Source organism: Nocardia sp. NPDC127579 (assembly GCF_042672005.1).
GTDB lineage: Bacteria > Actinomycetota > Actinomycetes > Mycobacteriales > Mycobacteriaceae > Nocardia.
The window spans coordinates 1-115343 of record NZ_JBHXVZ010000010.1 but is presented as its reverse complement, the minus strand read 5'-3'; the positions used below and the strand labels follow the sequence as shown (position 1 = coordinate 115343).

41 protein-coding genes, 2 pseudogenes and 1 riboswitch (1 of these 44 running past the window's edge) are annotated in these 115343 nt (G+C 65.4%); of the genes and pseudogenes, 13 read left to right on the top strand and 30 right to left on the bottom strand.

Features of this window, described 5'->3' with window-relative positions; all coding sequences use genetic code 11:
- From ACFVMC_RS28830 to ACFVMC_RS28810, 5 genes are all read right to left on the bottom strand, one after another.
- A protein-coding gene (locus ACFVMC_RS28830) for a glycerophosphodiester phosphodiesterase family protein (protein ID WP_379215411.1) crosses the window boundary here: on the bottom strand, positions 1 to 70999 show its 5' portion. 45320 nt of this gene lie to the left of the window's left edge; 70999 of the gene's 116319 nt are visible here — the first part of the coding sequence; it begins with the start codon at positions 70997 to 70999; the stop codon falls past the left edge of the window.
- A 50-nt stretch (positions 71000 to 71049) separates the two neighbouring features.
- Positions 71050 to 71538, bottom strand: coding sequence for a YbaB/EbfC family nucleoid-associated protein (locus ACFVMC_RS28825; RefSeq protein ID WP_379215409.1), 489 nt, complete (start codon positions 71536 to 71538; stop codon positions 71050 to 71052).
- A gap of 54 nt (positions 71539 to 71592) precedes the next feature.
- Positions 71593 to 71898: a hypothetical protein gene (locus ACFVMC_RS28820; RefSeq protein WP_379215407.1), complete on the bottom strand. Its 306-nt coding sequence runs from the start codon at positions 71896 to 71898 to the stop codon at positions 71593 to 71595.
- A 119-nt stretch (positions 71899 to 72017) separates the two neighbouring features.
- Positions 72018 to 72809 carry an ESX secretion-associated protein EspG gene (locus ACFVMC_RS28815; protein ID WP_379215406.1) on the bottom strand — a complete coding sequence of 264 codons (792 nt, stop codon included), beginning with the start codon at positions 72807 to 72809 and terminating at the stop codon, positions 72018 to 72020.
- Positions 72806 to 74812: a hypothetical protein gene (locus tag ACFVMC_RS28810; RefSeq protein ID WP_379215404.1), complete on the bottom strand. Its 2007-nt coding sequence runs from the start codon at positions 74810 to 74812 to the stop codon at positions 72806 to 72808. The genes ACFVMC_RS28815 and ACFVMC_RS28810 overlap by 4 nt, the downstream gene beginning before the upstream one ends.
- A gap of 456 nt (positions 74813 to 75268) precedes the next feature.
- Here ACFVMC_RS28810 and ACFVMC_RS28805 point away from each other — a divergent pair, with 456 nt between their 5' ends.
- The gene (locus ACFVMC_RS28805; protein ID WP_379215402.1) at positions 75269 to 75634 is read left to right on the top strand and encodes a WXG100 family type VII secretion target; all 366 of its coding nucleotides are present in this window, start codon (positions 75269 to 75271) and stop codon (positions 75632 to 75634) included.
- Positions 75635 to 75672: 38 nt separating this feature from the next.
- Positions 75673 to 75969, top strand: a complete 297-nt coding sequence (locus ACFVMC_RS28800) for a WXG100 family type VII secretion target (protein WP_379215400.1) — start codon at positions 75673 to 75675, stop codon at positions 75967 to 75969.
- An 84-nt stretch (positions 75970 to 76053) separates the two neighbouring features.
- Here the strand turns inward: ACFVMC_RS28800 and ACFVMC_RS28795 are convergent, their stop codons facing one another.
- The 3 genes from ACFVMC_RS28795 to ACFVMC_RS28785 form a co-directional block, all read right to left on the bottom strand.
- Entirely contained in the window at positions 76054 to 76395 is a 342-nt protein-coding gene (locus ACFVMC_RS28795) for a hypothetical protein (protein ID WP_379215398.1), read from the bottom strand.
- 93 nt (positions 76396 to 76488) lie between these two features.
- Positions 76489 to 76725 carry a hypothetical protein gene (locus ACFVMC_RS28790; protein WP_379215397.1) on the bottom strand — a complete coding sequence of 79 codons (237 nt, stop codon included), beginning with the start codon at positions 76723 to 76725 and terminating at the stop codon, positions 76489 to 76491.
- 133 nt (positions 76726 to 76858) lie between these two features.
- Positions 76859 to 80644: a tetratricopeptide repeat protein gene (locus ACFVMC_RS28785; protein ID WP_379215395.1), complete on the bottom strand. Its 3786-nt coding sequence runs from the start codon at positions 80642 to 80644 to the stop codon at positions 76859 to 76861.
- Positions 80645 to 80889: 245 nt separating this feature from the next.
- Between ACFVMC_RS28785 and ACFVMC_RS28780 the strand changes: the two genes are divergently transcribed.
- Positions 80890 to 81192, top strand: a complete 303-nt coding sequence (locus ACFVMC_RS28780; RefSeq protein WP_379215394.1) for a hypothetical protein — start codon at positions 80890 to 80892, stop codon at positions 81190 to 81192.
- Positions 81193 to 81218: 26 nt separating this feature from the next.
- Here the strand turns inward: ACFVMC_RS28780 and ACFVMC_RS28775 are convergent.
- The 13 genes and pseudogenes from ACFVMC_RS28775 to eccCa form a co-directional block, all read right to left on the bottom strand.
- Positions 81219 to 81368: pseudogene (locus ACFVMC_RS28775) on the bottom strand (hypothetical protein); the annotation flags it as partial.
- A 66-nt stretch (positions 81369 to 81434) separates the two neighbouring features.
- Positions 81435 to 82202: an SDR family NAD(P)-dependent oxidoreductase gene (locus ACFVMC_RS28770; RefSeq protein WP_379215392.1), complete on the bottom strand. Its 768-nt coding sequence runs from the start codon at positions 82200 to 82202 to the stop codon at positions 81435 to 81437.
- Positions 82203 to 82282: 80 nt separating this feature from the next.
- Positions 82283 to 83107 carry a helix-turn-helix transcriptional regulator gene (locus ACFVMC_RS28765; RefSeq protein WP_379215391.1) on the bottom strand — a complete coding sequence of 275 codons (825 nt, stop codon included), beginning with the start codon at positions 83105 to 83107 and terminating at the stop codon, positions 82283 to 82285.
- 67 nt (positions 83108 to 83174) lie between these two features.
- Entirely contained in the window at positions 83175 to 84179 is a 1005-nt protein-coding gene (locus ACFVMC_RS28760) for an SMP-30/gluconolactonase/LRE family protein (protein ID WP_379215389.1), read from the bottom strand.
- Positions 84180 to 84446: 267 nt separating this feature from the next.
- Positions 84447 to 85820, bottom strand: a complete 1374-nt coding sequence (locus ACFVMC_RS28755; protein ID WP_379215387.1) for an NAD(P)/FAD-dependent oxidoreductase — start codon at positions 85818 to 85820, stop codon at positions 84447 to 84449.
- Positions 85821 to 85855: 35 nt separating this feature from the next.
- Positions 85856 to 86719 (bottom strand): alpha/beta fold hydrolase, encoded by an 864-nt coding sequence (locus ACFVMC_RS28750; RefSeq protein ID WP_379215385.1) that lies wholly within the window; start codon positions 86717 to 86719, stop codon positions 85856 to 85858.
- A gap of 24 nt (positions 86720 to 86743) precedes the next feature.
- Complete coding sequence (locus tag ACFVMC_RS28745) at positions 86744 to 87832, bottom strand: hypothetical protein (protein ID WP_379215384.1); 1089 nt, start codon at positions 87830 to 87832, stop codon at positions 86744 to 86746.
- A 28-nt stretch (positions 87833 to 87860) separates the two neighbouring features.
- Positions 87861 to 88889: a polyprenyl synthetase family protein gene (locus tag ACFVMC_RS28740; RefSeq protein ID WP_379215382.1), complete on the bottom strand. Its 1029-nt coding sequence runs from the start codon at positions 88887 to 88889 to the stop codon at positions 87861 to 87863.
- Positions 88890 to 89282: 393 nt separating this feature from the next.
- Complete coding sequence (locus tag ACFVMC_RS28735) at positions 89283 to 91562, bottom strand: hypothetical protein (protein ID WP_379215380.1); 2280 nt, start codon at positions 91560 to 91562, stop codon at positions 89283 to 89285.
- A 550-nt stretch (positions 91563 to 92112) separates the two neighbouring features.
- Positions 92113 to 93372: an MFS transporter gene (locus tag ACFVMC_RS28730; RefSeq protein WP_379215378.1), complete on the bottom strand. Its 1260-nt coding sequence runs from the start codon at positions 93370 to 93372 to the stop codon at positions 92113 to 92115.
- A gap of 4 nt (positions 93373 to 93376) precedes the next feature.
- The gene (locus tag ACFVMC_RS28725; RefSeq protein WP_379215377.1) at positions 93377 to 94543 is read right to left on the bottom strand and encodes a YcaO-like family protein; all 1167 of its coding nucleotides are present in this window, start codon (positions 94541 to 94543) and stop codon (positions 93377 to 93379) included.
- A 155-nt stretch (positions 94544 to 94698) separates the two neighbouring features.
- The gene (locus ACFVMC_RS28720) at positions 94699 to 94827 is read right to left on the bottom strand and encodes a hypothetical protein (protein WP_379215375.1); all 129 of its coding nucleotides are present in this window, start codon (positions 94825 to 94827) and stop codon (positions 94699 to 94701) included.
- 129 nt (positions 94828 to 94956) lie between these two features.
- Positions 94957 to 99000: a type VII secretion protein EccCa gene (eccCa, locus tag ACFVMC_RS28715; protein ID WP_379215373.1), complete on the bottom strand. Its 4044-nt coding sequence runs from the start codon at positions 98998 to 99000 to the stop codon at positions 94957 to 94959.
- Between the two features lie 120 nt (positions 99001 to 99120).
- Between eccCa and ACFVMC_RS28710 the strand changes: the two genes are divergently transcribed.
- Positions 99121 to 100194: a nitric oxide synthase oxygenase gene (locus ACFVMC_RS28710; protein WP_379215372.1), complete on the top strand. Its 1074-nt coding sequence runs from the start codon at positions 99121 to 99123 to the stop codon at positions 100192 to 100194.
- Positions 100195 to 100519: 325 nt separating this feature from the next.
- Here ACFVMC_RS28710 and ACFVMC_RS28705 read toward each other — a convergent pair whose 3' ends face one another.
- The 5 genes and pseudogenes from ACFVMC_RS28705 to ACFVMC_RS28685 form a co-directional block, all read right to left on the bottom strand.
- Positions 100520 to 101176, bottom strand: a complete 657-nt coding sequence (locus ACFVMC_RS28705; protein ID WP_379215370.1) for a hypothetical protein — start codon at positions 101174 to 101176, stop codon at positions 100520 to 100522.
- Between the two features lie 49 nt (positions 101177 to 101225).
- Complete coding sequence (locus tag ACFVMC_RS28700; protein ID WP_379215368.1) at positions 101226 to 102269, bottom strand: aromatic ring-hydroxylating dioxygenase subunit alpha; 1044 nt, start codon at positions 102267 to 102269, stop codon at positions 101226 to 101228.
- A 9-nt stretch (positions 102270 to 102278) separates the two neighbouring features.
- Positions 102279 to 102929, bottom strand: a complete 651-nt coding sequence (locus ACFVMC_RS28695; protein WP_379215702.1) for a hypothetical protein — start codon at positions 102927 to 102929, stop codon at positions 102279 to 102281.
- Positions 102930 to 102980: 51 nt separating this feature from the next.
- Positions 102981 to 103238: pseudogene (locus tag ACFVMC_RS28690) on the bottom strand (Rieske 2Fe-2S domain-containing protein); the annotation flags it as partial.
- Positions 103239 to 103496: 258 nt separating this feature from the next.
- The gene (locus tag ACFVMC_RS28685) at positions 103497 to 103817 is read right to left on the bottom strand and encodes a hypothetical protein (protein ID WP_379215366.1); all 321 of its coding nucleotides are present in this window, start codon (positions 103815 to 103817) and stop codon (positions 103497 to 103499) included.
- A 350-nt stretch (positions 103818 to 104167) separates the two neighbouring features.
- Here ACFVMC_RS28685 and ACFVMC_RS28680 point away from each other — a divergent pair, with 350 nt between their 5' ends.
- The gene (locus ACFVMC_RS28680; protein ID WP_379215364.1) at positions 104168 to 104818 is read left to right on the top strand and encodes a response regulator transcription factor; all 651 of its coding nucleotides are present in this window, start codon (positions 104168 to 104170) and stop codon (positions 104816 to 104818) included.
- Between the two features lie 34 nt (positions 104819 to 104852).
- On the opposite strand, the gene ACFVMC_RS28675 is transcribed toward ACFVMC_RS28680, so the two are convergent.
- Complete coding sequence (locus ACFVMC_RS28675) at positions 104853 to 105428, bottom strand: lysophospholipid acyltransferase family protein (RefSeq protein WP_379215362.1); 576 nt, start codon at positions 105426 to 105428, stop codon at positions 104853 to 104855.
- A gap of 348 nt (positions 105429 to 105776) precedes the next feature.
- On the opposite strand from ACFVMC_RS28675, the gene ACFVMC_RS28670 reads away from it, so the two are divergent.
- The 3 genes from ACFVMC_RS28670 (at position 105777) to ACFVMC_RS28660 (ending at position 107107) form a co-directional block, all read left to right on the top strand.
- Positions 105777 to 106022, top strand: coding sequence for a Smr/MutS family protein (locus ACFVMC_RS28670; protein ID WP_379215360.1), 246 nt, complete (start codon positions 105777 to 105779; stop codon positions 106020 to 106022).
- Positions 106023 to 106267: 245 nt separating this feature from the next.
- Positions 106268 to 106432, top strand: coding sequence for a hypothetical protein (locus tag ACFVMC_RS28665; protein ID WP_379215358.1), 165 nt, complete (start codon positions 106268 to 106270; stop codon positions 106430 to 106432).
- A 351-nt stretch (positions 106433 to 106783) separates the two neighbouring features.
- A complete protein-coding gene (locus tag ACFVMC_RS28660) occupies positions 106784 to 107107 on the top strand; it encodes a hypothetical protein (RefSeq protein WP_379215357.1) in 324 nt (107 codons plus the stop codon).
- Positions 107108 to 107227: 120 nt separating this feature from the next.
- Here ACFVMC_RS28660 and ACFVMC_RS28655 read toward each other — a convergent pair whose 3' ends face one another.
- Positions 107228 to 108394: an alpha/beta fold hydrolase gene (locus tag ACFVMC_RS28655; protein ID WP_379215355.1), complete on the bottom strand. Its 1167-nt coding sequence runs from the start codon at positions 108392 to 108394 to the stop codon at positions 107228 to 107230.
- Positions 108395 to 108491: 97 nt separating this feature from the next.
- Positions 108492 to 108556, top strand: a riboswitch (cobalamin riboswitch).
- 247 nt (positions 108557 to 108803) lie between these two features.
- Between ACFVMC_RS28655 and ACFVMC_RS28650 the strand changes: the two genes are divergently transcribed.
- The 5 genes from ACFVMC_RS28650 to ACFVMC_RS28630 all read left to right on the top strand — a co-directional run bounded on the left by ACFVMC_RS28650 (position 108804) and on the right by ACFVMC_RS28630 (position 113619).
- Entirely contained in the window at positions 108804 to 109832 is a 1029-nt protein-coding gene (locus ACFVMC_RS28650) for a FecCD family ABC transporter permease (protein WP_379215353.1), read from the top strand.
- A 115-nt stretch (positions 109833 to 109947) separates the two neighbouring features.
- Entirely contained in the window at positions 109948 to 110724 is a 777-nt protein-coding gene (locus ACFVMC_RS28645) for an ABC transporter ATP-binding protein (RefSeq protein ID WP_379215351.1), read from the top strand.
- A gap of 23 nt (positions 110725 to 110747) precedes the next feature.
- Positions 110748 to 111761 carry an ABC transporter substrate-binding protein gene (locus tag ACFVMC_RS28640; RefSeq protein ID WP_379215349.1) on the top strand — a complete coding sequence of 338 codons (1014 nt, stop codon included), beginning with the start codon at positions 110748 to 110750 and terminating at the stop codon, positions 111759 to 111761.
- Between the two features lie 102 nt (positions 111762 to 111863).
- Complete coding sequence (locus ACFVMC_RS28635; RefSeq protein ID WP_379215348.1) at positions 111864 to 112580, top strand: DsbA family oxidoreductase; 717 nt, start codon at positions 111864 to 111866, stop codon at positions 112578 to 112580.
- Positions 112581 to 112872: 292 nt separating this feature from the next.
- A complete protein-coding gene (locus ACFVMC_RS28630; RefSeq protein WP_379215346.1) occupies positions 112873 to 113619 on the top strand; it encodes a hypothetical protein in 747 nt (248 codons plus the stop codon).
- Between the two features lie 234 nt (positions 113620 to 113853).
- On the opposite strand, the gene ACFVMC_RS28625 is transcribed toward ACFVMC_RS28630, so the two are convergent.
- Entirely contained in the window at positions 113854 to 114324 is a 471-nt protein-coding gene (locus ACFVMC_RS28625; protein WP_379215344.1) for an SRPBCC domain-containing protein, read from the bottom strand.
- 25 nt (positions 114325 to 114349) lie between these two features.
- The gene (locus tag ACFVMC_RS28620) at positions 114350 to 115117 is read right to left on the bottom strand and encodes a dioxygenase (RefSeq protein ID WP_379215342.1); all 768 of its coding nucleotides are present in this window, start codon (positions 115115 to 115117) and stop codon (positions 114350 to 114352) included.
- Positions 115118 to 115343 lie beyond the last annotated feature (226 nt).

Sequence of the window (115343 nt, the reverse complement as noted above, 5' to 3'; positions counted from 1 at the left end):
AGCCCACCAGCACATCCGTGTGCGCGGCGACCTTTCGAGCCTGAGCGAGCATATGCGCTGCGGGAGAACCCGGCGGCAGTAACTCCACCAGTTCCGCGGCATTGGCCCGCCAGTCGGCATCGGCCACCGAGTCGCCGACCACCTCGTCGATCCGTGCCGTCGTTGCCCTCGCGTCACGAATCTCGATGGCCAGGCGCCGCAGGTTCACCAACCATCTTGTCGCGCGGACTTTTTCGGCCTCGTGCGCGGGCCGCGACGCGTCATCGGGCGCCAGACCCGAGAGTATCCGCTCGTGTCCCGCGAGTTCCTCCGCGACGTACATGTACAGCCCGGCCAGCTCGGCGGGCAGCCACGCGGTGAACGGCGTCAATTCTTCGAGCAGCCATTCGGTCAGTTTTCCGTCGCTCAGGCCGAAGTGGCCCCCCACCGCGTACCGATCGGCCGCCCGCGCCCGCGCCTCGGCAAAGATGTCGTCGACAGCCTCGTCCGCATCCGGCCCGCTACCGACGACCTCGGCGACCCGCTGGCGCACCTCGCTCTCGTACACCCGCGGGAATATGGCACTCACCCGTGTGAACGCATTCCGGACATCCTGCGGCACAAAGCCTTCGAGCGGGTCGCTCGAGGTCTCGAGCACATGCCGCATCGCGCGCCCGATCGCCAGGACATTGTCGATCGGATCCGAATGGCGATCGAAGGCCGCGCGCAACGCGGCGGAGATCTGCGGGTGCTCGCCGCGGAGGAATTCCCACAGCAGACGCAGATCGGCCACCACCAGATCCAGGTCCACCCAGCTGTCCAGTTTCCGCAGCCACTGACCGAGCACACGGTCGTCGACCGAGTCGGCTCGGGGACCGTCGCGGACGTCCACGATCAGGTCGTCCCCGTCGATGGTGATCGTGATCGCGACATCGCCGCGGGTGGCGTGGCGTTCGGCGATATCCGCGCACAGCGTCTCCAGCAATCCCGGGCTGTCGCCCCGCACCACATAGCGCAGCTGGGACAGTCCGGTCACCGGTCCGGGTGCACCGGTACGAATCGTGATCGCGAGCCGACGGCCATCCGTCGCCGCCTCGAGGTCTACTTCGGCACTGCCGACCGGACCGGTGACCGAGACAACGAGTTCGTCGCTGGTCACCGAATTCAGCACGGGTGACAGCAACGACTCGGTCTGCTGGATTGCCCGGACATCACTGAGCGCACCGAGCCGGTCGGCGAGATCGCCGCCCGTCCAGCGATGTACCTCGCGTGTCGGCTCACCGTCGACGCTCGGGAAGAACTCCATCCGCATAGTGGTGACGGGCTCACCGCCGGAGCGCGAAGTTTCCGTCGCCTCCATGACGAACGAGCCGCCCTGGGCGACATCGGACAGGGCGGCAGTCGCCGTCACCGTGTGGCCGGGCAAGCGCGGGCTCGGACTGTACCAGCGGGCCGCACGAACGGCGGCGAAACGAATATGGTCCAGACGGCGCAGCTCCGGCGTATCGCGGTCAGCGGTCAACGGCATATCGGTCCACAGCCGCAGATCCCCTACCCAAGCATCCAATCCGGACTGGTCGTCGACCTGCCAATCCCCCTGCAGTGCGCCGCCGGGTCCAGGGAATCGTGCGGCCAGCCACTCGAAGTCCGCCAGCACGTCGTCAGGGATCGGCGGAGCGGGCTGCTCGATGTATCCGCGGCCGGGATACACCCGCAGACAGGTGATTTCGCGCAGGATCGCAGCCAAGGTGGCGGCCGGCTCGGCCGGCGGCAGCATCTCGGTGTAGAACGCCGACTGTCGCCGCATTCCGTTGCGCAGATAGTCCTCGATCGAAACATCCCTGGTCATCATCGCAATATGCGTGATGTCGGGGTATAGCTTGCGAAGTGTCCAGTACACCCTTTGCGCATGCTGCTGGGTGGTGAAGACCATCAGCTTGCGTACCGGCGCACCGGATCTCGCTTCGATCAGCCTCGGTACCGACTCCTGGATATTGGCCTGTGTATTCGTAGCTTTTGTTTCAATCGTCAGCCGATCGATGGGCGCCCCGGATCGGACCGCCTCGGCGGAGATCCGCGCGGACTCCCCGCCACCGCCGGTCGACACCCATGGTATGTCGAGTCCCGACAGAACTTCACCGGCCAGCTGCGCGTTACCCCAATCGGCACCGGACAGCAGCAGCGCACCGTCGTAGTCGATTCCGGGGTCGAACTGCGCACCCTGCACCGTACTGAGGAATCTCCAGACGTTCGCCGCTTTGGCCAGCATCGCCTCGACGTCGATACCGCGTGCGGCCAATTCGGCCAACCAGAGATCCAAGGGGTCGAGAGTTGGCTCAGAAGCAGACTCGGGCTGATCCGAATCGGGTGCCACGGGCGAGGGAGTTGCTCCCTCCGGCGCAGCCTCTGTGCGCGAATTGTCCCTGTCAGGGTAGGATATCGGACTTCCCGAACCCTGCTGTTTCGGCGCCGCAGACTGCCCCCACTGCCTGGGTGGCCCGGTTTGCCGGAGTGCGTCCAGGTACCGCTGCTGTGCCGCACCATCGTCCGTCGCGACCTGTTCGGACTCCGTGATCTCAGGGACGCTCCGTGCTCGGTCGTTCGCTTCGATCCGCCTGTCCATAGCCCGCAGTTCGCGAATCTGGCGGGCGCGCCGGCCGGTGACGGGGCCGTCGTAGGTGGCATCCAGTTCCTCGGGTAGCGCCCCGAGCCGGCGCGCGTCCGCCGTCATCTGAGCCCTGGTCGCGTCGAGGTCGCGGGCGGTGGTCGCCCGTGCGTCGGGTGCGCGGTCGTCCGCCTCGAGTGCGCGCTCGAGCTGATCGATCCGGCGCAGACCCACGAGCACGGATTCCAGCAATTGCGATTCCGCCGCCGTCGCCAACCCCTGAGGGGCCCCGATCAGCGCTTGCCGCGCCTGGCGCGTCCCGTCGTATACCGTTTCGGGGCTGCCCATTCCCGGGGCGGGTTCGGCCGGGTCCATTCCGAATTCGATCTGGACGGCACGCAGCAGGTCGGGGCGGTCGGTGATGATGCCGGCTACACCCAGGATGATCAGTTCCCGCATCCGGCCGGGGTCGTTGACCGTGTGCACCGTGACAGCGATCTCCGCGGCCCGCGCCTGGGCCATGAACGCCGCGTCGACCTGTTCGTCGATCGCGCAGATCACGTCCGCGCCAGCTTGTTTCGCGGTGGCGGGGAGGTTGTCGAGATCGGCGTGCGGTTCGTCCAGCCAGCTGCGTGCTTCGTCCGGCCCGCGCAGACGGGTGACAGCGATCAGGGCTGGCGGATACCCGATGCCTTCGGCGAGAAGTTCCTCGGAGGGGTTTCCAGCGCGTTGGGCAAGCAGTTCCTTGGCGAACTTGATGCCACGCCAGTCGAAATCGGTGAGCCGGTAACGGCGAGCACGCCCCGCGAACTCGGCGATGACGAGGCCAGCCAGCTCGCGCACCTCGTCGTCGCTCCACTCGTGCCGAACACGCGCCGCGTCGCTCCGCGCGTACCGGACATCGGCCGCGTCGCTCGGATTGGTCTTCAGTTCGACGACGAATTCACCCTGCCAGCCGAGCCGATCGGCGAGGTCGAGCACTTCGGACAAGGTCGGCACCAGTGCCCGGCCCACCGAACGCTGGCCTGGATGAGCCGGGTTCAGCGTGGCAGCGTTGACTTCCCGAATTTGCGCCAGCGTCAGCTCGCGGATCAGTTTGCCGCGGTACTGCTCCGGCACCGTGTCGTCGTCAGGCAGCGCTTCGTCGTGGAAGACGACCCCCTCACCATCGGCGGTGACCTGGACATCCAATTCGATCGAATGCACCCCCAGCAACATGGCCAGCGCGAAGGTCGGCAGCACGTTCTCCGGCGCCAGACCTCGGGCCCCCCGATGTCCCTGGCATTCCACCAGCGGCGGCGTCTCGGTGATATCGGCCAGATTCGACAGAAGATCGACGGCCTCGCGGCTCTCATACACGGACCGATACGCGTTCTCGGCGCCGCTGCCCGGCACGGCCTCGGTGCGCACCGCACCGCGACCCTGCACGACATCGGCGCGCACCAGCTCTACCAGCCTCACGACATGCGCGTCGACCTGCCGAACGCGGGCCAGCAGGTGCGCGGCAGGCGATCCCGGCGGAACCAGTTCCGCCAGTTCCGCCGCTCGGCCCAACCACATGCCCTCGGCCTGCCCGCTGCCCAGGGTGGCATCGATCCACGCCGTAGTGACGCTGGCGTCGCGAATCTCCACGGCCAGCCGCCGCAGGTTCGCCAACCAGACTTTCCGGTCCCGCGCGGTCCGCGTCTGATCCTCGGGCAGGGTCCCGGAAGTCGATTCGACGAGTCTGCGCTCGTGGTCCGCGAGCTCGTCCACGAGATGCGAATACAGTCCCGCCAGTTCTCGCGGCAGCCACGCGATGAACGGGGTCATGTCCTGCAGCAGCCAGTCGGTCAGCTTCCCGTCACCCAGGCTGGAGTAGTCGTCGCGCGCGTATTCATCCGCCTTCGCCTGCGCCTGGTCGAAGATGTAGTCGACGGCCGCGTCCGCCGCCGGCCCGGTGCCGACGACCTCGGCCACGAACCGGCGCACCTCGGCGTCGAACACCCGCGGAAGCATGGCGCTCAGGCGGGCGAACGCCTCCCGAACAACCTGCGGCACATCGGATCTGTGGTCCGGGGATTCCATCACCTCCCACACCGCACGCACGATCGCCGTCGCATTGTCGATCCCCGATGCCTCCTCGAAACCCGCGCGCAACGTGTCAGCTGTTGCCGGGTGATCACCGCGCAGGAAACCCCACAGAACCACCAGGTCCGATGCCATCGCATTCGAGTGGGTCCGGCCGTGCAGCCACTGCCCGAATTGTTCGTAGCTCTGCAGGTTCGCCTCGAGCACCGACGGTGCCAGCTCCCCGAGCAGCCATCGCTCGATGCCCCTGTCCAGCAGCGGGTCCAGATTGCCTCGTGCCGCATAGGTTTCGGTAACCATCCGTTCGGCCTCGGCGAGGATCTCCTCGGTGATCGCTCGCACCATCGGCTCGTGACCGACCGCGGCATCGACCAGCTCCCGCACCTGTGTGTGATACAGGCGCGGGAAGACCGTAGCCAGCAGGTCGAAAGCGTCGCGTACCTCGCCGGGGACGTTCTGGTCGGCGATGACCTGCCGGTCCGGGAGTTCGATCGCGCCCTTCATCTCGAACAGGATCGCGAGCATGGTCTCGTCCATCGCGGGGGCCGGCTCGACCGGAACATCGTTCACGGAGCCGTAGGCCCGCATTCCGTAAGCGAGGTATGTCGCGGCGGATACATCGATCGAGGTCACCGAGATGTCAATGTCGAAGACGATCCCGAGTTCGCGGCGCTTGTCCACCACCCACTGCTCGGCCAGCGCCTTGATGCGGCGCAGGTGCTGCGGGTTGGAGTAGAATCGGACGGATCTCGGATAGTCGCCGTTGAGCTGTTTCAGCTTCTCCATGGAGAAGGCGATGTTCTCGGCGGTGTCCGACGCCTCCGGTTCCTCGAGGATACGGAGTGCGGAATTCGTGTCGTAGGCCTCCAGTTCCCGTCGGATCGACTTCGACTCGGTCACAGCCTCTTCCGGCGCGCGGTAACCCGACACCACGACCGGTTTGCCGTCATAGCCGGGGTTGTCGACATGGTCGTTCCAGAACACCGCCGCCAAAGCGCGATTTGTCGCGGAATTCCCACAGATGACGAACGCTTCGGGCGCGGGCGCACCGGATACCGATGTCCTGTCCGCCGAGAGGAATTCCCAGATCTTCTGCAGCGCGGGCAGCGCCGTGTCGCCGTCGATCCGGCCCAGCTGCGCAAACCATGCGGCAAGCAACTCGGACGTCGAGTCCGCCGCATCGAAGCCCACGAGGGTTCCGCGGCGGGCAGACTTCGTCGCCTCGGCCGAAGCAGGGTCCGGGAAATCTTCCAGGTCGACAATGGTCACGACGCCATCGGGCGTCGTCGAGCGGGCGATGGCGTCCAATGGAGCGCCGGTTCGCGATTGTTCCACCGTGATTTCCACCGGCTGCCCGTCGGTGCGCCGGGATACCTCCGCCAACCATGCATCGACACCGATGTCCCCGGCCAATGCCGCCAATTGTGCACGCACAGTGTCGAGATCAGAACTCTGACGATTCACGAATCGCCAGATGCCATCGACACCGCCGCCAGGGAAACCCACATCCACCGACAGACTGTTTCCGTGCCCGTCGACGGCATCGATCCGAAGCTTTTCCGCCTCCAGATGCGCCGTCACCTTCGAATAGCCGGCGATCAGCGCGATCCTGATCACCTCGACGGCTTTGCCCGCAGCCTCGGCACTGGGACGACCGGCATGCGCGTCACGCCATTGCCGCAGATACTGGTCCACTTCCGCCGGTGCGCAGCTGAATTCTGTTGCATTCGAAACCATTTCGGCGATGCTGCCGAAACCATCCGCCTGCACCGCCACACCGACGGCCGTTTCCCCGTCGATCCGTACACCGAATCCGGCGCGCTCGGCGTAATACTGCGCCCACATATCGAATTCGGCCCGGTCCTCGTAGACACTGCCTTGATTGCGACCGAAGCCGAAGGGCTGCTGCGGCGCTTCGCCATCCGACCCGAGGGAACCGAATGCGCCGTCATCCGGCGGGCGCGCGATACCTGTCGGTTCGATCAGTTTCCGGACGGCACGGTAGGCGATGGAACGGGCCTCATCGACAGGGACCTCCAGCTGGTCCGCGATCACGGCCCACGACTTTCGGCCGAGAGCGAGTTCGCGGTAGTCGTCCTCCAGCTGCGTCAGGCGGCCCCAGCGCTCCACCAGGTCGGGGGCGATACTCTGGATGGCCTCGATCACCCGGGGTGGCTGGTCGATACCGGCTTGCTCACTCATCAGATCCACGGCCAGTTGGAGCACTCGCACGCGATGCTGTTGGGCCTCCTGTGTCCGAGCGGTGCGGCTTTTGGCTCGATCGAGATCGAGTTCATCGGCAAGCTGACGATCCGTGTATTTCTCCTCGATCACGCCGGCGAGAATCCGCCGGTCCTGCTCGGAGAGGGTTTGCTTCATCGTCTCGTAAGCGTGCCGATCCTCGACGCGAGCGGCCTCGACTCGTTTCCGGTTCGCCGCCGGCGGCGGTTGAACGGCGATCAGGACATTGGCGAGTTCGAGGATGGCCATGTGGGCCTGCTCCGCCGGAATTTCGTCACGCAGCCAGGCCTCGACCGTCGCTCGACGCTCCGCGGCGGAAGTACGGCTACCAGCAGGCAACCAGAACAGGGCAGATTTCAGCACACCCGGGAGGATCTGTTCGACCCGCCGGATCAGCGCGATCGCGTCGGCGCGGTGGCGTTCGCGATCGGTGACGACGGGCACCGTCACCTCATCGGTGGACACGGGTTCGGGAGCGGGCCGACTCTCCACCGCGTCGGTGTCAACCGAAGACGCACCGCTGTCGTACTCCACCGCCGGCGCGTTCGGTAGATCGGCAGGATCACCGTCCGGCGGCGGGGTGGGCTCCGCATCCTGTCGCGACGATCCTTCGTCGTTCAACGGGTACTCGAACCAGTACTCGATCGAGCCGTCCACGGCCTCGTGGCCGAATCGGTCGACCTTGCTCTGCAGCAGTTCCAGTATCTGCGGGTTCGCTTCGCCCGCGGGGCGCTTGTCGGAGACCCTCACTCGGATCCGATCGGTCACCAGTTCGGCACTGAGCGTGACGTTCGGGTTGCCCAGGGCGCCGAGGATATCGAGCGCTAGATCGGCGGCGGCGTCCAGGGCGACATCGGCCGCTTGGGCCGGCGAAAGCACACTCAACCAGTCGCGCAGCGGCCCGTATTCGCCCCAGCGGTAGTCCATTTCGATGACGATCGGAGTAGCCACCACGGCGGGATCGCGCTGGCTGAAGGTGTATTCCGGGCCACCGAGAACCTTGACCTGCACTTCGCGCTCGTCGGGCATTCCGGTCACCACAACCGACCCCAGCCGGCCGAACATCCGGTGCAGCCGACGCTCCACCTCGGCAGCCCAGTCGTTGTCGCCGAGCATTCGCCGCGACCAACCGGCCTGCTGTTGAGCCTGGTCCGAACGAGGTCGACGGTTCGACCGCTTCCAGCGGGCCTCCCACTTGATCCCGCCGTTCTCGAGTTCGAAGACATCGAGTGTCATCTTGTCGATATCGGCAACGGCATCGAACGGAACATCACCGAGAGTGCGCATGTAGATTCCGACGCCATTGTTCGGGCGATCCCACTCCTCACAGTTGGCGACCATCAGCTGTGCCGCGCCACGCTTCTGCACGAGCCACACCGGGCCGTGGGCAAGCACCTGGGACGCCGACTCGGCGACGAGGGCACGCTGCACAGCCGTCAGCACGCCGGTCGTAAGCGCTTCGACTTGTGCTTCGAGCAGCGTCTGCACGGTGTCGCCCGCGAACTGCGGGTCGATCTTCACACTCAGGCGCGACGAGCCCCCGGCCACTGCCTCCACCGTCATCCACGCATTGCCGTCACCATCTTCGAGCCGGAACTCGAATTGCGTCGGACCGTTGGGGTTCGACACCTCCACCACCACCGTGCTGGGGGTGCGTGGTCCGAGTTCGATCGCACGGCGCACCAGGCCCGCGATGGTGTCTTCCCACCTGGCGCCCACCCCGGCATCGTGTGCCAACGGGCTGATCGCCTCGAAGGCCGCCTCGAGCTCCTGCGGTGCGTCAGGGCTCAGAACTGTCTGGTACCGCTGCAGTTTCGAACGCATCGGCTTGTCATAGGCATATCGTTCATCGCGATACTCGCTGTGCGCGGTCCGCGAACCATCGGTCACCGTGATATCCAGCGGGTTCCAGCCATCATCCTCGGTGCGAACTCCCCGCTTCACCGAGATCGTGATATCGCCGGACCACGGCTGATCCAGTACCTTGGCCAGCCGATCGGCCACCGCAGTTTCATCGTGCAGGTGCAGACTCTTCAGCGCGGTCTGCAGTGCGGCGTCGATGCGCTCACGATCGCCGTGCGGCAGCGTAACGGTGTTCGTGAACCACCAGCCCCGATCCGGGTCGCGGTTTTCGGTCGCCGCCCACACTTCCCAGACATTCCACGCCGTCCCCTCGGCATCGTCACACCGCTCGATTCGCACCCGGCCGTGCTCGTCGACGACCGCGCGCAGCCGGCCGCCGGCCGGGAGCGTGCCGTTGCCTATCGGCAGCAACGCTGCTCGCAGCTGCTCGTCGAGGTGACGGAACTTCAGCTTGTGCATCCACTCGGTCAACCGCTCGACTGCCACGTGGGTGCCGACCGCCTCGGTCGAGCAATAGTCGAATGTGGCCTCGCTCAACCTGCCTGTCGCCTCGTGGTATTCGAACGTCGACGTCTCGACCCCGGCGCGCCGTGACGTGACCACCGCGACTCGATCGCCGGGATGGCCGGTCACCGTCACAGACGTCGAGGCATCACCGGGGGCATCTGCCGACTCCCGCAGCAACCCATTGATCAGATCCCGCGGATGGTAGTTCGAGTTCCGGGTCCAGCCCTCGAAGAGCAGGACATCCTGCCGTTGCGCGAGCGGCCACGTGCGCGACTCGCTGTCCCATGACTTGTTCCATTCGATCGAGACACCGGTCGCGTCTACCGAGATCGTGCTGCCGGCCTCGCCGATCCGCACGACAACCTGCCACCGCCCGGTGCCTTCGAACCGCTCGACCTCGACCGTGTCGGCCTGCTCCAGCAGCGGTTCGACCAGCGCCGCCGCCTGCGCGCCCTGCTCCGTCCCCATCAAGACGTTCAGATCGTCGAGCACCTTCGGGATCGTGTCGCTGTCGGCGCGCTCGATCCGGCTGTGGAACTGTCCCGGGCGATCCGGCGATTCCGTCAGGACAGCCAGTCGAGGCCGCGGGTCATCGTCTGGTGTGGGTGACTCACCGGCTTGCTTTCCCCTCAGGTATTCATTGAAGGACGCCTCGTAGCGGTCGATGAAGCCGAGATCAGGGCCTTCATAATGGAAACCCGCAGCGGGGCCTGATGAACCGGGCGGGGTCGTTCCGCCCTGGAACTCGGGCGGCAGCGAGTCGGTCGGGGCGGCAGCACGCAACCTTTCGACCTCTTTCTCCAGCTTCTCCTTCGCCTTGACCAAGTCATCCCACTGGGACCGAATCTCGTTGTCCGGCAGTGCCCGCTTGCGCTCCTGTACTTCCAGTTCGCGCAGTGCTCGGCCGGCCTCGTCGAGCTGGCCCAGCAGCGGGTAGCGCGCGAGGTCGACGAGCAGGGAGACGATGCCATCATCGGTTTCGATATCGGAGGCGATTCCGGTGAGGATGTCGCGTACCTTGCGCAGCATCACACTGCGCATGATCGCGATACGTTGTACCTCGCTGTAATTATTCGTGCTCGGGAACGCCACCAGGCCGGCGTGGTAGGGAAAGCCGAGGCGGGTGAGGACTTCCCATACCGGGATCATCTGATCCCGCATACCCGGTTCCTGGAAGATGGCGCCGAACATCGTGCGGTTGAGCAGTTCGGCGGCCTTGTTGACCAATCGGTGTCCGATATCCCACCCTTCACAGGTGCCGACGCCCATCGCGTCACGGATCATGACCTCCCCGCCGGGGTAGCGCACCCACACCTCGGGGATCGTGGGAGTATCCGGAGCACAGTGCGGGCAACTCGCGGTTTCGACGACACCGTGATCTCCGCACCGGAACTCCACCGACAGACCAGGAGCTTTCGGGGCATTCTCCACGAGATAATCGACGACGCTATCGATATCGACGGCACCCTCGTGCGTCGCCAGGAAGTTCGCAAGTGTCAGCGTGAGCCCGTACTCGGCCGCGTGTCCCTCCATCGCCAGGTGATAGTCGACAATGAATCCATAACCGGCACGGGTGAAGTCCTTGCCGTTCTTGGTCCGCATGAATTCGGTCTTTTTACCGCCACGGTTGATGCGTTCGAGGTCGTCCTTGTTCTCGTGATAGATGTCCTCCAGCGAGCGCAGGACCGACGTTTCCTCGAATTGCGCCTGCCAGGTGACCGACATGGCCGCTTGGGTCCGCTCGGTCGTGTCCGTATCGGCCCACCGCGCCGTGACACGTCCGTCCGGTTGGCGCTTTCCCGCTTTGCAGCCATAGCAACCGCAGAACTCCGCTCCGTGCACAATCCCCAGCACAGCCCGGCCGATCGAAGCCTCGGCCGCAGTACGACCCGAATGCTCCGGCGACAAGGGAAGATCGAACGCGGCCCCGGATTCCGCGAGCCTTTCCGCGATCTCGTCGACCTCACAACCGAGCTGCAGTGCGGTCATTCGATCCGCGTCGGCCAGCAGTGCACCGTTGACCTCCAGCAGCCGCCCGCAGTTCGCCCGCACCTTCTCACCGTCGACCCCCGCCGCGTGTTCCGACCATGCCCGCAATCGTTCGGACAGATCGGCCTCGGCCACCTCACGCAGGTACCTGTCCCGGGTCTCGTCGAGTACCCGGGTGACAATCTGGTTCACCAGCGACGCCTCGGTGTCGTCCCCCGCGAGACCCGCCAGATGCGCGTCGGCTGCTTCCGCTGTCCGCGCGACCTCGATCATCGCGACGACCGAGTCCATCAGCCGCGCCCGCGCAATCATGAGGGCCTCGGACGTATCGAATTTCGCGTCGAGCAGGCGGTCCAGGTCGATATCGGGCGTCCGTGGCGACACCGCGTGCGCGTCGGTGTCGGCGGCGAGGGCGGCTCGGCGTTCGGGATCGGACACCTCCTCGATCAGGGCGGCGCGCAGCTGCTCGAGCCCCTTGCCCCGGAATGCACTGGACACCTTCTGCTGCGTGCGCTGCCGCAGGATCTCGGGATGCTCGGCCGCTTTCTTGTCGAACTTCAGGACCCGTGCGAGCACCTCTTTCGTCACGGCGAACGGAGTTGCGTAGGTCAGGGCCAGCTTTTTCAGTTCGTCGTAGGTCAATTCGTCCAGGTCGGGTTGCTCACCCTCCGATGTTGCTCGCAGGATCCGCCCCCGGAGATCGTTGGACTCCGCCGCCACGGGCGGCAGCTGCGATGCCAACCGCCAGCCACGCCAGCCGATTTCGGAGTTCTGATGCCACCACCACCGTGTACCGCGGACATTGCCCGCCGCGCGCAGCTCGTCGTTGCTCTCCAATTCGGTCAGGTCCGCCTCGAGGCGCGCGCTCTTGGCCTGAAGCCTCGCTATCTGCAGACCACTGATGTGCGTGAGCACCATCTGCCGGGCGGCGCGGTTGCCGACGGCAGGCAACAGTGTCTTCTCGATCTTCGCCGGGTCCTTGGCGGCCAACGCTTTGCCCACGGCCTTCAGTTCGAACTCGGTGATTCCAGCCGCCACGCAGAGCCTGTTGAACTCGAGTTCCTCGGCGGCACGTGCTTTTCCGCTCTTTTCGCTCGCCTCCGCGGTACGCATCTGGAACGTATTCAGCAAGTGCTGCAAACGCTCGGTGTCCGGAGCGGGCTGACCGTCCCGGCTACGTTCGGCTGCCAACGCGATGGTTGTGGCCTCGAGTTCCGCACGCACACAGTCGATCAGCGACGAGGGCGGCTCGACGACGCTCAGGTCGAGGTTTCTGCCACCAGAACTGCGTTCCTCGTATCGGTGCAGGCGTGCCGTGCGAACAGAACGGGGCCCGCCGAGGTCGGCTTGCAGCTCGAACCAACCGTAGGCCCTGGGAAACCATTCGGTGAATTTTGTGCGCAAGCCGCTGTCGGCGTCATTCCAATCCACACCCCACACATCACACAATTGTTCGATCGCTATGGTGCGGACATCGTCACCGTCCGGGCCATTCGGTCCCCACGAGGCCTTCCAGCGCCCCTCGGAATCCTTAGTCAGGGTGTGCCAGTATTCCCATGTGGTCGGTTTGGCGGTAGCGAGCTCGATACGCAGTTCACCGTCGAATTCGGCGAACACCTGGGCGGTTGCGCCCTCGACGCCGGACAAACCCGCCATCAACCATCCCCTGAGCCACGGCGGTGGGGAAATGCGCTCCTGCTCGACAGCGGTCAGAATGTCGCCGACGATCACCTCTGGCGGCCCAGAAAGCCGTTCGGCGACTTCGATACCACCCTCGGCGGTGTCGATATTGACGATTCGGCTACTCCGTGCACCGTGCACGCTCACAGACAGCCGGTCGTGCTCGCTGTAGTGATCTTGTAGCCGACGCTCGAGGTCCGCGAGCTGCTTCTGGTCCCCTTGCCAATGCGGTGTGAATCTCTCGACGATCCCAGCGATCTCCACGCCGGCAACCGCGGTGATCGCGAGATCGCGATCGACAACTGCCCCTATTTGGGCAAATCGATAGGACAGCCAGGTCGTAGCGCGCTTATCGACAGCGCTCAGGGCAACAGTTCGCCTGCTGCCCTCGCTCGAGGACACAGCACGCTTGCCAGATTTGTTCGTGACCGCAGTGCGCTCGCCGAGCTCATCCGTCAGGCGAACAGTCAGCTTCTGAGGGATCCGCCCCTGCAGCATCTCGGCAACAGCGGGCAATCCGCGATCCACAGCGACACCTGGGATCTGGGGAATCCCGGTGATCAACCCATCGATCTCCCATCTCCGCATCTTCGCCCCACGCGTCCACGTGTACGTGGTCGCAGTACGACGCGGGGCGGCCTCGAATATCTCGAATCCACGTCGGTCCCAGCCGTACTGGTCATAGACCAGCTCAACCCCGAGAACTCGCTGGCCTTCGACACCCGACCGCCATACGTTCACTGTGTACCGTCGGCGATCGATACTGCGCAACTGTTCGACGAGCCAATTGCGGACACTGTGTCCGGTACCCCACCCGTCTTGGTTCCGTGCGACCAATTCGTCGATCGCGTCGAGCGTCGCCTGTCTCGTCGGCTTGGGGTCTGCCCGCAGCATCGACCACGTGCCCAGATCTTCCCGGTCGGGTGTGGCGTCCGCAGCCAGCGTGGTCGACACACCATTGCTGTCGTCACCGTCGTCCTGGACATCCTCGGAATCGACAACAGTCACAACACCATCCGTCGTCGAGCGAGCGATGGCATCCGATGGGGCGCTGGGTTCAGTGTCCCGAGCAGGTTCGACGTCGACGAACCGCGGAACATTCGGGTGACTTTCCGGGCCCCGGAACATCTTCCGATCCGGGCCAGTCCACCCACCCAGGCGGTCGATCCGCTGAGGCGAGGGCGGCTGGTCCCCTGTTGCAGATGGTGTATTGGTTGTCTGGCGGGTATCTTCGCGGAGCTGTTCGCCTGCGGGCGGGCGCTCGAGCAGGGTGACCAGCTCGGCGATCGCCCAATAGCGCTGCGTTGTGACCCAACCGGCGTGCTGCCCCAGCTCATCTGCTGTCTCCGCTGTCGAGGCACCACACAGCAACCGGCGCAGCACCTGACGCCGGGGCAGATCCAGCAGGTCGATACCACGCATCAGCCGGGCGTGGTCGGTGCGCCAGATCTCGGCGATGGGGTCGCCGAGGACCGGCACTACCCGTTCGGGGTCGACCTCATCGACCCACTCGGCGCTGAGTTCCAGAGCCGAGGGCTGTGCCGGAGTCCGGCCCGGTGCACCGACCAAAAACACTCCGTCGACGATCTGTAGCACGTCACCCTCGTCCCGGGTGACAGTGCCGTCGGCGGCGACCAGTCGGTACTGCACCGGCAGCATCGGTTGCCCCGCGACGTCTACCTGGACGACCGGACTGGTCGACGCGAGTCCGGCAACCATTGCGCGCCTGGCACTCTCGGTGGTCCCCGCCGGGATCACGAGGACAAGCTTCTGGTGCCCCCCGAAGTCGGCTGGCACGAACGCAGCGGTTGGCGAGACGAATCGCGCCTTCTCGCCGGACAGCGCCCACACCTCGGCGCGCAGAGCCAGTGAATCCGCGGAGACGGCGGGCTTCTCTACCTCGGGGATGGTCGTCCCCACCAGCGCGGCATCGAACAATGCCTCCGAAGGCTCGGTCCGCAACAAGTGGCCCGCGAGATCGGTGCAGCGCTCGACGAGCACGGCACATCGAGTGGATTGCCGGTCCCACCGTTCCCAGAGGTCCAGCAGGGCGGCCAGTTCGGCAGTGCGCGCGTGCCGGTCGAGATGATCCCGCAGCTGCTTGCCGGGCACCGCTCTGGCCGAGTGCTCGAATATTTCGCCCAGTTCCTGTGCGGCGGACTGTCGCAGTTGTTGCACGTGTGCAGCTATCTCGGAATCCAGCCCGTACGGAATCGGCAAACCGGTCAGCGCCGCGTACGCCTCGCACGCCACCCGGCAGGTCGAATCGGCTTGCCGCGCCGCTTCTTCCAGCCGGTCGATGCCGATGATCCGCGTTCCCAACTGGTGGTAACGGTGGGCCGCCTCGATCAGTCGGCGGGTATCGCGGGCGTTGCGATCTTGTCCCGAAGCCACCAACCTGGCGTGCTCTGCGACCAACTCGCGCAGTTCGTCCGAACCCTCTACCAGATTGGTGGGGTCGTGACGCCGCTCGCGAATCAGGTTCTCGTGGGTGTGCCGTTCCAGTTCGGCCGCACGCCGCACCTCGATCAGAGCGGTCGCGCCCACACCTGGGCCAGGGGCCGAGGACCGGGGCGCATCGGGTTCGCTCGAACCGGCCTGCAGCGCAGCCCTGGCCACAGCCATCCGCTCGACAGGCTCCGCGTCGAAGATCTCAGCGATCCTGGCGCGCAGCAGGTGGTACTTGCGGTCGAGGTTGTCGAGGTTGTCCGCGACGGCCTGGATCTGGGTTTCGTCGGAGGTTGCGAGAAGTCCGATGTACCTGGCGAGCGCGGCGTCACGGAGTGCGCGCGCATCGGTCAGGCCGGCTTCGAGGCGGCGCAAGGTGTCGAGATCCCGCAGCAGGTCGGCAGACTTCAGCTCGCCGTCGAGCAGCGGCTTGTACCACGGCACGCGTGCACGCCTTGGGACATCCTTCCTCGGTTTTGCGAGATCTTCGAGGTAGTCCACCAAGGTTTGTTTCGCTGCCTTGCGCATCGCGACCAGCTCGGCGCCGAGTGGGCCTTCGAGCTGGATGGCGGCGTCCGCGGATTCGGCGGCGAACTCCTGTTCTTCCGCCGGCTGTGGCTCGGGGGCAGTGGAGGGCTCCGCTGCGGCATCGAGGGGCTCGAGCGCAGTGGTGCCGGTGGTCAACGGAACATAGTTCTCGGGCTCGAACAGCTTGCTCAGGAGGTCGTATGCCTCGCGCACCTCAGGCGGAGCATCCTGTCCGAGACCACCGAACCCTTCATTCTCGGCCTGCGCCAGCAGCCGCACTTCGTTCATCAGCACCGTGACGACATCCGCTGAATCCGGAACCTCGGACGGGCCGCTCGGCAAACCGTAGCGCAGGAATTCTGCCACGGACATGTCGACCGATTGCACGGCGATATTGGCGAATTCCGGGCAGAACAGTCTCGCCAGCAAGGCCACGCGGCGGGCGTGTGGCGGGCGGCAGAAGAGGATCAGGTTCTTACCTACGAGATCCTCGAGACTGTCCAGCCCGAGGTGCCGCAGCATGAGCTGCTTGGCGAACATGAAGTTCTGCGCTGTGTTACAAGCGTCCGGCTCCAGCAGAATCCGGTTCGCGGGATGGCCTCCCTGCAGGGCGAGAGCTCCGGCTTCGGCGGCCTCCCCGTGCCAGCCGGAGAAGATCGTCAAAAGCTGCTCGAGGTCGTTATCGCTGAGGAATCCCGGGGCGAAAAGCGCGTGGACAGGCTTCTTGTGTCCCAGCAACAGCGCGAAGTCGGGCTTGCGCGCGGGATCGAAAACATGTTCAGGCTTGAAATCCGGCCCGTTCGGATCGTTCCGCAAGTAGGCCCACATCGTCTCGAGGGCCGCCCGCGCCGCGGGCACGTCCGACTGCTGGACCAGCGTCGCCAGCCATGTGTCGAGCCAGGTGTCAGCGGTCTGCTCGATCCTGGAACCGTCCTCGCCCTTGGGAGCGGGCGCCTCCGCCATTTGATCCATGAAGCTGCGGCGCACGGATTTGCGAATCTCGTCAGGGGTCTTCGGCCGACCAGTGATCCGGTCGGCGGGAGTCCGGTCCGACAGAGGCAGCTCGGGCAGATCCACGTCGAGCATGGCCCGATCGAAGTTCCGGTCGAGGACGACCCAGTTCTCCCGACGCGGAACCTCGCCCTGCCCGTCGTGGATCCATACCCCTGACAGCGGACCGTAGGCGGTCGACAAATCGGCCAGCGTCTTCGCCGCGATGAGCAGCGACTCCGGGTTCAGGCCTGCGCCGTCGTTCTTGTAGCCACCTCCATCGAGCTGATAACCGAATCCGACGGCATTGATGCCGTAGTGCCGCAACAACTCATCGGCGTCGAGTGTCGCCCGCCGCGAGTCGACGATGGTGGTTCCGAATCCTTCGCCCGATGGATTGGGCCCCGTCGACGTAGCGTCCTGTGTCACAGGACCATCGCCGGATCGCGCAATCTGGGCCGCCGCGGCCACCAATTGCGCATTCAACTCGTTTTCGCCGCCGTGCGGCAGTCGATCGCCTGCTTGCGAGCCCCCGAACTCGCGATTCAGCTGACCGCTGAGGGTTCCGAACGGAAGGCTCGCATCCGGTGGCAGGTCCGATCCGCGCCGGGGCGGTCGAGGTGGACCGGAATGCGGGCGGTCCGGGTTCTCCGCGCCGTGGCGCCAGTCGGGGCGATTCGGGTTCTGGGTTGCGGGCGCGGATTGTGCGTCCTGCGCCTCGGTGTCTGCCACCGGACCGTCGTTATTCGAGACGGTGATCTCAGTGGCGCGACCTCGCTGCCAGTCGCGGAATCCGGACACCGCGTCGCCCAATTTGCGTGCGTAGTAAGAATCGGTGAGTTGGCTTGCGTAACGCTCGCATTCGGACACGAACCGATCTATGCCTGCAACGAGTTCGTCGTCGACAATGTTGCCTTCGCGCAACGTCGTCAGCAGCTCGCGGAACTTGCGGGTCGGAGCCCACGTCGCTGCCTCCGAATTCGGAGTGTCGTCGGTCCGCACCGACTGCCAGTCCCGATGCCCCTGGATATTTCGCAGCAGGTCCTGCGCGATGTCGAGGGCGCGGAGGACGGCCGCGTGTGTGTCCTCGGCCCCGTAGGCAGCAAGGGATTTCGCGGACCACAGCACCGCCGCGGACGAATCCAGCATCCGCACGACCGGATTCGGGTCTTCGCCGTAATCCGGGTCCTCACCACGCCGGTGGTAGTAGATGTCCTCGGGCCGAACTTCCACGTGATTGACCTCGGCCCAATCCTCGTGGTAGACCCGGTGCCGCGCGACCCGGCCACCGATCAGCCGACGTTTCCGGCCCCCTTCGTCCCTGGTGAATACCCCGAGTCGCCAGATGGGGCCCCCGTCGCCGGTGACCAATCGCGTCACGACGCCAACACCCTGATTCCCGTGGCCGAGCACACTGTTGATGACCTGCTCGAAGGCACGCCAGGCGTACTCAACCGCTTCAGCAGGGAAACCGAAGGACCGCATCTGGTCTCCGATGCGCCAGAGCGTCCACATCTCCCGTGCCTCGTAGAACGCGGGATCCGCCGGAAGTGTGTGTTCCATACGCAGTTCGTCGGCACTTCGAGTCCTCGTGGCCTCCAGCGCGGGCCGAGTGCTCGGCATTCCGCCGAGTTCGTCGACAACAGGCTGTTTCGCGATCAACGTCGCGAGTGAGCCCGGAACATCGTTCCAGGACGAATAGCACAGTCCGGAAGCGCCACCGCGGACCAATTTCCGCGTCAGACCGGCGTCGGTCGGATCCACCACGATCACCGACTCCTGGCCGAACGCCACACTCGTGTCGGCATTCGACGCCGCGTCCTGCTCGACCAGCACCGTCTCTACCCGCGCCTTGCTCCGGGCGTCGGCCGTCTTCAGTTCGGTGTCGGCCAAGGAGGTGGCCAATCGGACGTCCTGGACGAACTTGCGGGCTCGCCTCGCCGACCTGGCGTTCTTGACCTCCAGGCGGTACTCGACCCCGGATCGTTCCAACACCGCCAGCGTCATCCGCAGCGCCTCGTCATCGAGCCCGTAGGGGCACACGAGCAGCGCCACGTTCTGCTCTTTCGCCAGGCGTGCTGCGTGGGCGAGCGCGAACAGCCTGGTGTCGATGAGGGCCGTTCCAACGCCGAGACGACCCCCGCCGAGGACCGGAATGCCCTCCACCGCAGAGGTATTGATCCTGATGGTGGTAGCGCCCGATTCCAGTGCCTGCACGAAAGACTCAGCCGTATCGCCGGCCTCATAGATCAGGTCCAGCGACGCCACCGGCGCCGCCGCGCGCGGCCCCGGTACGGGAATCGGCATGTCCGGCAACGAGGACGGGTCCAGCGTCTGCACATCGAGACCGAGGGCCATCATGCGTGCGGCTTTCTCGGGGCGATCCGCACGCACGAGCAACGGCCGGTCTTTGAACTCGAGCAAGAACTCGGCGGTGACGTCCGCACTGTCCACCGACAACGTGCCGACCCTGCGGGTATTCGGATCGGGCAAACGGCCGCCCTGGCGCACCGTCAGTACAGTGTGGGACCACTTCAATGGCTCGAAGCCGGTCCCGTTCCGTCGCCTTTCCGGAACCTTTTTCAGCACCTCGAGGTCTCCGCTGGCCCAACGATGCGGAATCGTCATTCGATCCATGAGTTCACGAATGAATCCTCGGACCTGATCCGCGTTCAGACCGGCAGTCACCAGGTCCAGCACGACTTCCCCGCGCCAGCCGGAATCGGCGATCTCCGCGAGCGCCTCGGTCAGGGTGAAGCAGCCCCGGTTGCTCAGGTCGACCAGAGTCTCGTTCGATGTCTCGGCGACGGTTTCGGGCACGACGACTATCTCGCGGTCCGCGACCGCAAGGAACTCGCGGTCTGCGGTCCAGCCGACACGCAATCGCACCTTGTCGGCACCCGAGCGCAGCGACTGGCGCAAACCTTCGATGCCCGCATTGTCACCGACCACCGTCACCGATACCGGATGCGACTTCGGCGGTGTCGCCGGCGTCCCCGCCGACCTGTTCACCGCGAGTAGTGCGGGATCATGGTTGGGCAGGAGCACTGCCATCCGGTCCGGCGCGGATGTAGTGATCCCGGCAACACCGTCGGCGATCATCGCGAGGCCGGCACCCGGGCTGTCGACCTTGTCGACGATCACGGTGATCCCGAGTTCACCGGCTTCGCGAACGAAACGGGCGGTCGCGTGATCGGCCGAGACGGTAATAGTGGTGAATCCGTGTGCGCGTATGGAACTCAACGACGGAGAATGGTAGGAGTCGTACCACTGCACGCCCAAAGGCGTCGCTACCGCAGGATCCCGCGAAATCGACTCTGCCGCACCCATCGACAGGTCGTGGAACTCGAAGCGGCGGGCGATTCGGTGGCGCGACAGTATCGCCTCCGCACCCAGAAGGGCGTTGCGGGCTTGCTCGGCCTGCCGGTATAGGCCCGCATACGCATCATCGAGCTGCAGTACCAGCCCCATGCCCGAGCCTGCGATCCGGCGCGCCAGCTCATCCAAGGGCATCAGCCCGTCCAAGCGAGCGTGTTCGTGCGGCGGTGGCAGGGTGCCGTGTGAGCCGACCACGCGAACCATCGGCACGCCTTCGACCCACACCAGCTTCGCCCTGATGGCGTTCGCGCCGGATCGCAGCGCCCGTTCCACCCCGGCGGCAGTGGCCGCGTCCAGGCTGGTCTGCAGCTCTGGGTTCGGCCAGCGCTGCGTGGCCGAGGCCGGGGCATCCGCGCGTACCGTGCACGTCACACGGCGCTGGTCCACCGCGCGGGTGGCGTCGTCCGGATCGGTGGCGACGATGCCGTCCACACCGAGATCCAGCGCACGGGCGAGATTCGCTGCCCCACTGGCATACGCGATCGCCCGCACATTCGGCTGTCGCATGGCCTGCCACACCTGCTCGCCGTCGACCACCCCGTCCACGGTGAACATGAAGGCCCGAGGCGTATTCGGCGCGAGCTCCTCGGCAGCGTCCAGCAACGCCCAATCCTCGGCAACGAACTCGGCGATCGGCGCGATTCCGTCCGTCGACAGAACGCACGCACCCACCATCGCCCGAGCCTGCACCGCATCGATTCCCGGCTGGTCGGCGAGGATGCGTACCGACAGGGCGACCCCGCAACGGTCGGCATGCCAGGCGACCTCGGCGAGAGGAGTGTTCGTGCCTACCAGGAACACTCGACCGAGTTCATCGACGCGGACATCGACCAGCATCGCCCGCGGGCCGTCGGGGGTGATCGCGTCCTGGTACGGACCTGAGCCGACCAAACCTCGGACCGTAACCAGATCAGAGTCGGCCGGCGCACGGAATTCATCCAGTGCCAGCCGAAGATATTGTGCGGCTTCACCTTCCGCGAGCCTGGACAGCTCCTCGCCGACCGACTCGATCAACTGTGCCGAGTCGGGCGCGGCGTCTCGGTGCTCGTCCAGCACGGCCTGGAAGACAGCGACGGCATGGGACACGTTCGCCGAATCACGGGCATGCAAACGCGTCAGCGCCTGACGAAGTTGCGCCACGGACTCCGCGCTCGGCGAGCCGCTGCGCTGCGCCAGGACAGCTACGAGCCGAGCCACCGCTTCGTCCGCGTCGGGATCGGGATCGGGATCGGTTATCCGGAACTCGAAACGCGGCCCGCCGGTGACGTGAACCCAGAGCCTCCGGCTGTCGCCGGGGGTACCGGAGGTTTCTATTTGCAGCGAGCGCTCCGGATCGACGCCGTCGCCGATGCTGAGATCGAGCGCAGCACGAGGGTCGCGGTTGTCGACGCTCAGTCCACTCCCGGCAAGGAGGTCGAATCCCCGATTCGCCACGGCAGTACGCCCATGCCCCGCTGTCCCGCCGCTCAACTCGATCGCCCGTTGCACAGACGCTTCGTCCGCCGCGGTTGTCGTGGTGCACGAGAGCCAAGGCAGCCCCTCATCGTCACTCAGTGTGATCTCGACAGAATCTGTGCCGGCGACCGCGACCATGCCACCACCGACCTCCGCCGTCGCGGTCTCCAGCAGCGCCAGCATCCAATCCGCCGCACCGGCAAAGCCTTCGCGGCCGGCCAGATGTTCGCGCACACGCGCCACGGAGTTCGAATCGTCGGGGGACACCCGGAACAGGCCGTTCTCGGCACACCAGTCGCGATAGGACTCGAGTTCCCGCCGGAGCTGATCGGCGGGTTCCGACTCACCAACCAGTCGAGTCAGCTGGTCACCGAGTTGTTCGAACCAGTGCGTCATTGTCGGCGCGGGAGGCTTTCCCGAATACCGGTCTGCAAACACCCTGATGCAGAACTCCCAAACGGCCGCTGCCAGGTCGGCGGGATCAGCGACCCGCACTGCGCTCAAGTGCTCGACCGCAGCTTTCGCCGTGGAGATACTGAAGTCGCGCAAAACCGTAGAAATCGGCTCCGGCGAGTTGTCGGCCGGATCGCCGTCATCGGTCGCCGCAACGTCCGCCCCGCCGACAACCGGGTCCTGCTCGGCGTACTCCACCTCGGGCGCTGCACCGGACGACATTTGACCGATGACCGGTGCGGCTGATAACCGCGCGGCTTCGTCAGAGTTTTCCGATTCAGCGCGCTGCGCGGCAGCCGCGGCGGCGGTGACGCGTTCGTCGATGCTTTCCGGCGAACCATGGAAATCCGGGCCGAACGCCAGATCGAGGTACTTCGCACCGCTGAAGTCAGCCTCGTCCGATGTGACCTCTCGCTCGGGTTCGGGCGCGGACTCGAACGGAATTGCAACGATCGAGATGTTGTCGGATTCCCCACGCGCCAACGCTGTATCGACGACCGCTTCCGCACCGTCACGATCGTTTCCAGCCAGGCGGAAAATCGCAGCCAATTCCTCCGGATCACCGATCTTCTTCGACACACCGTCGCTGACCACGACGAAACGTCCTCGGCCAGGCGGCCGGAAGAAGCCGAGGTATCGGTGGTTGCGATCGGTCGGGAGCGGAATGTTGTTTCCGCCCAGCCACCGTGCAATGCGGTTGTCCTCGCCGTGATCGTCTGTGAGGAGCACGGATTCGTCCTCCACGTCCGACAACCAGTAGACCCGGCTATCCCCTATCCAGCCGTACCACGCGCCTTCCGGTCCGACCTCGACGAAGGCGGCGGTTGTGGCCGGGTCCTGGTCGGCTGCGGTCTCCTCGGGATACAGCAGCTCGTTGACCTCACATATGACCCGATCCGCTTCAGCGATGGTCGATTTGCCCCGGTCGGCCGGGCTCTCGTCAGTACCGATCGACTCCAGCAGGCCGGCAAGTGTCGTCCGGGAGCCGAGTTGCGAAGCGACGTGTGGGCTGGTCGATCTCGAGACACCGTCACAAACCACACCGACTGTGATCCGCACGTCATCGAGAGTGATCGCTTCCCCAGCGGCACAGGAATCCTGGTTGACCTTGTGATGGAGTCCCTTCGGCGCTCGACCGATGTCCGTGACAGTGACGGCCGAGCCGATGGCGCCGACCTGTCGCTGCTGGCGCTTCGGGGAAAATGCCAGCTCCAGGTAAGCGCGGATCTTGTCTCGCAGCATCTGGCGCGGATCGTGCCCGGATCGCAGCTGCTCGGCCGTGAACACGCGGGTGGCGTTCGGGTCGAGGACAGCCTTCAGATACTCGAGTGTCGCCTCTGCTCGAGGTGCGAACTTCCACGGGATCAACCGGGCCGGATCCACGCCCAGTGCTCGCAGCTCATCCTCCGCAGCGCCAATGGGATCGCCCGGCTTGCCGTTGATCCAGCGATCATCGTCGACCCACGTATCCCCGGACGATGCCGCCGATGCTTCGCCGGCGCCATCGTATCGCCAGAGCGGTTCCTGTTCTCCGGTCGTCGATAGCAGATCGACCGAAACGGCCATGCCGGACCGCGCAACGATCATTTCTGGAGAATCGCCGCCGCTCTTGCGGTGTCCATGTTGCGCATCGGAAAGCTTGACGCTGAACCTCTCGCGCCCCGAGTTGGAAACACCGAACAGCACGTGGCTCTCGAGGAGCATGTCCATCAACAAACTCAAATCATTGATGTCGTTACCATTCCAGCCACTGTCCCAAGTCACCGACAACGAATGGGCGTCGTCGAACCGTAGCGTCAGCGCCAGCCCGCGCTCACTCTCCACACGAACCGCACGTCCAGATGCGGCGCCCAGTGAGCCGGCATCGGGGACACCGACCACCGCGGCTCCGGCAACAAACATCACGCACATGACCAGGTCTCGAACCATGCGTATTTCGGGCGGTGTCAACCCCCATTCGGCCAGGGCGGGCGTCATCGGTCCCTCGTGCGCCGCATCTGTGGCCTGTTCTATCCGCAGGCTCCGTTCGGTGAAGCCTCGCCGAGGATCGAGGGTTTCGGCGTCGAACATAGTTTCGGCCGGTGCCGATGCCGGGCTCATGGCGTCCGGAACGTCCGACTCGATATCATCCTCGCCGTCCGAATCGACGAACATCTGATCGTCCAGAATTCGGCCCTTGAAGAGCTCGACAATATCCGCGCGCATGGCTTCGGCTGTCGGAGTTCCGGCCTCAGGCGCGATCACACCACTAGCGGTTCCGGTGGGCCCGACCTGCACATCGATTCCGGCGTAGTCGGATCCGCAGGTGTTGCGGTACGAATACCCGCCGTCGGAGAACCATCCCACCGACCACTCGCCTGGGCCGGACAGGCTGATCGTCACCATGTGGACGCCGCCACCCTCGGACACCTCCACCGACAACTCGCCACCGCGGGCTCGGATCGCCGCGTTGGTCGGCTCGTCCGCGAAGTCGATGATCTGCTCGATATCGTCGTCGTTCGCCCAATCGGTTTCGCGCAGCACCCGTTCGATCTCGGCCCGAACCGGGCTGTGGGTGGGTGGTTCTTCAGGGCCCGCTTCGTTCGGCAGGTCCGAATAGTGGCGCGGGCCCCAGCTCTCGTCCGCGTCGCCGACGCCGATGTATCCGTTCACCCGGGCTTTGGGTGCCAACTGCGCTCCCAGCGCCTCGGCATCCGCGATCAGCTCGTCGAGGGCGAGCGCGCCGCGAATCCGATCGTCCGGTGCGGTGCGACCGAGGGCCGCCAGGTCGGCGGCCAGCTGGTCGCGGACGCGGGTAAGAGCGGTTTCGAGTTCGGTGGACGCCGAATGGTAGGGGTCGACGGAGTCGTCCGGCAGCAGACGCCGGTCGGCGACCTCGCGGTTGGCTGCGGTCGTGGGATCGTCTTGTCCGAGAAGCATTCCGAACTCGTCGACTACTTGCTGGTCGGCCCGGCCCGCCAGCATCGCGCGGTACTCCCCCGACAGGCGCGTGTCCCAGCCGGAGAGCTTGGCGAAATCGTCGATCGCCGGCCGCCCACTCGGAGGGTTGCGGCGCACCTCGAGTTCCTGTTCGAGCCGTTCGATTTCGCGCAGGCCGGCAACAACGTACTCGAAGGTCGCGCTGCTGTCGGCCTGCAAAGTCGCACGGATTCTGCTCAACCGGTCAGTCGGTCCGGTGGAAGATGCTGTGTCGGCCGGGGATTCGACGAGGAACCCGCCCAGCAGGTCGAGGTAACCGGCGTCGATACCGGCCCGGTCGAGCACCGCGCGCAGCGTCTGCGCGGCGGTGGCGGAATCAGGCACTTCCAGGGCGAGTCGATACAGTTCGATCGCGCACAGGCGGATCGCGCCGGTGAACTCACCGAGCTCATGCAGACGGCCGAGCATCGCGCCGAACATTTCGACGGTGGCCTGGACGGGGTAGGCGAACAGGCTGTCTGTCGCGTTCACTCCGGCCAACAGTTGTGCCGCGCTGAAGATCTCGGCTGCGGTGGGCGCCACGACTCCGGACCGCAGGTCCTCGAGCAGTCCCTGCGCGCGATAGATCGTCGCGAGATGGGTGCGGAGAACCTTCTGCTCGGACTCGGGCCGAGCGTCGATTTCGGCGCGCAGCTCGTCATGGAACACAGCCGCCGGACCGAGCCGGACGATCCCTGTCGCTCCGGCTTCCCAGACCCGGACGGCTCCCGCATAGCGCGGCGTGGCAGGTGAATCCGCTCCGGCCGCGAGCGCGGCGGCTGCGGACGAACCGACGAGACGGACCGGCGCATCCGGGCGGAATTTCGCACTGAGCCGATCGTGGATCTCGAGAATTTCGGGCGGGATGGGCCGGCTTACGATGTGCCCGCTGCTCGGGCTTTCGACCAGCAACTGCACTTCGTTCAGGAACACCGTGTGGATCTCGCGGTGATCCGGGTGGTCGGACGGGCCGCTCGGCATCCCGCTGTGCAGGTATTCGGCGACGGAAACGTCTTCGGAGACCACGGCGATGTGATCGAACTGCGGATACCGCTTCCGCGCTGTGCCAAGCACCCGGAGTCCGTGCGTCGGCCGGGTGAACAGTATGAGATTCATACCTTCGAGGTCGTCGACGCTGCTCAGCTTGTGCTGCTCCATGAACATCCGCACGGCGTTGTCGATGTTCTGCAGGGTGTTCTCAGCGCTGGGTTCCACGAGGATCTTCCGTGCGAAACCCTCTGTTGCCCGCACGAAGAACTCAGCCGTGGCGGCCTCGCCGGCCCAACCGGAGACAACCAGCCAAGTGCCGTCGAGCTTGTTAGCAACAAGGAACTTTCCAGCCGCGACCGCTAGACGCTTGGGCCGCCTATGTCCGGCCAGAATCGCGAGTTTGTACTCCTGCTGAGGATCGAATGCTCGCATCGGATCGAACCATGGCGAGGTCGGATCGTTGCGCAGATAGGCCCACAGCGTCTCGAAATCACGCTTCGCCTGGTCGATTTCGGACGGCGCGTACTGCGTCGCCAGCCAATTCGCGAACCATGCGTCGTCAACGTCACGTTCCGCCGCCCGGCGGCGAGTCAGATCCGAGGCCTGGTCACTGTCGACCCGGCCGTCCGGGACGTAGGAGCGTCCATCCACCCGCACCAGCACCGGCCCGTCGTCAGCACCGGAGCTGACCGATATCTGCAGCGGCGACACCGCCTTGGTATCGACCTGGCAATACTCGAACTTGCCGGGCCACGCAACCAGGTCGGCATGCTCGCCCCTGGCCAATTCCGCGGCCAGTCGCAGGGCGAAATCGACCTCGCCGAGCGAGGAGGACACCACCAGTCGTTCACCCTTGATCGGGTCACTCTCGACCGACTTCGCGAACGCCGACGCGGGTACCGACCGGCCTGGTGCTGCCGGACCAGCGTTCTCGTCGCTCGGTGGATCCCAATCACCCTTGATAGCGGTAACTCCGGCGCGTGCTTCTATCACCGACCATTGCTGCCAGGCTTCGGGCGCGATGTGGTCCTTGACCATGCTCTCGACGTCACCGTCGACCGACCATTCGTTGCGGCCGTTCTCCGCGCGGTCGATGACGATTCGGACAGCCCCGTCCGGGTTGGCGATATCGACGCGCAACGAGCCACGAGACGAGATCCGTGCCCGCACCTTTCCGCTGCCCGAACCCAGCGCCGTGTCGGCGATACCGGCCAGAATCCGGCCGATGCCGTCGTCGATTCGGTTGGCACGGAACCACTTGCGCAGATCTCTGGTCGTCTCCTCGACCGCGACTCCGGAGAATCTGGGGCCGAATCCGCGTCGGCCGCGGGCCACACCACCGGATACTTCGGCAAAGAACCCGTCGACCGCGAATTCGAATCTGTAGTTCGTAGTTCGTCCGTAATCGAGAGTTCCAGTGGAGAACCTGTCCGCGCGCTCCAACAGCTCCAGCAGATCCGAATGCGCTTGAAGTGCAGTCACATCCGAGGCAATCAGGGCATCGAAACCGTCGACGGCCGTGTTGATGCGCAGCCTCGAGTCCCCAAAGGGCCTGGTGCTCAACGTCGCCCGGGTCCCTCCGGCAGCGAGCGCGGCGGCCGCCTGCTCGAACGCACGCACCCGAACCTCGGCCTCTTGCGCACGCGCCTCAGACTCTTGCGCACGCGCCTCATCCCCCTGCGCACGCGCCTCATTCCCTTGCGTACGCGCCGCATCCCTTTGCGCACGGACCTCGGCGGCACGCACCTCGATCGCGGCGGCGAGTCTTCCGAGCGCTTTCGTCAGTTCCCCGAGCAGATCTGCTGCGGCGTGTACGTCGGGGTGATCCTTTCCAGCTGGAAGCAGTGCGCCGAGCCACGCACGCAACTCGAGGACATCGGGCGAGGTTTCGCCGTGCACCCAGTAGACGTCACTGGCCAGCCCTTCCGATGCCGGGTACACGCCGTACACGTAGTGGAGCCCTGGCGGTGACACGGGTTCTTCGGCCGCAGTCGGATCAGCTGGTTTCCGCTCACCAGTAGGGGCGACAGTGATCCGATGGTATCCAGATGTCCATTCCACATTGACGAAGGCCGGGAACCCTGCCTGTCCCCATGCCTGTAGCTGCTCGAAAGCCGGGGTGAGGTTCTGCTCACTGCCCCAGCCGGTGGTGAGCGCCGCCCAGTCCATCGCCGAGCGAGACGGCACCGCGGTCCAGTCGATACGGAACCACTCACGCCCGACGTATGCCACGGTGCGGCGCACGCCGTCCTGTTCGACGGTGATCTCCAATTGCGGGGTGTCAGGATCCCGCTGCTCCTCGGGGTTCAAGTCCTGCAACTTGATTCCGATTCTGTCGACGTCACCGTCTGCGACCGACGCGACGAGTCGCAGTACCGAATCGACCGCGTCGGGGAGCAGGAGGCGGTTCAGGTGCTGTCGAAGAACAGGATGCGCGTCGTGCGCAGCATCGGACGCCTCCGTCGAACCAGGCCGCGCACCCAACCACCGCGCCGGGCGGTCCTTGCCGGCAACCGCTCTCGACATCTCCCCCTCGGCGAGCGGACGCTGCCGCTGCCGCTGCGAGTCGTAGGCGATGCGGTAGAGCTTCTTCGCGCCCGGCAGTTCCATTCCGCGCTGGTACGGATACTCGTACGCCGTGCCGCCGACAGTTTCCCGGACCATCAGAGGGCCTGCGCCGTCCCGGAACAGCACCACGATGTGGACATCGGTGGACAACACGTCCGTATCGGGCTCGGCGTAATCTACACCGACAACTACGACACCGTTCGGCGGGACCCGGTCAGCGATCGTGTCCAAATCGTCCAGGCCATCGATGTGGTTGCCGGACTCGTCGACTTCTCTCGGCAACCAGTCATTTCCGAGCACCTCGGGCAATGCATAGGCAGTCGGTCCACCGAATGTGTCGGCCTCCAGGCGCTCGGGCGCACGCAAGGCGATTCCGGTCTTCTCCGCGACAGTCCACGCTCCGTCCACGGCGCAATCCCGAGGCCGCTCGGCCCGCAGACCGGCCAACCGCTCCTGTTCGGTCGGCGCGCGCCGCACGATCTCGCTCGGATCGACACCCCGGCGGTAGATTTCACCGCTGACGACATCCGCGAGGATCTGATCGATCACCGTGTCGCTGTAGACGACCGTCGCCGCGTGGTAGGCGGCGTCCTCGGCCAGTTCGCGCCGAGTCCGGTCCACATCGTCACCGTCCGCGCCGGCCAATGCCACGGTGCGCTCGAGCGCCTGCACTTGGCGCTGGTTGGCGGCTTGCCGCTCCCGCGCCAGCTCCACCAGCCGGCGGGCCGTCCGGTACACCACGCGGATACGTGAAAGTTCCTCGGCGAAAGCCGAATTCAGGATCTCCGACCTCGGATCGGCTTGCGCCGACAGGTCGGCCAACTGAGCCGACAGATCGTCTGCCAGCTCCGACCAGTCGTGCCCTCTCCGCCGGTCGGCGGGGTAGGGCAACGGCTCGCGTCGAACCATGTCCCAGATCTCGACGACCCTCTGGTCAGCGTTGCGCAGGGCGTCCGCCAGCGCTCCAAGACCTGTCACCCGCCCTGATACGCGACCGAGATCGGCCAAGCGGTACAGCTCCGCCAGCTCACGCGGCAGCCTTTCCGGCGGCGGCAGAACACGGTCACTGTCCATGCGCGGTTCCGAATTCGACGCCTGCACCGATGCGGAACCGATTCGCCCGTCCGAGGGATAATCGCCATCGAGCTCGCCGCGACCACCGGAGTCGAGTCCAGTCAGTGTGATGAACCAACGGCGGTCTATCGGCGTGGTGGCCCGTCCGCTCTGACTCGGAGGGCGATGCCCCGCGTCATCGGGACCGCGACGCGGCCGGTTGCCGTCAGGGGACCACAGGCTGCCGAGACCTGGCCGGACGCCGGTGGTGTCGTCAGCGGGGCCGAGTGCGGCGAGGCGGCCGTCCGCGAGGGTGCGACAGTAGACGACAGGTGTGCCGGCGCTCAGCAGCTCGGTCAGTTCGCTGCTGGCGGAGCGCAATCCGCGCAGGTCGTCCCCGTCACCGTCGACCATGACCAGAGCGGTCTGGTCACCGTCCCCGACGATGCCGACCCGATCCGGAATCAGCCAGCGGCCCACCCTGTTCGCGTCGATGACGGCCGCGTAGACCGGGTCGATCGGCTGGCCGTTGACCGTGCCCTCGAGACGAGGCCAGTCGACCGGACCGCGCATGGTCAGGTCGAGGGTGAGTTCGCCTCGCGACCGGTTCCGCTCGACCTCCAACGACGTTCCCGGCTCCAGATCCAGGGCCGCCCGGAATCGGTCCAGATGCGCCTGGACGCGCCCGTCGAATTCGGCGAGGTAGCCGCGGCCGGCGACGACGTGATAGCCCAATTCCCTACCGCGCACCGTGAATTCGTACGTCAGCTCCGGTCCGCGCAGGCTGATCCGGAGTATTCCGGTCTCGTCACGCGAGATCGACACGGTGTCGGGGGCTGGATCGGCGGTCATCGTGTCAGTGACCAGGTGCGTCAGCACGATACGGAGATCGGCGGGAACGGTACTGCCGGACAAGGCATCACGCAGGTCGAGGAGGACCTGCCGCGGGGTGGGACGGCCCGGCGCCGCCTCGGTCCGCCGGTACAGGTCGTCGAATCGGTCAGCCCGGATCAGACGCCGTTGCTGCCCGATGACCGGATGGTCCTGGGCCACCACGGTGACGAACCAGCTGCCCTGATCCCCGAAGGTGTCGACACCGTCGACTCGAACCACCACGGGGTACCCGGTCGGGTTTCGGAACGCGCGAAGTATCGTCCCCTCCGAGCCGGTGTAACAGGCCGCCGATTCGAAAAGTGCTGTCCAGGTAGGCGAATTCGGATCCACCCGCAGGTAGCTGACACCCTCGTGGACAACGAACTCTCCGTCGCGATCGAGCGTCGGCGCAACCGCTGGACGCTTGTCCCTGTCGGCGATCGGGCTCGCAGACTGCGCCGAGTCGAGCTGGTCGCCATCAAGCGTCGACTCGGCCGACTCCCCGCCCGGTTCATCTAGGGCTTCGAGAAGCTGCCGTGCGCGCCGACTCAGCTCCGCCACATCGAGATTCGGGCGCGACGGGTCGTAATCCGCGGCATCGCGACCTTCGTCATCCACCTGCCGCGCTGTCGAGTTCAAGCCGAAGATCGAGGCGTCCACTCCGAGCCCCGTCAGGTTCGCCGACGATCGGTCGAGGACGTCGATCAGCTCGGCTCGCAACGCACCGTGCAGATTGCGCAACGCGTTCAGCAGGAAAGGCTTGTCGCCGACGAAAGCGTCGACCAAAGCCTCGATTTCGCGGGTCTCGGTGTCATCGGCGTGATTACCGAAGATCACGTTCCGCACTGCGCGGATCCGATCGGCGAGCCGACCGATCTCCCGGAGGGAGTCCAGAACGGACGCCTCCTCCAGCGCAACGGCTTTCGCGATCCGCTCGTCGACAGCGAGCAGTGCACGGATCTGTGGATCCGTCCTCGCCTCCAGCTCGGTCCAGCCTGAGACGCGTGGCTGGTATCCCTCGAGGGCCGCCATATCCACGGCCAGCTGTTCACGCACGTGGGTCAGCGCGATGCCCAGTTCGGCGATCGCGTCGACGCGATCGTCCAGAGCAAACCGCTGCTCGGCCTCAGCCGCCGACGAGACACCTTGTCCGAGAACACTTCTGAATTCGTCGAGAACGCGGTGGTCGGACCGGCCCGCCAGCATCGAACGGTATACCTCGGACAGCGGGACAAATTCAGCGGGAAACTCGGCGAAATCATCGATCGCCGGCCGCCTGACGTCCGTGGCACCCTCGGCGGACTTCTCCATCACCCATCGATCGGACCGTTCGGCGTCCGCGTCGAGAGCCTCGATCGCGCGCTCGAGCCGGTCGATTTCCCGAAGACCGGCGACCACGTGGTCGAGCGCCGCGCCACCTTGTGCGACGAGTTCCGCGCGGTATCGGAGCAACCAGGCCAAAGACCGCGCCGCGCCTTGCTCTGAAGCGGCATCCCCGTGGGGTATCAGCGATTCTTCGAGCTGGCGGATATCTTGGGCGAGCTGCCGCTCCCACAGCGCCAACACCCGTTGTTCCTCTTCGAACGCTGGGAACTCCGAAAGATCCGCATCCTCGACGGGGCGGTTTCGTACCAGCTCCAGATCTTCTCGGGCGCGGACCAGTGCGGCCGCGCGTTCGGCCGGGCTGCCGTGCTTCGCGATCGTCCGGTTGGTGACGACACGCCACTTGACACCGGATCGCTCGAGTGCCGAGCGCAGCTGGTCGCTCGGCTCCTCGTGCAGGGCGACGTAGTCGATGTCGTCGAGGGTGAGGTCACCGTGGATCTGTATCTCGACAAAGTTCTGGGTCCGGAACCATGGTCGGTGTGGGTCACGACCGAGCCCGTCACCCAGCGACGCACCGTAGGACCATTCGCGCGGGTCGGTCAGGGGCGAGGGCAGGGTCCGGCCCACGTCCATCAACGAATCTCCGACGGTGAACGTGGAGCGCTTGCGAACCCCAGGCTTCAGAATGATCTGCTCGCGGCCGAAACTACTCAGCTCACCTGCGTAGATCTGCTGCCCAACCGGGCGAACTCCGTCGATGGCCACATATCCATAGATCGGTTCGCTTCCAAACCACTCGTTCTCGGCACGGGCACGATGCCCACCAGGCATACGCCGGGATGTATATCTCCCCTCATCGAGCACGGAAGCCAAGGATCCGGCGTTGATTCGGATAGCGAGCGGTTTGTCGTGCAGGAGAGTACGCAGCTCGTCGCGCATCTGAGCTCGGACTTGGTCGACGCCACGACCGAGCGAATTCGCCAGCGCTTCGATCCTGAGGTCGATAATGACGTACTGCTCCAACAGGGAAAAGACTTCCTGCTGCACCAATTCGAGCTCGATCGGAGTCGGCCCGCGATCTCCGAACCTCCGCCGCAGCATCGCCTCGTACAGTCGCCTGGCTCGATCGAGGGTTCGGCGATCGGGCGGCGAGGCCATCAGCGAGGTCGTCGATTCCGGCTCGACGCCCGGTTCAGTGATTCTGGCGCGCCGCACTGGCAACGCTTGCGACAGGTATGGCCTTCCCAATGCCGCCTCGGCCTGGCGGAGCGCCAGCTCACGCAATCCGTCCCGCTCGAATTCCTGCACCATCGCACGGGTGTACCCGGTTTCGGCCATCGTCTGTCGAACGGTCTTGCCTTCGAGATGCCGCAGTCGCACCACCGGCTGCTTGACGGGAGGCAGGGTCCGGATCAGTGTGCGAATGGCGGGCAGGCCTACATCGCGTGCCAGGCGGGTCGGGCGGTGTCGGCGGGGGGTGCCGTCGGCGTCGGGGGCGATATCTTTCACGGCGGCGCGAATCGCCGGATCGTCGCCCTGGAAGACGTAGCTGATGTCGTGGCCGTTCAATACGGCCACCACGGTCTCGACCAACTCCCGCGCCTCGGCCGCATAATCGGCCTCGGTACGAGTTCCGGGGGGCCACGCAACCGGCACCTCCAGGGTGACGACCAGGGTGGCACGCAGACCCGACAGCAGCCGTGCCACCTCTTCCATCGGAACGGGGCGCAATCCCTCCCTGTCATAGGCATAGATCACTGGGAGCCCGTCGGCTGACAACCGCCCCCGCACCTCGTACACACCCGACTCGTGCCGATCGAGTTCTTCCTCGCGCCTCTCGATTTCACGCCGGACATCCGGTGTCGTGATGAGCAGCGGCACATCCGCCGGGTTCGGTGACGTCCTGGATTCTGCACGGGCGGGGCGGCGCCGGGCGATGTCCCCGGGCGGTGTGAACTCCGCCGCGGCGTTGTGCACGCTCGATGGGGAGTTCGTCACGAAACGGGTGATGCCCAAGCACATCCACCGGCGCACCTCGTCGACGCTGTCGGCGCGGACCGTGACCGGCATACCGCGGGCTGCCACCAAATCCCCGGTACTCGGCGCGTCCTCGAAGAACACGCTCGTCGCCCCTGCCGCGCGCACCGCGGCCATGACGCCATCCCGGCTCCGAGGCCCGAGCCAGGACTTGTCGGCCGTCTCGCGCCGGACGAGCGCGACCCGGCCGGGGACATCTGCGCCTTCGACCAGTTGCGCCGCGTAATGCCAGACCCTCCAGTCGAATCCGGCGAGTTCGTAGGATACCGACGACCCGTCAGCCCCCGCCTTGTCGATGACCGACGAGACGAACCGTTCGACGTCCCGGTCGCTCCATGTCGGGTCGACGTCCAGGATCGCCCGAGCCGTCACGGGAGGCATGGCACTCGCCAGCTGCGCCGCCAGCTCGGTGAACGGAACCACCTGCACAGCCGACGACTCGACCGTGGCCGAGCCCGCTTCGACCATCGTCTCGCCGGGGCCGAAGTACGCGACCAACCGGTGGTCGGCGTCCAGGGCGACCCGGAACGCGATCACGTCCGCGCCGGCCGCGATCGCCGCGGCCACCTGATCCGCGGATTCCAGCGCGTCGGCGACTGTCGTCACTCCGTCGACCCGCAATGCTTCGATCTCGGCGGCCTCGTCACCACCGTCGGCGGGAAGATCCGCGGATGAGTCCGATACTCCGTCGCTGTCGGTGGCCTTCCATCCCCCGAATCGATCCGGGTTCGGCTCGGCCCCCTCCTGGTCGCCCGCTGGATCATGGGTATCCGCAGGCGCAGAACCGTCGAGCTCGCCCTTCGGCGGTTCCTCCGGTCCGATACCCGCACCCGCGACCAACCGGTCGCCCGTCAGCGGTTCGGAATTCGGATCGCCGAGACCCGTGCGCACCACACCCGCGCGGAAGACTGTCGCGTAGGTTTCGGTCGGTTCACCGGAGGAGTCGACGCCTAACAGTTCACCGCGAACGTGGTCGCGGGCAACCCAGCGGTTACCGATCCGCTCCTGGGCGATCCAGCGGTTGCCGATCCGCTCCCAGGCAATCCAGCGGTTACCGATCCGCTCCCAGGCCAAGACGCGGCCGCCGGGGAGCTTCATCCAGGTCCAGGAGTGGAAGTCGACCCCGCCCAGCGGATCCGGGTGCAGATCGACGACGAAGGCTACATCGCCGGGTGCGAGGGTGTCGGCGAGCACGTCATGCGCGGACTTGCGCTCGCTGGAATCGGCACCCGGTTCACGGTCGCCGTCAACGGGCTCGTCGTCCTGTGGGAGGAAACGTTCCAGTTGCGCCTGAGGGTTTCGCAAACGCAGGCGGTCGAGCACCTGGTCGACGGTCTCACCGGCCACGGCCGACCCGAGGTTTCGCGACGCGTCCACCGTATCGGGTTGCATCGCGTTGATCACGACGCAACCGTTCTGCGCGCAGGTGCCAGGCAGGTCGTCCGCGTCCTGGGACGACTGCCAGGGCGCGCTGCCGTCGTCGGAACCGGCGGCAGCCGACGATTCGAGCTGTCGCAGCGCCAGCTCGTAATGCAGGGTGGCGAGTTCGTTCTCGGTGTTCGCTTCAGCGAACGCATCCTGTGCGGCGGCGAGAGTGGCGCTGTCGAGTACCGACACCCCCGTAACGGCACTCGGCTGATGTTTGCGCAGCCAGTCGACCATTCGGCGGTCCACGTCCGGCCCTTCCCGTCGCGCGATATGCGACGGGCGGGAACTGATACCGGCATATGCTGCGATGAACGCCCCGTCAGGGCGCTGGCGCACTCGCTCGACGATCTCCGTGGGCGTGAATGGGGAGGGCCGAATGCCCGACAGCAGATCGGCGGCACGAAGCAGGACAGCCCGGCCCACCGAATGAGTGCCGATCTTCTCGACGGCCAGCTGATCGGTGTCGATCGCTCCGTTCAGCCACCGGGTGAAGACGACGGACCGATCCCCGTCGAAAACCTCCGCGATATCGGCCAATTGAGCGGCACCACCGGCCCGGGCGGTGGCGAGCAGCCGCTTGGCCGCGTCCACCCGGAACGAGGCCGCCGACCGATTCGCTGATTTCGGTGTCGGCGCGACATCCGGTCCGTCGGACTCGGCCGATCGCTCCGCCTGAGCGGAGTGCGCCGTCACGGACACGCCCGGTCGTTCGAGCCCATCGGCGGTCGCGACAGCGGCGGTGAACGCCCCTGCATCGGGAGCGAGGCGCAGAGCAATCGGCTTGCGGTCGGTGATCAATTTCTCGACATCAGATTTCGCATCCGCGGCGAGCTGCTCGGCCCCGCCGATATCGCGGAGCTGATCGACCATGCCGTCGAAGAGCCTGCGCACATTGTTCGCGCGTTCCTTGACAGCCGACCCGGTCCAGATCTTCGTCTGCCATGTGCGCTTGCCGGGTGTGCCGCAGACATCTGCCTGGAACCAGGGCCGCTCCCCGCGCGGCGCGAAAAGCAGTGATACCTCACCCGATTCGGTTCCCGGGATGATCCATACGTCCTGAGCGCCCTTGGCCGCGCGGCGCCCGATATCGGCGGCTGCACGCAATGCGCGGGCGACGAACTCCCGGTCACCGGGCAGCGAATTCGCTACTCGATCGATCTCTTGGTCCAGGATGTCGCGATCTGGAATCGAGCGGGGATCCAGGGGGAATCCGACTGGCTCCGGCCCACGCCGCTGGTCGATGTCGGTGGCTGTGTCGAGCCGACGCCGGATCTCGTCGACAAGCGGCGATGAACTGTCGCCGGTGTCACCCGAAGGAGCTGCGAGGTCGAACTCGAACGACCAGCCCGTGTCGGTAGCGGACACGTTCATCGGCCGGGATCCGGTGCGGACGGCCGCGTCCTCGATGTCGGCTTCGGTAGGTCGGCCGCGACTCCAGCCCAGCTCGATCCGCAGTGCGGGGCCGTGTTCGCCAGCAACAATCTGGGCGCGTGCAGATCGCTCGGCCGTCTGATCGCCGAGCAGATCCGCCACCAAGGTTGACGCGGCGGCGACGATGGCATCGTCGGTGTTCTCGGATACCAGTGGGCCCAACCAGTCGGCCAGATGTTCCGGCGTCATCGAACGCCGACGTTCGAGACCTGCTCGTGCGGTCCCGATACCACCGTCACGACTGTAGTCGTAGGCGAACGTCAGCCCGATTCCAGCATTCCACTGCCAGCCCATGGCGTCTTCGCTGACCTGAGCGGCAATGTCGATCATGCCCTGGAAGTTGCGTGGCGGGGATTCGCGCAGCCGGTCGAACTCAGCGGGCAGGCGCTGCGCCCAATCCAGAAGTACGGCACGTAGTTCCGGCGGCAGATGGCTGCCGACAGCGACGAGCTGCTGGCCGACGATGTCGGCCGCCGCCGGGTTCGCCACTGGGACACGGTATTTCAGGTCCCACCTGCGTGAGCCGTTCTCGGTCGCATCCAGGAACGGTTGGTACCCGCCGTGCGACACCGTGAGATTCGTGATGGCTGACTCGTCGCCGTGGGTGACCGTCAGGTTGCCGGTGACGCCGGTCAACCCGTGCCGGGCCAATTCTGCTGCCACCTCGATGACACCGGGGGTGGGTCCGGGCAGCGCCCGGACCCGCGTCACAGCCGCGTCGACGTCGGAGTCATTCTCGACGTGGGCGTCGGTGCGCCAGTGGTCACCGGCCCATTCGATGCCCGCCGAGAAGAAGAGCGGCGAGACCTTCGTGTACCCGCCGACCGGGCCCTCGAGCTTGAAGAAATCGACCTTCTCGAACCCGAAAGCGTGCCCGACCCGGCGTCCTGTGAAGGTTTCGAGCGCCGATTTCTCGTGTGCGGACCGGCGCATTTCTGATTCCGCACCGGGGATCTCCCCGGCGTTCGAAAGATACGCCTGCAATCCTGAATTGAATCGGTCCAGATTTCCGGGAAGGTCCGGCTTCCAGGAGTCGTTCACGGCCCGCACCCATGGTCGCAGCGCGTCGGCCATCTCCTCGTACATCACCGAACCCGATGGTGTAACGCCCTCTTCGGCCTCGATCCTGACGTCGAGGGCTCCGCCTCGCCGAACCTGGGCGCGGATTCCCTTGAACTTTCCGTCCGTCCCGTATCGGTTCTCATAGGTCGCCAGGAACTTGCCTCGCACGTCGTCGAATGCCTCGAACCACAGGACATCCCCGTCGATGCCATTGGCAAAGCCGACCGCCTCCAGCATTGCTGTGAGCTGGGCCCGGTCATTCTCGAGGAGTCCCGGCACCGGCATCTCCACCCGCAGCCGGACCGGCTCGTCCGAGGTCTCCACCATCGCTGCTGGGCCCCCGGCACTCGTGGCGGCCAGCTCGGCCCACCGAGTCGCGACCGCCGCCGCGACAGCAACCTGACGACGATCGACCCACTCCGCCATCCGGGTTTCCACCAGCGACGTCAGCGTGCTCGGCTCGGTCGCATACCCACGTTCCGGTTCCAGAAGTTCCGGCCCGCCAGCGGACTCGCGATATTCGTGCCGGTCTTTTTCCGTTGTGCCCTCATCGCGGCCATTTTTTTTGTAGGACCGAACCAGCGTCAGAATGCGATCCGACGGCGGACCCGACACATGGATCGCTGACAAACCGAAGTCCATCCACGCCTCGAACCACCGATTCACGTTCGCCACTTGGTCGGGGTTCTGCGAGTCGGCGAACAATTGCCGCCATTGAGCGCGTCGCCTCGCTTTCGTCGCGGACGGCAGCCCCGGCGTGCCGTAGGTATGCGGCTTGTCGGGGTAGGTGATCGTGAGCTGGCCCTGCTTGGCTTCCAGATCGAGCAGCGACTCCGTCGCGTCGCCGTTCACGATTGAAATGGTCCAGAACAACGAGTCTCCGGAACGCCGGAGACTCAGACGTCCGCCGGCGGACAACGTTCCGGTGACTGTGACCGCCACCGCCCGGCGCGTTACCTCGTCGATCCCGCCGAGCAACTCGGCGAGTTCGCCACCGACCGCTTCGGCGGCAACCTGATCGCCCGGCGCCACGCTTGCCTCGATGCGCCCGGCGTACGGCAACGCCACCAATCCCGGATTGTCCGCGCCGCGCGGGGGCGGGAATGTCGACTCGCGGTACTCGAACGGGAACTCGTGTTCCTGGTGCTGCAGGCTACTACGCAACACAGTTGGCTTGATGCCGTCCAACTCGACGGTCAGGGCCACCGGTCCCGCCGCGGCGTCGAAGGCGCGGGCGGTATCCCTCCGCCACGCCTTGTGCGCATCCGCCGCCAACGGTGTTCCGGTCAGCCAGGTGCTCAGGTAATCGTCGACGATCTGCTGCCAGCCGTCCGCGCTGCTCCGCATTTCGTACCGCAGCCGCGAAACACCCGGTTTCCCGGACAGTTCCACAATGTGTTCCGGATCCGAACCGGTCTTGCCGATCTCGACTCGCATGCCCCAGGCGTCGAGGTGGACCGTCACCTCGAAAGCCGACAGGTCCGGCTCACCGTCGGGGGTTTGCATTGCCCGAGACAGCATCTCGCCGACCAGTGACGCGAGGTCTCGCTCATAGTGAGCCCGGATATCTGTGCGATCCGGACTCTTGGGGTCACCGAATTCCCAGTTGCTCAACTGGTTTCGCAGTTGATCGGTGAAACGCTGTACATCCGTGCGCTTGTCGACGACGCCGAGCAGGTCGTGCCGAATCCGAGGGTTGCCCGTGTCGGGGTCCAGGTAGTGCGGGTCGTTCGGATGCCGGAGCACGGCTGCCACCCGCACAGGGATCTCGGTTTCGGGGTAATCCCATGAGCCGATCCCCACACCGTCAGCGAGCAATTCGATGCGGATGATCCGGTGGGATTCGCTGACGCGAAGACTCGCATTCGGCGCGGTGCCGTCGTCCAGTTGGGCCAAGGCATCGGCGAGGCGTTCACGGAGGTCGGCGCGCTGGTCCGTGCGCAGCATCGGCACCAATTGCACGTGGGCGATGAATTGGTCGATGCTGCCGTTGGTCCAGGGCAATTCCATGATCGGCAGATCGGCTGCGGCGCTGTCGGTCTCGCTGCTCCATGTGAGAAGCGCGTCGAGACGGTCGATCGCTGGACGGGCAGCCTCGAGCTTCGCGGCCAGATCGACGTTGGGCCGATCGGCTTCGTCCGGAACGACCTCGTCCTGTTCAACGGCGAGTTGACGTTCGTACTCCCAGAACAAGGACTGGAGCGGAAGGCGGAAGTCGAGCTCGTCGGACTTCAGCGAGCGGTCCAAGGGGGCGAGCGCGCGCAGCGCACGGCCCCATTCGCGGGCGGTCAAGTCGCCGAAGCGCGATTCCGGGAGATCGGCCTGGACTGCCAGCCATTGTCCGAATCCGGTGGCGCGCCGATTCACCTCGAGGACGGAATCGGCGATGTAGTCCAGCAACCACATGTCAGGGTTGCGGTCAGCGGCCAGGCCGCTGATTTCCCGGGCAGCGCGGTCGAATATCTCGGCGACGGTGGCGTCCGCGACGCGGGTCTGCCCCAGTACCTCATGAACACGGCGGGTCAGAGAAGCGTGGTACCGCTCACGCAGCGCGGCGATCACGCTTTCCCCCTCTCGGGGGTCCACAGCCAGCAGCGGCGGGGCAAGCTTCGCGAAAAAGACTGCGTTGGATGGGATTTCGGGAGTATCGCCGGGTACTTCGTCCGCAGACACGACCGTCTGTACAGTCGGCCCGCCGCCAACCTCCATCTGGAATTCGATCAAGCCGGAGCCCACCGGACCGACGGCATGTACCACGGCCTCGGTACCCACACCGAACCTCAGGAGCCGGGCTTCGAGTTCGTCCATCGACGCGAAGACCTCGATACCGTCGGTGTTCAACAGTGTTCTGAGAGTGCGGAGTTCGTCGTCCAATTGGCGCCAGGCATCCGCGAGCTGCCTCAGCTCGGCCGTTTCCTTCGGCAAAAGGTTCAGCTGGGAAAGGGTATCGGTGAAGATCTGCGGAGTCGTCCCTGGATCCACCCACATCGGGAACGACGCGACCCGGGCATAGAGCTGCTCGACGGCGGTGTCGAGCTTCTTGCGTACCTCCCAGAAGCGTTGCACGCCTGGGTGATTGCCCGTCGCCCGCAGACCCGGTTCGGCCCCCAGCGCGAAGACCTGCGCCGCGTGGTAGCGCACGAGCATTTCGCGACGCTTGAACTCCTGCGCCAGCAGGCGGGCCTGGTGCCCGTCATCGTGCGATTCCCCATAGACCGACACCGCTTCGTCGATCTGCTCCACTGTCGGATCAGCGAGCGGCCCTCCGACAATGCCGGCGCCGAATTGTGCCAGCTCGCCGGCCACCATGCGTCGAGCCGAAATGTTCGCGGCAACCAACTTCGTGGCATGCGCGAGTTCGGCGGGCGGTGTGCGCAGTTGCGCATCGAGCAGATCGGCCAGGTGCGCCGCGTACACCTGGGCCTCGAAGTCCTGGCGGGCGGCGACTGCCTCCCGGTGCCGGTGCGCGGTGGCAGCCACCGCGGTAGGCGACGGCTCCGGCAGATCCATCACGAGTGTTTCGAGCAGATCGATCTCGTAGTCGAGGAGGTACGGCTGCGCGTCCATCTCATCGAGCAGATCGGGCACCTCGCCCGCTGGGTGCGCCGGCCGCTTGCGAAGCAACTCCGCGTGCAGCGCGGCCACTTCCGGCCCCAGCGTGGGCTCGCTGTCCTGATCCACGGTGTACGCGATACCCGGCTGCGGCATACGGCCCGCGAGGTGGGTGACCTTCCAGTCCGCGACCAGCAGCAGTGGCGCGAGCCCCAGCAGATCACCCACGGCTTTTTCGGTACTGGCGCCGACGGGGCCCGCGTCATGGTGCTGAGCTTCCGATGCCAAGGCCGCAGCTACCACCTGCGGCAGCTGCCCCGAGTCCGTCGGCATTTCAGCGCCGAAATACCTGAGCAGCGCACGTGTCCGAACCCCGAGGCGGTGCTGTTCGGCGGCGGCCGCGGCATACGCCGCGATGAGCGCCGATTCCTCCGCGTCCGGCCGGAGCCAATTCTGCGCCACCCGGTCGACAGCCAGTGCCGCCAAGGCATCGGCCGCCGTGTCGGCGATCCGAGACTCCACGGCCTGTTGGGCGAGACCATCGACGTTCGGTTCGAACCCGTCGTCCGGCCCGGCCGCCGCCACGCGTACCTGGATATCGGGCAGCACGGCAATAATTCGTTCCGGTGTCGCATCCGCCGGATCGATCCAGATCGGCAAATTCGCGATCTCTTGCCGCATCGCTGTCGCTGTGATTTCGCGCGCCCTATCAATCGCCTCGAAATCTCGAACCAGTCCATCGGTAACCGGGCCCGTTCCCGGCAGACGGATCCGGTCGGCGAATTCGGTCAGCCAGGTCAGCCGCCGCGCGAAGTGGGCAGCGTCGAGTGCCGAGCTGTTATAGCGGTGAACCAACTGGACATAGCGCGCCGCGCTGGCCGGGTCGCGCCAGAACACCTCATCTACCAGCGAGTCCAGCCGGGACGGTGGTGGATCATTGTCCTCGATACCGAGCCGGGTGAGGATCTCGACGATCTCAGCACGCAATTCGGCCACGTTCGCGGCCGCGGCCGCACGGTAGCCTTCGGCCTTGGCACGCAACGCCAGCACGGTCGCGAGCAGCCCGTGGTCGTCCGACGCGGCGAATTGCGCGTCGACCACCGAATCGCCCATGGCGACGAAACCGTCTGGCAGTGGACCGGATTCGGGGCGCGGCGGCGGCGGTGTTTCGGTGTAGGTGTAGCGGTCCGAACCGTCCGCACGGCCGATCGTCAGCTCCCGAGAGTCCGGCTCACCGCCGATCCGAACCAGCAGGTCGGGGCGGCCGCTGTACAGCCACTCGGCGTGCTGGCGCGCCAGCCCGAACATCGTGGCACTGCCCTGCCATGGGACAACACCGAACCCGGTGCTGTGCAGCGCTTTCCGCAGCCTCTGATCGAGACCGGCGCTGCTCCAACGGTATTCGCGCACCACATGTCGCGGATTCGCGACCGAGAATTCCAGACGACCCGTCCACGCCGGGCCCTCCGGCCCGTTCTCGATGATCTCGACGACGGCGACCCGCGTCTCCACCGGTCCGTGTATCCGCACCGACACCACGAGATCGGTCCCCTCCGACCGGCTCTCGATCACTTCGTCGAGCAACGTCGCGACCGCGCCCTGCGGCAACACCACACCGCCATCGGTGACCGCGATCGACTCGAGCAGGCGTTCTGTCAGGCCGACCGAATTATCCCGCTCTGTATGCACCGGCCACGACATGCTCAGTTCGCTGCCGTCGTGGTGTGGCGTGTGTAGCGTCAACCAACGCTTACCGTCGACATCACCGGTAATGATGTGCAGCGCAGGGCCATCCGTGCATCCGATGAACGCCTGGCCGCCGTTCACCCACAGTCCGTGGCGAACCGACTCGATCGCCATCCGCCGCTGCGGCTCGGTGAGGCCCCAGCCCGCCAAGGTTCGCTCCAGCAGGCCGCCGGGCTGGGCATCCGCGACCAGCTGAACACGTATTGTCCGATCGTCCTCGTTGACACTCAATGTCAGATCGCGGCCCTCGGGCTCCGGCCGGTCTCCACGAGCGATCAGCGCCGCCTCGCGGTGCCGTTCGGCCGACGGATCGGCGTCCGACGGTGCCATTCCAGCCGGAGCGCCGTCAGGTTCAGCGGCCGGCTCGCCAAGTAGCGCCGACAGGTCAGCGTCTGTGATCGTCTCCGATTCCGCGCGCGCTGCGGCCAAGACTTCTTGTGCCGCACTGTATTCGCGACCGAGTTCCTCCAGTTCGCTATAGATGTCTTGATCCACGGGCGATCGGCCGTCGACGATGGCGCGAACATCCATTTCCCGCAGGAGATTGCCGAGACGGTTGGGATACAGATCGTTGGGATCCACCCAGAACCCCAACCTCGCGGCCAAGGCGCGAACCTGCTCTGCGATCTTCTCGAACTGGGGCGAAGTGTCTTTCACCATCCGCCACGCATGATGGCGCACGGCGTACTCGGCGTAGACGAGATTGCTCGCTGCCTTGCGCAGCGCGAGGTACACCGGGTCGGCAGGATCGATGTCATCGGCCAGCCGGGCCAGCCTCTGCTGAATCCGCTCCGGTTCGAGCCCGTCTCGCAGGTTCATCCGCTCGGCGAGCTGCTCCACATTCGCCGCCGCCTGCGCGCGTACGGTCACGGCGCCCACGAATGCCCGCGTCGCCGCGTCGGCCGGACGGCCGACCCCGTGCAGATCGGCCAGATGCGCTGCGGCGATCATGCGATCCAGGAGGATGCTGTCTTTCGTGTTGGCGAGGGCCAAAGCCGCCGCATCGTCGGCCGCGTCCGGCAGCTCCTCCACATCGCGCGATCCTGCCGAGTTCTGCGTCAGCCGCATCCACTGCTTGTCCGCATTTCGGTATGCCCTTGCCGCGGTGACGACATCACCGGGGAGCGGCAGCAACGACTCCACATATTTGACACGGTTGTCGGCTTGCAGATAACGCTTCGCATGACCGACCAACCTCGCCAGCTCGTGCATCCTGGACTGGTCGGAATCCGACAGATCGTCATCGGATTCGTCTTCAAGCTCCTCCAATCGCGACAGCTCGGCCTTATCTGTTTCGAGCCGCGCCTCGACATCGCGAGGATCGGTCGACTTGTCGCCGGGCAGCGCGGAGCGCCAGCGTTCGCGAGCGGCGAGCTCGGTGGCGTAGATCTGCGCCACCTCCCACCCCAGAGCCTCCGCCCGGACCGGGTCAGTGCCCAACGCCGAGTCGGCATCGAACGCGGCGTCCACAGGCTCGGTGTACAGCTCGACGAGCGCGGCCGCGGCACGCAAGCGCGCGCCGAGTTCGATCAGCTCGTACCGCAGCGCGCCATTGTGCCCAGGTACTAGTTCGATCAGTTCGTGGACTCGATCCGGGTGCTCCTGCGCCACTGTCGCACCCGGCACGCTCGGTACCGCCACATGGATCCGCGCGGTAAGCGCATGGAATTCCGCGACGGCGGCGGCGAGAGCCCGCACTTGCTCCACGGGTGTCGCAGGAGGTGGCTCGGCCGCGAACTGGGCGAGCAATGCCTCCTCCGCGGCCGCGAGCCGGTAGCGGGATGCGCTGTCGGCCAGGTCTTTCAGCGCGTGCGACAGGTCCGGTGCGATATCGGCCCCCAGCGCCGCGGTGAGAGCTCGAACCGTCGCATCGATTCGGTCGGCGGTCAGCTCGTCAGCGGAGACCGGCACCTCGAAGTCAGCGATCGCCGCGCGCACGGCCTCGGCAGCCATGGCAGTCCGATCGCGTGCCGCCACCACCAGAGGATCCATCGTGCCCGGTGCGATCACGGGGACTGGAAGCACATCCAGGCGGTGTGATGGAGCATCACCCAGGTCAGAGGGGTCCTCGAGGTCCGCGCGGTCGACCGGGTTGCCTTCTGGGTCACGGAAGATGGCGAAATACTGCACGACATCGCGTGGCGCGTCGGGAGGGTTCGTGCCCGACCTCGGCTCGACCTCGGGCTCACCGCCGTCCACGCCAGGCTTCGTGGTCAGCTCGTACATCCGCCCGTACAGGCCGGCCTCGGGATCGATGTAATAGATATGCTGCGGATACACCACGGCCGACGAACCCACCGGTAGTTCTCGCAGCCGCTGCTCCAGCAGCTCGGGCGTCGTGAACCGCTGGAAACGGCCACCTGTAACAGTGACCACCCGCCGCGCGTCCGGGCGACCTGCTCCCGGATCCGACAGCGGACCAGTGGCCGCCGCATCCCGCTCGGCCATGCGGCGAGCGTCGGCTTCTCGGTCCCGCCGTGACTGGGCGCGGTGCGCCGTCAGGGTTTCTGGATCCAGGCGGGTGGGAAGCCCTGGCGCAGTCGGTTTGTCGGCTTCGGCACGCACCAACCAGCCGGCCGCCAAGGCGGATCGTCCCTTATCGATCCACTGCTGTGCGTCCACACGCAGCTGTTCCCGCAGGTCATCCTGCTCGAGTTCGGCAACCCGGTCTCGCAGCAGCTCGGCCGTCTGCAAGCTGTTGTCCGCGAGCTCCAACTGCTCGGCCACCTCTGCTGGAAGCCCGCCCAGCTTGTCGGTGAACGCGGCGCGCAACTGGTCCGCCTCGGTCCGGAGACCAGCCAGGTCACGGTCGATCTGCTCCCTCCACAGCCGCCTGGCTCCTGCGCTGTTCGGCGCACCCGAAATCGCTTCGACGGCCCCCAACTCGCCCACCACGCCGATGGCGAGGCCCGAAGCGGGCTCGAGTACGACATGTCCGTTCTCGTCGCAGAATGCCCCATATGGGGAGTGCTTCCGCTGAGCAATTTGCCCGGCAATCTCTACGCGGTCCGCCGTGGCATCCTTGGGCAGCGCGTCCAGCTTCGCTTGCAAGGCCGGGCCGCGTTCGGTATGGATTCGGCCGACCACGATCGTCACCGGAATCGGATCCGAGCCTGGTGATCGTCGCGCCGCCCGGGCCGCCAAATCCGCCAGCTGCTCGGACGCAGTCGAACCCACCGGCCCGACGAACCACTGCTCGTACCCTGCGTAGCCGACCAGCGACGCCGATTGCGTCAAACTCGCGTGGCCGCCCGGCAGATCATCATCGAAAACATATGTCGCATAAGCAGTTCCCTCGGCACTACGGATCGGCCCACTGGTCGGGTCGCCGTACCATCCCGAACTCTGCACCGCTACGAACGTGACCTGCGCATCGCCGCGGAACGCGTCCGCCAGCATTCCGAACACCGCCCCCACATCCGGTGTGGCCCGAACATCCGGGTCTCCGTCGTAGACCAGCACCACCGGATGGCCCTGCGCACGCAGCCCATCGATATGCCTGCGGATCGGGGCCACCATCGAGTCCAGGTCAGCCGGGGCAATTCCGTTGACACTTCCCGCACCGCGCACCGTGATGACGCGCGCGTCCGACGTCCTCCACCCGGCAACAACACGGGTCTCCCAAGCACGGAGATTCTTGCCCAAGAATACGGCGGCCGACGGCTCGCCGCCGGACGACGGCTCATGCCGCTGCGGATGACGACCGCTGGCATCGCGCATGGGCGGCACGATGCGACGAGTCGGATCGCCCGGGCGGTTTGCGGGCGGATGGAAGTCCGGGAAGGACGCCGGGCCCGAGCGGGGCAGGTCGGAGCCGGGTTCGCTGAACGTCCGGCGCCCCGTCCCGCTGTCGTCCGGCTGCTCCCCCATCTTCGCGCGACGACGGCGGGCATCGTCGGCTCTGCGTAGATCGTCGACGATCTGCTCGCCGATGGTCGGGTTTCCGTTCTTCACCGCGGCGCGCGCCTCCGCCCGCGCCTCCTCCAGATTCAGCGACCCGTTCTCGTGGAAGCTGTAGCGGCTGAGCTGACCGTGCAGCCAGTGGCCGAAGGTGAGTCCTGGCGGTGCGAGTTCGTGGTACTTGTTCAGTAGCACGAGATACGTTTCGAGCGACTTGAGGAATGCCCTTCGGTAGTCCTTCGCGGACTTCTCCGACATCACCAGGGATTCGTCACGCAGCGCGGCGCGGAACTCGCTCGACAGTACGTGCATTCCCAGCCAGATCGATGGGTCCCCGCCATGCCCGATTTCGTGGCGCACGGACCGGGTCACCGGGCTGGCCTTACCACCCGGGTGATGTCCGATATAGCGCCAAGGCTCCGTCAGCCGGCCGTTCTCTATCCCGGTCCAGATATCGGACAGGTCGCTTGCGCGCGTGTATTCCGGGTTGATGAGATAACGCTCGTTGAATACCAGGACTTTGACGCCGTCCCGATCCCGGAATTCGGCTCGACGACCTCCGGCCAGTGGAGCGATTCCGAACCCCGCAAAGGACATATCCGGGTCATCTGCCAGCTCTTCGCGCATGGCCGCGAGGTACTCCCGGGCCAGATCCCGGTCGAGGTCCGGCAGGTCGAAACCGAAGACGAACTTCCCGTACCTGTCACCGACCTCCTCGGCCTCGGACTTCAGTGGGTTGATTCGCGGCGGCGTTCGGTAGCTCGCCGGATGCCGACCCGACCACCGGCGAGCCTCATCGACCAGCAGAGCGCTCAGAGCCCGGTGCCCGGGCGTCATTTCCTCGGGCCGGGTTTTGGCGATCCAGAACGACTCGAGCAGGGCGGTCCAGGAATTGACGGTCCCGTCTCGATGGAAAGCACTGGGTACACCGGGGATGGCAGGGAACTGTTCGTACTCCAACCATGCCTGGTAGCTCAGGTCACCCCACTCCTGGTCACGAAGCTCGTCGCCGTGGTCGCCGTACAGCTCGAGCAATACCTGATCGGCCTTGGGTTCGGCTCGCCAGCGACCGGAAATCAGCATGGCTTTGCCGAATTCGTACACCAGTGCGTCGCGCACCCGGTCAGCGCCGGCGTTACGCGGCACCGTGATCGATCGTGCGTGCGCAACGCCACCGACCTCGGCCATAGTGACTCGGACACGGCTGTCGGCACCCCCGAAGCGGACACCACGAACATCGAGTTCGGGATGCTGGGTCAGCATGTCGTCGACGATCCGGGCGACCTCGAGCGCGGTATCGAGCGAGACTTGATCGTCGAAACCGGCGAACGTCATCGCCGGGTATTTGACGGACAACGCCGCGCCGACCGCCGCCACTGTTTCGAATCGCGTTGCGGACCAGATGTCGTCCGGTGCCGAGTGGTCACCGAGTGGCGGGACCCAGGATGTTGAAGCCGTGTCTGCTGCGTACTGTTCGGCACGCGGATATTCGAACGACAGTCGGCTCATGCCTCTGTCGACGTCTGCGATCTCGACGAGACCCGCGCGGTCACCCAGTAGCAACCGCGCATTTTCCCGAACAACACCCGTATAGGCGAGCACGGACACACCGAGTACTGGACCGGCATCGGTCTCACGCACATCGATAACAACCGACTTCGGATCAACGCCGACGACTTCCGCGAAGTCGACCAGCAAATCCGCTACCGCATCCACATCCTGGCCGCCTGTTTCGCCCGCGACAAGCGGATTCAGCAGGTGACGCACGGTGTCGAAGTCGCTGAACTCACTGCCGGTCAGTTCGATTCGAGCCAGTGCCGAATCCGAATACCCAAAGCTCTGCTGGGTCGGGCCGACGTCCTGGGTGATGTTCAGGGATCTCCCACTGCCTACCCGCACGACTGTCATCGATGCAGCGGCATCGATCTCGGCGATCGACCGCCCAGCGGTCAGCAACCGCAGGACTTCGCGCCCGGTCCCCGTACCGACCTGAGGCAGCTTCGCCTGCAACGAATCCGGATAGACCAGCAGAGTGATATCCCCATCGACTCGCGTGATCCGGATTTCCCACAATGCTCCTTGCGGAGCCGCGGTTGCGCCGGCAGCACCTTCGAACGCGATCGGCAATACCGCAGCCAGCGAATCGAATACCGACTGTTCGACGTGATCACGTAGACGCGCCAGAGTCGCTGTCACCGCCGCCTGTGCACGGTCTGCAGCCGCCCGCTCACCGGCCGCTGCAGGCACCCCCCGCTCGGAGGGCAGCCCGATGAAACCTACCGATGCAGAAGCGCTTTGGGCCGCAGCATCCGTCAGTCGCCTGTTGAACTCGCCTTCCCCGTCCTGCGGCAGATGGTCTCCCGGCCCTACATGACCACCGTCGCGACCCCACGCCTGGTTGCGGTTCGGGCCCCAGTACCTGAACGGATCGTTCGAGGTGTCCCCGGTCGGTTCGTAGGCGCGTCGCATCTGGCGGCTCGGCTGAGACTGCTGTGGCGCGAATGGATTCTGCGCGCCGTGCAGGGAGGGTCCGCGGCGAGTGGGCGTAGCCGGGGAATCGCTGCCACCCAACAGTTCCGCGTATTCAGCGGCATTCGGGTGGCCGCCTCGATCGGCACCGCCGGAGCTGGTCTGCACGGTGCCCAGATCCGACTCGTCATCCGCCGGAGATTCGTCTTCGACGAGTGTCGTGATCGGTTCGTCCGACGGTGTGTCCTCGAGTGTTCCGGTCAGGCCGTCGAATCCGCTGGCCGCATCGTCACCGACGGCGTCGGCGATGGGCCTCGACTTGCCGCCGACAGAACCGTCGACTACTTCGGCTTCGACTGAAAGTGTTTGTGCGCGTTGGGAATCGTCCTGACGGAAGACGTGGTCCAGCGATGCCGCGCTGACCCGCAGGGACTGTTGTCCGGGCGGACCCGAGACTCGCACCGTGATCGCGGCCGGCTCACCGCCGAGCGCGACCCGCAACTCCGCCATGACGGCTTGTACGGTCACGTCGGTGCCGGCCCAGCGGGAGGTCAGTGCGCGCAACACCTCACGGGTGAAAGTATCCGGCCAGCCACCCTCACCGCACTCGGCAGTCCAGCGGAGCTCTGACTCCCAAATCTCGCCCGCCGCGCTGACTTCCGCGGTCAACCATGTCGTACCGTCCTGGCCGAGGCCACGAAGGTCGACATAGCCGGAACCCGATTCCACCTCGAGGTAGCGGTCCTGCGCACCTGCGCCGAACGAAGAGAGGGCCCGCAGGGCCTCGATGGTTTCCGTATCGACACGTGAGCCCTGAAGCGCGGCAACGAATTCCCCCTCGGGCAGCAGGGAGTGCGGCGGTGCGTTCAGACGTGACCGGCCGGTGGTCGGATCCGTGCGGATCCCCAGGGCGAGCACCTGGCCATCAGAAGAACGAGCGGCATCGATGCCCTCATGCCGCTCGATGAGTTCCGTTTCGCCGACATTCAACGCTCTGCCACCGGGCAGCAGGTGGGCCACCGTACCGATGACCGCGTCGGGGAGTTTCAGCCCATCGGTTTGGAGATAGGCCGGCGAGAACTGATCGGCTCGCCAAGCGAGATAGCCCAACTCGTCGTCGCGCCCGGTCTCCGCCCAATGGGACTGGCGCAGCGCGTCCTCGATCAGATCGCGCTGGGGCCGCCGCGCCTGCGTGTGGTAGGCAGCGTCGGCGATCCCGTGCGCGAGCACCGCCGTGATCCCGTCTCGGGAGCCCGCCCACGGCTGTCCCGCCAGCACATCGGCCAGCCAACCGGGGTCGGTAAATACCTTCCGGTTCAGTACCAGCACCGGAAGCGGGCCGCCGGATCCACCCTCCATCCGGACCTCGTAGGGCCGATCGCCGTCCAGCAAGTCCACCACGATCGACCAGGGCAAGCGCACCCGCCCATCCGCGGTCGCCTGCCGCAAGAAATCCGCGACGATCCTGAACTCGGCGGACGACACCGCGCCGTGGGCAACGAGCCCGCCGAGATGCACTTCCGTCGCCGCCCGGTTGGCGATCGACTGCTTGGTACGCCGCTCCAGGATGGTCTGTTCGTCCAGGCCTGGCAACCGGCTCTCCGCCGCATTCGGCAGTGCGATGGGATCGGTCCGGCGGGCCGGGCGGCTCGGGTCCCCTGCGAATTCGAGGTAGGGCCCTGGGCCCACCCCAAACCTGGGGGGCATCGGCGGCCGGAAATCTGTCTGCGGTCGTGGTGTGGCTGAGCTGTCCCCCGTATTCTCCAGTCCCGCTGGATGACCCGCTACGAACCGATCGAAATCCACCACGCGTCCGCCGACGATGGTGTGCCCTTCGCCTGCGCTCTCGATGTAGGCGCCATAGACGACCACGCTCGTAGATTCGACACTCTCCGGCAGGTCGGCCTCGCGGAGCGGCCGCCATCGAGCCTGCGCGGAGTCGTAGATCCAGACATTCTCGCCGCGGGCGAACGCTCCGAACATCGCGGCCGATTCCTGGGGCCCGGCCCCTTGTTCGGCCAAGGCTTCGGAGATCAGCACCGGATCATTGGTCAGCAGGAGGGCACGGCGTGGGCCCTTCGTCGCGCGTTCGTCGACCAGCAACGTTGTCGGCCTTGCCGATCGAAGGCGGTCGGTGAGCGCGCCGCTGTCGAGCGGCGAATCCACAGCCGCTACGTCCTCGGACGTCGTGGGTACCGGAAGTTCGTCACCGTATCGCCGGCGAAGTTCCTGGCTCGCCGACTCCAGTGCGCTGTCGAAATCCAGGACCCTGCCCGGGATCTTCGCGCTGAACGGAAGCTGACCATTCAGGGTTGGCGGCACCTGGTAGCGCTCATACGCGCCGTTCGCCAATCGAACCAACACCATGGAACCCGAGCGACGGACCGAGATCCTCGGATGCCAACCATTATTGAGCTGCCGCAGGCGGCCCAGTCGGTGCATGATGTCAGCGCAGATCGCGTCGACGGTGTCCGGATGCAAACCCACGAGCATGACATCGCGCAGCAGGCGTTCCGTCCACCCGATCGGATCTTCGTCCGATCGGGTCGGCTGCCACGACGCCTCGAGTTCATCAGCCCTTGCGTTGACGTGGAGTCGCGCGAACGTGGGCGAGTCGGCGGGATCGTCCAGCAGGTACATATCGGCACGGCTTTCCGAATGCCGGACGATCGATGCGTGCCCGCCCTGCGCGGCAAGTCCGTGCCGGACCGCGGCCAGGATCGCCCGGCGCCAGACATCCTGTCGGCCACCTTGCGCGTCGAACTTCTCCGCCGCGGACCCACCCTCGGCGGCATCGGAAACCTGTGTCGCGTGGATCGTCCGGCTGTCCGTCTCCGCGTCTGCTCGAACTCCGGGGTGTGCACCGCGTGCCGCCAGAAGCTTGTTGTGCTGGCTCGCAGCAGATTTCAGTGTTTCAGCGCTGCTGGTCCCCCCGAACAGTTCCACCAGCTTCTCGGTCAGCACCGTGGTTGCGGTATCGATCGCCGGCACGCCCCCGTGCCCGCTGGACCGCAGATAAGGCAGCAGCCCGATGAACGAGTCGACTACCGAATTCGCCTCGGCGGGGAGATCAGCGCCGTGTTCGGTGATCGCGCTCAACAGGCGACCGAGGTCCTCCAGCGCCTCGGCGCCGACCGGCTCCATCCGGATGACCATCGACCGTAGACGGCGAGCCACCACGTCGAGCGCCTCCGCCGTGGGAACGGTGGGCTGTGGTTCTGTCTCTGGATCAGAGTGCGATTGCGATGTGTCGTGCCGCCCGGACTCACTATCGGTGCGCACCGTCAATAGTTCGGAACCATCGGGTGCGAAGGCACGGAGAGTTGTCACCGAGGTGGTCGAATCCTGGACCAGAGTGGCACGCCAGTCCTGGCTCATTGCCGCATCGATGGCCAGCCGCTCCGCCAATGTGCCCGACTGGCTGCCGAAGCCCCAGTCCGACAGTATTTCGTCGAAGCCGGCGCCGGGCAACAGCATGTGCGGAAGCACATTCAGCCCGGCGCCGTTACCGCGGCGCATCGGACCGAGTGCGGTTCCCGGACCACCCAGGACCTGCATGCGGTGGTCTTTCCACACCTGCGCGAGGAACTCCCTGACCACGCCATCGCCAGGCTTGCGCGCGAGACCGGAGAACCACTTGGCCAACGTAGCCGTGACTGCCAGCTCGTTGACCGAGTGCACTCCGTGCTCATCGGTGTCGAACCCGTTCTCGCCGAAGTGGTTGATCAGGAAGTCGCGGTACCTGCTCTCATCATCGCCACCGAGGAAACCGCGCAGCGTCCGGTCGAGTGCCTCGAGATCGACCCATTTCCGGATCGGCCCGTACATGGCCTTCGCCGTTTCGTACGCCAGAAGTGACACGGGAGCGCTGATGCCATCGGCGGAAAGACCGGTGGGCAGGTCTCGGCTCACGATCTCCTGCACGGCGTCGGTGTCCGTGAACACCGAAGGATCCAGTACCAGCACCGGGAAGGCGCGCTCGCGTTCTTTGTACAGGTAGGTCTTGCTGAACGAGGTCGAGTCGGGTGTCTCGCCGGACTGCATCGAGCGCAGGCTCGCGGTCGCGAGTTCCCGAGGCAATCCACCAGGCAGGAGCTTGTCTGCCTGCGCCAACAGCTCGAGGAATTCACCGAATCTCGCGACGGGGATCTCGGGATTGTCGTCGATGCCAACCAATCTCGCGTTGAGACCGGAGTAGTTTTCGGAAATGCGGGATTTGCGCGCTCGCAGGATTTCGGCGACCGGCATCGCGGCTTCGTCCGCATTGCCCGAGCCTGCGAGGACACCGTCGTCCCTCGGACCAGTCACCAGCTCATAGAGCAACTGCTCGCCGGTGGTGACGTTCTCGAATCCATAGGCCGCCACCGCACCGAAGGCTTCAGCGAACGCCTCGTGCAGATCCAACCGGCGGACACCGTGGTTCGACCTCGCATGATCGGCCGGAAGGCGACTGTATCCCGAGAACTGCCCGTCGTACCATCTCTCGAATCCGGCGCTGCTGTAGTCCCCGGTTATCGCGTGGTAGGCCCGCTGAAGAAGATCGGTAACGACATCGTTGCCGATACTCAGGATGCCATTCGCATCGAACGAGTACCGGCTCGCCAGCCACGATTCGAACTCGGCGTCGTCACCGTTGACAGTCTCGTCGAATACCGCACGGAGGCCGTGCACGGCATGTTCAGTGAAGGTGCGCGCAGGCACCGAATATACTGCCGCGTGCCCAATTTCGTGACGAATGGTGTTCTTCAGGACCTCGCCAAGCAAACCCACCAATTCATCGCGCTCGAGCGCAGCCGTATCCTGCCGATTCGCCCGGGCCAGGTTTCTGAGGTCCGACCTATTGAAATCGATCGAAATTTCTGCATCACCGGTGACCCGCGGAACACTGAACCGTTCGTACTCCGTCGCTGCGAATGCGTGTTTTCCATCGCCGGCGTCCATATCCGTGACACGGAGCCGGTTCAGTCTGATCCACGGATACTCGTCGAGCAGGTCGGCCACGGTGGCGAGGATTTCCTCCAGCGCCTGCACGTCGATAGCCGGGTCGCCGAATCCGTTTGTCCACTGCACGGACACATGCCGCCACTTGCGGTCTTTCTGGTACCACTGGCTCTCGTTGAATTGCTCGATCGCATCTCGCTTGGCCTGCTGGCGTGTGGCGAGATCCAGCTCGGAATCCGCCAGCGCCTGTTGCAAACGATCCAGCTCGGCCGTGATCGCCGGGTCGGAATCCTGAAGCATCTGCAAATCACGGAGTGCCGAACGCCCCACTCGCACTGCTTCGGCGAGCTGCCGCAGCTCCGCCAGCGCTGCTCGGCCTGCCTCGGCCGGCATGTCCCGATGCACCACCATCTCGAGCGCAGCAGCCACCACGTCTGCGTCGGACAAATCCCCGACCCGATCACGCAACGTGTCCAGCAGCTGCCGCCGATCCGACTCCGAGGCCGCGATCCGCTCACGAATCAACCGCTCATGACTACTCGTATCGATATCGCGCGCCGCACCGCTGTTCAGCCCATATCGGAACGTATACCGGTGCCCGAGCGCATTTTCGAGATCATCGCCTTCGGCGACGATCGGCTCGACGCCTGCGCAGTCTTCCAACGCAGCCTCGACAACCGCATCCCCGCCGATATGGGCGACTTCGAGCTGCACTACCTTCGCGCCCTTGATATCGATCAATTCGATGCCGATATCGAGCGACGCATCCGGCCCGAGCGCGTGGAACAAATCCCGCAGCCGATCCGCCGCGGCGTAAATGCCGCGACCTGACGAACCCGGCGGCAACGCGCCGACGATGAGCTCATGGATCTCACGGCTCCCCAGCACCGCGCCCGCTACCCGCCGGAACGTGGTCCGGCGATCGGCGGTCGCATCGACCATGTCCGCCAGCAAACGCTGCAGGGACCCCAGTCGACGCTTCCCCACCGCCAAGATCTCGGCGGCATCGTCGGACGCCCCCGTCGACTCCAGCCGGCTCCGCAGCTCATCGCGAGCCGAGAACTCCGCCGCCACAAGCCCTTTGAGCTGCCACAACTCGGCCAGCAGGATCGTTTGCTCCCCGGAAGCCACGTCCGGATCGGACGCTCGCCGAAGCGCGGCGCGCACCACGTCCGCCGGCTCCGCGGCGGAGCCATCCAACCGGACCCGCAACGCCTCGACCGCTGCGGTCACCTTCGACGCCGCCCCCGCCACGTCGGTACGCAGCTGCTCGATCTCGGCATCAGCAACGTCAGACACCGAACCGGCTGTCGCACCACCGGTTTCAGCATCCAGGGAGTCGGGCTGACTGCCCCGCGTATTCGAGCCATCCGAGGCTGCCACATCCGAATTGACGGCACCAGCACTGTTCCGGACTGTCTCGGCTACATCCGAGTCAGCGATATCGACCACCGTGCCGTCAGCTTGCCCGGCCGACACATACCGGAACTCGATCACCGCTCCGGCATCGAGTGCGGCCCTGGCCCCGGGTTCCCGACGCAACGTATCCGCTAGTGCGCGTAGCAAACCAGTTGTGCCATCTGTCGGCGAGCCGACCACGATCATCCGCTGCCCGGCACCGTCGGCAGTCGGCGCGACACCGACCCGCCCCCAGATCGGGTCCGCACCGGCATCCCGCAAGGCGGCAAGCCCAGCTTTCCGGTTCTCCAGCAGCTGGATCTCCGCCTCTAGGCGCTGCGCCGAGCCGTACTTGCCGAACCACAGACGGAACGGCCACGTCAGGGGATCCGACCGCTTACCATTCCACCCGCTGAGCAGCTCGTCCGGCCGCTGAATTCCCACCGATTCGGCGCGGCGACGCAACTCCTGCCTCGCGCGCACCAATTCCGCTCGCAGAGTGGCGATCTCCGACGAATCGCCGTCACCGAGCTCCGCCAACCGCAAATACAGCGCCTCGATCTCAGCGACGGACTCCGCCACTCTCGGCAACCGATGCGCCCTGTCGAAGGCATCGGCACTGTCCTCAGCCGAATCGTGCGCTTCTGACAGAAGGCGATGCGCCTCCTCCAACTGTGCTTGCAGACCATCCAGCGGGTTGAATGTCGACGGATCATTTTCGTCCCAGCTATCCAGGTCGTTGTCCCACCAAGCCTCGTCGAAATAGTCACTGTCGTCCCCGCAGAACAAGTCCTCGAGGTCATTCGCGAACGAGGTAGAGCCGCCGGCTTCGCTGTATTGCCGAACGGCCGTCACGGCCTCCTGGTACGCGAGCACCACGGCGGGTGTGACAACAAATGCGTTGTCGACCAGCCACTCTCGCAGCAGGGGTTTCGGATTGAACCATCGGGGCGGCTTCGGAATTTTCGTGCCCGGCAACAACCGATCGAAGATCCGCCCAAGTCGTCGCTCGGCTTCCTCCAATTCCGCCCGAGGTGAATCCTCTGTTCTTGTATCCGTCCCCTGCGATCCACCGGGCGCCTCTTGCGCCACGACTTCCAGATACGCCCCGGAGGCATCCGCCCACGCCTGCAACTCCTGTGTGAACGCCGCCGCCAGTCCAGGATCCGCGTCCACATCCACGTGGAGCTCGACTACCGCAACCCCACCGTCGAGTGCCGAACGTAGCCGCACCCAAGCCAGTTTCCGATCGGACCCGTTCGACGCCTGGACCACATTCACACTCAGATCACCGGACACCGTCCCCGACCCGGACACCGATACGTCGGCCAAACCGTCGACCAGCTCGGCGAACACCTGATCAGCAGTATTGATACCGCCCTTGATCACCGCAGAAACGGTTCGCGAAGCCACACCGCCGACTTCCAAGACCGGCAAGCTCGCAAGCTCGTCCTGCAATCGGTCCTTTTTGTTTTGCAAAAACCGCCGACGGGTTTGCGCATTGTCCCAGTCGTCCAGCACGATGCTGAACCCCCATTTGCGGTACCATTTGCCTTCTTCGTATCCCGCCTCCACTGTCGCTTGTTGTTTCAGCTGCTCCCAGGACCAACCTGCAATGTCCTCAGCCGATATGCCGTACCCACCGTCCTCATGCTTCTGCAAGAGCCGGTCTCTGATATCACGCTCGGCCTCTCCTGCTGCTGTCTCGGTATCAGACAACAGTTTTTCGACGTCCCGCAATTCGGCCTGAAGCCGCACCCTCCTGGATTTGTCCGACTCCACACGAGCAGAACCCCTCGAACTTGCCGGTCCTGTCGAAACAGGCTTCGCCCCAGCAGTTTTCGTAGCGCTCGGTGCGATCTCCGAAGCCTGCGGGCGCGGCGGGTTATCGCCGGAAGTACGTGTGGGGCCAGCAGACACCACCTTCACCGGCTCCGAACGAGCCGCCCGCCGCCTATTCTCACGATTGGTCAGGTCACCCCGCTCGATATCCAGCGAACGAACAGCCTCCACAGCCGCATCCCACGCCGCCAACAAACTCCGCAGACCATCGGACGCCGACCCATCCCGAACACGCTTCCGCGCCTCGGACGCCACCTTCGCATCCGACAATCCAACGACCGAAGCACCCAGCAACCCACGAAGCGCACCCGCGGCCTCGGCCTTCGGTGCGGCGATCCGCCGCCTCAACGACTCGTGCTCCACGTCATAGGCAGCACGCTCGACCTCATCGAGACGCGCCAATCCCGCGGCCAGCTCCTCCGGCGAACCCTCTTGGGCAAGCACCCGCTTGACCGCCTCCGACACCACCTTCTTCGGCGCCCACTCAGCCGCATCCGGCACACCGGCCCCCACCAGCACACCCCGCAACGACTCCACCACCGTGCCCCACGCACGCGAATGCGCCTCCAGCGCTTCGGACTCCTCAACCGACCGATCCGGAACAACAGGAACCGCCATCACCGGCGAAACAGCATCCTGCGCCGCCACCAACGGCTGGTCGACCGGATCGCTTTCGGAGCTGTCCTCGACAGGCACCGCCCCAGCGTCCTCGCCCGACTGCTCTCCGGCGGATTCCCTCTCGCGCAGCTCATCCGATGCCGCAGGTTCCGACCGCTGTCCGTCGTGCAGCCGACGCCCGGGCTCCCGATCGGTCTTGCGCGGTGGCCACGATTCTTCTCGGGGATCCCAGGGAACACCGACATTCGGGTAGGTGCCCTCACCCGAATCTGAGTGTTCACCAGGTGGTACCGGAGTCGAAGCAGTACTCGAGGCGGAGGCGTCACTGCGAGGCGCGGCCAAGTCCGCCAGCAACCGATGTACGGGCCGGAGGCGGCGCCTGCCCTTACCCACCGCCACGATCTCGGCGGCGTGTTCCGGCGACCCGGTCGACTCCAACTGGCTCCGCAGCTCATCGCGAGCCGACCGCTCGGCCGCCACCAGTCCCTTGAGCTGCCACAACTCGGCCAGCAGGATCGTTCGCTCGGCCGGCGCCAGGTCCGGATCGGCTGCCCGGGCGAGCGCGGCATCCGCCACGTCCGCCGGCTCCGTCGCGGTGCTGCCGAGCCGGAGCCGGAGTGCTTCGACCGTCGCGGTCACCTTCGATGCCGCCCGCGACACGTTATTACGCAGGCGCTCGAGCTCGGGATCGGCGGCGTGCGGGGCCGAACCGTCTGTCGCACCGTCGGTTTCGGGATTCGATGCGGCGGCGAGCTGAGCCTCGAACGCCTGCTGCACCTCCTCGAGCTTCCGCAACCGTTCGAACTCGGTCAGGTTGCGTCCATCCGGGCCCGGAGCCTTTGCGGCGGCGATCATTTCGCGCAGCCACTGGTGGGCTTCGCCCCGTTCGGCGCGCTCGGTGAACGCCTTATCCGCCGACCGGTATAGCCCCTGGACGATCCGGGTCGCTTCAGCGGTGGCCTGTGCCTCGGCGTTGCGCTCGTGCTCGGCGACCTGGGCGGCGAGGTCACTGATCTGCCGCAGCTGCGGCAGCCGCTCGAGCGATCCGGCGAACTGCCCGAGCCGCGCCTCGAGTTCGTCGAATTCCGACTGGAGCGTTGACCTTTCAGTCTCGTACTTCGCGCGCTCGTCCATCAGCTCCCGGCGATGCTGCTGTCGTGCCTCGCGTCCGGCCTGCAACTGCTCGAGCTGCGCGGTCGCGTCGCCGGTCCCCAGCATCTCCTGTACAGACGGCAGCCGGGTGGAGTCGAGTTCTCCGGTGATCCGGGCGATCTCGGCATCGGTCTCGGCGATGCGTGTCCGCAGGTCCGCGACCAGCTCCGGAAGGTGGGCCGGCAGTGCAGCGGTCTCGTGGGGGCCCATCGGCGGCGGGACCAGCAGGAGATTGCGTGCCTTGTCGTTCCACTCCCGCCGTGCCTGGGCACGCTCGCGGCGCTTGTCCGCGATTTCGGCTCTGAGCGTGTCGATTTCGGCTTGCTGGTCGCCGGACCACAGCACCTCGTCGGCGACCACCTCGACTGTGCTCTCCTGCGCGGCGAGGCGTTCGCCGAGCTGCCGCAGTTCCTCGTCGAGCCGGTCGACGGTATCGGCGGATTCGAACAGGCCCGCTATGTCGGCCATCCCGGTCTCACCCGCCGCGACCTGCGGTACCTGCGCGGCCAGCACCTGCACTGCGCGACGGAATCCAGCGGCCTGCCGATGCAGCGCAGTAGCGCTGGGCACATCCTCGTCGCTGCCGGAGGCCGCCGGGGCGGTCGGCTTCGCGGACGTCCACGCCCCGTTTTGCCATTGTTCGAGAGTTCCGTCCGCGCGAACCTGCCGGACCTCGACCGTAAACCCGCGTTGCGACCAGGCCTGGCGCACTCGCGCATCCACGATCGGGTCGGTCTCCCCGGCCGGCGAAACGATCATGATTCGGTTGTCGGCGATCCGTGCCCACTCACTCAGTGCGATGCCGCCGAACCGTTCGAGTTCCGCGCGAGCGGTCGTCGCGGCACATTCCGCGCGGTAGCGGTCGTAATCGGCCAGTGCGGCGGCCACTCGATTCTGGTCGGCCGCGGGTAGCTCCGCCACCGCACGCGCTTCGGCAGCCAACTCGTCGACTGTCAACCCGCGCAGCCGATCTCGATCATCGGTCAGGCTGGCGAGTACGTCCTCCAGCCGTTGGCCGACTTCCGAAGCGCGCGAATCGGGATCGGGCGAGGCAGCAGCACCATCGATCCACTGGTAGAGGGGCTTGCGCACTTGTTCCAGCCGCGCCAGCCGTTCGGCCGCGGTCGAATCCTCACCGCCGGCGAACATCGGCAGCATTTCGCTGAACTGTTTGGCAAACGCGATCCGCCGTTCACGGTCGGAGATCATCACGGCAATGTGCCGAGAGATCTGTTCCTCGAAATCGACGACCTTTCTCGAGGCTTCCGCTTCGAGTTGCTCGATTTCCTGACGGGTCCGGTCGGCGTGGGTGGCGGCTTCGTGCAGTGCGCGCAGCGTGGCCATACGGTTCGAGTCGGCTGTATTCAGGCTGTCCAGGGTCACCGCGGCTCGGTCGCGCTGGGTCTGCCACCGCGTTCGCTGCTCGGCGTGCTCGGCGCGGACGGCTTCCAACCTCGCCCGCTGGATGCGCAGGGCATTGGCGCGGGCCTGCATCCGGGATCGTTGTGCCGACGCGTCGACACTCGTGGCGGCGTCGGGCTGGGTGCGATCGAGGTGGTCGATCTCAGCGCTGAGCTGGTCGATTTCGGCTGTCCGGCGGGTGATCTCCTGATCGGCGGCCTCGATCCGCGCCTCGAGCGCGGACACGGTCTCGGACACGCGATACGGCATCGCACCGGTCGTATGGGAGCCCGCCTCGGGCAGATCCAGCGCCATCCGGTCGGCGATCTCGAACCATTTCGCCCGCGCCTGCGGTCGTTCGCCTCGAAGTTGAGCTGCTCGGGCGCGCAGTTGGTCGAGTTCGGCGAGCTGCCGAGTGGCCTCGTCACCCTCGGTGGCGGTGAGACTTTCCAAGCTCTCGACGATGTTCTCGTCGAGTTGCTCGAGTTCGGTGTCCAGATCGTCGACCACGGTCGCGGCCGCGAACAATGCCATGACATCGGCAAACCCCTCGGACGCGCCGGAGTCCTTCGTACTCGAAGGCATCTGTTGCGCCGAACTCAATGCATCCACGACCGCACGGAGTGTTTCGTGCTGCTGACTGAGTACATCACGCTGCTTCAACAGCAGTGCGCCCCTGGTGAATCCGGTCAGCTCCGGTTCAGCGGCCGGTGCTGTGGACGGCTTCGCCTCCCACCGACCGTCCTCCCACCACTCGACCACGACACCGCCGACAGCATCCACCCGGCGCCGCTCGACCAGCACCCCGCTCGACTCCATCGCCTGCAACACATCGGCATCCAGAAGCGGATCGCTCAGCCCATCGGCGGTGGCGATCACAAGCCGGTTGCCGAGCACCCGCCCCCAAGCGCTGATGGCATCACCGCCCAGGCGGTCGAGTTCCTGACGGGCGGCAGCGGTCCGCCGCTCCTGCGCGGTCGCGGCAGCGGTGTCGTAATCGGTTAGTACGTCGGCCAGCAACTGCTGCTTCGACAACCCCGTTGCACCATCGATCGCCTGCAGACGCTGCCATTCCGGTGAGCCCTCTTCGGGTTCGGACATCAGCTTGCGCGCGGTAGCCAACCGCTCCGACAACGTCCACTCGGGATCGACCACGCCCTCGAGCGCGGCGGCGAGTCGCCTGTTGATCTCGTTCCGCTCGTCCGCGGACCAGCCCTCCGCCTCCGCGACGACGGCGTCATAGGCGGCAAGCACGTCACCGAGCCATTGCCGCACAGTGTCGTCGAGATCATCGGCGTCCGGTCCATTGAACACCGCTCGGGCCTCGGCCAGCAGTTCTGTCGGGGGCAGACCCGCCAGCCACGCGGAATCGGCCACGATCGCTCCCATGACCGCTGCCAGTGGTTCGGCCACAATGGCCGCGGCACGGGATTCCGCGCTCAGCGCAGTCCCGGCGTTGTCGATACCGGAATCGGCCACGGCCGGTGGCCCGATCTTCGCCTCCAGCTTGCGCCGAACCCGCTCCAGCTTCGTCAAACGCTCCAGGGCAGTCGGTGCGACGCCGTCGACATCGCTGTTCGCCGCGGCGATGTCGACGCTGAGCTCCTTGCGGAGTTCCAGGCGTTCGGCCGGGCTCGGAGCTGGATCCTGCTCTGCGATATAGGAATTGAGCTGTTCGAACAGCCGCCGCGGGTAGGCGTCGGCTCTAGCCGTCGCGGTTTCGGGATCGGGCCGTGGCCCGATTTTCGCCTCGAGCTTGCGCCGCACCTCTTCGAGTCCCGCCAACCGCTCGAACGGTGTCAGCGCCACATCGTCGACGGCGCCGTGGGCCGTCAGGATGTCATCGCTGAGTCCCTTACGCAGCCCAGGTTTTCCCGGTCGCAGCCCGTGCTTTTCCGGATGCTCGGCGAGATACAACTCGAGATGTTCGAACAGCTGCTTCGGGAGGGCGTCCGCTTTCGCGGTGGCGGTTTCGAGCAGTTCGTCCTGTTGGCGGCGCTGGATGGCGACGTCACGCAGAACTCGCAGTGCCGCCAGCTTGTTCACTATCCAGTGATCCGCTTCCCGGTACGGCATCTCGCCGGTCTCGTGCGGGCCGGGCTCGGGCAGACGCACCGACAGCCGGTCGATGAGCTCGTACCACTCGGCTCGCGCCTGCGCACGCCGGGCCCGCAGGTCCGCCGCCTGCGACGAGCTTCCGGAATCGCCGAGCCGTTCGAGCTCGGCATCGATCTGATCGACGGTATCGGCTGCTTCGAAGAGCGCCAGCACATCGTCGATACTCGGGTCGCCCTCGACGTCGAGCAGGCTCTCCGCCAAAGCATCCCGGATCGGGCCGAGCTCCAGATACTGCGACCGCAACGCCGCATACCGGCGTTTCAGCGATTCCCCTTCGCCTTCCGGCGACGCTTCGGTGGTCTCGGCCGCCGTTGTCTGCTCCTCCGACAGCGGCTCCCAGATATCGTCCCGCCACCGCTCGAGAATCGGCGCACCGGAGTCGTCGACTCGCACACGCCACCGTTCGATCTCGTATCCTGCGGATTCGAGTGCTTCGCGCATCGACGGCGTGAGCGTCACATCGCTGGCATTCTCGGCTGTGACCACCACGATCCGGCCGTCGACCACTCGCGCCCCGGCGCTGATCGCGATACCACCCAAGCGCTCCAATGTCGCAAGGACGGTGGCATCCATCAGTTCGGCCCGTCGGCGTTCCACTTCGGCCCGCCAGCGTTCCCGCTCGGCGACAAACGTATCGTGGGTGGCGAGCGCGGCCACCAATATCTGCCGCGCCTCGTCCTCGAGTTTGGTGCCGGCCACCTCTTTTCGGGCCGCAAGCAGGAGTTCATCCGTGGTTTTCCCCGCGGTGTCGACCACTCCCTCGAGCCCCTCGAAGAGCTGGCTGCCGATCTGCGGAGGCGCGGCAATCGGCCAGCCTCCGTCCTCGCGCTGAGCTCGGTCGTCCTCGTAGGCGATCAGACTGTCGGCGAGCTGCTCCTGGACATCGGTCGGGATGTTTTTGAAAGTCTCGCTGCCCATCACCTTTCGCGCCTCGGCTACCAAATCGTCCAGGCTCGCCCCCACCAGACGTTCGGGCAGTTCGTCGGCCTCAGTGAGCGCGGCCACCAAGGTCTTTCGCGCGTCCGCACCCAGGTCGGTATCGTCCAGTGCCTCCACAACCGCGGCCAGCAACTCATCCGAGCTCAGTCTCTCCGGCCGATCCACCACACCTCGGAGCCCTTCGACCAGGTTCTCCTTGATGGTTCCACGCGACCACGCCAGCGCAGGTGCCAGTGCGACCTCCAGAAGGACTCCGACCGACTGCGTCCGGTACTCGGCAGTACGCGCACGCTCCAGATCGACTTCCTCTTCCTCCTCCGGAGGTCCCTCACCGCCACCGATGATGGCCGTGACCTCAGCTTGGGTCAGCGGCTTGTCAGCACGCGAGTACTCGGCCAGTCCTGCGGAGATTTGAGCGATGGGTTCCAGGGATTCGGCGGGTGCACCCGATTCGTCGTGGGCGAGGTACTTTTCCCGTTCGCCCGTGCGGCCGAAACGCTTGGTGCCCGGCAACGACACCTTGGTCTGTACACCGCCGAAGGAGGGGGCCATCGGGTTCATGCCGAGGCGGCCGAAGAATGACGACTCCTCACCCGGATGCGTTTTGCCGAATACGGTGTACGGATCGTCCAGGTCCGCGATGATCGTGACGTTCTCGGCGCCGATTCCGAACTGGTCGGCGGTCTCGACCGGTCCCATACCTGGCGAGTTGACCACCGTGATGGCGTCGACCTCTTCCGCCAGCCTACTTTCGACGTGGCCGATCACGGTGCTGCCGTAACCGCTGCCGACCAGGTGAACGAAGGCCGGACGGTCACGGGCGGCATTGATCTCGGTGATATCCCGGACCAGCAGATCGGCACCCGCTGCCGCAGAATCGGTGTCGCCCGCGAACTTCAGGCTCCGGCCGCCCTTCGGGGCGTCGTAGCCGAGCCAGACGAGCGTGGCGACCCGGCGGCCCGGATCCTCGCGCTGAGTTTGAATGTGATGGTTGAGTCCATCCTCGAGCTCGGTCCCCATCGACTCGACGGTCGCGCCGATACCTGGCACCAGCACCGAATTGGTATCGGAGGTATAGGGGTTGCCGATCGAGACCACCGCACGGCCCTTGCCGTCGAACGCGGTGGCGTCGAAGTCAACCAGGTACACATCCAGGTCTGGATGGGCATCCCGGATATCCGCGAGGTACTGGTGGATGGCCTCGAGGTTCTTCCGTTCACGGCGCTCGGCCCGGGTCAGCAACCGGTGCGGTCGGTCGTGAAGTTCGGCGAGCCTGCGTTCGGCCTCGAATTCCTTCGCGGCGAACTCGGCGGTGGGGTCGCTGTCGATGGGATCAGCGTTGACGTCAGCTTCTACCGGATCGGCAACGACGTCAGCCTCGACGTCCGCCGAGTCGAGGTCGGCGTCAGCGTCAGCGTCAGCGTCAGCGTCAGCGTCAGCGTCAGCGTCAGCGTCAGCGTCAGCGTCAGCGTCAGCGAGATCGATGGCGACAGGATCACCGGTGTCAACCACCTCCGGATCGTCGTCGGCCGGAGCCGACGTCACAGGCGGGTTGTCCGCCAGCCGCCGCAGCTCTTGGACGGCGGGTGTGGTGTCGGGTTCGCCGACTGGGAAGTCCCCGACTTGTACCAGCACTGAACCTTCGCCCGCGTCCAGCGCGGAACGCGCCGCCCCCATTGCCCGGCCTACCGAATGCGCGGTCAGGTCTGGCTCGGAGATCACTTTCGGATCAGCGCTGTCGCCGATCCGAACGGCCACCCGGCCACCAGATGGCTTGGGGTTGAAAGTGATCAAGCGGACCGGCGCATCGGTCTGCTGCATGGCCGAATCCATCTGGTTGCGTAGGACAAGCAGCATCTTGAACCGCTCGAGCTGCTCCGGAGACAGTTCCGGGTCAGTAATCCGTCGCTGCAGCGCAGCAGGCCCGGCGAATTTCTCCAACGACTCGGCGAACGACCGCAAGTTCGCCTGGTGCCGCCAGTCCTCCGGGATTCCTTCGGCATTGCCGACCTGGGCGCTGAATGCTCGTGCGAATATGCGACGCTCAGCGTCCGATTCGAATCCCTCCCAGAACGCTTTGTTCGCGGCCGCGTCGGCGTCCTTGCCGATCATGCGGCCCGCTACCGCGTCGAACAGCTTCTGGAACTCGGCCTGGATCTCGGCGGGTGTCCTTGTCCGGGTATCGGTTTCGGCGTCGGTCTCCTCCGGCGCGGGGTCCGAATCAGCGCCGGCTTCCGTCTGCGAGTCGTCGGCGGTCTCGAGCTCATCGCCATCGACCGCGGCATCAATCTCGTCACCTGCTGCCGGAGTGCCCTCCGTTTCAAGGGGCTCATCGACTTCGGGATCGCCGACGATGTCGTTCTCGACAACCTCCGCGGCACCAGCCTCGCCGCCCTGTTCAGCCGCTGGAGCCGCGAGCGCGGTCTCATCGGCGGTGGGCTCGGCGCCATCGCTCGCAGTGACCGCAGTCTCAGCAGCATCGGCGGGCGCTACCGCCGAATCACCGTCGGCGGCAGCAGTTCCGACCTCCTCGACGTCAGCCTCATCATCGAGGAGATCACTCGTTGCCTCGACCTGTGTCTCACCACCGACGACCTCGTCTCCAGCAAGATCGACCGCTTCGACGGCGTCCGACTCCGTTGCGGCACCACCGGCGACGGCATCGGGCTCGACCAGCTCCGCTGCTTCGACGATCGCCTCATTCGCAGTACCGGTGGGCTGAGACTTGTTGGTCGCGGCAGCAACCGGGGTAGCCCCCCTTCCGTCAGCGTTCGCGGCGATTGGCCCGCCGCTGCCGGTCTCCCCGCCGGTGACAGCATCGGTCCCGACAGCAGCGACGCCACCGGCCTCGTCGGCCGAATCCCCGACAGCCTGTACCTGATCGGTCTCGACACCGTTCTGCTCCGAACTCCCGACGTCGGGATCGGTTCGAACGACCGCAGTGTCGACTGGGCCTGCCGCCGACTCCTCCTCAGCGGCAACAGTTTCGGTCACCACCGCAGGGACCGGCACGGCGTTCGGATCAGGCTCCGCCGCCGCGGCCCCGGTCTCGGCAACATCGCCTGCTTCTTCGATTCCAGCCGCCGCCTGGGCAGCGGCAGCGGCGACTACTTCGGGCCCGACAGGTTCCGCCAGAGTCTCAACTGCCGCGGGGTCGGCCGCGTCCGTTGCGACAGCTTCGGGCTCGACCAGCTCCGCTGCCTCGACGATCGCCTCATCCGCAGCGCCAGCGCGCTGAGACTCATTGATCGCGGCAGCAACCGGGGCAACCACCGTCTCCTCAGCGCTGGCGGCGTTTGCCACACCGCTGCCAGTCTCCCCGCCGGTGACAGTATCCGTCTCGACAGCAGCGACACCGCCCGCCTCGTCGGCCGAATCCGCAACGACCTGTGCCTCATTGGTCTCGACGCCGTCTTGCTCGGCCCCTTCGGCGCTGATGTCGGACTCACCAGCCGCGGGATCGACGGCAGCCCCGGCAAATTCGGCCTCGGAATCCGCAGGGTCTGCCACCACGGCCGCAGCGGCTTCCAGCTCAGCCTGGGCAGTCTCCAACTCGTCCGACAGTTCATGCAGCGACACTTTGTCTTCGTCGGTCATCAGCCGGAACAGTGAGCCGACAGCGGCGTTGGAGTCCTCATCGGTGAGGGGCTCGACCTTCGGTAGAACGTCGGCCAGCGGCTTCGGCTTCCGGCTCCGCGCCGAACGCGGCACAGCCTCAGGAGTCGTCACCGGATGAGTCGCCACCAACTCGCCGGTCTCGGCATCCCGGTTGTAGTAGATGGCGTAGGTTTCCCGTGCCGGGCCGTACCCGGGTGGGGTACGCACCGAATCGGCGGCTTTCCGGTTGTATGCGTACGTCTCGTCGGTCTCCGGGTCGTATACCCAGTTCGTCCGGGATTCCCGGTAACCCAGCAATGGCCTGCCGACCAGATCACCATTCGTGGATTCGTGCATCTGGACGATTACGACCGCCGCGCTCTTACCCGACCGGAACCTACCCAGCTTCCACAGTGGCGCAAAGGCTTTCGCGAGCGACTCGCTCTTGACCATGGTACCGCCGGCATCCTGCTGCACCTGCTGTGCGCTCAGACCCTTTAGGCCTGCATCCTCCGCCGTCCGCACCTTGACCTTGGTGGCTCCGAATCTGCGCAGGACAGCCATGATTCGCGGTATACCCGTCGACCGGGACGGGGTCGCCGACTGGTTCGCCTGTGGCGAGGAACCAGGTCGGTCCTCCGGTTTCCCGGGTTGCTCCTCAGCGGGCTGATCTTTGCTCTGATCAGCCAATGTCTTCGAGAACTTCTCCCCCTCAGCACTGGACTCATCGACGACCCGGCCGGCGAGGCCGCCCTCCAGCTTTGCAACCTGTCCGGCCTGCGGGTCAACCGCCTCCTTCTGCTTCTCAGCCGCTACGTCCTGCAAATCCCCCGATAGCCCGGACTCTTCCGCGCTCTCGGCGGCAGGGGAATCCGAAGGTTCCGGCTCCATGTCCAGCACAGGCGGCGCCGCCACAACCTGCTCGATCTCTTCGTGTCCAGCAGCAGGAATCGAATCTTCACTGTCGGAACTCGGAACGGCGACCGTCCGGCCATCCGTCCCGACGAGTGCGGCCGCGTCTACCTGGGCGCCGGGATCCTCCGCCACCTCTTCGCTCGCCGGATCGGCAATCGGCCCAGCGAGACTGCCCTCGGACTCCTGTTCCGCGCGCTGCTCAGCAGGCTCAGACTCAGTGAGCGCTACCGGCATGTCGGTGGGCTGTTCGACCTGCTCGGTTTCGAGCATATCGGCAGTCGCATGGACTTCCTCCGGGGCGAGCGCCATCCCATCGACTTCGCTCGGACCAGGTACTTCTTCATCCGTCGCCCCGGTTTGCAGCATGCCCTGCTGTGGATCCCCACTCCCAGCGGCCGCTGCGCGCGACTTACCAGCGGAAACGTCCCCATCCGCGTCAGCGGCGTCACTCTCGCTGTTCGGGCTCGGAATATCAGACCCCCAACTGGCCATTCCGAGGAGCGCAGCTCCCTCCACATGCGCGGCCGCGTCATCCGCTAGACGGGCGAACACATCCGAATTCTCGTCGAGCAGTTCGCCGTCACGGTCGTACCAGCGCTCGTCTTCTCGCCGACCGACCAGAATCACGACGGCGTCCCCGGCCATGGATACCGACGGCGTCAAGGACAATGTCTGGTCCGTGCCCACTCGCCGACCCTCGACCCGGGTGTTCGCGGACACCAGCGCGCGGGCAGCGCCATCGCCTTCCAGCACCCGCGCCAGTACCCGGACCAAGTCGACATCGCTGTCCGTGCCCGATGTCTCCACGATCAAACGCCGATCGTCGAGCTCACCTTCCACCCATGCCCGCGCCATCACCGGAGTTCCGTCGACACCCGGCACTTCTCGCCAAACACCGTCGGCCCGTTGGACTTCCTCCATGGGCGCCACCGATGCTCTGGACTGCGCGGTACCGTCGACGTTCTGATCGGCGGCACCGGGCTGAGACCCCGTCGCAGCCGGCGCTACCGAACCGACACCACTGGTAGCGGCCACATCCTCCGGCGTGACCTCCGAATCCGGCAGTGGATCGGCCAGTCCTCCCTCTGCCTGCGCTGCCTCCGGCAGAGCGCCTTCCTCGACCGCCGAGTTCGAAGCCTCTCCAATACCCTGGCCGGGCAGCTCGACACCCGATTTCTGCTGTCCAGCAACGATGTTCGGTTCGCGACCGGAATTCGACGCAGCCTCCGCGCTAGCCCCGGCGTTCGGCTTGGCATGGGCACCATCGACGCGAGACTCTTCGGTATACGCGCCGGTGCGCTGGTCTTGGTTCGCGTCGGACACTCCAGGAACGAAATCTTCAGGGCCGCTGTGGGGATCGCCCGCGCCGCCGCCTGGGCGCATACCAGTCGATGTCCCATTCACCCCTGTCCCGTCGGAACCACCGGGCTTGAAAGGACGTGGACCGCCGCCGCTCGTGCCATCGCCCGGTGGCGGAGGTGGATTGTTCGGACCGATGGGCCCGTCCGGCATCGCGGCGCCCGGCGGCGGAGCCGTTCCGTCGCGCCAGCCGTGATGGAAGTCCGATGCTTGCTGATGTCCGTAGACCGCACCCGTGGTTCCGCCGCTGAATAGTGCCCCCGTAATGCTTCGCCAGTCCCAGTCCCAGCTCTTGGCGATGACTCCGGTTGCAACCCATGCGGCGACCGAGGCGGCAACCTCCGCGGTCATACCCGGAACAGCGCCCTTGATCCAGCCGGCCATGTTCTTGTTCGCCACTGCCTGGTGAGCAAAGTACCCGACCGGGCCCGCAACACCACCCGCGATCGCGGAAATAGCGGCGTTCTGACCGACTTCCCCCCAGTCGTATCCGTCCTGACGCGATTTCTCGAGCCCGATGCCGTGCACCAGAATGCTCTGTGTCGCCAGTTCCTCGGCCGTGCCCTGGAACGCTTCCTCGAAAGCCTCCTGGAGCATCTGGAATACCGGGTGCACAAGGAATTTAGCGGCGGCGGGGCCGAAAAGTTTGGTCAAACTGAAGCCGATGCCCATCAGGAACTTCTTGCTGAGCATCTCGATGAATTCGCGGGTAGCCACGATCGCCGCGTGCTGAATGACCGGTGCTCCAGCACCGAGGGTAACCGCCCACAGAAGTTCCCCAGCCAACCAGAACAGCGCGAAGATCCAGGATACCTTCGTCTTGAAAGTCTGGTTGCCGAGTTCCTCGGCCGACTGCGCCATTTCGCGGAAAAGCGCGCTCATTTCCTCGATCGACGAGTCTCCGCTGCGCAGCGGATTGAGCACTCCGTCGATTATCGCGTCGCGGCCTTCGCCTGCCGGATAGACCTGCTCGGTCTGCTCGATCAACGCTTCCAGCTCAGGAGTCAGAGCGGCAATGTCTTCGCTGGCCTTATACCAGGCGTCAGCTATCGCCCAAAGCTCATCCTCATTGGCCTGCGGAAACTGAACACCAACGAGCCAGTCCACCCATGCAAGTGACGGTGGGACCTCAATGGCCATCCCATCCCCCCTTCACCCAGGCGGACGCGAATGACCACGCCACGCCCGGGTTACCAGGAGGAATCTGCAACTTCGCTGCCTTGGCTCTCGTCCGGATTCTCGACGTCGGTGAATTCCATTGGGGCGGCAGCCGCCCCACCGCTATCTCGCACCTCACGAACATCCACATCCACCGGCAGTTCCGGAGGGGCGGGTTCGGTCAGCGGCGCCGGCGGGGCGACCGGGATGTGCTCCTGAATATCGGGCAGCCCGGGAAGCAACTCCGACAGCTTGGGCAGACGGCCACGCGCCTCGACGACCGGCGCCGCGAGCTCACGGCTCTTCTCGGCGACCGCGGCGGCCGCTTTCTGCGCCGCGGCGGTGACCGCTTGCGCGAGCTCCTCCAGGTCCAAATCCGAACTATCGGCATCGAACCTGGTTGCGACGACGATGTTGTCGGCGTTCACCACAACGGTGACAGCCCCCTCGGCAGCGACACCCTCGGCAGTGAGCTGGGCACGTTGACGTTGCAGCTCCGCGATATCGCGCATCTGCTGCATGAACGCGTCCGACATCTGCGCCAGTTCGGCGGCGCCATCCCTGTTTCTCATCGATCAGTTGAAACCGCGAGTCGAATTGTGCTCACTGCCGTCCAACGCATCGGCAGCCACCGTCAGGTTGAGCGCAATATTGTCGCACGTCTTTCCAACGCTCACGCAGTTATCCGTCATGTTCTTACTGGTCGGCTCGAGCTGACCGGCCATCTCCAAACCGGGATCATCAGTGCCACAGGCCGGCTCGATCATGGTGTGTGTTGTCTTCGAATTGTCCGCGACGGCAAAAATGCGGTCAGCAAAGCTCGCAAACTTGGCAGCCAATTGCCGCAAACCCTCGGGGTCGACCTCGATGTTACCTGCCATTATCGAACCTCACCTCCGGAGTCGCGCCTGCTCGAATTGCATTGCGCCGCAACGATGCGGCTTCTAATTGTGACACGACAAGCCGGAAAACACCTCTCAAAGAACTGTAAAATCCACCGTCACAGGCGACTTCGCTCGTCCTTGATCGCGCGAACCACTGCGGCAATTTCGAAGTTCAGTCTGCCCGTCAGCCGTTCGCAATCCACACCGATGACCATCGGGGGATTGTCGGGAACCAGCAGGTACCGGCCGTCCTCGACCACGTCCCGCCATCCCAGCGTGCGCCCGACAACGCCGCGCGGGCCGAAGCGGGAGCGGCCCTGAGAAATCTCGATCTTGCCGAAGCCGGTCGGCGGCGCAGTCAGGAACTCCTCGACGCGGCCGCCCCAATGCGGTTCGTCATGACTCTCCCGAACCTCGGACTGGCCGAACTCGTAGTCGAGATCCACGTCGGGGGCAGCTGGGAGCACCACGTCGGGGCCACGTCCGGCGGTTGCCTCGGGCAGTCGAGCCACCACTGCGGCCGCCAACTCGAGTACATGGCATTCGGTAACGGTGAATCCGCCGCTGTGCGCGACGGTTTCGCCGGGCAGCTGAGTCACCAGATACGCGCGGTCGGCCTGGCGGACGGCGAGCAGACGCGTCCACGCGGTGGGATCCTCCAGATCGTAGGTTTCCCAGCCGCGCACGACCATCCGGATATCCGGCTGCGCCATAGCTCGAACCACATCACCGAGAAAGGGATCCGCGATGTCACGCAGCCGACCCCTTGCCAGCGCGAAAGCTCGGTCGGCCTCCTGGCTAGTTGTCACGCGGCTGGTATAGACGAACGGCGCCGGCAAACGCCGCTCCACCGCATCGCGCCAGAGCACGACGAACTCGATATCGGTCAGTTGCCAGGTGCGGTTCACTGCCCCACCACGGTTTGCGGCACCTCGGGCGCCAGCGGATCCTGGCGGCGACGCGGAACCGGCGGCGGGGTCGGCGGCGCGACCGGAGCAGACGACTGCGCATCCACGGGCGCAGTCCGCGGAGCCGTAGTCGACTCGCCCACAACGGCTCTCGTCATATCCAGCGCCTCGCCGAGCGCGTCGTCGACATTATCGGAGCGGTTCAGGTATTTCGCCCGCTGATGCTTGTTGTCGTCCTGGCCACCCTTGGCACCCGGCGTACCCGCCGCTCCTGGCGAACCGGGCATACCCGCTGATGTACCTGCCGAAATCTGCGATCCGGTCGATCCGAGCGACATCGCCGAGGTCGGCACGGACGCCCGCGGGAACAGCGATGAACTGTATGCGCCTTTCGGAGTGCTGGTTCCAGCACCAGCACCACTGACCGCACCACCGCCGCCACCTAGCCCCCTGGGCGTGTAGCTCGAAGTCGGGGTTTCCAAGCCCGTTGGCATGATGGGCAGCGCCGACGGAAGCGACTGACTCGCCGCTTGCTGCGCGGCACTCAACATGTCATTGACACCCTGCCCGAGCGTGCTCGCTCCCTGCGAAAGCGCCGACTGGAGGGCCTCCTGCTGCGCCCGCGCCTCCTGCTGCGCCGCAGCTTCCTCCTGGGCCTGTTCATACTCCGCCAGCTGGGCTGCCTGCGCCTTCGCGTACTCCTCCTGCTGGGCCGCCAGATCATCACCGTACGAGGATCCGGCAGTCGACAACAAGGGACCGGTACCACCACCTCCGCCCGACCACCCGTTCCCGCCGCCCCCGGCATTGCCTTTATCCCCCCCATTGACATTCGGAAGATCAACACCACCGCCCACCAGGGTTTTCGGTGGAGCAATTTCGGGCAGGTATTCAGCGAGCGCCGTCATCGGGGTATAGTAAAGATTCTCGTAGGCCTCCTTGTACCGATCCATCTCAGCGGTATCAAGAACCAACCCCGCCTCGTCCCATCTGGTATTGAAATCTCTCAACCAGGAGACGAACTGATCCTCATGCGTATATGGCGGATTAGGGTCGTCTGGCATCGCATCCATAGTATCTGCAAGAATACGCGATGCGTACGAATAGTTATCCGCCAATGAATACGCAGCACTGGCCATTTGTTTGAGATCGTCAACATGTGAAGTGATAGCCGCAGCGGCATAGACTGCAGCCTCCCCAGCCCAGTTATTGTTGATGACATACTCCAGTTGATACCTGAAGTCCTCGCATACGTTCGTTTCCAGCGATCGCGCGATTGCTGTCCAATATCCACCGACTATACCGAGCTCTTGCGGTGCACTAGCGGTATCTACAAGGCCAAAACTTCGAGTTTTCAGAGCATTTCCAACATCATAGAGCTTCTGGTACAACATGTTGTCTGGATCCCCAAACGAAATTGCACCCGATTGCCTCAGGGTGTAGCTCTCCATATTCTCGGTGACTTCGACGATTCCCGGATCGGCTCCAGAGTAGAGACTTGCCGCAGTAGATCCCGGCGGTGCCGCATCGATACTGATAGACGATTCCTCAGGCAATGTGGCTGCGCCAAAATCTGCAGCACTCATATCCTCCATCTCCCGGTATGCAGTCTCGGCCGCCACAAACAACTCCGAAAGACTCTCGGCAACCTCGATATTTGTCTTGAGTGCGGTGTCATTAAACTTTGTAGCAGCCTCATCGAGACAGCGCACATACTCGGTCAAGCCAGGCGGGGCATACCACCCCAAGTCGCCGAACGTATCCCAACTGGCTCCCAGACACTCCTTCTGGACGAATTCACGAATTGTGTACAGGACTTCAACCACCCCGGCGACGAGCTCGGCACACACCAGAGCCGTACCACCCACCATCCACAACGTGGGGTCATCAGCCGAAGCCGCCTCGGTCAGGCCGTTCAACCCAGCGAGCCCAGCCGATGCAGGATCATAGGCCCCCGAGGAGTCATAAGTCACCCCGGGAGTCGTCGACATTTCCTCGCCCACTGATCAACTCCTGACTACGTCACCGGCCCCCGAAACACCGAACCATTTCGATTCGGGGCGATGACGATGACGATGAACGCTGCGTCAAGTCCACTCAGCCCGCGATCCGCTGTCAACAGAATTAGTTCGAGCAGGCAGACTTCTTACAGTCCATTGACCAACATCGCACCTCCGGGTCTCCGCGCGAGACTAGCACCAGCCGGATCGACACAGCTTTCCCAACCGTGAGAATAGTGTCGACAAGGAACTCTTACAGCTAGCTCGGCCGCAGCCTCCTCAAAGAACTGTAAAATCTCACCGGCAGGCACAACAGCTCGCCCGTTTTGCAATTCTATGAGGTAGCAGCAACGGATGGCGATGCTATTCTCGCGGTACGAGCAACCACCCGATGAGACATGCTGGCAGCGAACATCGACTTCAATTCAGTATCGTAGGACCGAAGAAAGAAAGCAACTCATGGCATATGACGGTGAAGTAGCAGCGGATCATGAAGACCTCGGGACGCGGGCCGCGAACCTCTACATCTCGAAGGATGACATCAGCGAGACTATCAGCAAGTTCGAAGGAAAGGTCGCCGAAGCGGCGTCTTATTGGTCCGGCAAAGCCAACATTGCGTTCGAGGCTGCGAGCGCTGACTGCCGGGATGAATTCAAAGCACTGCGGGACCTCCTCGAGGCCATCACCACCGAGCTGGATAACTCGAATGTTTCCTTCGAGAACCTCGACGACGACAACGCAGCCCGGGTACGCAACGCCGCTGGAGCCGAACAGACCAGCCAATACAGCGGATCCGAGCAGACCAGCCAATTGACCAATCTGTAACCGACTCAGCTCACACTGCCGAAAGAAGAGGACTTAAAATGGGCGGATTCCGCTACTCGCCAGAATTGAGAACCATCACCACCGATATGCGATCGCTGAAAGTGCAATTCGAGAACCAAGCCGGAAACGTCCTCAAGGACACTCAGGCCGTCGCAGAGTCGATGACCGGCGACGGCCAAGAGGCGTTCAACGAAATCGCTACCCAGTGGCAAAAAGAGATCCAAGACAGCATGCAGATCCTGCATAATATCATCGACGCTGCCGACGGTGCCCTCGATAATGCGCAGGAGACCGACCGTAGAATCGGCAACGGCTTTCGAGGATTGCGAGGCTGACCACCACCCGGCTCGCACAGGAGCCCGGTCACCAGCTCTGGTGACCGGGCTCCTGACCTTTCCGGGGCGAGCTGGATGGCCGACCTATTCGGCCGGACCGCACACCTTCCAGGCGTCGCCTTCCTTGACCAGCCGCAGCTCGGTGGTCGTGCTCTCGCCGGACTCGGTGACCGTCACCTCGAACGTCGCCTGATCGCCCTCGATCTCGACTTCGCCCAGCGTCGCTTTCACATCTCCCGGCTTCGTCGGCTCTTCTTCCGGGTCGTCGGAAGACGGCTCGTCCGGGGTGTTCTCCAGCTCGGCACAGAGCAGGTCGGGCGGCAACGTGCCGCTGTTGACACCGTCGACGTACTGGCGCGCCACCGTTGCCGGGTCGCTGTTTTCGGGAGCCGCAGCCGCCGGCGACGAGCAGAAGACCGCGGCCATCGCCGCGGCTGTGAGGGCGATGGAGGCTATGCGTGCTGAGTTCAAACTAGTCACTATTCCCTTCGAGTTCGATAACAACAGGCCGTGGGAGCGTCAGTCCATGTACAACGTCCATGGACGGGTGGGGCTGATCGGGACAAATACACACTTGTGAACGCTGTACATAGATGCGCCGTTGTCGTAGATCGTGCTCGCGCGGCCTTCGCAAATGGCTTTCGTCTTGTGCCGACTGACCTTGACCCACGCCGCGCTGGCCGGTCCGGCTGTGATCAGTGAGCCGGTCAGGCTCAGCAACACAGCGCCCGTGATCGCCGCGATAATTCGCTTCATCAGATCCCTTCTTCCTGTGAATCCCCTACGCACTCATTACAACAGCGGATAATTTGGTCGCAGAGCAGTACATCGATTACCGCCGAGTAACCGACCTCGTTTTACGGTCCATTGATTTGATCGGCGGACCGAGTCAGCTCGAATACGACGCATGCGCACGCAGGCATTCGTCCAAACGAGGGCCATGCTTCGGATCGTCCGCGGCGAGCAATTCCCATAGTTTCACCGCGCGAGCGCTGATTTTCACCGCCTCGGCGTGCTGTCCGGCATCGGCCAGGTGTTTCGCGTGATCCGTCAGGACCCCGGCACCGTTTTCGTCGGCCTCCGAATCTTCGGTAACCCCAGCATTTTCGTAGATCGTCACCGCACGCGCGGACAGATCCAACACGCCCGCGTGCCCGCCCACCAGTGCCCGCCAGCGCGCCCGATGCCACAGTGACCACGCAACATCCAGAGATGGCTCGTCGGATTCTTCGGCCAGCTCCTCCCAGATCGGGAGCGCACGATCGTTGTACTCCAGTGCGGCACCCGGCTGGCCGGCCGCGGCCAAACTGTCGGCCAGCGAATCGAGATAGTCGGCCAATTCCGCACGGTGATCGCCGCCTTCGACAGCGATAGCCTCCTCCAGTACTGCCAGTGCCGCGCGGCCCGCTGCGACTGAATCCGTACGGAGTCCGGCGTCGAAACACAGCCACGCCTGCTCGCGCAGTGCGTCGGCGAGCCCGAAGCTCTGTGCGGTGCCATCGATTTCGACAAGTAGCCGCGCCTGGCGAACAGTTTCCTCGATCGCGGGCACCGCGGCGTCGTACTGCCGGGTCTCGTGCAGCGCGGTTGCGAACTGGCGATTGGCCGCGATCGAATCACGCAGCAGATCAACGTATCCGAACCCATGGTCCGAGGCGAGCAACTCCGCGAACGCCGCGACCGCACGATCGGCGTACCCGACCGATTCGGTCCATTCACCATTGTTGCCACAGCCCGCCGCGCACTCGTCGAGCACACCGGCCAACTCACGCAGATAGAGATCGCGATCGAGTTCCGCCAACTCCTCCCACAGCTGGATCGCAGCATCGAAACTGTCCCGGGCCCGCGGCCACTGCTCGGCGTTCACCAACCGGCGCGCGAGATTGTGGGTGACGCGGGCCAGGAGATCGAGCGCCGCGAGACGATCGACTGCCGCGCAACTCTCGGCAATCCGGACCGCGCGTTCCTGAACACACACGGATTCTTCATGTCGCCCGAGTCCATCCATCGCGAGCGACTGGTGGTGCAGGGCCTGTGCCAGTTCCGGCATGCAGGTTCCGGATTCGGCCGTGAGTTCCTCCAGAAGCGCCACTGCCCGAGTAGCGTGATCGAGTGCCTCCGAGTAATCGCCGACACCACTGAGTCGTCCGGCCTGATTCAGCAGGCACTGCCCGTGAAACATTGTGTCGCGCCGACCTTCACATGCGGCGAACGTCGCCAGCGCGCGGGCGCCGAAGCTACGGGCCTCGGTGGCCTGGTCCACGGCGTCCAGCCGTTGCGCGTGGTTCTCCAGGCAGATCGCCAGCTCTGGCAGGTTCGACGCGTCGTCGCGGTCCGGCAGCGATTCGAAATGGGCGATCGCCTCGGCCGACACCTCCAGCGCATGTTCGTGCTCGAGTGTCACGCCGAGGAACAGCGCATACCGATCGAGCGCCTCGCCCAGATGTTTGCGATACGGGCCGGGCTCGTAGCCGAAGAGTTCACGGAACAGTTGCACCGCTCGTTCCGCCGGTGCGAGTGCGCCACGCGGGTCACCTGCGGCCGACAGGCTTACCGCGTGATTACCCAGTGCCACAGCGAGTTCCGCGGTTTCGGCGACCGGATCGCGGACAGCCATGCGCTCCCGGAGCTCGAGCAGCGACTCCGAGCACGCCACCGCCTCCTGCGCCCGCCCGGTACGCGTCAGGACCCGGTTGATCGTATGCAGTGCCATGGCACGCTGTTCGTCCTGGTCGCTGCCGGGCTGGAGCCGCTCTCCGATCGCCAACGCGTCCTGGGCAAGCGCGCCCGCCGTGTCGACATCACCCCGGTCCAGCAGCAGCGCGGCTTGAAGATTCAACGCGTAGGCGAACTCCGAGCAGTAGACCATCGAATCCTGTTCGGCCAAACCGGAATACACGAACTCCGCTTGCTTCGCACTCTCCAGCGCCGCATCGACTTCGCCCAGTTTTCCCAATGTCGCTGCCCGGGTACACAGCACGTTGGCCAGCGAGCCGCGATAGTCCAGGTCGCCGTCGACCAGACCCTCGTAGAGCGTCACCGCACGGGCCGTCATCCGGCTCGACTGCCGGTAGTCGGCATACCAGTTGAGTGCGAGCGCTCGATTGTGCAGTGCCTCGGCCAGATCCGCCGTGTAGTCGCCGGTACCCGAATCGGCCAGCCGTTCGGCGACCTCGACCGCCTCGAGCGAACGAGGACCCGCCTCACTGCGCCAGAAACGCACATGCAGGGTAGTGGCCCGGGTCAGGGTTGCACTCAGAATCGGCAGGTAGCGCCGGGAGTCGAGCCGGACCAGTCCGCGGGCGGCCGCCACCGCCTGCTCGACCGCGACGCAGGCATCGATACCACGATTCAGTTCGGCCAGCCGGTTCGCTCGGACACAGAGCTCATCGGTCAGGAGCGGGAGATACCGCCCGGGATCGAGCGTGGCCAGGCGGGTCCACTCGTCGATCGCCGCACCGCCGAAGTCCACCGCGACCGGCAGGTCGTCCAGGGAATGTGCCAGGTCGGCGATTGTCGCGAGTCCCTCTGCGACGATTGATGATTCGCCTTCGACACGATGGACTTGCTGCCGCAGATCAGCGCACCGACGCCAGTGCTCCAGCGCCTCCGCACGTCGATCCGCTCGATGCAGATACTCACCGTGTCTGCGCAGGACATCGGACAGATGGCGTACTGCCAGGATATCGGTGTCGGCGGCCAGGTCGGTCACATACGCGACAACCCGCGCGGAGACGGCCACCGCTTCGGTGTACAGCGAGTTCTCCCGCAGCAGCTCCGCCAGCTGCGACAGCACATCCTGAGAGGCGTTCGCGCAGTTGCCGACATGGCCACGCAGGACCTCGATGCGGTGGTGGTCGGATTCTCGTGCGCCTCGGTCATCGCCCGCGCGCTCGAGCAACGCGATGTGCTCCGTCCACGCGCGGTCGAGGTCGGGCGCCACCGCCGGCCCGGCGGTCTCGGCCAGTTCGCGCCAGGCGCGGACACCGGCCGCGGTCTCGGATACACCGGCGGCAGCACCCTGCGCGCGGGTGATGAATCGACCCGCCAGCGTGTGCGCCTCGGCCGAATCCCGCAGATACGCACCACGATCCATGCGCACGAGTTCGGTGTTGATCGCGACCAGGCGTCGGGCGGCATCGGCACCCCGCTCGATCGCCGGGGCCGGATCATCGGCTTCCGCGTCGATCAGGTCGTCCAGCACGTCCAGTAGTTCCAGCAACAGTGGTGCCAACCGGGTCAGTGCGGTGACTCGATCGTCGACGATCTCGTTGTCGCACAGTGTGATCGCGAGATCCAGGAGTTCGGCTGCCACCGCATTGCGATCGCTGTCGTACATCTGCTCGGACCACTGTCGCAGTATCCGTACCCGCCGCGCGGGCGCCGGATCAGCGAGCCACGCACCGCGCGCAGCCCGCAGCAGCGCCAGCTGCAAGTCCTCGAGACCCGGGCTCGGGTAACAGGCCTTGTCCACAGCGAGCGCCGCAGCCCGCGACACCATCGGGTGATCCCGCCAATGCGCGAGTGCGGTCACCAGATTCGAGCCCGGCCCCTGGTCGTCGCGCTGGCCGATCGCCCACACCGCGTCCGCCAGCAGCAGACCGAGTTCGTCAGCGAATTCATCTGGCTGCGTGGGGATCTCACAATCCACAGCGTGCGCCCGCGGCGGCATCATGACCACAATTCTCCCCCGGCCACGATCGAGGAATTCCCATTGCTGGGGATCATTCCGCGACCATAGACCGAAAACCTCTCCGATATATTCGGGCCTCCCGCAAAGAAGGAGCACCACAATGGATTTCATCATGGCTCACCTGCTCGGATACGTGGCCGGTTTCGTCGGAGGGGGCGCACCGGGACCGAGTGGATCCTCGTCCAGCTCCGGTACCCCGGGCGGCGGAATCTGCTGAGCGAGCACGGATGAAACCTCTATTGGCCATCTCGGCCATCGCTGTAGGCGTACTGTCGGCCACCTCGACGGCCGCACCGGCCGGCGCGGCGCCGGACATCGACACGGGCACCTGCCAGAACTGGTCGGTGATCCCGGACAATATCAAATCCGCGATCCTCACCGAACTGATGAAAACCCGGACGGGCCATGCACTCGCCGACCAGCCCGACGTGCTCCTGAAGAAGGTGGATGTCGGCTGCGAAGTCGCCGAGAAGAACGGTTCGGCGAGCACACTGAAGGTCAGCGAGATCATCGACGAGCTGGACCGATAGCCGGAAGACCCAGTGGCCCTGCCCTTTCAGGGCAGGGCCGCCCGAAGTGCACGTTCTCCTGCCTGACCAGATGATATCCGCTGAGCTCGATGAAGCGTTCCCGTCGCGGTCGCGCCGGAATCCGCGCGCAGGGTGAGCTTGTCACCGTCGATGTCGTAGCGGCCCACATAGGCAGCCTTCCTGCCGCCGAGTTCTCCTGCCCAGGTTCACCGAACCTGAGCACAGCAGACCGGATACCAGGGCTATGCATCGGGTGAAATCGGCTTCGCGGGAATGGAACTGACCAACCCGCCATCGACGATCAGATCCTGTCCATTGATGTACCCGGCCGCGTCGGACGCGAGGAAGGTCACTGCGGCGGCCACCTCCGCCGCCTTGCCGAATCGGTGTGCCGGGACGCGGTTTCGGCTCGCAGCAGCCACTTCCGGACTGAGTTCGGCCTCCGGATACATGGGTGTATCGATATAGCCTGGGCTGACCGAGTTGACACGGATACCGCGCGAGGCGAGATCAGCGGCCAGGGTCCGGGCCAGGTTGTGCGCGGCGGCTTTGGTGGCCGAGTACAGCGTGAGAACGTCGACGCCCCGATGCAAGGTCCACGAAGCGTTGATGACAACAGCGCCGCCAGCAGCCATGAGCGGCAATGCCTTCTGAATCGTGAAGAACACACCCTTGAAATTCACCGTCACCACCTGATCGAAATCGTCCTCGGTGATCTCGGTGCTCGGTTTGAAAACCCCTACCCCGGCATTGGCGAAGAGGATATCGAGCCGACCGTAGCGCTCGCTGATCGTCTGGATCAGGCCGTCCAGTGCGGACAGATCGCCGACATCCGCGACCACGCCGAGTGCACCCACCCCTAGTTGCGCGACCGCCGCGTCCAGTCGGTCCCGGTCCCGGCCTGTGATGACGACGTGCGCACCTTCGTCGAGCAATTGGCGGGCGGTGGCCAGGCCCATACCACTGGTTCCGCCGGTAACCAGTGCGATCTTGCCGTTGAATCGAGTCATGGACAAAGCCTGCGGGCGGGGCGGGCGCGGGACCAGACTCGGCTGATCATGGGTTTGCCACCACCACGCGCCGGGCACACTCAGCCGGTGCGGCGGGGTTCAACTGTCAGTGCGTCCAGCCGCGCCATGGTGTCGGTGTCGGGCGCGGGGTTGTGCAGGACGATGTAATACCCGGGATGGTCCGGCAGCGGCAGCCTGGTGTATTCGAAAACCAGCTCCCCCGCGTGCGGATGGGTGATGAACTTGCGGCCCTGCGCCGTCTCGGTGACATCGTGCTCGGCCCACAACCTCGCGAATTCTGTACTGACTGAGCTGAGTTGGGTCACCAGCCGCTGGAATCCGGAATCACCCGGATGTTTCGCAGCGTCCGCACGGAACCGCGCCACGATATCCGGCGCAGCGGCTTCCCAGCGCGTGAACGCGGCGCGGTAACGGCTGCTGGTGAAGAACGCCACCAGGCAATTGTGGTCGCGGTCGGTGAGCCCGAAAACAGTGCGCGCCATACTGTTCACGGCCGCAAGATTCCAATGCTGGTCCAAGATATAGGCCGGTCGGGGTTGCCAGCCTTCCAGGAGGCGGTGCAGTTCGGGGTCGACCCGGCCGACGTAGCCGTTGTAGACCGACGGCGGATTGAGCCCGGCGAGGCGATACATGTACGCCTGCTCGTGGGCGTCCAGGCGCAGTGCGTCGCCGATGGCATCCAAAACCTGTGCGGATACTTTGATGTCGCGCCCCTGCTCCAGCCAGGTGTACCAGGACACCCCGACTCCGGCGAGCGTCGCGACTTCCTCCCGCCGCAGGCCTGGTGTTCGGCGTGGGCCCACGTCCGGCAGACCCACGTCTGCCGGTGTCAGCCGGGCCCGACGGGTTCTGAGGAAGTCACGGAGCTGATCTCTGGGGTCCACCTCACCCAGAGTATGCGTGCCCGCGCCTGGAGTCCCCTGGGCGACAGCTTTCCGCCCCACGCGAATGTCAATCACCGACTGGAAGACTGGAGATCGTGAATGGCAGCTCCGGCGCCTGCCCGGATACGAACCGGTTGTACTGGCTGTTGACTACGAGAATGCGTCCCATGTCGGTCAGCGCGGCCTGACTGGGATGCCGGAATCCTCCCGGTGGGATGAGGGAATCCACGACCCGAGCGCTGGTGAGATCCTCATTCATCGCCAGGACGGCGACGCGCGGCTCCTGATCGCTGGCCGCATAGAGGTTGCCCTGCGTCACGAAAACCCGCCGCCCGTCGTTGGAGATCAGCGCGTCCGCGCTGGGCAGCGGCGCCGATTGGACCTCGATCACCGCACGGGTAACCCGGTCGATGCGCCAGAGCTTGCCGGTGTTGCTCTGCACAGACAGCAAATGCCTTCCGACTGCGAGGATCCCGTTCAAATTATGCTGGCCGGGCACCCAATCGATGACCGTGTCCGCCACATTCAGCCAGGGCTCCAAGTGCCAGCGGCCATCGGACTCGGTGATCCGGTAGATCACCGGAAGGAACGAATCGGTGACATACGCCGAACCGTCGTCGGCGATGGAAACCTCGTTGACGAAACCCCCTTCGAGACCGCGAAGTTCGGCGAGCAGGGCGGCGCTGCCGGAATCGTAGATACGAATGGTGTTGCTACTGGCGCCATTGACGAACAGCCGGCCCGCTGGATCGAGTGTCATCCCGGAGGTGAGCGCGCGCCCGTCGGCCCCGTTCGGCGACCAGAGTTCCACCTCCGGCCGATCCACATGCCCGCGGTAGAGCGCGCCATCGGCCGCACTGCCGACGAAATAGTGGCCGGTCGCGGGGTGGTAGGCCAGACCGGTGGGGAACGCGCGATCACCCGGGATCACGTAGCGGTCGAGCGAAGCGGGCGACGGCTCGACGGGGGCGGCGGAGGTACAGGCCACGGTAACGATGGCGGTCACACCGAGAAGAAAGTGACGGATACGAATGCGCATAGCGGTCGGTCCTTTCCTGACGAAATGCAGCATTCATATCGTCGGTCATACGTGCGGTCTCTCTGTATGACCGGCGATCCAGGGTTTGGTACACATAGGATCGCCGCGCACCGGGTGCCGCAATCGGTCTCGCGGCTATCGTCACGGTATGTCCGCGCCCAGCGCGTCCCATTCCGCGGGCGCATCCGCCTGCGCGCCACTGGACATCGATGAGGGCACCTGCCAGAACTGGTCGGTGTTTCCGGACAACATCAAATCCAAGCGACCCTGCCCGATTCGGCGGCAGGGCCGTTTCGGCTGCTAGAGCCGGGGTGTGTGCTGGTTCAGCACATCCCATTCCGCTTCGGTCAGCGGCGGATCGGCCAGGTGCGGCACCTTCCGTGCGAAGTGGATACGCAGCAGCAGATCGGGCCGGACGAGGTGAGCCGACGCAGTCTCCATGCTCACCGCACCGATCAGGGTTCGCATGACCTCGGGACTGCCGGCGGCCGCGTCGACCACGCGGTCCAGGTAGCCGGTGCGAAGCCGCTCGAACATCGTGGGCGGCGTCGGACGAGCGCCCGGGTAGAAGATATCCTGTCCAATGGCGAGATCCCATGCCTGCTGGGCTCTCCTGCCGATCGCCTGCTGAATCCGCGGGGCTGTCCGCGTCGCGTCGATAGAATTGCGGCGCAGTACCTTTCGTAGATCGACCACGCTGCGGGCCGCCACACTCATACCGTAGCCGTACACGGGATTGGTGCTGGCGACCGCATCACCGAGGGCAACGAACCCTGCAGGCCAGGTGACCAGCTTCTCGTAGTACCGGCGCCGGTTGGCGGTATTGCGGGTGGTCGCGACGTCGGTCAACGGCTCGGCGTCCGCGAGCAGATCGCCGATCACCGGATGACACAGTAATCGAGCATGCGCGAGAAACTCCGCGTTGTCGCCGCTCGGGCGCCCATCCCTGCTCGCACCGAGGGTCACGCTCCACCGACCACCCTCGACGGGCACGATGACGCCGAAACGCCCCGGATTCTCCTGGGGATTCGGCTGGATGTTGACCACCGGGAATCCGTCGGCGGTATGCCCGGGCGCCCGATAGAAGCGGCTGGCGTAGCCGAAACCGGCGTCGACGACCGATTCGACGACCGGCGGCAGCCCGATCTGCTCGAGCCACGCCGGACCGCGACTGCCGCGTCCGCTCGCATCGACGATCAGGTCGGCGGTCAGCGACTCTGCACCGTTCGCCGATTCGATCCGGACCCCCGTGATCCGCGCCGAACTTCCTTCCAGCGCAACCACTTCGGTCGCCTGTCGGAGCTGTATGCCCGGGCGGGCGAGTACCACTGCGCGGATCGCGGCATCCAGCAGGTCACGGCTGCACAGCAGATTGGCGTACGGCGTGTGGGTGGACCGTGGAAACCACGGCCCAGTAGGTGATTTCGAGACGAACGAGCCCATCAGAGGTGCGCGGCGAGCACCCGCGGCGATCAACCAGGCGACAGCCTCGGGCAGCAGGTCCTCGAGTGCGGTCGCTCCGCCCGACCACAGCAAGTGGGTGTGGCGCGCCTGCGGCAAGCCCTTACGGGGTTGCGCCCCGTCGGGCAGCGAATCTCGCTCGATAATGGTGACCGAAGCGAAATCCGCCAGCACGGATGCCGCGAGCATCCCGGCGAAACCACCGCCGATCACGATCGCACGGTACCGCGGCGCGGCTGGTCCACAATTCATAGTTCCTCGGTCCTCTGCGTGCTGGTCGCGCCGAGGTGCTCGAGCAGAAGGCGATTGACCATTTCCGGCTGCTCCTCGTTCACCCAGTGCGAACAATCAGGTATGTAATGGATGCGATACGGGCCGGAGAAGTAATCACCCATGTCCCGGGCGAGTTCCAGTCCGAGCGCGACATCGTTTTCTGCCCAGATCACTGCCGTGGGAGCGCCGACGGCAGGACTTCTCGACAGGCGGCCGAGACCGCGCAGCAGCGCCCGGTAGTAGTGAATCATCGCGGTCGCGGCACCCGGCTCGAGCAGGTTGCGTCGGTACTCCTCGATATCCTGGTCGGTGAAGGTGCCCGCGCGGATCGTCATGTCGCGGAACATCACTCGCACCACCGCCGCGCTCCACCGGCGCAGTACCAGTTCGGGTAGCCGGGGAATCTGGCAGAGGAACATGTACCAGCTGCGGCAGATCTGGCGTGGGTTGCTGCGAAGCGCCTTGGCGAATCCGACTGGATGCGGGCAGTTCGAGAGGGCGAGATGGTCGACGATGTCCGGGTGGTACCGCGCCGTCGCCCAGGCCACGATGCCGCCCCAATCGTGCCCGACGACGTGGGCCCGCGGCGCCCCGAGTGCCCGAATCAACGCCGCGACATCATCGGCCAGGAACTCGAGTCCGTAGTCGGCTACCCGTAGCGGTTTGTCGCTTCGACCGTAGCCGCGCATATCGACGGCGACCACCCGGAAATGCTTCGCCAACACCGGAATTTGATGCCGCCACGTGTACCAGAACTGCGGAAAGCCGTGCAGGAGAACAACCAGATCCCCGGCGCCCGCCTCGACAAGATGAAACTTCAGGCCATTGGCCTCGATCATGCGGTGTTCCCAGTCCACCTTGCCTCACCGCCTCGACGGAAGTTGTTGCCACCACCAGGCGATTTCCGGGTACGGCGGCGGCGTGAAGTCGTCCGGGTCCCAGAGCAAGGGCGTATCGGTGAAACTGACGTGTGGTGCCTCGGTGAAATATCGGGCAGTGTTGGTCGCGAACTGGATACCGGCGGGGATCCAGCCCGGCAGATCGGCGGCGAACCGAGCAACGGTGGGCCGTGGGTCGAGCAGCAATTGTTCCTGCAACCGCAAAACCAACATGACCGTCCGTTCGAACAACTGCCAGCCCTTGGCGAGTGCCGCAGTGGTGTCCAGAGATTCGGCCTGGCCGAGAACCGTGAACAGATTGGTGCCGGCGGTGCCGGTAATGATTTCCTTGGCGACGCTGAACAGATCGTTGATGAACATGCAGGCCACCATGACCGCCTCGGTGAAAGCCTGTAGCAACGGTTCATTCGACGGCCGGGCCTCGAGCGGATACGCCGAATACGCGGTGAACGGAACCATCGTTCCGACACCGGATTTGACCCAGCGCATCCGCAGGTACTCGCCCACCTCGAGCGGCGCGGATCGCTGCCGAACAGCGCTGTACCACAGCTGACCGTTCAACCACACGGCGTTCTCGTGCTGGAAGGCGGCGAACCCCTCGGCCGTGAGCACCTGCTCGATTTCCGCGCGCAGGTCCCGGAGACTTTCGACCCATCTGTCCCGCGGAAGCGGCGCTTCCGCAGCTGCGAACATCACGCGTTGCAGCTCACCGACGTGGGCGGTAATTCGTGGTAGATCGTGAGATCCGCTGTCCCACACATCATCCAGCAGCGATCCCCAGTAGAAGTACTTGGTGAACGCCTCGACTGTCGCTTCGGAGGCGAAGGACAGGCCCGGCGCCACCCCGACCGCGCAGGACATTCGCGTCGAAACACTTCCCGGTTCGGTCAGTCCGTGTGCCAAACACCAGTCGACCGCCCGCGCGTCTATCTCTGCCACATCGAATACGTGCTCCCGCAGGGGAATCGGGCAGTACACCGTCAACTTCTGCCATAACGCGGCAAGCGCATCGGCCCACCCCGCGGCCGTATGGTTCGGGAACTGAGCGTTCACAGATTCCTCCAGGTATGCGAAGCGAAACTCAGGCTTCCCGGTCGCGAACGAGTTGCGCGAGGACAGTCAGCTGATCACGTCCGACCGTGTCGGAGCAGGCAGCGGACAGATATCGGAGAGCCGAGTCGATCTCCTGCCGCCCGTATTCACGGACCCATTCCCGCGCGCCGGTTCGTTCGATCAAATCGGCGGCTCGCTCCACCTGCTCCTCGGACAGCAACCCGTCACCGTGATAGAACGAGGCCAGCTCGGCCGCTGCCGGATTGTCACTGGTCAGAGCGAATACGACGGGCAGGCTCTTCTTGCGCTGCCGCAGATCGGCCAGTACGGGTTTGCCGGTGTTCTCGGAAGCGCCCCAGATGCCCAGGTAGTCGTCGACCGCCTGGAACGCCACTCCCAGATGGTGTCCGAAACGGCCCAGCTGATAGCTACAGTCCGAATCGGCGCCGCCGCAGTGGGCGCCCAGGACACAGGCTGCCTCCAGCAGCGCACCCGTTTTCGCCGCCGTCATCGCCGAGCATTCGGCCAGCGACACCTCACCGCGTGCCTCGAACGACGTGTCGGTGAGCTCACCCGCGACAAGTTGCTGGACGGCGTCGACGAATACCTCGGTGGCTGCGCCCACATCCCGGACCGCGCCACTGTGCAGGGCTCGGATCGACGCGAAGAACATCGCGTCCGCCACCAAAATGGCGGCGGGAGCGCCGAACTCGACCCAGACCGCGGGCCGATGCCGTCGAACAGTGTCACCATCGATGAGATCGTCCTGGATCAGTGATGCGTTGTGCACCAATTCGATCGCGACTGCGGCAGGTACCGCCGCCGACTCCTGGCCGCCGACAGCGCGGGCGCAGGCCAGGACGAGTGCGGACCGCACACCCTTACCCCAGGCATGCTCACCGACGGCCGGATCGGTCCAGCCGAAATGATGCGCGGCGATTCGCTCGACCGCGGGCGGCAATGTCGCCACCGCGGCGCGCAGGCCCGGCGTCACCAAAGCACGTGCCGCACCGAGTAGTTCACCGACATTGCCGGACCAGGAGCCGCTGGGAACCACGCGCAGGTGACGAACGACAGGATCCGCGGGAGGGGGTGTCTGAACATCAGGCTCGATCATCATGTCTCCCGAAATAGAGCGGCCGACAATTCGCCGGATGCCGTTCGTTCCGGCCCGGACTGCGGGTGTCAACCGTTGGAAATTCGCGCTTTTCGCGATTCGCCGAATCGTAACAACGCGGGTCATGGCCACACTTTGTCTGAGAAACGAATTGATGTTTCTTTGAGGTGGCCGACACGGAGTAGATCGCGCCGGCCGAGAATGCGACGCATCAACGGGATCGCACCGGCGGGCGGCGCGTAGAGGATGCTCAGGGCGTCGAGGCCGCGCCCACGCGGTAGCTGTGGTCGTCGCCCGCTACCGGAGGTCGGTTGCGCCAGAATAGGTTTCCCCTCAGAACACGGCAGGTAGCCACTCCGCCGACCGCCCGGTCGCGAACGCGAGAGCAGTGAGAGTTCCCGCGCCGCCGTGCGCGAGATCGGTCGAAGCACGCACCGCGTCGAGGCCTGGGGTAAGGCAGTAGTCCGACCGGGTTCCGGAGAAGGATCTGATTCCCGCGATGATCGGATCGATACAGCGATCGAGATAGGCGGAGTCGAAAATATCAGGGTGCCTGCGTAGTTCGGCGTTCGCCGCGAGGCCACCCGCGAGCCCGCGATAGAGGCCCGGCTGATGTCCGATCCTGCGACTCGCGTCGCGTTGCCAGCGGTCGGCGGGCATGCCGAGCTCGGCAGCCGCCAGTGCCAGGCCGGCCGCACCGGACTCGAGCCCGGTCGCTCCGACGGTCGACTCCGAGGCCGCGAATGCGGCCGAAATTGCCTGGGCATACTTATCTTTCGGACAGATCCGATGAAAACGATGCAGCGCCAGCGCAATACCGGCCATGCCGTCGAGCAGCCCGGCCGGTGCCGCGTCCGCGCGGTGCAATCGATCGGCTACGCGATCGGCAAGCAGATCAGCGGCCGATTCCACCGATTTCAACGTGTCGATCGGCAGATCGCGGTCGGCCAGCCACAGACACATCAGCAGGTAGCCGGCCAGCCCGTTGCGAATATTCAGCGGGCCGACGTCGAGCTCCACGCAACGGGTCAGCCTGACGAACAGATCGGCTGCGAGTTCACGGTGCCCGATCCGCGCGGCTACCACCGCGTTTCCCGCCCAGCCGTCGAGCAGACCGCACCCGAGAACACCGAAGCTGTCCATCCGCCGCTCGAGCCATGCGCCATAGCCCTGGGCGATATCGTTCGGCAACGTGCCGGCGCAGGCCAGCGCCCAAACCGCTCCCCCCGGACCGTAGCTGAGGCTGTCGCACAGATGGGCCTGGTACCCGGAGGGGCTCGTCGGAATCGGGTGGGCGGCCGTGAAATCCAACGATCGCATCACGCCGCGGGCGATCAGTCCGACATATTCGTCGGTGGACGGGTTCGGAATCGACTGACCGGCGCCTGAGCCCGTACGCGTCAGCGCCTGACGCATCCTGGCTCGCCATTCATCGTCCAGATGGAAGGTTCGATACGCGAACTCGATGAGACTTTCCATGCCGCCGTCGACGAATGTCGTCATCCGCACCGCCGGCACATAGAGATGTAGTTCGGTGGCGGCGAGAGCATATCGATCACGAGCCGCGCTCACCGCGTGGCCACCGGTGAAACCCGGTGTTCCCACCGCTTCCACCACCGGATCCGCGATACTGCGAGCACCCTCCAGATCGACCAGCCACAGCAGACCATGCTCGCCTACGATCACATTCGCCGGCTGCAGATCACCCACGACGAATCCGGCGTCGTGCACGCGTTCCACGATCTCGTTCAGCTGCCGCATATACCGATTGACGTCCTCGACGAACTGCTTCGCGGCGGCGGGATCGATCGGCCGATCCGGGTGCGCGAGGTGCAACGCGGGATTATTCTCCGCGGCCCAGGTTCCGAGTGTGACACCGGGGACGAAGCGGTAGGCGAGAAAGTCGCTGTCGCTCTGTGTGAAGCTGTCGAGCAGTTGCGGAACCGTGCAGGTCGACCGCAGACCGCGCAACGCGTCACGCTGTGCCGCGAGACGATCGACCGCGGAGCGCATCGAGGAATCGAAACCCGTGTGGTGTCTGGCCTCCTTCAAGATCACCGAATCGCCGGTTGCCCGGTGCGAAGCCAGATAGACGCCGCCGGCGTTCGAGAAATGCAGAGCGCGGACAATCGAATAGACGGGCGCCCTGCTCTGGTCGAGCTGCGCTGCCATGGCGTCGACGATCGCCGGGCGTTCGACGAAATCCGGAGTCCGCGGAACAACGTCGCGCACATCGGCAATGAGACGCCCCCCAGGCTCGACGAGGGCGGAGCGCGGATCACCATCGATGTCGCGGACATAGCGCTCGACGAACCCGCCGTAGCGGGTGTGCACGATCGAGTCGCCCAGGCGGTAACTGCCCAGTACCCGGGGACCGGACAAACCGGCGAATTCGGCGTGCAGATCGGCCAGTACGGTGTCGACGTCGTCGTTCTCGCCGGGGTAGATGACGATCACCTTGCCGCTCGATGGTCGCGGCGCATACTTGGCGTTGACCGCGAGGGTGAACTCGAGTCTGGACAGGTGCTTGAAGTGTGTCTTTCGCCGGAAACAGAAGTCGGCTGCGCGGGCGATGACCTCGGCCGCGTCGGAGGGCAGTGGCGCAAGATGCACTTTCCACCCTTGTCCGGGTAGCTTCCGCAATGGCGGGGAGAGAATCGTCCACGGTCCCCGGCTGCGTCGCTGCCACCCAGCGGGCGTTTCATACACGTCGGCCGAACCGCCAGGCATCGAGCTTCCGCTCTTCCGCCAGTCCGCGAAGGGCGTGAAGAAGACCGGGCTTCCCAGGGTTTCGAGATAGTAGTCCACAAACGACCTACCGCTCGTGTACCACGAATTCGATTGTCCCCGGCGGGATCGGCGCCGGGGACACCGCGTCATGGTCTATCGAGCAGCGGCTTAACCTGTATCAGTCGATGGACTCCAGACCGTAGACGGATTCCAACGGCAAGTCCTCGGCCGAGCCGAGGCTCAGGCTCTGCAACTCGGCGACAGTGGTGATATCGATCATGATGAAACTCCTTGCTTAACAGCGCATTGCGACCTGCTGCAACGGCAACCTGTCGCGTTGCTCGGATAACGTGAGACTAGACACACCGCTTGCGCCGCATAAGACCTGATCGGAGCATTTTACGATCCATTGAGCAATATCGACTTTCGGATGTTACGACGCAACCGGCACCCGATCGGCTACCTGCGGTAGATCGCGCGGTGCGAGCAGAGTGCGAGTCAACAGGATGACGCCGGCGACCGCGACCAGCCCGAGCATGAGCCAGAGCGCGGCCCGCACACCCAGCCAGGTACCGAGCAGTGCGGCCACCAGCGCGCCGAGTGGGTAGCTCCCGTTCAGCAGAAAGCGAACCGTCGCGGTCACCCGGCCGAGCATTCCCGCGGGTGTATACGACTGCCGGAAACTGGAGACAATGATGTTGGTTATCGCGATACCGGTGCAGCACAACAACATTCCCAGCGCGTAGCACACCACCCCGGCTCCCGGGGTGGCGAGGGGAACCAGCAGAATCGGCGGGCTCAGGACCAGCGTGCACACCAGCAGGCCGCGGGCGGTTCCGAGGCGGGCAGCGATGCGTCTGGCCAGCATCGCGCCGATGACGGCGCCGATTCCCCCACAGGCCAACAGGATTCCGGCCAGGCCGGGTCCGACACCCACATCACGGACGAGGAACAACATGATCAGCGCGTCGTGTCCGGTCAGACCGAAATTCGAGAGCGCGGCCCAGATCGTGATCGGCCGCAGGTAGGGATCCTTGGCCACGAATCCGATGCCCGCGGCGATACTCCGCCGGAGTGGTTCGGCCGGAGCAGGTTTCGTTGTCGTCGCGACCCGATGGGCACGAATGCGCAGCAGGCACGCCGCCGATACCAGAAAGCTCGCGGCATTGACCGAGAGCGCTGTAGCCGCGCCGATAGCCTGAGCGAGGAACCCACCCAGGCCGAGCCCGCTCAGCTGCGCGACGCTAGCGGTGCCGCGCAGTTTCGCATTCGCCTCCATCAGGTCGCCGGTATCCACCACCGTCGGCAACGTGACGTGGTAGGCGGTCTCGAAGAACACACTGGCGGTGCCGGAAACGAATGCGACGACGAGTACCTGCTCGATGCTCAGCAGATCCAGCCAGGCCGCCAATGGCACGGTCGCGAAGCACCCGGCGGCGACGAGGTCACTGACGATCATGACGTTCTTGGCCGGCAGCCGATCGACCCAGGCGCCGGCCTGCAATCCGATCAGCAGCCACGGCAGAAAGGTCAGCCCGGTCAGTAGTCCGACCTCGAACGCTGTGGCATCCAGGACACTTACCGTGAGCAGCGATAGCACCACGACGGACAGCGAATTCCCGATATGGTTGACCGACTCGCCGAACCAGAACAACCGGAAACCACGCTGACGCCAGATTCCGCCGAACGCCATGGTGTTACTCGCCGGTGCGGGTGGGCAGCTTATGGACACCTCGGCCGGTCGGCAGCATGGGAACGCCGACCCGGCTGAGAAAGAATGTCTCCAAGCCGGGAACGAGTACCGTGACTACGGGAACCGCAGAGTCCGCCGCGTTCCAGCGCACGTAATAGCCTGGCATTCCGGCACTTTCCAGCGCCTGCGTCACGGAGCGGAACTGCGCCTCGACCGTGATCGGCGCCGGATCCCACCACCCGGTGGGGCGGCGCGGCATGTGCTGAGCGATCCCGGCGAGGCGGGCGCCGTCGAGTGTCATGCAGCTTTCGAGGGCCGGCCAGGCCTTCAGGCGCGTGAGTTTGCGGCGCAACTGGGCATCTCGCTCGGGACGCGCGGTGAGCGTGACATGAGTCTGGAGCATTTCGCCCAGAGCGCGTTCCACCGCGTAGCCAGGTGTCGTGGCCGCGCCCGCGCCCCCGGTCACCAGGTGCGGAGAACGCACAGGCAGGGCACAGTAGGCCGGGATGCCGATGTCGGTCGTTATCTCACAGATCACCGGCTCGCATCCGGCGACACCCTCGAATTGTGTGCACAGCTGCTGGAGATCGCCTGGCAGGTCATCCGGATTTATCGTCCAGGCGATAGGGTTCGCATCGAAGGTCCAGCCCAGCAGCGCGAGCGAAAATGCATCGCCTTCGACGACCTCGAGCAATGCGTGCAGAATCGCTTCCGATTCCGACATGCCGGCCGCGGTTCCGAAATTCGTCGAATAGCGCAAATATGGGTGATAGCCGATGTCGTCGCCCGGCACCGGATATTGCACAAACCATGGAAATCGGGCGAACGCAGGATACCAGATCGGCTCGGATTTCCCACCGATCGAATCGAAGCGGATGCAGGCTATCCGGGTGTCAGGGAACTCGTCGGCCATACGGTGGACTAGCGAGTCGCGGCCCAAGAGCGGCTGGTTCGATATCTCCTTGCCCGGAATCGACCGCATACGTTCGGCGTCGTTCCGGAACTCATCGAACCCGGACCTGTGGCAGTAGTTCTCCCACGCCTCGAACATCGCGCTGGCCTTGGCCGCCCAGCCGACCCCACGCCCGGAAGCATCCGCGACCACTCGGTTCTCAGGGTCACGAAGGATGCAGCGGATGACATTCGTCTGCGTCTCGGACTCGATGGTCAAATCCGCCGAAACCGCACGCCGATCCAACTCTTCCCGCAATATTCCGACCGCTCGGTCCGGCCCCATTTGACGAGCATTCCGGACGCGCAAAGACCCGCTCCCTTCTGTGGCGATGTTCGGGCGACACGAGTCGCCCGAACATCGCCCCTCAAAACTTAACGATCAGCCTTCGCGCATTTGAAGGCGCGCGCCAGGCGAGCTGCCTCTTCGGCCGTGATCTGGAACTCCTCCAGCGGCGCACCCTTGCCGTCTTTGACGTCATGGTTTCCGGGACCTGAAGCCATCTTCCATTCCTTTCATTCGGCGATCAGTAATCTGACCGAAACAAGGATGAAGGATCAACCTTCAGGCTGTCAACGAAAGACGTATTCCCAATTCGGGGAACGTCTTCCATTTGACTTTCATGATTATTTCTACAATCGCGGCAGATAGGCGACCTGAACCATTTCGGTATCTCGGCTCCGCGACACCAGGTGACCGCGCCCAGGTGGAAGCTTCGCCGAGCGGATGTCGCCGAGGATCTTCCCCTCGTCCTTCGGCGCACTCATCAGCAGGGCATCGACCGACAGATCCTTCAGACTGCCGAGCACCTTGTCGTAGAGCGCCCGGCCGGCACCGCCGGACCGACGCGCGATGATCAGATGCAGCCCGATATCGCGCGCCTGCGGCAGGAGTTCCAGGAGCGGCTCGAGCGGGTTGCGTCCGCCGGTGACCACCATCTCGTAGTCATCGACGACGACATAGAGTTCGGGGCCGCTCCACCAGCTCCGTTCACGCAACTGCTGCGGCGTGATGTCGTTGTCCGGCATGCGTTTGGCCAGATACGCCACGACCTCCTTGATCATCGGGCCCGAGGTCTGCGCAGAAGTGGAGTATCCAGCCAGTTGTGCCCCCTCGAGCACGCCGAGCATGGTGCGGCGATAGTCGATCAGGATCACCCGGGCCTGTTCCGCGGTGGCGTTCTGGGCCAGGCCCATCAGGATATTGCGGAGCAGTGTGGTCTTGCCGCACTCCACATCGGCGAAGGCCAGAAAGTGCGGCTGTGCCTCGAAGTTCAGGATCACCGGCGACAGGTCGCTCTCCCCGACGCCGATGAGCACGTTGGTCTGATCGAGCCGAAGACCGCGCTGCCGCGCTTCGGCCACCAGGCGATCGTGGGGAATCTCAGCCGGCAGCATCCGAACCTCGGGGGCGCGCCGGCCTCCGTACAGTTTGTTCAGCCCCAGCCTGGCCTCGGAGATTCCCTCGGTCAGCGTGAGCGGGTCGGACACCGCGTCCAGGCGGGGCAGCGCGATCAGCATGTGCAGCCGGTCCGGGGTCAGGCCACGACCGGGCCGCCCGATCGGAACGAGAACAGCCGTGCGCCGGTCGGTCTCGGAATCCGCCGGATCGCCGAGGCGCAGCTCCAGTCGCGTGCCGATGAGATCCTTGACGACGGGGCGGATTTCGGCCCACCGTCCCGCGGAGATCATCAGGTGGATGCCGTAGGACAGTCCCTGCGCCGCGATGGCGTTCAGCTGCGGCTCCAGCGATTCGAATTCGGCGCGCACCGTCGACCAGCCGTCCACCACCAAGAACACATCACCGAACAGGTCCTCGGACAGCGGATCCGATCGACGCTCCACGGAATCGAGCTGTGCCGCATGGGCTTTGCGATCGCGGAACTCCTGGACCGAATCGATACCCAGTGCCCGGAAACGTTCCTCCCGCTCCCGCAGCAACGTCGTGACCTCGGCAACCGTGCGTCGGACGCGATCGGTCTCCGATCGGCTCGCGACCGACCCCACATGTGGCAGATCCGCCAACCCGGTGAGCGTGCCGCCACCGAAGTCCAGGCAATAGAACTGGATCTGCTCCGGACTGTGCGTCGCCGCCGCGGACATCATGATGGTGCGCAAGGTCGTCGACTTGCCAGACTGCGGCCCGCCGACGACCGCGAGATTGCCACGCGCACCGGCCACGTCGATCACGAGGACATCGCGCCGCTGCTGGTAGGGCTTGTCGATGACGCCGATCGGCATCCAGAGCCGACCGTGCCGGTTGACCTCGGAGTGCCAATCCGGGTCCGGCAACAGCATGTCCACCGACGGTGACTCGTCCAGCGGCGGCAGCCACACCTCGTGCGCCGGGCGGCCGTGCCCACGTAGTCGATCGACCACAACGCTCAATAGTGACTCCGAAATAGCGGGAGTAGCAACCGATTCCAGATCCGCCGCAGTCGGGGGCGGCGGCAGCCCCGGCAGCCCCCGCGCCGACTCGGCAACGGCATCCGTATCCGGCTCGACCTTCGTCGCTGTGAAAACCACCACGGATTGCCCGCCGACGGCGCGCCCGGCCACTTGCTTCGCGCCGCTGGGCGAGACGTACTCACCCGAAACGTAACTCGCGTTGAACCGCACCGGCTCCGCGGCATCGCTCTTGAGATACGCGGACCCGGGCACACTGGGCAGATGGTAGGCATCGGTAATGCCGAGCACAGCGCGGGATTCGTTGGCCGAGAACGTGCGCAGGCCGATCCGATAGGACAGGTGCGAGTCCAGCCCCCGCAATTTGTTCTCCTCCAACCGCTGCGACGCGAGCAGCAGATGCACCCGCAGCGAGCGGCCGAGTCGTCCGATCATCACGAAGAGATCCGCGAAATCCGGTTTCTGCGAGAGCAATTCGGAGAACTCGTCTACCACGATGAACAGCGCCGGCAGCGGGTCGAGCCGAGCTCCGGTGGCCCGCGCCTTCTCGTACTCGGTGACATTGGCGAAGTTGCCGGCCGAGCGCAGCAATTCCTGTCGGCGATTCAACTCACCGGACAGCGCGTCCTTCATCCGGTCGACCATCGAGAGTTCTTCCTCGAGGTTGGTGATGACCGCGGCCACGTGAGACAGCGCATCGAGGCCGAGAAATGTCGCGCCGCCTTTGAAGTCGACCAGCACGAGGTTCAGCTGATCGGGTGAGTGCGAGGTCACCAGGGACAGCACCAGGGTGCGCAGGAACTCAGACTTCCCCGAACCCGTTGCACCGATGCATAATCCGTGCGGTCCCATGCCGTTCTCGGCGGCCTCCTTGATGTCCAGTTCCACCGCCGTACCGTCGGGTGTGACACCGATCGGAACCCGGAGCCGCTCCCGATCACTGCGCGGGCGCCAGACCACAGCGGGCTCGATCTGCGCTGCGTCGGAGATCTTCAGCAACGCCATCAATCCCGGATCGGCGCGACGATCATCGTCCAGATTCATCATCTGGACCGCGGTCGCGATGCGATATCTCGCCAGATCTCGCGCCAGGGCCGCCGCTTCCGCGGCGGTAACCAGGTCGGGCCCGGCGAATTTCTCCACTCCCACAGAGGATTTGGCGGCCACCATCCCGTCGGCGACAACCAACTGCAGACCGCGTCGCACGGCGAGCCCGGACTCGGGCGCGGTCAGATCCAGCACGGTCACCGCATCCAATCCGGCGTCGCTGACCAACCTTTCGGTACCGCTGACGAATCCGTCGTCGATGACGACCAGCAGATGCACCCTGCCGGTGGATTGCGCGTTGCGAGTGAACCGGCCACGTTCGAGGAGATCGGGGCCCATGGCGGTTTCGAACTCGGCCAGCGACCGGTACATCATCCGAGCCGGCCCGACGCCGTCGCGCTCCACCGGATGCTGGAGGTGCGGTAGCCATTTCGCCCAGGACCACGTTTCAGCGTCCGGATCTGCGCATATGATGGCGACCGCGGCGTGATCGGGACCGTGGAACGTGGTGAATTCCATCAGCATCGAGCGCACCAGCATGCGAGTGGCGTCGAGTTCGCCTCCGATATTGACAGCCGGAAACGCGCGCAGCGAGACTGCCGTCGGCAGGCCGTGCACCACCGCATGGGTACGCACGAACCGGCGCAGCGCCACCGTGGACACCGGTTCCAGGTCTTCCAGCGGCCCGGTTTCCGGTCGTGCCAGTTTGGTGGCCAGGCGATGACTACCGATCCCTACCCGCACGTGCCCGAAATCGGGGTCACCCGGTCGCCGCTCCCACATCCGCCTGGTGCCGACTATCGATTGCAGGTCCGTGGGGGCCGGGTGGCTCCACAGGAGCGCTTTGAACTGTGCCCGACCGGTTTTGCGCACGTCGTTGCGCACCTGCTCGAGGTAGCGGAAGTAGTCCTTGCGCTCCTCGTTCAGCTCGGCAGCCTTCTTCGGGCCGCCACCGCGCATTCCCGCCAACATGCCGAACATCGACATGATCAGCATCATCGGGAACATCATCATGTAGGGATTGGCCAGCAGGCTACGCCCCATCATGACCATCATCGCGATCATGCCGAGCACGGCGACCACCATGACCATCGGCAGTAATCGCATGAACAGGCTGGCCGGGATCGGCCGCTCCAGCTCCGGCGGTGCGGCAAGCGCCACCTCCCCGCCGGGTGGCCGTGGTGGCGCGATACGGGGCCTACGGACGAAACCTTCAGTCACCATCACGGAACATCGTGGGCGATTCCCGCAGGTGGGAAGGCCGATGAGCAACCGCTGAGCGTACTCTTCGCTTCCACCCTCTACATTCGGGAGACTCGGTTGGCTGTACGAACCGACACTGAGATGGATCGCCGTCTTCGCGAGTGTGAGCAGTTCTATCGACTACCGGAATCAGCGGCCCTGGGCCCGAGCCGGCGCGCCGCTGCCCTGGCCGAACTCGGGGCCTTCGGCGCCTATCGGCAGACGGCCGATGAAATCACCCTCGGAGCGCGTCTGGCCTGGCGCAACGCCGATCGTTGCGTAGGCCGGGCGATGTGGAACGGCCTGACCCTGTTCGACGCACGGGCGGTGACCACCGCGGGCGAACTGGCCGAGAAGTGCTGGGAATATCTGGAATCGGCGACCAATGGCGGTGCGATACGCCCGATGATCGCCGTCGGACCGCCGCGCCGACCCGACCGCGCCGACTTCCGGATCATCAGCCCGCAGCTCATCCGTTACGCGGGCTACCGGAACAGCGACGGAACAGTCACCGGCGACCCCGATCAGCTGGGCGTGACCGAACTCGCGACGAGTCTGGGATGGCACGGCGCACACACGCCGTTCGATCTACTGCCGCTGCTGATTCGGACCCCCCGAGGCGATATCGAATGGTTCGAGCACCCGCACGGGCTGGTGCTCGAGGTCCCGATCCGACATCCCGAATTCGAGTGGTTCGCCGACCTGGGGCTGAAATGGCATGCGGTGCCTGCGATTTCGAACATGACGCTGGAGGTGGGCGGAATGTCGTACACGGTGGCGTTCAACGGACACTACCTGGGCACCGAAGTAGGCCGGGACCTCACCGACTCGAACCGCTTCAACATGCTGCCGCTCATCGGCGAACTGATGGGCCTGGATCAGCGACGCGAACGCACACTGTGGCGCGATCTAGCGCTGATCGAGGTCAACCGGGCCGTGCTGTACTCCTATGACCGAGCCGGTGTGCGCATCGTCGACCATCACGCCGTCGCCAAACAGTTCTGCCTGCACGTGGACCGCGAAACCGCAGCAGGCCGTGCCTGTCCGACCGACTGGACCTGGATCAACCCACCCATCTCCGCCAGCCTGACACCGACGTTTCATCGGTACTACGACGCGCCCGATCCCGACTTGCGACCCGCTTTCCTCGCCGCCGAGCCGCTGGACCGCCGGTGAGACTCGGGCTTCCGGGCCGGCATCGCGACCATGTGCAGGGCGTCCGTCCGCGCGGCGAAGCGCCCCGCCGAGGATGCCGAACTCTCCACCCACAGCCGCAATTCGGCGATGTCCGGGTCGCGCTGCCACACCGCCATATCGGCTCGGCCGGACAGACAGCCAGCTCGACCAGGATCGCCGGATCGAACGCTTTGTTCAGGCGGTTGTACTGAATCAGGTCCTCGAGAGATCGGGGCTGGACCATGCCACGAGGCTAGCGGTCCGCGCAGCACTCAGCTTTCCAGCGCTGAGCGGAACCGTTGTCTCGCCGATGGACTGCCCCGGCTCAGAGTCCCGCGGCGGAATATGTCCCACTGAGAATCATCTGCACGGCCGCGACCATGCTCCAAGCCGGGAGCACGATCCAGATCGAGTTGGACAGACCGACCAGCACGAACAGGATGGCCCGCCGATGGCCACGCCCGCGGCGGTTGAGGATGTAGGCGAAGAAATAGGCGACTGCACCGTAGGCCATCTGGTAATGAGACGCCAGAATGACTATGCCGAGCCACTGCGCGGGCACGACCTGCCAGGTCATCATGACGAGAGTGAAGATGCTCGGGACGAGAGTGGAGAACCCGTTGCCTGTGTCCGCGATGAACCCGAACGACGAGCGATCGATGTACGAGCGGTCCAGTCGCGCGTAGTAGGCCCACACTTTCGCCCAATAGCGGGGACTCAGGCCGGCATGGCCCTGCCGGGCACTGAATATCCGGCCGATCTGCCGGAAGGTGGTCTGCTTCTCCACCGCGACACTTCTGGTGTACTCCGCGACGACCTCGTCGGCGTAGAAGTAGAGGATCATCTCCCACGCGCAGACCAGGATATTGATCGCCAGGAACAAGGCGGTCACGGCCTGAGTCCAACTGAACCCGTGCACGGTCGTGTGCACGAAGACACCAGCGGCCCACACTCCGGCGATGAGCGCCAACGGGGCACACATCACAGGTATCCCCCGTGCTGTGCGCACCAAATCGACAGTGGCCGTGGAACTACTTGCCTGCGTTGACATCTTCCAACTCCGGATAGAACTGATTCGCCCATCGGCGAAATTTGTGGATAGGGCCATCGCCCTGCGCCAGCGCGGGTTTGGCCATGTATTTCTTGTTCTCCCAGACCACCCGGTCCCGATGGAACTCGATGGTCACCAACTCGAGAATGAATCGCCCGAGTATCCATTCGAACGGGGACAGAAATCGGGAAACGATGCGCGAGGTCGAACGGCGATGCACGCTCGTGGCAATGTGCACAGCCTGATGGCGCCCGACCGTGGGCGTCACGAGAACGAGCTGGCGGAACTTCCAGCCGATATCCAAAGTGCTCTCGACCACCGAGAATCCGAGTCCATCCACCCGAATGTCTATCTCGACACCGATCGGACCGACGACCGGTGTCGGCCGGGTAGTACGACAGACCGACCGCAGCCGCGGTCCGTCGAACCGCAACGGAGACACCACTTCGAACGTGCTGAAGCCGTGTAACTCAGTGAAATGCCCATAGTCGACGCCATTTTCGGCGATCTCCTGCGGATGGCTGTGGCTAAGCTCGAGTTTGCGTTTGTGCAGCGGGCGCCAGCAGCCGTCATCGGACGGCACATCGATTTCCCACGGCGGCTTCCCGGGCGCACCGTTGTACACCAGTGCGATACCGAAGACCTCACACACCGGCAGTATTCCGAGCCGCGCGGCCGGAGGTGGCGACGCAGCCTTGTACGGAGTGAAAACGCAGGTGCCCTGACCATCGAACCGGAATGTGTGGAACGGACATTCGATTGTCTCGCCGTATACCCGGCCACCGCGTCCCAGGTGCGCGCCCAGATGTGGGCAATACGCTTCGGTGGCGTGCAGTTTCCCAGAAACCGTTCGGAACAAGACGATTTCGCGCCCCATGAAGGTACGCGCCAGTACGGCGCCAGGAGCGATCTCGTCGGCGAAGGCAACAGTGAACCACCCCGTGGGAAACGGGTGCGGTCCGTCTTGGATCCCACGGTCCGCAAGGGGGCCACTGGCGACCGGACCCGAGTTGAGAACGGACATGGAAGCCTCTCAGTTCGTCTGGTCGGGATAGAACTGCCGACACCACACGCGAAACTTGCTGATCGGTCCATCGCCGGCGCCCAGCGCGGGCCGATTCAGATATTTCTTTCGCTCCCAAATCACTTCGTCACGAATGAGCTGAGCGAACATCTCGTGCGAGAGCACACGGTCGAGAATCGCGTCGACCGGCCGCCAGAGGATGCGGGTGAGCGGGCTGTTCCCCCGGCCGCGAACACTCGTCCACGCGCGGACGACAACTTCACGCTCGTTGATCGGCGTGCCGACGACCAGTTGGCGCATCTGCCAGCCGGCCGCCTTCGTCTCGACCACCGAGAAACCCAGTCCGTCGACGAGAATGCGAATCTCGGTATCAATGCTTCCGATCAGCGGAATCGTCGTACTGAACGCGTAGCGCATCCGCGCCCGAGGGCCCTCGGTGACGAACGGATCGATCACCCGTACCTTGTCGAAGCCATGCAACACGATCAGATGTCCGATGTCGACGCAGTTCTCGGTCATCTCCTGCGGATGGGTACGCACCACCGCCGTTCGCAACCGCATCGCGCGCCAACCCGGACCGGTTTCCGGTTCCTCTATCTCCCAGGGAATCTCGCCTGCGGGACCGTGCCAGACCATGACCATGCCGGAGATCTCGCGCACTTCGAGTACACCCATGCGGGCGGCCGGCGGCGCGGCGCCGTAGGGCGAGTACACGCAGGCACCGGACACCCCGAATTTGAAACCGTGGAACGGGCAACGGATATCATCGCCCTCGACGCTGCCACCGCCGAAGTGCGCACCCAGGTGCGGGCAATACGCTTCGATCGCGTGCGCGGTCCCGGAACCGGTGCGATACACCACTATCTCGCGTCCCATGAAGGTACTCGAGAGCAATCCGCCGGGCTTCAGCTCACTACCGAACGCGACGGCGTACCAACCGGAGGGATAGGGTGGCGGGGTATCACACATACCCCGGCGAATCAGGGCGCTATCGGCCGGAAGCGATGTCATGTCGAGTGTGGCCGGTTCCATCCGGTTCCCCTTGCCTCATCAGGGTGATCTTGCCGTAGCAATTCTCATACAGACGTGATCCATCACACATTCCCATTCTTGAGAAGCTCGCGAACCCCGAGGAAATACGCACTGCCAGATTGCCAAGGCCATCGAGCGACATGCCGAATCGCGCACGCGGGACAGCATTTACCGCCCGGTGGCCGCTCGTCGTCTTCAGCTGCCGAAGTAGCCCTTCCACAGACAGACCGGGACATCCGGCAGGCTGCGGCGACCGTCCGCCACCGCACGCACCAGGTCGCCGTAGGCGACCTCCTCCTCCGCCAGCCGAGTCCACGCCGCGTGCATCAATTCCCCGCTGGGATCATCGGTCATCAGCAGGTGAAACGCCCGGTCCGCGACCACCGCGATGCGATCGATGACGTCACCGAGGCTCTCCTCGTGTTCGATCGCTCCGGCCGTGGGCCGCCGATGCCGGCTCGCCCACCCGTTGATACGCGTCACCAACTCGCCCCGGTACCAGCCCATCTCGGCCATTCGCTCAGGATGGCTACGCAATTCGCCGTGCACTACGGCAAGTGCTCGCGCCCACCCACAGAGGTGCCCGCGCACATGGTGGCCACGTAACGCACACAGCAGCATGCTCGGACTCGGCAGCGCGATATCGGAAAAGGCCGTCTCGGGTTGAACCAGACGAATATTCATACCGGATCCACAGGGGGTTGGTCGAGCAATCAACGACAGGTCGTGCAAAGAGCTACATAACGCGTTTCTACCAGGTTCTATGCAGAGTTTCTCTCAAGAGAGTGTCAAAACGGTCCCGCCCTTCCCAGCAGTGGCAATTCGAAATAATCGGACCGCGCGCGAGAGGGGAAGGAGATCCAAGCATGAAATTGAGCGTGGCGGCAGGCAACGAGGCATTCGGCCGGGCTTTGGCCGAGTCGCTGTCCAGATATGGACACAACACCTGTTACGAGGTCGGGAGTTCGAATCTCCTCGGCTCCCACCGACGGTACGACGCGGCAATCCTGGACCTCGAGCTCACCGGCGGCGTCGACCTGCTGCGCAACCTTCGTATGGTCAGCAACATGCCTGTGGTCGCCCTCGGCGCATCCGAGGACGAGCGGTCCATTATTCGGGCCTTGCGCTGCGGCGCGGACGACTACATGGTCAAACCACCGGGTGTCCGCGAACTCATCGCGCGGCTGGAGGCGATCGCACGCCGAGTTCCCCCGCCCCGTCCCGCCCCGAGCCAGGTGACCGCCGGTGACGTGCGGATCGACCTCGACGAACGCACGGTCGAGGCAGGCGGCGTCCCGGTCGACATCACACGCAAGGAGTTCGAACTCATCCGGGTGCTGGCGGAGCGGCAGGGCTGCCCGGTGAGCCGCGAACAACTGACCGATCACCTCTGGAGCGACGCCGCCCGCCCGGCCTCACGCACGCTCGACGTGCACCTGAACGCGGTACGGAACAAGCTCAACCGGCCCGGACTGATCACGACCGTCCGCGGCTACGGCTTCCGACTCAGCCATTGAGGGGCGCCGACCCGCACGTGGGGGCTATTCGTCGTCATGCATCGTGCGCTGTCCCGTTCGGGGGCGCGCTGTCAGCAAGCTCTCGTTCGAATATCGCACGTACTCGACGGACGTGCTCGTCGATGCTGTCTACGCGCCAATCCCGGGTGTCGATCGGCGGTAGCAGGGTCACCGTTATCTCACCCGGATCCACCAGCGCGGAACTGCGCCAGAGCACGGCACCGGCATTGCGGATCACGACCGGAACAATGGGCACTCCGGCTTGGATCGCGAGATGGAAGGCCCCCTTCTTGAATGCGCGCAGGCTGGCTGTCGGCGACACCTGCCCTTCCGGCGCTACCGCCACGGCCACGCCCGAACGGAGCAAATCGACAGCCGGTCGGAGGGTCTCGATCGCCGCCGCGGGCTTGGCTCGATCGATGAACAACACCCCGATGAAGTCCATCAGATAACCGAATATGGGGTAGCGGCGCGCTTCTTGCTTGACCACGGCGGTGAAGTCGCGCCGCAGGACCCAGGCGATCACCAAGGCATCGAGCTGACTCTGGTGATTGAATACGAAAACCGCGGGACGGTGGTCGCGCACGCGCGACCCGTCCTCGAGCCGCACCCGCACTCCGGCGGCCCACAGAGCAGCAGTGGGCACAACGGCGCACACCCGGTTCCGGCGGCTCCGCCGATCGCGCCCCACCGTACCGACCAGTGCCACAATGGCACTCAGGGCCAGCGCCAGCACACCCGCCGCGGTGCGGAACACGCGGATGCCCACAGCGTGGCGGATTCGATAGGGCCCCCCATGAATACGATCCCGCAGGCCGACCGACTCCATACTCACGGTCGCAATTCTGGCGTCACAGAGAACGCGAGCCTTCCCACTGCTGAGAACACCTGCCGGGACGGACGCGGTAAGTAGCCTGCAGAAGTATCCGGACACCCTTCTACGCCAGGAGAACTCGTCGTGCTCAGTTTGGATCTGCACCCGATCTTCCGCAGCAACCGCGATATCGATACCGCGATGCGTCAGTTCCTACTCAGAGCCGCACAGTCGGGTGAGCCGGTCGCCGAGATCATTCCCGGCAAAGGTTCAGGACAGCTCCAGCGCCGCGTGCTGACCTATCTCGACCAGAAGCACATCAGAAAGCTATATGTACGCCGGGAGCCCGATCCCGGCAACAGCGGTCGAGTCCTGGTGTATTTCGCCTGATCGTCGCCCATACCGGCCCGGTCACCTCACCTGGTGGCCGGGCCTTTTCGTGCGCCACGGGCGCTGTGCCGAAGGCCGGATCGGCGAGCACGTAGGTAGAGAGCGGCGTCCGGACGTTCGACTACCGATGCGTCCACCGCTACCTAGCCGAGGAGAATCCGTGCTGAACGAGCTCGGGCCCGAGCAGACCTGTCAAGGGAGGACGATATGGTCAGCCACGCAGTGCCGACGGGGGGACACGGCGAATGACCAACGTACAGATGGTGTCGTTCACAATTGTCGCGGTCGAAGTACTACTGATCCTCACGGCGCTGTGCTGGCCGCGCCGCCGCTGGCCGGCAAACAGCGAATCGCAACGGACGATATCCGACGGCGACAGCGGCCGGAAGTCGATCGCCGAGCGCGTCTAGCCGAACTCGCCGGCTGGTCAGCGACGGCGATGACCGCGGACTGGCCGGCGTATCTCGCTGCTCAGCACTGCCGCCGTGCATTCTCTTGGCCGGCTGGACATCGCCCTGACTCTTCAAGGCGACTCACCCTCGGCCGCGATTGACGCGGAGTTCACCAATGGTTGACGAGCCGGTAGTCCTGGGTCGATAAGGTCGGCCGAACCCTCCGCACCATAGGTTCGAACACCCTCCGGGTTCCCAGCCATGAGAGCAATGTGCCGTTATTCAACGGTACGATGGGAAGTGGCACGTAACACAGCGTGTAGCCGCTGCCTATAGCGACCGCTGCACGTACCCCGAAGGAGAAGAACCATGTCCCACGCTCATACCGTGTCGCGCAACGCGCGACGGATCGCCTCGGTGTCGGCCCTCTGCCTGGTCGCGCTGGCACCGGCCTTCGCCGTCCCCGGCGTCGCGAACGCCGGGCGCGACAACGACACCAGCGCTCGATCCGAGCGAAGCAGCAACAACAACGACAACGAGCCCGGCTACGACATCCACTTCGGCGACAACGGCTACGAGCTGCACTGGCGGGACGGCGGCAACCGCTCGCCCCGGCAGAGCGAGTACTCGCGCGGTGGCGACGGCAGCACCAGCGGCTGGTACATCTGCAAGCGCCAGGCCAATTGGTGCTAGAACGGCTACGGGCGGGGCTGCCGCGGCGGCAGCCCCGGAATGCCGTAGCGGCACTGTCCCATGTGGCCATCGATGAGCGGTTCATCAGTTGTTGTTTCGATATTCCCGAAGAGACGATGCTCAGCGTGGCGCCGCCGACCCGGCTGCTTCACGCACCTGCCGCTGATAACGCAGCAGGAACGGCAAAACCTGATCGACAATAACCTTGTTGTACTCATTCGAGCGTTGAATTGGGTTGGCGTGTCCGGTATTCGATGGAAACACCACCAGGAGAGTGCCGTCCACGCCGCCCGCGAGTTCGACCAGCACCCGATGGGAGTACTCGACATCGACGACACGGTCACGGTCGGCATCGCGCGGGCGCAGGAAGACGATAGCCGGGCGCGGCTTGCCCTCGACCGGGCGCGACAGGGCACGCAGATCGCGCGCCGCGCCGCCCGCGACGATCGCCAGGAACTGCGCTTCGATCAGGCCGTTGCTGGCGGCGTCGTCGGAGAAGATCTTGTCGTGCAAGACCCGTTCGGCCGCGTCGCGGAACTCCGGTAGCCGGATGCCGAGTGCGCCGTCGAACCCTCGATCGACGAATTCGCCACGGCGCGCGTACATTTCGACGATGAAGCGGAGCGTGCGGCTTTCCCGCGCGCCGGGCAGCCAGCCCATCCAGCGCACCATGTCCTCACCGCGGGTGCGGCTCTCCTCGCGCACCGCGTTCAGGTCCACGGGCGTGCAATCCAGCATCACCCCGACCAGTCGCCGATCGCTGCCGGTGTGGATGTGCCGGGCCACCTCCAGGGCGATCACCCCGCCCATACTGTGACCGACCAGCACGATGTTCTTCAGGCCGGACATGAGCGCGGCACGCACGATCAGATCCGCGATGACCTTGGTGTCGATACCGCGATTGTCGTATTTGATCGCCCACACCACCCCGAGCCGGCTCAGCGCGGGTAGCGCCGCCGCGGTATTGCCCGCGTTCAGATTGCCCAGCCCGACCAGATCGACCACGACGGTGTCCCAGTTCCGTTCGTCGCCGGGAGTCGCGACCGGGAGCACAGCGGGCTCGGTGCGGGCCAAGCGAGCACGTTCCGGCGCCACGTCGGTCACCCAGTACTGGGCGAACAGCGCGAGCACGGCGGCGAGCACCACGGCGAGGCGAACCAGCGTCACCCGGGTGCGGCGCAACCTGTGCCAGTCGTGACCGAGACGGGTGTCTCGCCAGCGGGCCCGGCGTCGCGCGTCGTCGTAGTCGGTGACGGTGGACGGATGCCGATCGTCCAACAGCGACATCACTCCACTGTGGCCACAGAAACCGAGACGGGTCAACCCGGCCAGGTCAGCGAACCCGACCGCACGGTAGAGTTCCCCCGTCATCCCCGGCGGGTGCGGGAATTCGGTGAAATTCCGGAACGGTCGCGCCACTGTGATTCGCCTCGCGGCGTAAGTCAGACCTCGTCCGCCGAGACGAACTCTGGAAAGGCCGCGACTTGCCTATGGAGCCAACGATGATCCGCGCGCGGACATCGCTCATCGGCGCGTACCGTCGAATACTCGGCGGACCCCACGACTTCGCCTGCCGCGTGTCGCTCTCGCACCGCCCACTGACACATCTCGTCCACCGGTCTCCGCGTGCCGGGCAGTACACCGGCCCAATTCGATGTCATCGGACGCCGGGCGATCACCTCTGGGCACAGAGCTGATGGTGCGAGTCCGGACCGCGCTGGCGCTGCCGGTACTCGCAGCGCTGCTGCTCGGCGCGATGGTCATCGCCACCGGATTCGGCGCCGAGACACTGCCGGTGTCGGCGGTGGTCGAGGTGTTGAAGCACAGGCTGTTCGGCACCCCGACCGATCTCGCGCTGGACACCATCGTCTGGCAGCTGCGAGTACCGCGCACCGTACTCGCCGCCGTCGTCGGCGCGGGATTGGCACTGGCCGGCGCCGCCATGCAGGCCCTCGTGCGCAACCCGCTGGCCGACCCGTATCTGCTCGGCGTCTCCTCCGGGGCCGGGGTCGGGGCGGCCGCCGTGATCACCTCGGGTCTGTTCGCGGGGGCCGGAATCTGGGCGCTGACGGGCGGAGCACTGGCCGGGGCGTTCGCGGCGGCGGCGCTGGTCTTCGGTATCGCTGTCGCACAAGGCGGACTCACCCCGATGCGGCTGGTGCTTACCGGCACCGTGCTCGGCTCGGCGTTCGCCGCGTTCAGCAGCTACCTGATCTTCCGTAGCTCCGACCCCGCCGCCGCCCAGTCGGTGCTGTTCTGGTTACTGGGCAGTCTGGCCGGCGCCGACTGGACCACCATCGGACTGCCACTGGCCGTGGTCGTCCTGAGCGGACTCGGCCTTGTCGCAGCCAGCGGCTGGCTCGATGCCCTCACGTTCGGCGCGGACACCGCCACCGCCCTCGGCGTGCCCGTCAAAGAACTGCGAATCGCGCTGTTCGTTTTGCTCGCCGTCCTCGTCGGCGTCCTGGTCGCTGTCTCCGGTGGCATCGGTTTCGTCGGGCTGGTCATCCCCCACGCCGCCCGCCTCATCGTCGGCCCTCGCCATCGCGCCCTCCTCCCCGCCGCCGCCCTGTGCGGCGCACTCTTCCTCGTCGTCGCCGACACCGCGACCCGCGCCCTCGGCCGCCCCACCGAAATACCCGTCGGTGTGCTCACCGGCCTCATCGGCGCACCCACGTTCCTGCTGTTGCTCGGCCGCCGCCGCTACACCTTCGGGCAATCATGACCGCCCGGCGACGCCCCCGAACCCCACGCGGGCGAGGACGGGCTACGGGGAAGCGAACCGCGATCGGGCGCGGCGATTCGCAGCCGCGCGACGGTCGCTACCGCTCCGGGAAATCATGAGTGGCGCAGCGTTGTCCGCGTGGCAGCTGGCCTGCGCGACCGGGAAACGGGTTGTCGTCGGTGATGTTTCATTCGAGATCGCACCCGGCGAAGTCGTCGGCATCGTCGGGCCGAACGGGAGCGGGAAGTCGACGTTGCTGCGCGCGCTCGCGGGGATCACGAAGCCTGCCCGCGGGCGGGTCGCCGTGGATGGTGTTGCCCTGCATTCTCTTTCGGCGCGGCGACGAGCACGGACCGTGGCCATCGTGACTCAGGACGTGCGGCCACCCGCGGACCTGCGCGCCGGGGAGGTCGTCGCGTTGGGTCGCACTCCCTACCTGCCCCCGTGGGGTGCCGGGTCGCCGCGCGAACAGGAGTCCATCGAAACAGCCTTGGCCGCTGTCGATCTGGCGGGGTTCGCGGACCGGCCGGTGCAGCGTTTGTCCGGCGGCGAGCGGCAGCGGGTGCTGCTCGCGCGGGCACTGATCCAGGACACCCCGATATTGCTGCTCGACGAGCCCACCAACCATCTCGATATCACCCATCAGCTCGAACTACTCGAACTGACAAGAACCCTGAACCGCACCGTGGTCATGGCGCTGCACGAGCTCGCACTCGCCGACCGCTACTGCGACCGGATCCTGGTGCTGCACAACGGTTCCGCGAGTCCGCTCGAACCTCCCGAGATCGCTTTGCGCCCCGAGGTTCTCGACACCGTGTTCGGGGTGCACGCCATCCGGGTCCCGCATCCGGACACCGGCGAATCCCACCTTCTGATCACCGCGTCCGCGTGACGCATTCACGAAAGGCAAGACCGATGTTCCGAGCGCTGGCCGCGGCCACCCTGGCCGTCCTCCTCGCCGGCTGCGGCAACCAGCCGCCTGCCGACGCCACCCAGACCATCCGCAACTGCGACACCGAGGCGCAGTTCCCGGCGCGGGCCCAGCGCATGTTCGTCAACGACGGCAATCTGGTCTCCATGGCGCTGGCACTGGGCGCACAGGACCAGGTGGTGGCGGTCTCGAGTGTCCAACGCGACGCCGACACCCTGCGCCGGCACTACGGACCGGCCCTGGACAGCCTGAAATCGGTTGCCCCCGAATACCCTTCGCGCGAGACCGTGCTGGCGCAGCGTCCCGACGTCATGGTGGCGGGCTGGAGCTACGGCTACGACGAGGCCAAGAACCTCACCCCGGCATCGCTGCGCAAGGACGGCATCGCCGCCTACGTCCTCACCGAGAGCTGCCGTCGGACCGACGCGGGCACCCGCGGCATCGTCGATCCGTGGACCGCGCTGCGCGGCGACCTCACCAATCTCGGCGCCATCACCGGCCGCACCGACCGCGCCGCCGAACTCACCGCCGATCTCGATCGACGGCTCGAGGCACTGCGCGCCGCGCCGCAGGCCGGCCACAAGCCCACGATCTTCCTGTTCGACAGCGCCAGCGACACCGTCTTCTCGAGCGGCAAATTCGGTGCGCCACAGGCCATTCTGGAAGCCGCGGGCGGCCGCAACATCCTCGAGGACGTGGACGACACCTGGACCCGGGTCTCCTGGGAGCGCCTGGCCGCCGCCGACCCGGACGCCATCATGTTCGTCGACTACCCGCCGCAGACCTTCGCCCAGAAGATCGAGCTCCTACGCGCCAAACCCGGCATCAACCAGCTCCGCGCCGTCACCTCCGGCCGGTTCCTGAACCTGCCCTACGCGCTGTGGACCAGCGGGCCACTCAACATCGACGCCGCCGAGCAGATCCGTAAGCAACTGGAAGGCTGGAACCTGGTCCCCGCCTCGACGGTCGTCCCGCAAGCCGACGACGTGATCCGCTGATCACAGCCGGGGAACATCCGCGCACGTCAGGGCGTTTTCAGACAGTGGTGCCGACGCACTCGCGGCGGAGATCCCGGCCGCGCCGACGTGAAACGAGGTGTCATGGCCGTACAGGTCGAGATCTGGACCGATATCAACTGCCCCTTCTGCTACCTGGGCAAACGACGGTTCGAGGAGGCCCTGAGCGACTTCCCGCACCGCGACGCCGTCGAAGTGGTACATCGGTCCTTCGAATTGGATCCCACCCTGGACCCGGGCCACAGCGACGCGGTGATCCCGCACATCGCCGAGAAGTACGGCATCAGCGAAGCGCAGGCCGCGGCCAACGAGCGCGGCATCGGCGCGCAGGCCGAGGCGATGGGCCTGGACTACCGTATCGACGGACGCGATTTCGGCAACAGCTTCGACATGCACCGTCTGCTGCACTTCGCCCTCGCCCAGGGGCGTCAAGAAACCCTGCTGGACGGGCTCTACGCCGCCAACTTCAGCGATGAGCGCCCGCTGTTCGGCGACTCCGAGCGCTTGGTTCAGGTCGCGGTCGCCGCCGGATTCGACGAGTCCGAGGTTCGTGCCGTGCTGGCCGACCCTGACGCTTACGCCGACGCGGTGCGCGCCGACGAAGCCGAGGCCGCTCGCCTGGGCGCGCGCGGTGTTCCGTTCTTCGTCATCGATCGCAAGTACGGCGTCTCCGGAGCCCAGCCGCCGGAGGTGTTCACCCAGGCGCTCGAGCAGGCGTGGAGCGATCACACACCGGAGATCCAGGTGCTCGGCGACAGCGACGACACCTGCGGCCCCGAAGGGTGCGCAGTCCAGCGATAACGCCCGAGCCCCCGGCACGATCGTCGAAGGCGGTGGCACGCCGATACTCGGGGCGACACCTGTGGCTTCGACCGCTGTATTCGGGCTATAGCCGCCCGCCGACGGTAGCGTTCCACGACCGATTGCCGGGGCTGTGCTGCCCGACCCTAGTCACTGTGCGCACGGCTCTCATCGGAATCGAAGCATCGGTGGTGACATGCTATGCGGATGGACCAAGGCGCAATCGCGATCACCGGGCCGCGCCGGTGTGAGTAGTCTGCGGATGCAGAGTTCGTATCGGAAAGGTGTTCGTATGTCGGTCGCGGCAGCGGTAAGTGATCAGATTCAGCGGGCCGGTGGGAGCTTCATGTTCTCCAGGGAGGCCAAGGAATTCGCGGCGAGCACCGGCGTGGACGGCTTCCTGGGCGGCTACGTGCGAGGCCGCGGCGGCGTGCTCGGCGACGTGGACGCCGATGTCGTGTGCTCGGCGTTCGGATTCTTGCCGCTGACCACGATTCGCACCGGCTGGGAGTCGACCGCTGCCGTCCCCGCAGCCAAGGCTGCCGAAGGATATCTGGCGGCCTGCCAGGACTTCGGACGGCGCAAGCTGGCGACGTTCGAGGCGGCCCCGCGACTCGCGGAACTACTGGAAGCCGTTGTGCGGGGCGCGGATTCGTCCGGCGCCGCCCTGTTCGCCGGTTGGCGGGCCATGCCTCTGGCCGCGGACGCCCCGGCCCGGGTCCTGCACCTGGCGCATGCCCTGCGTGAACTGCGCGGCGGAGTGCACCTGATGGCGATCCGCGCACACGGCGTAACTCCCCTCGAGGCCGTGCTGATCAAGGGATCACCGTTCAACGACGGCCCCGGCCAAGCCGCCTGGTTCGGCTGGCAGGCTCCGTTCCCCGAGATCACCCCCGAGGTGCGGCAGCGCTGGGAACAAGCCGAAGCACTCACCGACGAGATGATGGCCCCGGCGTTCGCCGTCCTCGACACCGAAACCGCCACGGAATTCGTAACTCTCGTCGCCGATTGCCACGACACCATCTTCGCGGCCCGCTAGGAACCCGCCCGTCAGCGCTGTCCTGCGTCCACGGCAGGCGACGGCGGCGGTCGTTCGCTGTGCGGCGGCGGCCGGTTGGCTGTGCGGCGGCCGGTCGGTTGGCTGTGCCGCGACGGCGGCCGGTTGGCTGTGCCGCGACGGCCGGTCGGTCGGCTGTGCCGCGACGGCGGTCGGTCGGCTGTGCCGCGACGGCGGTCGGTCGGCTGTGCCGCGACGGCGGTCGGTCGGCTGTAGTCAAGGGAGGCGGCCGGTTTCGGCGAGGGCGGCGAGTTTGGCCAGGGACAGGCGCCAGCCGAGTTCGTTCAGCTCCGGGTCGACACCCGCGGGAAGATTCTCGTGGAGGGCGACGATGTCGGTGCCGCCGTTCGCCGCATCGGTGAGGGTGAGCGCGATGATCATCTCGCCGCCCATGGTGGGATCGTCGCTGTCGAATTCGACGACCTGAACCACCTGTTCGTCCGGGACCAGGGTGACGAAGTGGCCGTGGTGCGTGTCGGATTGTGCAGTGGTCTTTCCGGTGCCGGTCGGGTCGTCGTAGGTCAGCGTGATCCGGAACCGGCCGCCCTCGTGGGCCTCGAATTCGTGCACCTCACTCGACATTCCGGTGGGCACCTGCCACTTCTGCACCGATTTCGCGTCGACCAGCAGCCGATACACCGCGGAACGGGGAGCGTGCACGTGCCATCCGATTCTGGTTGTCGCCATTCCCGCCTACCTCCGACGATGGTGTTCAGCCGAGTTGGATCGAACGTTTGGCCAGTCCGTACCAGAACCCGTCGATCGCTGTGCGATAGGCGCCGAGATCGGCTTCCCCGGCGCCGAGGGTCACGAACAGCGGCGCGAAGTGCTCGGTGCGCGGATGGGCGCGAACGGCATCGGGGGCGGTGTGCTGAAAGTCCAGCAGCGCGTCCACATCGCCGGCGGCGAGCGCCTCGCGGCCCCACTCATCGAACTCCGCCGACCAGGCGGGCGCCGGCTCGTCGGTCGTGTCGGGCACCATTTCGCGCAGATTGTGGGTGAAGAATCCGCTGCCCATGATGAGTACGCCCTCTTCGCGCAGCGGCGCGAGCTTACGGCCCAGCGCGAAGAGCTCGGCCGGTTCGAGGGAGGGCATGGAGATCTGGAGCACCGGCACATCGGCCTCCGGGTACATTTCCACCAGCGGCACATACGCTCCGTGGTCGAGCCCGCGATCAGGCGCATCGTGGACCGAATTGTTCAGGAGCGTACGCACTTTCGACGCCAGCTCGGGCGCGCCCGGTGCCGGGTATCGCACCCGGTAGTACTTGTCGTCGAAGCCCCAGAAGTCATAGACCAGCGGCACTGTGCTGGTCGCACCGAGCGTGGTGGGTGCATCCTCCCAGTGCGCGGAAACCACCAGGATCGCCTCCGGCGTCGGCAGTTCCACCGACCACGCCGCCAACTGCCCCGGCCACAACCGATCATCGGCCAGCGGCGGAGCGCCATGACTGAGATAGACAGCTGGCATGCGCGTCATGGGTCCAGATTAGTAGAGCATCGGCTCTGCGCGATCGAGGTGAGTCCAATCGGTGCCCCCGACCTGGATCAACACCTGATCACCAGTACATCTGGGCACATCTCCACCAGCCGCACCGACTGCTTCTCGTCAGCGTAAACGCAGGAAGGCCCCCAACAAAATGCTGGGGGCCTTCCGCAAAAATGTTCCGGCGGTGTCCTACTCTCCCACACCCTGTCGAGTGCAG

Excerpts from the sequence above, each read along its gene's own strand:
- ACFVMC_RS28705 (WP_379215370.1), bottom strand. The coding sequence starts at position 101,176 with ATGTGTGCCCCGTTGGCGCTCATCGCCGGAGTGTGGGCCGCTGGTGTC.
- ACFVMC_RS28630 (WP_379215346.1), top strand. The coding sequence starts at position 112,873 with ATGTCGGTCGCGGCAGCGGTAAGTGATCAGATTCAGCGGGCCGGTGGG.
- ACFVMC_RS28785 (WP_379215395.1), bottom strand. The coding sequence starts at position 80,644 with ATGATGCCGCCGCGGGCGCACGCTGTGGATTGTGAGATCCCCACGCAG.
- ACFVMC_RS28700 (WP_379215368.1), bottom strand. The coding sequence starts at position 102,269 with ATGTCCGTTCTCAACTCGGGTCCGGTCGCCAGTGGCCCCCTTGCGGAC.
- ACFVMC_RS28800 (WP_379215400.1), top strand. The coding sequence starts at position 75,673 with ATGGGCGGATTCCGCTACTCGCCAGAATTGAGAACCATCACCACCGAT.
- ACFVMC_RS28790 (WP_379215397.1), bottom strand. The coding sequence starts at position 76,725 with ATGAAGCGAATTATCGCGGCGATCACGGGCGCTGTGTTGCTGAGCCTG.
- ACFVMC_RS28625 (WP_379215344.1), bottom strand. The coding sequence starts at position 114,324 with ATGGCGACAACCAGAATCGGATGGCACGTGCACGCTCCCCGTTCCGCG.
- ACFVMC_RS28665 (WP_379215358.1), top strand. The coding sequence starts at position 106,268 with ATGACCAACGTACAGATGGTGTCGTTCACAATTGTCGCGGTCGAAGTA.
- ACFVMC_RS28720 (WP_379215375.1), bottom strand. The coding sequence starts at position 94,827 with ATGGCTTCAGGTCCCGGAAACCATGACGTCAAAGACGGCAAGGGTGCG.
- ACFVMC_RS28655 (WP_379215355.1), bottom strand. The coding sequence starts at position 108,394 with ATGTCGCTGTTGGACGATCGGCATCCGTCCACCGTCACCGACTACGAC.
- ACFVMC_RS28645 (WP_379215351.1), top strand. The coding sequence starts at position 109,948 with ATGAGTGGCGCAGCGTTGTCCGCGTGGCAGCTGGCCTGCGCGACCGGG.
- ACFVMC_RS28650 (WP_379215353.1), top strand. The coding sequence starts at position 108,804 with ATGGTGCGAGTCCGGACCGCGCTGGCGCTGCCGGTACTCGCAGCGCTG.
- ACFVMC_RS28710 (WP_379215372.1), top strand. The coding sequence starts at position 99,121 with ATGGATCGCCGTCTTCGCGAGTGTGAGCAGTTCTATCGACTACCGGAA.
- ACFVMC_RS28620 (WP_379215342.1), bottom strand. The coding sequence starts at position 115,117 with ATGACGCGCATGCCAGCTGTCTATCTCAGTCATGGCGCTCCGCCGCTG.
- ACFVMC_RS28820 (WP_379215407.1), bottom strand. The coding sequence starts at position 71,898 with ATGGCAGGTAACATCGAGGTCGACCCCGAGGGTTTGCGGCAATTGGCT.
- ACFVMC_RS28660 (WP_379215357.1), top strand. The coding sequence starts at position 106,784 with ATGTCCCACGCTCATACCGTGTCGCGCAACGCGCGACGGATCGCCTCG.
- ACFVMC_RS28795 (WP_379215398.1), bottom strand. The coding sequence starts at position 76,395 with ATGGCCGCGGTCTTCTGCTCGTCGCCGGCGGCTGCGGCTCCCGAAAAC.
- ACFVMC_RS28730 (WP_379215378.1), bottom strand. The coding sequence starts at position 93,372 with ATGGCGTTCGGCGGAATCTGGCGTCAGCGTGGTTTCCGGTTGTTCTGG.
- ACFVMC_RS28680 (WP_379215364.1), top strand. The coding sequence starts at position 104,168 with ATGAAATTGAGCGTGGCGGCAGGCAACGAGGCATTCGGCCGGGCTTTG.
- ACFVMC_RS28770 (WP_379215392.1), bottom strand. The coding sequence starts at position 82,202 with ATGACTCGATTCAACGGCAAGATCGCACTGGTTACCGGCGGAACCAGT.
- ACFVMC_RS28760 (WP_379215389.1), bottom strand. The coding sequence starts at position 84,179 with ATGCTGCATTTCGTCAGGAAAGGACCGACCGCTATGCGCATTCGTATC.
- ACFVMC_RS28685 (WP_379215366.1), bottom strand. The coding sequence starts at position 103,817 with ATGGCCGAGATGGGCTGGTACCGGGGCGAGTTGGTGACGCGTATCAAC.
- eccCa (WP_379215373.1), bottom strand. The coding sequence starts at position 99,000 with ATGGTGACTGAAGGTTTCGTCCGTAGGCCCCGTATCGCGCCACCACGG.
- ACFVMC_RS28640 (WP_379215349.1), top strand. The coding sequence starts at position 110,748 with ATGTTCCGAGCGCTGGCCGCGGCCACCCTGGCCGTCCTCCTCGCCGGC.
- ACFVMC_RS28805 (WP_379215402.1), top strand. The coding sequence starts at position 75,269 with ATGGCATATGACGGTGAAGTAGCAGCGGATCATGAAGACCTCGGGACG.
- ACFVMC_RS28825 (WP_379215409.1), bottom strand. The coding sequence starts at position 71,538 with ATGCAGCAGATGCGCGATATCGCGGAGCTGCAACGTCAACGTGCCCAG.
- ACFVMC_RS28780 (WP_379215394.1), top strand. The coding sequence starts at position 80,890 with ATGAAACCTCTATTGGCCATCTCGGCCATCGCTGTAGGCGTACTGTCG.
- ACFVMC_RS28750 (WP_379215385.1), bottom strand. The coding sequence starts at position 86,719 with ATGATCGAGGCCAATGGCCTGAAGTTTCATCTTGTCGAGGCGGGCGCC.
- ACFVMC_RS28635 (WP_379215348.1), top strand. The coding sequence starts at position 111,864 with ATGGCCGTACAGGTCGAGATCTGGACCGATATCAACTGCCCCTTCTGC.